Origin of the sequence: Rhodanobacter geophilus, assembly GCF_040812275.1 — a bacterium.
Lineage (GTDB): Bacteria > Pseudomonadota > Gammaproteobacteria > Xanthomonadales > Rhodanobacteraceae > Rhodanobacter_A > Rhodanobacter_A geophilus.
This window is the reverse complement of record NZ_JBFOHL010000003.1, coordinates 54,391-166,315: the sequence shown is the minus strand read 5'-3', so window position 1 is coordinate 166,315 and position 111,925 is coordinate 54,391. Positions and strand designations below refer to the sequence as shown.

The 111,925-nt window shown below is 68.9% G+C and carries 105 protein-coding genes and 3 tRNA genes (2 of these 108 running past the window's edge); 47 read left to right on the top strand and 61 right to left on the bottom strand.

Features of this window, described 5'->3' with window-relative positions; genetic code table 11:
* From ABQJ56_RS04895 to ABQJ56_RS04880, 4 genes are all read left to right on the top strand, one after another.
* Nucleotides 1–301 carry the 3' end of an MFS transporter gene (locus ABQJ56_RS04895; protein ID WP_367843867.1) on the top strand. Its footprint begins 923 nt before the window's first position, so only the last 301 of its 1,224 coding nucleotides appear in the window; its start codon lies off the left edge, out of view; its stop codon occupies nt 299–301.
* A 420-nt stretch (nt 302–721) separates the two neighbouring features.
* Complete coding sequence (locus ABQJ56_RS04890) at nt 722–1,504, top strand: class I SAM-dependent DNA methyltransferase (RefSeq protein ID WP_367843866.1); 783 nt, start codon at nt 722–724, stop codon at nt 1,502–1,504.
* Nucleotides 1,505–1,511: 7 nt separating this feature from the next.
* The gene (locus tag ABQJ56_RS04885; protein ID WP_367843865.1) at nt 1,512–2,261 is read left to right on the top strand and encodes an ATP-binding cassette domain-containing protein; all 750 of its coding nucleotides are present in this window, start codon (nt 1,512–1,514) and stop codon (nt 2,259–2,261) included.
* Complete coding sequence (locus ABQJ56_RS04880) at nt 2,258–3,751, top strand: ABC transporter permease/substrate-binding protein (RefSeq protein ID WP_367843864.1); 1,494 nt, start codon at nt 2,258–2,260, stop codon at nt 3,749–3,751. Before ABQJ56_RS04885 ends, ABQJ56_RS04880 begins: the two co-directional genes overlap by 4 nt.
* A gap of 191 nt (nt 3,752–3,942) precedes the next feature.
* Here ABQJ56_RS04880 and ABQJ56_RS04875 read toward each other — a convergent pair whose 3' ends face one another.
* Nucleotides 3,943–4,905 (bottom strand): hypothetical protein, encoded by a 963-nt coding sequence (locus ABQJ56_RS04875; RefSeq protein ID WP_367843863.1) that lies wholly within the window; start codon nt 4,903–4,905, stop codon nt 3,943–3,945.
* Between the two features lie 72 nt (nt 4,906–4,977).
* Here ABQJ56_RS04875 and ABQJ56_RS04870 point away from each other — a divergent pair, with 72 nt between their 5' ends.
* Complete coding sequence (locus tag ABQJ56_RS04870; RefSeq protein ID WP_367843862.1) at nt 4,978–5,103, top strand: hypothetical protein; 126 nt, start codon at nt 4,978–4,980, stop codon at nt 5,101–5,103.
* A 45-nt stretch (nt 5,104–5,148) separates the two neighbouring features.
* Here ABQJ56_RS04870 and ABQJ56_RS04865 read toward each other — a convergent pair whose 3' ends face one another.
* A complete protein-coding gene (locus ABQJ56_RS04865) occupies nt 5,149–6,063 on the bottom strand; it encodes a hypothetical protein (protein WP_367843861.1) in 915 nt (304 codons plus the stop codon).
* Between the two features lie 376 nt (nt 6,064–6,439).
* On the opposite strand from ABQJ56_RS04865, the gene ABQJ56_RS04860 reads away from it, so the two are divergent.
* On the top strand, nt 6,440–7,108 hold the full coding sequence (locus ABQJ56_RS04860) for a glutathione S-transferase family protein (protein ID WP_367843860.1): 669 nt from the start codon (nt 6,440–6,442) through the stop codon (nt 7,106–7,108).
* Nucleotides 7,109–7,174: 66 nt separating this feature from the next.
* On the opposite strand, the gene ABQJ56_RS04855 is transcribed toward ABQJ56_RS04860, so the two are convergent.
* Complete coding sequence (locus ABQJ56_RS04855; RefSeq protein ID WP_367843859.1) at nt 7,175–9,259, bottom strand: beta-L-arabinofuranosidase domain-containing protein; 2,085 nt, start codon at nt 9,257–9,259, stop codon at nt 7,175–7,177.
* 276 nt (nt 9,260–9,535) lie between these two features.
* Here ABQJ56_RS04855 and ABQJ56_RS04850 point away from each other — a divergent pair, with 276 nt between their 5' ends.
* The 3 genes from ABQJ56_RS04850 (at nt 9,536) to ABQJ56_RS04840 (ending at nt 12,105) form a co-directional block, all read left to right on the top strand.
* Complete coding sequence (locus ABQJ56_RS04850) at nt 9,536–10,633, top strand: GGDEF domain-containing protein (RefSeq protein ID WP_367843858.1); 1,098 nt, start codon at nt 9,536–9,538, stop codon at nt 10,631–10,633.
* 147 nt (nt 10,634–10,780) lie between these two features.
* The gene (locus ABQJ56_RS04845) at nt 10,781–11,500 is read left to right on the top strand and encodes a hypothetical protein (protein WP_367843857.1); all 720 of its coding nucleotides are present in this window, start codon (nt 10,781–10,783) and stop codon (nt 11,498–11,500) included.
* Between the two features lie 71 nt (nt 11,501–11,571).
* Nucleotides 11,572–12,105 carry a gluconokinase gene (locus ABQJ56_RS04840; RefSeq protein ID WP_367843856.1) on the top strand — a complete coding sequence of 178 codons (534 nt, stop codon included), beginning with the start codon at nt 11,572–11,574 and terminating at the stop codon, nt 12,103–12,105.
* A gap of 217 nt (nt 12,106–12,322) precedes the next feature.
* Here the strand turns inward: ABQJ56_RS04840 and ABQJ56_RS04835 are convergent, their stop codons facing one another.
* The 4 genes from ABQJ56_RS04835 to ABQJ56_RS04820 form a co-directional block, all read right to left on the bottom strand.
* Entirely contained in the window at nt 12,323–12,679 is a 357-nt protein-coding gene (locus tag ABQJ56_RS04835; RefSeq protein ID WP_437343392.1) for a VOC family protein, read from the bottom strand.
* A gap of 139 nt (nt 12,680–12,818) precedes the next feature.
* Complete coding sequence (locus tag ABQJ56_RS04830; protein WP_367843854.1) at nt 12,819–15,086, bottom strand: beta-glucosidase family protein; 2,268 nt, start codon at nt 15,084–15,086, stop codon at nt 12,819–12,821.
* Nucleotides 15,087–15,127: 41 nt separating this feature from the next.
* The gene (locus ABQJ56_RS04825; protein WP_367843853.1) at nt 15,128–16,531 is read right to left on the bottom strand and encodes a hypothetical protein; all 1,404 of its coding nucleotides are present in this window, start codon (nt 16,529–16,531) and stop codon (nt 15,128–15,130) included.
* 26 nt (nt 16,532–16,557) lie between these two features.
* Nucleotides 16,558–19,788, bottom strand: coding sequence for a TonB-dependent receptor (locus tag ABQJ56_RS04820; RefSeq protein ID WP_367843852.1), 3,231 nt, complete (start codon nt 19,786–19,788; stop codon nt 16,558–16,560).
* Nucleotides 19,789–20,027: 239 nt separating this feature from the next.
* Between ABQJ56_RS04820 and ABQJ56_RS04815 the strand changes: the two genes are divergently transcribed.
* Both ABQJ56_RS04815 and ABQJ56_RS04810 read left to right on the top strand, forming a co-directional pair.
* Entirely contained in the window at nt 20,028–21,041 is a 1,014-nt protein-coding gene (locus ABQJ56_RS04815; RefSeq protein WP_367843851.1) for a LacI family DNA-binding transcriptional regulator, read from the top strand.
* 69 nt (nt 21,042–21,110) lie between these two features.
* On the top strand, nt 21,111–22,409 hold the full coding sequence (locus tag ABQJ56_RS04810) for an MFS transporter (RefSeq protein ID WP_367843850.1): 1,299 nt from the start codon (nt 21,111–21,113) through the stop codon (nt 22,407–22,409).
* A gap of 146 nt (nt 22,410–22,555) precedes the next feature.
* Here ABQJ56_RS04810 and ABQJ56_RS04805 read toward each other — a convergent pair whose 3' ends face one another.
* The 4 genes from ABQJ56_RS04805 to ABQJ56_RS04790 all read right to left on the bottom strand — a co-directional run bounded on the left by ABQJ56_RS04805 (nt 22,556) and on the right by ABQJ56_RS04790 (nt 27,682).
* Complete coding sequence (locus ABQJ56_RS04805) at nt 22,556–23,239, bottom strand: DsbA family oxidoreductase (RefSeq protein ID WP_367843849.1); 684 nt, start codon at nt 23,237–23,239, stop codon at nt 22,556–22,558.
* A 94-nt stretch (nt 23,240–23,333) separates the two neighbouring features.
* Nucleotides 23,334–23,948, bottom strand: a complete 615-nt coding sequence (locus ABQJ56_RS04800; RefSeq protein WP_367843848.1) for a dihydrofolate reductase family protein — start codon at nt 23,946–23,948, stop codon at nt 23,334–23,336.
* A gap of 115 nt (nt 23,949–24,063) precedes the next feature.
* Nucleotides 24,064–25,539, bottom strand: a complete 1,476-nt coding sequence (locus ABQJ56_RS04795) for an amidohydrolase family protein (protein ID WP_367843847.1) — start codon at nt 25,537–25,539, stop codon at nt 24,064–24,066.
* A 199-nt stretch (nt 25,540–25,738) separates the two neighbouring features.
* A complete protein-coding gene (locus ABQJ56_RS04790) occupies nt 25,739–27,682 on the bottom strand; it encodes a CocE/NonD family hydrolase (RefSeq protein ID WP_367843846.1) in 1,944 nt (647 codons plus the stop codon).
* A 157-nt stretch (nt 27,683–27,839) separates the two neighbouring features.
* On the opposite strand from ABQJ56_RS04790, the gene ABQJ56_RS04785 reads away from it, so the two are divergent.
* A complete protein-coding gene (locus ABQJ56_RS04785; RefSeq protein WP_367843845.1) occupies nt 27,840–29,144 on the top strand; it encodes a M24 family metallopeptidase in 1,305 nt (434 codons plus the stop codon).
* Nucleotides 29,145–29,238: 94 nt separating this feature from the next.
* Here ABQJ56_RS04785 and ABQJ56_RS04780 read toward each other — a convergent pair whose 3' ends face one another.
* A complete protein-coding gene (locus ABQJ56_RS04780) occupies nt 29,239–30,018 on the bottom strand; it encodes a hypothetical protein (protein ID WP_367843844.1) in 780 nt (259 codons plus the stop codon).
* Nucleotides 30,019–30,388: 370 nt separating this feature from the next.
* Here ABQJ56_RS04780 and ABQJ56_RS04775 point away from each other — a divergent pair, with 370 nt between their 5' ends.
* Nucleotides 30,389–32,170, top strand: a complete 1,782-nt coding sequence (locus ABQJ56_RS04775) for a peptide-N4-asparagine amidase (protein WP_367843843.1) — start codon at nt 30,389–30,391, stop codon at nt 32,168–32,170.
* Between the two features lie 640 nt (nt 32,171–32,810).
* On the opposite strand, the gene ABQJ56_RS04770 is transcribed toward ABQJ56_RS04775, so the two are convergent.
* Nucleotides 32,811–34,010 carry an amino acid deaminase gene (locus ABQJ56_RS04770; RefSeq protein ID WP_367843842.1) on the bottom strand — a complete coding sequence of 400 codons (1,200 nt, stop codon included), beginning with the start codon at nt 34,008–34,010 and terminating at the stop codon, nt 32,811–32,813.
* A 648-nt stretch (nt 34,011–34,658) separates the two neighbouring features.
* Here ABQJ56_RS04770 and ABQJ56_RS04765 point away from each other — a divergent pair.
* Entirely contained in the window at nt 34,659–36,170 is a 1,512-nt protein-coding gene (locus ABQJ56_RS04765) for a carbohydrate-binding protein (RefSeq protein ID WP_367843841.1), read from the top strand.
* A gap of 76 nt (nt 36,171–36,246) precedes the next feature.
* Here ABQJ56_RS04765 and pyrC read toward each other — a convergent pair whose 3' ends face one another.
* Nucleotides 36,247–37,284 (bottom strand): dihydroorotase, encoded by a 1,038-nt coding sequence (gene pyrC / locus ABQJ56_RS04760; RefSeq protein WP_367843840.1) that lies wholly within the window; start codon nt 37,282–37,284, stop codon nt 36,247–36,249.
* 372 nt (nt 37,285–37,656) lie between these two features.
* On the opposite strand from pyrC, the gene ABQJ56_RS04755 reads away from it, so the two are divergent.
* From ABQJ56_RS04755 to ABQJ56_RS04730, 6 genes are all read left to right on the top strand, one after another.
* Nucleotides 37,657–38,106 (top strand): helix-turn-helix transcriptional regulator, encoded by a 450-nt coding sequence (locus ABQJ56_RS04755; RefSeq protein WP_367843839.1) that lies wholly within the window; start codon nt 37,657–37,659, stop codon nt 38,104–38,106.
* A complete protein-coding gene (locus ABQJ56_RS04750) occupies nt 38,103–38,546 on the top strand; it encodes a VOC family protein (protein WP_367843837.1) in 444 nt (147 codons plus the stop codon). The genes ABQJ56_RS04755 and ABQJ56_RS04750 overlap by 4 nt, the downstream gene beginning before the upstream one ends.
* 34 nt (nt 38,547–38,580) lie before the next feature.
* Nucleotides 38,581–39,069 carry an iron chaperone gene (locus ABQJ56_RS04745; RefSeq protein WP_367843836.1) on the top strand — a complete coding sequence of 163 codons (489 nt, stop codon included), beginning with the start codon at nt 38,581–38,583 and terminating at the stop codon, nt 39,067–39,069.
* A 70-nt stretch (nt 39,070–39,139) separates the two neighbouring features.
* On the top strand, nt 39,140–40,732 hold the full coding sequence (locus tag ABQJ56_RS04740; protein ID WP_367843835.1) for a carboxylesterase/lipase family protein: 1,593 nt from the start codon (nt 39,140–39,142) through the stop codon (nt 40,730–40,732).
* 192 nt (nt 40,733–40,924) lie between these two features.
* On the top strand, nt 40,925–41,272 hold the full coding sequence (locus ABQJ56_RS04735; RefSeq protein WP_367843834.1) for a YciI family protein: 348 nt from the start codon (nt 40,925–40,927) through the stop codon (nt 41,270–41,272).
* 3 nt (nt 41,273–41,275) lie between these two features.
* On the top strand, nt 41,276–42,526 hold the full coding sequence (locus ABQJ56_RS04730; RefSeq protein ID WP_367843833.1) for an RNA polymerase sigma factor: 1,251 nt from the start codon (nt 41,276–41,278) through the stop codon (nt 42,524–42,526).
* Nucleotides 42,527–42,579: 53 nt separating this feature from the next.
* Here the strand turns inward: ABQJ56_RS04730 and ABQJ56_RS04725 are convergent, their stop codons facing one another.
* From ABQJ56_RS04725 to ABQJ56_RS04715, 3 genes are all read right to left on the bottom strand, one after another.
* Nucleotides 42,580–42,939 carry a hypothetical protein gene (locus ABQJ56_RS04725; RefSeq protein WP_367843832.1) on the bottom strand — a complete coding sequence of 120 codons (360 nt, stop codon included), beginning with the start codon at nt 42,937–42,939 and terminating at the stop codon, nt 42,580–42,582.
* Nucleotides 42,936–43,448 carry a bactofilin family protein gene (locus ABQJ56_RS04720; RefSeq protein ID WP_437343391.1) on the bottom strand — a complete coding sequence of 171 codons (513 nt, stop codon included), beginning with the start codon at nt 43,446–43,448 and terminating at the stop codon, nt 42,936–42,938. Before ABQJ56_RS04720 ends, ABQJ56_RS04725 begins: the two co-directional genes overlap by 4 nt.
* Nucleotides 43,449–43,622: 174 nt before the next feature.
* Entirely contained in the window at nt 43,623–44,465 is an 843-nt protein-coding gene (locus ABQJ56_RS04715) for a class I SAM-dependent methyltransferase (RefSeq protein ID WP_367843831.1), read from the bottom strand.
* Nucleotides 44,466–44,644: 179 nt separating this feature from the next.
* Here ABQJ56_RS04715 and ABQJ56_RS04710 point away from each other — a divergent pair, with 179 nt between their 5' ends.
* The 3 genes from ABQJ56_RS04710 (at nt 44,645) to ABQJ56_RS04700 (ending at nt 46,358) form a co-directional block, all read left to right on the top strand.
* Nucleotides 44,645–45,052 (top strand): hypothetical protein, encoded by a 408-nt coding sequence (locus ABQJ56_RS04710; RefSeq protein ID WP_367843830.1) that lies wholly within the window; start codon nt 44,645–44,647, stop codon nt 45,050–45,052.
* Between the two features lie 99 nt (nt 45,053–45,151).
* A complete protein-coding gene (locus tag ABQJ56_RS04705; RefSeq protein WP_367843829.1) occupies nt 45,152–45,706 on the top strand; it encodes an Ivy family c-type lysozyme inhibitor in 555 nt (184 codons plus the stop codon).
* A 94-nt stretch (nt 45,707–45,800) separates the two neighbouring features.
* On the top strand, nt 45,801–46,358 hold the full coding sequence (locus ABQJ56_RS04700) for an NADPH-dependent FMN reductase (RefSeq protein ID WP_367843828.1): 558 nt from the start codon (nt 45,801–45,803) through the stop codon (nt 46,356–46,358).
* 64 nt (nt 46,359–46,422) lie between these two features.
* Here the strand turns inward: ABQJ56_RS04700 and ppk1 are convergent, their stop codons facing one another.
* Together ppk1 and ABQJ56_RS04690 are read right to left on the bottom strand one after the other, a co-directional pair.
* On the bottom strand, nt 46,423–48,567 hold the full coding sequence (gene ppk1 / locus ABQJ56_RS04695) for a polyphosphate kinase 1 (RefSeq protein ID WP_367843827.1): 2,145 nt from the start codon (nt 48,565–48,567) through the stop codon (nt 46,423–46,425).
* 134 nt (nt 48,568–48,701) lie between these two features.
* Entirely contained in the window at nt 48,702–49,496 is a 795-nt protein-coding gene (locus tag ABQJ56_RS04690) for an AraC family transcriptional regulator (RefSeq protein WP_367843826.1), read from the bottom strand.
* Between the two features lie 157 nt (nt 49,497–49,653).
* Between ABQJ56_RS04690 and ABQJ56_RS04685 the strand changes: the two genes are divergently transcribed.
* Nucleotides 49,654–50,889 carry an MFS transporter gene (locus ABQJ56_RS04685; RefSeq protein WP_367843825.1) on the top strand — a complete coding sequence of 412 codons (1,236 nt, stop codon included), beginning with the start codon at nt 49,654–49,656 and terminating at the stop codon, nt 50,887–50,889.
* 1 nt (nt 50,890) lies between these two features.
* Here the strand turns inward: ABQJ56_RS04685 and murB are convergent, their stop codons facing one another.
* The 6 genes from murB to amaB form a co-directional block, all read right to left on the bottom strand.
* Entirely contained in the window at nt 50,891–51,916 is a 1,026-nt protein-coding gene (gene murB, locus ABQJ56_RS04680; RefSeq protein WP_367844011.1) for a UDP-N-acetylmuramate dehydrogenase, read from the bottom strand.
* Between the two features lie 10 nt (nt 51,917–51,926).
* A complete protein-coding gene (locus ABQJ56_RS04675; RefSeq protein ID WP_367843824.1) occupies nt 51,927–52,964 on the bottom strand; it encodes a quinone-dependent dihydroorotate dehydrogenase in 1,038 nt (345 codons plus the stop codon).
* A 2-nt stretch (nt 52,965–52,966) separates the two neighbouring features.
* The gene (locus tag ABQJ56_RS04670) at nt 52,967–53,725 is read right to left on the bottom strand and encodes a class I SAM-dependent methyltransferase (protein WP_367843823.1); all 759 of its coding nucleotides are present in this window, start codon (nt 53,723–53,725) and stop codon (nt 52,967–52,969) included.
* A 4-nt stretch (nt 53,726–53,729) separates the two neighbouring features.
* Nucleotides 53,730–54,500: an SDR family NAD(P)-dependent oxidoreductase gene (locus ABQJ56_RS04665; RefSeq protein ID WP_367843822.1), complete on the bottom strand. Its 771-nt coding sequence runs from the start codon at nt 54,498–54,500 to the stop codon at nt 53,730–53,732.
* A 2-nt stretch (nt 54,501–54,502) separates the two neighbouring features.
* Entirely contained in the window at nt 54,503–54,796 is a 294-nt protein-coding gene (locus ABQJ56_RS04660; protein WP_367843821.1) for a DUF4190 domain-containing protein, read from the bottom strand.
* A 104-nt stretch (nt 54,797–54,900) separates the two neighbouring features.
* Entirely contained in the window at nt 54,901–56,436 is a 1,536-nt protein-coding gene (gene amaB, locus ABQJ56_RS04655) for an L-piperidine-6-carboxylate dehydrogenase (protein ID WP_367843820.1), read from the bottom strand.
* Between the two features lie 115 nt (nt 56,437–56,551).
* Between amaB and ABQJ56_RS04650 the strand changes: the two genes are divergently transcribed.
* Nucleotides 56,552–56,628, top strand: a tRNA-Arg gene (locus tag ABQJ56_RS04650).
* A 120-nt stretch (nt 56,629–56,748) separates the two neighbouring features.
* Here ABQJ56_RS04650 and ABQJ56_RS04645 read toward each other — a convergent pair.
* The 5 genes from ABQJ56_RS04645 to ABQJ56_RS04625 form a co-directional block, all read right to left on the bottom strand.
* Complete coding sequence (locus ABQJ56_RS04645; protein WP_367843819.1) at nt 56,749–57,216, bottom strand: hypothetical protein; 468 nt, start codon at nt 57,214–57,216, stop codon at nt 56,749–56,751.
* Between the two features lie 11 nt (nt 57,217–57,227).
* Nucleotides 57,228–58,529, bottom strand: coding sequence for an AAA family ATPase (locus tag ABQJ56_RS04640; RefSeq protein WP_367843818.1), 1,302 nt, complete (start codon nt 58,527–58,529; stop codon nt 57,228–57,230).
* Between the two features lie 264 nt (nt 58,530–58,793).
* A complete protein-coding gene (locus ABQJ56_RS04635) occupies nt 58,794–61,106 on the bottom strand; it encodes a transferrin receptor-like dimerization domain-containing protein (protein ID WP_367843817.1) in 2,313 nt (770 codons plus the stop codon).
* 89 nt (nt 61,107–61,195) lie between these two features.
* The gene (locus ABQJ56_RS04630; RefSeq protein WP_367843816.1) at nt 61,196–62,602 is read right to left on the bottom strand and encodes a hypothetical protein; all 1,407 of its coding nucleotides are present in this window, start codon (nt 62,600–62,602) and stop codon (nt 61,196–61,198) included.
* Between the two features lie 104 nt (nt 62,603–62,706).
* On the bottom strand, nt 62,707–63,807 hold the full coding sequence (locus tag ABQJ56_RS04625) for a glycoside hydrolase family 18 protein (RefSeq protein WP_367843815.1): 1,101 nt from the start codon (nt 63,805–63,807) through the stop codon (nt 62,707–62,709).
* Nucleotides 63,808–63,909: 102 nt separating this feature from the next.
* On the opposite strand from ABQJ56_RS04625, the gene ABQJ56_RS04620 reads away from it, so the two are divergent.
* Nucleotides 63,910–64,083, top strand: a complete 174-nt coding sequence (locus ABQJ56_RS04620) for an oxidoreductase-like domain-containing protein (protein WP_367843814.1) — start codon at nt 63,910–63,912, stop codon at nt 64,081–64,083.
* 64 nt (nt 64,084–64,147) lie between these two features.
* Complete coding sequence (locus ABQJ56_RS04615; RefSeq protein ID WP_367843813.1) at nt 64,148–65,128, top strand: LLM class flavin-dependent oxidoreductase; 981 nt, start codon at nt 64,148–64,150, stop codon at nt 65,126–65,128.
* 324 nt (nt 65,129–65,452) lie between these two features.
* Here ABQJ56_RS04615 and ABQJ56_RS04610 read toward each other — a convergent pair whose 3' ends face one another.
* The 4 genes from ABQJ56_RS04610 to ABQJ56_RS04595 form a co-directional block, all read right to left on the bottom strand.
* A complete protein-coding gene (locus tag ABQJ56_RS04610; RefSeq protein ID WP_367843812.1) occupies nt 65,453–65,908 on the bottom strand; it encodes an FKBP-type peptidyl-prolyl cis-trans isomerase in 456 nt (151 codons plus the stop codon).
* A gap of 49 nt (nt 65,909–65,957) precedes the next feature.
* A complete protein-coding gene (locus tag ABQJ56_RS04605) occupies nt 65,958–66,701 on the bottom strand; it encodes a glutathione S-transferase family protein (protein ID WP_367843811.1) in 744 nt (247 codons plus the stop codon).
* Between the two features lie 74 nt (nt 66,702–66,775).
* Nucleotides 66,776–67,546 carry a slipin family protein gene (locus tag ABQJ56_RS04600; RefSeq protein WP_367843810.1) on the bottom strand — a complete coding sequence of 257 codons (771 nt, stop codon included), beginning with the start codon at nt 67,544–67,546 and terminating at the stop codon, nt 66,776–66,778.
* Entirely contained in the window at nt 67,543–68,952 is a 1,410-nt protein-coding gene (locus tag ABQJ56_RS04595; RefSeq protein WP_367843809.1) for an NfeD family protein, read from the bottom strand. Before ABQJ56_RS04595 ends, ABQJ56_RS04600 begins: the two co-directional genes overlap by 4 nt.
* 275 nt (nt 68,953–69,227) lie before the next feature.
* Here ABQJ56_RS04595 and ABQJ56_RS04590 point away from each other — a divergent pair, with 275 nt between their 5' ends.
* From ABQJ56_RS04590 to ABQJ56_RS04570, 5 genes are all read left to right on the top strand, one after another.
* Complete coding sequence (locus ABQJ56_RS04590; protein WP_367843808.1) at nt 69,228–71,228, top strand: OPT family oligopeptide transporter; 2,001 nt, start codon at nt 69,228–69,230, stop codon at nt 71,226–71,228.
* Between the two features lie 195 nt (nt 71,229–71,423).
* Nucleotides 71,424–74,051 carry a bifunctional lysylphosphatidylglycerol flippase/synthetase MprF gene (mprF, locus tag ABQJ56_RS04585; protein WP_367843807.1) on the top strand — a complete coding sequence of 876 codons (2,628 nt, stop codon included), beginning with the start codon at nt 71,424–71,426 and terminating at the stop codon, nt 74,049–74,051.
* Between the two features lie 26 nt (nt 74,052–74,077).
* Nucleotides 74,078–74,866, top strand: coding sequence for an AcvB/VirJ family lysyl-phosphatidylglycerol hydrolase (locus ABQJ56_RS04580; RefSeq protein ID WP_367843806.1), 789 nt, complete (start codon nt 74,078–74,080; stop codon nt 74,864–74,866).
* Complete coding sequence (locus ABQJ56_RS04575) at nt 74,863–75,930, top strand: class I SAM-dependent methyltransferase (RefSeq protein ID WP_367843805.1); 1,068 nt, start codon at nt 74,863–74,865, stop codon at nt 75,928–75,930. Before ABQJ56_RS04580 ends, ABQJ56_RS04575 begins: the two co-directional genes overlap by 4 nt.
* A complete protein-coding gene (locus ABQJ56_RS04570; protein ID WP_367843804.1) occupies nt 75,927–76,634 on the top strand; it encodes a pseudouridine synthase in 708 nt (235 codons plus the stop codon). The genes ABQJ56_RS04575 and ABQJ56_RS04570 overlap by 4 nt, the downstream gene beginning before the upstream one ends.
* Before the next feature lie 158 nt (nt 76,635–76,792).
* Here ABQJ56_RS04570 and ABQJ56_RS04565 read toward each other — a convergent pair whose 3' ends face one another.
* The 4 genes from ABQJ56_RS04565 to ABQJ56_RS04550 all read right to left on the bottom strand — a co-directional run bounded on the left by ABQJ56_RS04565 (nt 76,793) and on the right by ABQJ56_RS04550 (nt 79,142).
* Nucleotides 76,793–77,134 carry a YkgJ family cysteine cluster protein gene (locus ABQJ56_RS04565; protein WP_367843803.1) on the bottom strand — a complete coding sequence of 114 codons (342 nt, stop codon included), beginning with the start codon at nt 77,132–77,134 and terminating at the stop codon, nt 76,793–76,795.
* A 45-nt stretch (nt 77,135–77,179) separates the two neighbouring features.
* Nucleotides 77,180–77,764, bottom strand: a complete 585-nt coding sequence (locus ABQJ56_RS04560; protein WP_367843802.1) for a DUF1415 domain-containing protein — start codon at nt 77,762–77,764, stop codon at nt 77,180–77,182.
* Between the two features lie 116 nt (nt 77,765–77,880).
* Nucleotides 77,881–77,956: transfer RNA gene (locus ABQJ56_RS04555), tRNA-Ala, on the bottom strand.
* A gap of 73 nt (nt 77,957–78,029) precedes the next feature.
* Nucleotides 78,030–79,142 (bottom strand): ribonuclease D, encoded by a 1,113-nt coding sequence (locus ABQJ56_RS04550; protein ID WP_367843801.1) that lies wholly within the window; start codon nt 79,140–79,142, stop codon nt 78,030–78,032.
* A gap of 104 nt (nt 79,143–79,246) precedes the next feature.
* Between ABQJ56_RS04550 and ABQJ56_RS04545 the strand changes: the two genes are divergently transcribed.
* Entirely contained in the window at nt 79,247–81,187 is a 1,941-nt protein-coding gene (locus ABQJ56_RS04545; RefSeq protein ID WP_367843800.1) for a formylglycine-generating enzyme family protein, read from the top strand.
* A 111-nt stretch (nt 81,188–81,298) separates the two neighbouring features.
* The gene (locus ABQJ56_RS04540) at nt 81,299–81,691 is read left to right on the top strand and encodes an HU family DNA-binding protein (RefSeq protein ID WP_367843799.1); all 393 of its coding nucleotides are present in this window, start codon (nt 81,299–81,301) and stop codon (nt 81,689–81,691) included.
* Nucleotides 81,692–81,774: 83 nt separating this feature from the next.
* Here ABQJ56_RS04540 and ABQJ56_RS04535 read toward each other — a convergent pair.
* A tRNA-Leu gene (locus ABQJ56_RS04535) sits at nt 81,775–81,860 on the bottom strand.
* A 25-nt stretch (nt 81,861–81,885) separates the two neighbouring features.
* The gene (locus tag ABQJ56_RS04530; protein WP_367843798.1) at nt 81,886–82,467 is read right to left on the bottom strand and encodes a cysteine dioxygenase family protein; all 582 of its coding nucleotides are present in this window, start codon (nt 82,465–82,467) and stop codon (nt 81,886–81,888) included.
* A 256-nt stretch (nt 82,468–82,723) separates the two neighbouring features.
* Between ABQJ56_RS04530 and ABQJ56_RS04525 the strand changes: the two genes are divergently transcribed.
* Nucleotides 82,724–84,214: an alkaline phosphatase family protein gene (locus ABQJ56_RS04525; RefSeq protein WP_367843797.1), complete on the top strand. Its 1,491-nt coding sequence runs from the start codon at nt 82,724–82,726 to the stop codon at nt 84,212–84,214.
* Between the two features lie 9 nt (nt 84,215–84,223).
* Here ABQJ56_RS04525 and metX read toward each other — a convergent pair whose 3' ends face one another.
* The 19 genes from metX to ABQJ56_RS04430 all read right to left on the bottom strand — a co-directional run bounded on the left by metX (nt 84,224) and on the right by ABQJ56_RS04430 (nt 101,469).
* Nucleotides 84,224–85,336: a homoserine O-acetyltransferase MetX gene (metX, locus tag ABQJ56_RS04520; protein ID WP_367843796.1), complete on the bottom strand. Its 1,113-nt coding sequence runs from the start codon at nt 85,334–85,336 to the stop codon at nt 84,224–84,226.
* Between the two features lie 2 nt (nt 85,337–85,338).
* Nucleotides 85,339–86,379: a tetratricopeptide repeat protein gene (locus ABQJ56_RS04515; RefSeq protein WP_367843795.1), complete on the bottom strand. Its 1,041-nt coding sequence runs from the start codon at nt 86,377–86,379 to the stop codon at nt 85,339–85,341.
* Nucleotides 86,376–86,807, bottom strand: coding sequence for a cytochrome c-type biogenesis protein (locus tag ABQJ56_RS04510; protein ID WP_367844010.1), 432 nt, complete (start codon nt 86,805–86,807; stop codon nt 86,376–86,378). The genes ABQJ56_RS04515 and ABQJ56_RS04510 overlap by 4 nt, the downstream gene beginning before the upstream one ends.
* A gap of 86 nt (nt 86,808–86,893) precedes the next feature.
* Nucleotides 86,894–87,436 carry a DsbE family thiol:disulfide interchange protein gene (locus ABQJ56_RS04505; protein WP_367843794.1) on the bottom strand — a complete coding sequence of 181 codons (543 nt, stop codon included), beginning with the start codon at nt 87,434–87,436 and terminating at the stop codon, nt 86,894–86,896.
* Nucleotides 87,433–89,412 (bottom strand): heme lyase CcmF/NrfE family subunit, encoded by a 1,980-nt coding sequence (locus tag ABQJ56_RS04500; RefSeq protein ID WP_367843793.1) that lies wholly within the window; start codon nt 89,410–89,412, stop codon nt 87,433–87,435. Before ABQJ56_RS04500 ends, ABQJ56_RS04505 begins: the two co-directional genes overlap by 4 nt.
* Nucleotides 89,409–89,876: a cytochrome c maturation protein CcmE gene (ccmE, locus tag ABQJ56_RS04495; RefSeq protein ID WP_367844009.1), complete on the bottom strand. Its 468-nt coding sequence runs from the start codon at nt 89,874–89,876 to the stop codon at nt 89,409–89,411. The genes ABQJ56_RS04500 and ccmE overlap by 4 nt, the downstream gene beginning before the upstream one ends.
* A gap of 23 nt (nt 89,877–89,899) precedes the next feature.
* A complete protein-coding gene (ccmD, locus tag ABQJ56_RS04490) occupies nt 89,900–90,133 on the bottom strand; it encodes a heme exporter protein CcmD (RefSeq protein ID WP_367843792.1) in 234 nt (77 codons plus the stop codon).
* Nucleotides 90,130–90,888 carry a heme ABC transporter permease gene (locus tag ABQJ56_RS04485; protein ID WP_367843791.1) on the bottom strand — a complete coding sequence of 253 codons (759 nt, stop codon included), beginning with the start codon at nt 90,886–90,888 and terminating at the stop codon, nt 90,130–90,132. Before ABQJ56_RS04485 ends, ccmD begins: the two co-directional genes overlap by 4 nt.
* Before the next feature lie 3 nt (nt 90,889–90,891).
* Complete coding sequence (gene ccmB / locus ABQJ56_RS04480; protein ID WP_367843790.1) at nt 90,892–91,578, bottom strand: heme exporter protein CcmB; 687 nt, start codon at nt 91,576–91,578, stop codon at nt 90,892–90,894.
* 27 nt (nt 91,579–91,605) lie between these two features.
* Nucleotides 91,606–92,238 (bottom strand): cytochrome c biogenesis heme-transporting ATPase CcmA, encoded by a 633-nt coding sequence (gene ccmA, locus ABQJ56_RS04475; RefSeq protein WP_367843789.1) that lies wholly within the window; start codon nt 92,236–92,238, stop codon nt 91,606–91,608.
* Nucleotides 92,239–92,309: 71 nt separating this feature from the next.
* Nucleotides 92,310–92,717 (bottom strand): DUF3293 domain-containing protein, encoded by a 408-nt coding sequence (locus ABQJ56_RS04470; protein WP_367843788.1) that lies wholly within the window; start codon nt 92,715–92,717, stop codon nt 92,310–92,312.
* A complete protein-coding gene (locus ABQJ56_RS04465) occupies nt 92,710–94,116 on the bottom strand; it encodes an FAD-dependent oxidoreductase (RefSeq protein ID WP_367843786.1) in 1,407 nt (468 codons plus the stop codon). Before ABQJ56_RS04465 ends, ABQJ56_RS04470 begins: the two co-directional genes overlap by 8 nt.
* A gap of 66 nt (nt 94,117–94,182) precedes the next feature.
* Nucleotides 94,183–94,953 carry an acetoacetyl-CoA reductase gene (gene phbB / locus ABQJ56_RS04460; RefSeq protein ID WP_367843785.1) on the bottom strand — a complete coding sequence of 257 codons (771 nt, stop codon included), beginning with the start codon at nt 94,951–94,953 and terminating at the stop codon, nt 94,183–94,185.
* Between the two features lie 133 nt (nt 94,954–95,086).
* Nucleotides 95,087–95,581: a polyhydroxyalkanoate synthesis repressor PhaR gene (gene phaR / locus ABQJ56_RS04455; RefSeq protein ID WP_367843784.1), complete on the bottom strand. Its 495-nt coding sequence runs from the start codon at nt 95,579–95,581 to the stop codon at nt 95,087–95,089.
* A 136-nt stretch (nt 95,582–95,717) separates the two neighbouring features.
* On the bottom strand, nt 95,718–97,271 hold the full coding sequence (locus ABQJ56_RS04450) for a DHA2 family efflux MFS transporter permease subunit (protein ID WP_367843783.1): 1,554 nt from the start codon (nt 97,269–97,271) through the stop codon (nt 95,718–95,720).
* Nucleotides 97,272–97,377: 106 nt separating this feature from the next.
* Complete coding sequence (locus tag ABQJ56_RS04445; protein ID WP_367843782.1) at nt 97,378–98,565, bottom strand: HlyD family secretion protein; 1,188 nt, start codon at nt 98,563–98,565, stop codon at nt 97,378–97,380.
* On the bottom strand, nt 98,562–100,079 hold the full coding sequence (locus tag ABQJ56_RS04440; protein ID WP_367843781.1) for an efflux transporter outer membrane subunit: 1,518 nt from the start codon (nt 100,077–100,079) through the stop codon (nt 98,562–98,564). Before ABQJ56_RS04440 ends, ABQJ56_RS04445 begins: the two co-directional genes overlap by 4 nt.
* An 11-nt stretch (nt 100,080–100,090) precedes the next feature.
* Nucleotides 100,091–100,615, bottom strand: a complete 525-nt coding sequence (locus ABQJ56_RS04435; RefSeq protein ID WP_367843780.1) for a MarR family winged helix-turn-helix transcriptional regulator — start codon at nt 100,613–100,615, stop codon at nt 100,091–100,093.
* Between the two features lie 74 nt (nt 100,616–100,689).
* Nucleotides 100,690–101,469, bottom strand: a complete 780-nt coding sequence (locus ABQJ56_RS04430; RefSeq protein WP_367843779.1) for a TatD family hydrolase — start codon at nt 101,467–101,469, stop codon at nt 100,690–100,692.
* A 190-nt stretch (nt 101,470–101,659) separates the two neighbouring features.
* Here ABQJ56_RS04430 and ABQJ56_RS04425 point away from each other — a divergent pair, with 190 nt between their 5' ends.
* Together ABQJ56_RS04425 and ABQJ56_RS04420 are read left to right on the top strand one after the other, a co-directional pair.
* A complete protein-coding gene (locus tag ABQJ56_RS04425) occupies nt 101,660–102,280 on the top strand; it encodes a glycine zipper 2TM domain-containing protein (protein ID WP_367843778.1) in 621 nt (206 codons plus the stop codon).
* 35 nt (nt 102,281–102,315) lie between these two features.
* Nucleotides 102,316–102,783, top strand: coding sequence for an outer membrane lipoprotein (locus ABQJ56_RS04420; protein WP_367843777.1), 468 nt, complete (start codon nt 102,316–102,318; stop codon nt 102,781–102,783).
* A 65-nt stretch (nt 102,784–102,848) separates the two neighbouring features.
* Here the strand turns inward: ABQJ56_RS04420 and ABQJ56_RS04415 are convergent, their stop codons facing one another.
* Complete coding sequence (locus ABQJ56_RS04415) at nt 102,849–103,283, bottom strand: cell wall hydrolase (protein WP_367843776.1); 435 nt, start codon at nt 103,281–103,283, stop codon at nt 102,849–102,851.
* A 466-nt stretch (nt 103,284–103,749) separates the two neighbouring features.
* Nucleotides 103,750–104,553 (bottom strand): CAF17-like 4Fe-4S cluster assembly/insertion protein YgfZ, encoded by an 804-nt coding sequence (ygfZ, locus tag ABQJ56_RS04410; protein WP_367843775.1) that lies wholly within the window; start codon nt 104,551–104,553, stop codon nt 103,750–103,752.
* A gap of 134 nt (nt 104,554–104,687) precedes the next feature.
* Here ygfZ and ABQJ56_RS04405 point away from each other — a divergent pair, with 134 nt between their 5' ends.
* The 10 genes from ABQJ56_RS04405 to ABQJ56_RS04360 form a co-directional block, all read left to right on the top strand.
* Nucleotides 104,688–104,852 carry a DUF1674 domain-containing protein gene (locus ABQJ56_RS04405; RefSeq protein ID WP_367843774.1) on the top strand — a complete coding sequence of 55 codons (165 nt, stop codon included), beginning with the start codon at nt 104,688–104,690 and terminating at the stop codon, nt 104,850–104,852.
* An 85-nt stretch (nt 104,853–104,937) separates the two neighbouring features.
* Entirely contained in the window at nt 104,938–105,333 is a 396-nt protein-coding gene (gene sdhC / locus ABQJ56_RS04400; RefSeq protein WP_367843773.1) for a succinate dehydrogenase, cytochrome b556 subunit, read from the top strand.
* Complete coding sequence (sdhD, locus tag ABQJ56_RS04395) at nt 105,330–105,725, top strand: succinate dehydrogenase, hydrophobic membrane anchor protein (protein ID WP_367843772.1); 396 nt, start codon at nt 105,330–105,332, stop codon at nt 105,723–105,725. Before sdhC ends, sdhD begins: the two co-directional genes overlap by 4 nt.
* 5 nt (nt 105,726–105,730) lie before the next feature.
* Entirely contained in the window at nt 105,731–107,518 is a 1,788-nt protein-coding gene (sdhA, locus tag ABQJ56_RS04390; protein ID WP_367843771.1) for a succinate dehydrogenase flavoprotein subunit, read from the top strand.
* 97 nt (nt 107,519–107,615) lie between these two features.
* Nucleotides 107,616–108,395: a succinate dehydrogenase iron-sulfur subunit gene (locus ABQJ56_RS04385; protein ID WP_367843770.1), complete on the top strand. Its 780-nt coding sequence runs from the start codon at nt 107,616–107,618 to the stop codon at nt 108,393–108,395.
* A gap of 167 nt (nt 108,396–108,562) precedes the next feature.
* A complete protein-coding gene (locus ABQJ56_RS04380) occupies nt 108,563–108,805 on the top strand; it encodes an FAD assembly factor SdhE (protein WP_367843769.1) in 243 nt (80 codons plus the stop codon).
* Nucleotides 108,777–109,214, top strand: a complete 438-nt coding sequence (locus tag ABQJ56_RS04375; RefSeq protein ID WP_367843768.1) for a hypothetical protein — start codon at nt 108,777–108,779, stop codon at nt 109,212–109,214. Before ABQJ56_RS04380 ends, ABQJ56_RS04375 begins: the two co-directional genes overlap by 29 nt.
* Before the next feature lie 106 nt (nt 109,215–109,320).
* Nucleotides 109,321–110,562: a lipoprotein-releasing ABC transporter permease subunit gene (locus ABQJ56_RS04370; protein WP_367843767.1), complete on the top strand. Its 1,242-nt coding sequence runs from the start codon at nt 109,321–109,323 to the stop codon at nt 110,560–110,562.
* Complete coding sequence (gene lolD / locus ABQJ56_RS04365; RefSeq protein ID WP_367843766.1) at nt 110,555–111,268, top strand: lipoprotein-releasing ABC transporter ATP-binding protein LolD; 714 nt, start codon at nt 110,555–110,557, stop codon at nt 111,266–111,268. The genes ABQJ56_RS04370 and lolD overlap by 8 nt, the downstream gene beginning before the upstream one ends.
* A gap of 83 nt (nt 111,269–111,351) precedes the next feature.
* Nucleotides 111,352–111,925, top strand: partial view of a DNA internalization-related competence protein ComEC/Rec2 gene (locus tag ABQJ56_RS04360; RefSeq protein ID WP_367843765.1) — the 5' portion only. Its footprint extends 1,745 nt past the window's final position; the window shows 574 of its 2,319 coding nt (coding positions 1–574); it begins with the start codon at nt 111,352–111,354; its stop codon lies off the right edge, out of view.

Below are 111,925 nucleotides of genomic sequence, written 5' to 3'. Positions count from 1 at the left end.
GGCGCATCTCGTGGATCACCTGCCGCCGGATGCTTTGCTATCGGCCAGCAGCAGCGTGTTGCTGATCTATGGCGTCGGCTCGGCAGTGGGCCCGACGGCGGCCGGCGCGCTGATGTCGGTACTCGGCCCCGATTCACTGTTCGGCTGGTTCGCCGCGACCCAACTGGGGCTCGCTGCCTATGCGGCCTACCGGCACTGGCACTTCCATCGCGAGCAGTCGGCCGATGCGAATTTCCGCGTGATGGTGCGCACCACGCAAACCGCATTCAAAATGCTCCCCAAAGCAGGCAGCGATACCTAAGAATGCCCTGATCAACTCCCGCGCAGGCCGGTGACGCCTGCACAGGAGAACGGAACGGAGATCGGTTCACTGGCGTCCGTGGCGGGCGGAGTGGCGAGCAGGTGGACGTGGTCGTCCATCGACATCCAGGTATTGCAGCCGGTTGCCAGCAGGGCATGGCCATGCAGACGGGTAGCGGCGCCGGTCGCCGTCGAGGAAGCAGGGCAGGCGGTGGTTGCCGCGTTGCGCGATGTGCGGCAGGGCCATGTGGCGAGGTCGCATCGCAGCTCTCCGCGCGCGGCCGGGGCTTCGGCTTTCGCGCGTAGGCAGAGGCCCGGATACGCTGTCGGAAAGTGACCCTGATTCCGTTTCGATGTATGGTCGAAGACCATGTCGTGAAAAGTGTCTCGATGCGACTTCCATGACTACCAGAGAGGGATCATGGCCGTTGAACCGAAGCTGCGCCGGTACCGGATCGGTTTTCCCGCCGCCGACCAGACTCTGCTCGAACAGGGGGAATCCTTTTTCACCATCGAAGAAGACGGACGCGACACCCGCATCCGCTTCCACGACTACGTCGGCATCTACGCCCGGCCCGGCCTCTACGAGCAGTTGTTCTACGAGCGCCTGCAGTGCTCCTCTCCCACCAGGCTGGTCGGCTTGCTGCGGCAGGTGGTGACCGATGCCGGCGAAGATCCGGCGCGCCTGCGCGTGCTCGACCTCGGCGCGGGCAACGGCATGGTCGGCGAACTGCTGCTGCAGCGCGGTGCCGCGCGCGTGGTCGGGGTCGACATCCTGCCCGAGGCGCGTGCCGCCGCCCTGCGCGACCGGCCCCAGGCCTATGACGCCTATTACATCGCCGACCTGACCCGCGACGACGAACCGGCGCTGGGCGAGCTGGGCGAATGGAACCTGGACGCGATGACCTGCGTCGCCGCGATCGGTTTCGGCGACATTCCGGTGGCCGCCTTCAGCGCTGCCTACAACCTGATCGCCGAGCAGGGCTGGATCGCTTTCAACATCAAGGAGACCTTCCTCGATCGCGGCGACACCAGCGGCTTCTCGCAGTTGATCCAGCGCATGATCCACGACGACTACCTGCGCCTGCACCGCCTGGAGCGCTACCGCCACCGGCTGTCGATCGAGGGGCGCCCGCTGCACTACTACGCGGCGGTGGGCCGCAAGTGCCGCAACCTGGACGAGGCCTGCCTTGCCGGGCTCTGAGCCAGGCTTGCGCATCGCCTTCGCCGTCGAGCGGGTCAGCAAGCGCTACGGCAAGGTCGCCGCGCTCAACGACGTCAGTCTGGACTTTGCCGCCGGCACCACCACCGCGCTGATCGGCAGCAGCGGCTCGGGCAAGTCCACCGCGCTGCGCCTGCTGCTGGGGCTGGACTGGCCCGATCGCGGCGAGGTGCGCGTCGACGGCGCCGCGCTGCGGCCCGATCAGGTGTTGCAACTGCGCCGGCGGGTGGGCTACGTGATCCAGGAAGGCGGCCTGTTCCCGCATCTCACCGCGCTGGGCAACCTGGCCTTGCTGCCGCGCTACCTCGGCTGGGATGCCACGCGTATCCGCCGCCGCGCCGAAGAGCTGGCCGCGCTGGCCCACCTGCCGCTGGCCGCGTTGCAGCGCTATCCGGCCGAGCTCTCCGGCGGCCAGCGCCAGCGCGTGGCGCTGATGCGCGGCCTGATGCCCGATCCCGACGCGCTGCTGCTGGACGAACCGCTGGGCGCGCTGGATCCCATCGTGCGCCACGAGCTGCAGGAAGAACTGAGGCACATCTTCAACGAACTGGGCAAGACGGTGATCCTGGTCACCCACGACCTTGCCGAAGCCGCCTGGTTCGCCGAGCGGCTCGTGCTGCTGCGCAAGGGCGAGGTGGTGCAGGACGGCCGCTACGAGGATCTGCGCGACCGCCCCGCGGACGATTTCGTCCAGCGCTTCGTGCACGCCCAGCGCACGCTGCCGGAGGTGTCGCGATGAGGCGCATCGCGCTCGCCCTGCTGCTGCTCGCCTGGGCCGGCCTGTGCCTGCCGGCGCAGGCGCGGCCGCTGCGCATCGGTTCCAAGCAGTTCACCGAGTCGGTGATCCTGGGCGAACTGGCCAGGACTGGCGCCGCCGCAGCCGGCCTCGACGTGGTGCACGAGCGCCAGCTCGGCGGCACCCGCATCCTGTGGCGCGCCTTGAGCGAAGGCGACATCGACGCCTACCCCGAATACACCGGCACCATCACCCACGACCTGCTCAAGGACGTGCCCCCCGGCGCCGGCATCGCCGCGCTGCGCGCGCGGCTCGCGCCGCTGGGCATCGGCATCACCGATCCGCTGGGCTTCAACAACACCTATGCGATCGGCATGCGTGCCAGCGAGGCCGGAAAACTGGGCATAAGCCGCATCTCCGACCTGCGCGCCCATCCCGGCCTGCGCTTCGGCTTCTCCAACGAATTCATGAACCGCGCCGATGGCTGGCCGGGCCTGCGCCAGCGCTACGGCCTGTCGCAGACGCAGGTGCGCGGCATGGACCACGCGCTGGCGTACCGCGCCCTGGCCAGCGGCGCGGTCGACGCCATCGACCTGTACCGCACCGACGCCGAGATCGCCCACTACCACCTGCGCACCCTGGCCGACGACCGCCACTACTTTCCGCGCTACGACGCGGTCTACCTGTACCGGCTGTCGCTGGAAAAGAGCGCGCCCCGCTTCGTCGCCGCCCTGCGCGCGCTGTCCGGCCGCATCGACGAGCAGGCGATGCTCCGCATGAACGCCGCCGTCCAGTTGCAGGGCAAGCCGGAAAGCGCCGTGGCCGCCGACTTCCTGGGCCTGACTCCGGCGGACGCCTCCGACGGCAGCGGGATCTGGCGCCGCCTGCTCCAGCGCAGCATCGAGCACGTGGAACTGGTGGTCGCCTCGCTGGGGCTGGCGGTACTGCTGGCCATTCCCCTGGGCGTGCTTGCCGCCCAGCGCCGCCGGCTCGGCCAGATCGTCATCGGGCTGACCGGCATCCTGCAGACCGTGCCTTCGCTGGCCATGTTCGTGTTCATGATCCCGCTGTTCGGCATCGGCGCCTGGCCGGCGATCGCCGCGCTGTTCCTCTACAGCCTGCTGCCCATCGTGCGCAACACGCACGCCGGGCTGGTCGGCATACCGCCGGACCTGCGCGAATCCGCCGCCGCGCTCGGCCTGCCCCGCGGCGTGCGCCTGCGCCGGGTGGAACTGCCGTTGGCCACGCGCTCGATCCTGGCCGGCATCAAGACCGCCGCGGTGATCAACGTCGGTACCGCCACCCTCGCCGCCCTGATCGGCGCTGGCGGCTACGGCCAGCCCATCCTCACCGGCATCCGCCTCGACGACATCGGCCTGATCCTGCAGGGTGCCGTCCCCGCCGCTGTGCTCGCCCTCGCCGTCCAGGGCGCCTTCGAAGCGGTGGAGCGGGGGCTGACGCCGCGGGGGATGCGGATGGAGGCGCGCCAGTGATGGGCGTTGCCTGTGCAGAAGATGGATGCCAATGGGGAAGTCGGCCAAGCCGGGATGATTGGCTCCGTTTCGTGTTGCTGAAAGCGGCTGCGCAACCGCGCTCGAACGTCCCGTTTCGCCGAGAGGGGCGTGGCCAGTTGGGCCACGCCCCTTTTCCGCAGTCACTTCTGCGCGACTGGGTGTGACACGGATCAGGCGGCCAGCGGCGGGGGCATGGCGTTCGCCACGTCGTCGCCGCACACGTCGCGCCACAGGTGATACATCACCCCGAACATCACGGTGAACATCAACAGCAGCAACCCGATGTATAGCGGGACGAGCACCGCGACCATCAGCCAGGGGCTGATGAGCCTGGCGATCAGGCCTAGCAGCAGCGCCACGATCAAAAAGACGATGATCGCGACGATCCAGGCAAGGAGGGAGCTCAGGGCGAACACGAGCAGCGGCAGCACGTTCTTCAACGCGCCGCCGATGCCGTCGCCGATGGCGCCGAACACGCTGCGCCGGTTCAGCGCGACCTGGCCCAGGCTGATCGCGTAGAAACCCATCATCCAGAGGCCGAACACCATCAGCAGCGCCATGGTGGTCCAGAAGCTGCCGGGCAGCGCCGGCGGCAACTGGTGGCTGGCCTGTGCCGCCAGCGCCTGCATGTACCAGCCGATGATGCCGCGTCCTGCAGCCAGGACGATGATGGCGATCCCGCCGATGTAGACCACGAAGTTCGCCAGCCCGAGTCCGATCAGTCGCCATGCTTCGCCTTGTCGATAGGGCATGAAGATGTCGGATACACGGGCCGGCTGTTGTCTTTCGGCAGCGCTGACCAACTGCAGGTAGCCCGCGTAGAGCGGAATGATCAGTAGCGCGTACAGCAAGGAGATCGCCATGGTCGTGAGCGAGGTTGCTGCGCTCGGCGGCGTGCCTGCCTTCGCCGCATAGATTTGCATCGGCACGGTAATCAGCGATGGCAACAGGCAGGCCACCACCAGCAAGGCGGCTCCACCGAACAACAGTTTTGGGCGCTCGAAGCCCACGCGGATGCCGTTCGTCAGCCAGCCGAAGCCGGCACCCGCTCCCCTCGATCGTGTCGCCATGCTGTCGCTTCCCCCGATGATCGGCATCCCCATGCCGCGCCGGCAGAGCATGCCATAACGCACGATCGCCCTGTTTCTGGGGCCACCATCGACCTGACCGACAGTCTGCCCAGGACGATCACTGCCAATGGAGACATGGTCACGATCTGCAGTGCGGAGGCCTTGCATCCCGGGAGCGTGTCGACGCTGGGGGAGGTCATCTTCAACGCGGCCCTTGCCGTGCGGGACATCCTCGATCAGGTCGACGAACAGCGGTTCTGAACAAGAACAGAGGGAAACCGCGAGGGAGGAAGTCGAACACAGGGCTCAGGGCGAACCCGTGCTCGAGGTGGCCGCTGGGGTGGCCGACTCGGCGGCTGCGCGCTCGGGCGTGTCGGCCGGGCACCAGGTCTTGAGGCGCTTGCCCGCACGGTACAGGTCGATGCATACACGCATCTCGGCCTGGAAGGCCAGCTCAGGCGTGTTGACCGGGCAGCCGTACGACAGTGGCTTGGTGTCGTTGTACTCGGCGATGCAGGTCGATAGCGGCGGTGGTGTGGGCGGATGCGGATCGGCGGCCAGCGGCGGCGGTGGCAGGTTGAGGCGCTCGTCGCCCTCCTTGGGCGACGGTGGTATGGGGGGCACGCCGCACAGCAGGTTGGAAGCGGTGCTCCTCTTTTTGGGGTCGCACATGCTTTTGGCGATCGCCTTGATCGCATCGCCTATGTGGCGGCCCACCGCACCGCCGGCCGTCTCGTTCGGCGGCGGGAAATATTTGTCGAAACGCGTGGGCTTGTAGTGCATGTGGTTGCTGTCGTGCTGCATGATCCGGCTATCGTCCGCTGGCTTGGCCGGTTTGGCCTGGGTGCCTGCCGTGACCGGGATGTCCGTCAGCGAGGGCGGCAGCCGTATCGAGCCATCCTTGGCGAACACACTGCTGGCGGCCGGCGTGGCCGCGGAGGCCGCCGGGGCAGGTGCGGCTTCATGATCCTGCACGACCATCGCGTCGCGACGCGGCTGCTCGTGCGGCACGGGGCGAACGCGTGGGGGCGCCAACCTGGGCAGGGCGGGTGGCGCCGGCGGTGGCGGGGTGCGTGGCGTGCCGGAGTCATCCAGCAGACGCACGACCAGCACCTGATCGTTGTCGACAGGCACTCCCGCCAGATGCTGCGGCTTGGACTGCATCGCATGCCACAGCATCAGCAGGAACACCGCGTGCAGTGCCAATACCAAGGCCAGCACGAGCACCTGCGCCCGGCGCGTCAGCGCTGGCTGCAGCCAGCGCCTGTGACCCAGGGTCGCGCGCGTTTCGCCATCGAGCCATGCCAGACCACGCGCGCGGTCTCCCTCCCGTTGATGTCGGCCCTGCCCGGAACGTTCGATGACACGGCCTCGTTCAAGCCCATTACCCGCGCAAACTTACGCATACCGTCAGCGCGTGTTGCGGCCAGCCCCGGTAGACAGGTTCTTTCATCAAGGGTTCCCTGCCGGCACGGTCTGGCGTGGTGAACCGGCGGCACGAGGCCGGATTCGGCGGCCGGTGTCTACCTCTGCCGCTGTCTCTATGCTTGCCAACCACCATGCTAGCCTCCGGCATCCCCTTCGCCGGCGACGTGCCATGCTGACCGTCCACCACCTCAACGATTCCCGCTCCCAGCGCGTGCTCTGGCTGCTGGAGGAATTGGACGTTCCCTACCAGATCCGCAAGTACCGGCGTGATCCGAAGACCATGCTGGCGCCGCCGCAGCTGCGGGCGATCCATCCGCTGGGCAAGTCGCCGGTGATCGAGGATGAGGGGCAGGTGATCGCGGAATCGGGAGCGATCGTCGAATACCTGATCGACCGCCACGACACCGGGCGGCTGGCGCCGCTGCGTGGCCTGCCGGAGAGGTTGCGCTTCAACTACTGGCTGCATTATGCCGAGGGCTCGGCCATGCCGCCGCTGTTGCTCAAGCTGGTGGCCGCACGCATCGCTGCGGCGCCGATGCCGTTCTTCGCCCGACCGATTGCGCGAAAGATCGCCGGCAAGTTGCAGTCGGGCTTCGTCGATCCGCAGCTGGCCTTGCACCTGGAGTACGTCGACAACGAGCTGGCGCAGACGGGGTGGTTCGTGGGCGGCGGCTTCAGTGCGGCCGACATCCAGATGAGCTTTCCGATGGAGGTGGCGATGGCGCGCAGCGGCCTGGGCGACCGGCTGCCGCATGTCGCCGCGTTCGTGGAGCGTATACGGCAGCGGCCCGCGTATCGTCGCGCGCTGGAGCGCGGCGGGCCCTACGCGCTGGGCTGATCGCAGCAACGGGATCGGGCTCGCCCATGCGCTTGCGTGCGAACCGGATGGAGGTCGTTGCGGTCCTCAACCCACGTGGTCGTCCCTGGGATGCGCGTCGCTGCCCGGCGCCAGCAGCGGGAAGGCCGTGATGCGCAGCTTGGGCGCCGCGTAGGGCAGCAGGGTGAGCATCTGCGGCGCGTCGCTGGCCTCGGCCTGCGGCCGCCGCGGCACCGGGTCGGCGGCGCCTTCTTCCGCCTTCCAGCTGGCCACGGCGCGGCCTTCCACGCTGAGCGTCACCGGCGGCTGGTGGCGCGAGAACGGCACCGGGCCGACCGGCTGCTCGGTGCGGCGGAAGACCGCGTTCTCCGGCAGGCCCATGTTCCAGCGCGAGGCCGGGTAGACCTGCCAGTCGGCGGTGAGGCCGCGCTGGCGCCACTTGATCCAGGATTCGGCGATCGGCAGCGCGAACACCAGCGCGCCGTCGCGCACGCTGACCGAGTCGTTGAAGCCGGGCACCATCGTCGGCGCGCTGGCGAAGCCCAGGGATATCGTGTCGCCCGGCCGCCACTCGCGCTGCAGGGTCACGAAACGCCCGGCCCGTTCCGAGGCCTGCGCGTGGCCGTTCACGCTCAGCGTCGATCCGCTGGCCCAGCCGGGGATGCGCAGCTTCAACGCGAAGGTGGCGGGCCGCGCCGGATGCAGCACGATCTCCACGTGCGAACGGAACGGGTAGTCGGTGCTTTGCTCGATCCGCAGCGGCACGCCCTGTACCACGGTCTGCACGGTGCAGGGCGCGTAGACCATCGCCGCGATGCCGCCGTCCGCGGTCGCCATCCACAGGCTCTGCACGAGCTTGGGCCAGCCCTGGTGGAAGTTGGCGGTGCAGCAGCCGAAGTGGGGCTCCAGCCCGAACAGGTTGGCCTCCGGACCGTTGCTGGTCCACGGGCGCCGGTGCAGGCTGGATTCCACCTGGTTGGGTTCCTGGTCGTACTGGTGCGCCCACATGTCGTCGGTGAAGGTGCCCGGCAGCGCGTTGTAGGCGATCGTCTCCAGCCGGTCGGCCAGGGCCGGGTCGCCGGTGATGGCCAGCGCCACCTCCAGCGAGAACATCGTCTCCACCACCGTGCACAGTTCGGTGCCCTGCGAGGGATTGCGGCCGGCCAGATGCTCGTCGGCCGAGAACATGCCGTTCGGCAGGCCGTGCCAGGTGTCGAGCATCCGCAGCTGGTGATGCACGGCATCGCGGTCCCGCGCGCTGCCCGACACCAGCGACCACACGGGCGAGGACTTGATCGACATGGCGATGTTGACGCCGTGCACGCGCTGGCCGAGGTCTTTCATGAAGACGTCGTCGCCGCCTCCCTTCGCCTTGAGTGCGGCCACGTCGACCTTCTGCCTGAACGGGAAGTCGGCGAACATGGCCTGCCAGTCGAAACCCTGCCGGTGCAGCAGGGCGGCGAGCTGCAGCAGGCGCGGGTCGCCGGTGCGCTCGTACAGCCACAGCACCGAGAGCAGCTCGTCCTGCCAGCGCGACCGGCCCCAGTCGCGCAGCGGCCGCGCCGGCAGCGCGCCCAACTGGTAGGCGAAGTAGTTCGTCATCAGCGGGATCACCCGCGCGTCGCCGCTCAGCTCGTGGTACTGCGTGAGCACCTTGAGCATGACCATGCGCGGCCACCAGTCGTCGTTGCTGCGCGGACCGAACATGCCGTTCGGCCAGGGATGCTCCAGCGTCCAGTCGATGAAGCGCTGCGCCTTCGCCTTCAGCGGCGCCGAGTCCAGCTGCCAGGCCAGCGGCAGCAGCCCGTCCAGGAAGTACGGGCCGCGTTCCCAGGATTCGCCGCTGCCGCCGAGCCAGCCGCTGTCCGGGCCGACGTCGGCCCAGGTTTCGTCCAGGTGGCCGCCGAGTCCTGACGCCTGGATCTCCAACTGGCGGCGCAGCCAGCCCGCCGGCCGGATGGCGCCCGCGGGCAAGCGCCGGAAAGGCTGCGGGGCCAGGGGCGCACGTGACGGCACGGGCGTGCCCGAAGCGGCGCCGGCATCGCCCGGCGATGCAAGCCCGGCATCGGAGCGGGCGGCATGCACCGCGCCGGGCATCATCGCCGCCAGCCCCAGCGCGCCGGATGCGCGCAGGAAATCGCGCCTGCCTTGGAACGGGTCATGCTGGGTCATGCATCGTCTCCGTGCCGGGTTCGACGCCCCTGCCGGGGCAGGAGCGGAGCACATGCCATGGCCATCGGGCGCCTGGCGACGGAGCGATAATAGTACGACAAATGCCTCTATCGACTCCCTTGACCCTCTTTGGATTCAAGAACAAGGACGGGGGGCAGGCCCAGGCGTTTTCGATCCTGGCGTGGCGCCGCCGCGCGACGCGGCGGCTTGTGGGGCGGCCCCGTCAGATGGGGCGTTACACTGGCCATCCAGCCTCGCGGGTGCCTGGCGATACCCATGCAAGAGTCCGAAGACAGTTACGTCCGCGTGGCCGTTCTGGTCATGTTGTGGGTGGGGCTGCTGGCGGGCATCTGCGCCACGCTGATCCACTGGCTCGGCCCGGTCCATCGCACGATGGACCTGATCGTGCCTCCCGCCGCCAGCGCGATCTTCGGCGGCCTGATCGTCGCCCTGATGCGGCGCCCATGGTGGTTGCAGGCCATCGTGCGGGTGGCGCTGGTCGTCGCGGCCCTGGCGTTGATCGCCCCGGCCTGGTTCTACACCCTGCATGCGGCGTCCACGCCAGGCGTACGGCTGATCGACGTGCTGCCGCCGGTGCCGTCGCTGTTCGTGATGCTGCTGGTGATGGTGATGATCTTCATCCCCGGCCGCCGGGCCTTCGTGCTGGCGCTGCTTTGCTGGCTGCTGGTCGCGCTGCCGGTGCTGGTCTACCTGGCGCTTCATCCGCGCGAGATGTGGATGCCGCGCGGCATCGACCTGGTGATGGCGTACGGGCCGGTCAGCATCATGGTGGTGGTGCTGTTGCCGGTGCAGCGCGGGCTGGCCGGCACGATCCGGCGAATGGCGTCCGAGCGCGCACGGATAGAGGTCATGCTGCATCGCGACCCGCTCACCGGCATCCACAACCGCCGCCTGGGCGAGCGCGTGCTCGGGGACTTGTTCGACGACGCGCATGCCGCCGGCCTGATCATGCTGGACATGGACCATTTCAAGGCGATCAACGACACCTACGGCCACCCGGTCGGCGACCGGGTACTGCAGGCGGTCGCCGGACGCTGCAAGGCGCTGCTGCGCGCGGACGAATGCATCTCGCGCTGGGGCGGCGAGGAATTCCTGGTGATCGTGCCGGGCATCGACGCCGCCGGCCTGCACATGGTGGCGGAGCGCCTGCAGATGGCGATCGCGCGGCTGGCGGTGGCACCGGTGCTGCAGGTCACCGCCTCGTTCGGCGCCACGATGATCGACGGCGCGGACGACTTCGACAGCGTGTTGCAGCGGGTCGACCGCGCGCTGTACGCGGCCAAGGAGCAGGGTGGCAATCGCGTGGTGCTGGTGGCCGGCCCGACCACTGCGGCTGTGCATGCGCCAGGCTGACCCGGCGTGTCGATTTCCCGCCTCCCCATTCGTCGTTGGCGAGGATCGCCCGCTGGCGCCTGCGATCCATGCGCCAGCGTGGTGCGATCCGGGGCGGGCCAGGTCCCGCCCCCACATAACCTGCGCGATCCGACGGGGAGAACTGCGATGAAGCAAGGTACCGGCCGCTGGAAGAGAGTCGTGACACTGGGCGTGCTGCTGGCCGTGGCGATGGCCGCCGCCGAAGGTTCGCCGGCCCGAAAACCGCCACGCGCCTATCCGGGCATGGCGCCCCTGGCGCAATACCTGATGGCGGACCGCCATGCGGAAATCGCCCTGGCGCGCAGCGCGGCGCCCAAGGCGATTTCCGGGGAAGCCACCATCCTGGTGCTCGGGCCGCATGGCTACGTCACGGCGGTCAAGGGCAGCAACGGCTTCGTGTGCCTGGTCGACCGCTCCTGGACGGCGCAGTTCGATTTCCCGGAATTCTGGAATCCCGGGTTGCGCGGGCCGATGTGCCTCAATCCGCCGGCGGTGCGATCGATCCTGCCCATCAGCCTCAAGCGGACCGAACTGGCGCTCGCCGGGAAATCCAGGACCCAGATCCTGCAAGGCATGAAGGCTGCCGTCGCCGCGAAGCAGTTGCCGCCGCTGGAGCCCGGCGCGATGTGCTACATGATGTCGAAGCAGGGCTACCTGAACGACGACGCGGGGCACTGGATGCCCCACCTGATGTTCTATACCCCGCGCGATGCGGAGTGGGGTGCCGACCAGCCAGGCTCCCCGGTGATGCTCAACCCGCAGTTCCACGATGCTGCCGAACCGATCAAGGTGTTCATGGTCCCGACGGCCAGGTGGTCCGACGGGACGCCCGCGCCGGCGATGTAGTAGCGGGGCGCGCGGGCGGAAAGCTGCGTGTGCCGTATGCTGCGTCGCATCTGCTTTTCCGGAGCGCAACCTTGCCAACACATCTGATCCAGGCATCGCCCACGATCGTCGTGATGGGCGTTTCCGGCAGCGGCAAGAGCCATGTCGGTGCCGCGCTGGCGCGTGCCTGTGGCGTGGCCTTCGTGGAAGGCGACGAACTGCATCCGCCCGCGAACATCGCCAAGATGAGCGCAGGCGTCCCGCTGGACGACACGGATCGCCAGCCATGGCTTGAAGCGATTGCCGCGGCGATCGCGACGCATCGCGGGCAGGGCGTGGTGGTTGCCTGCTCCGCGCTGCGCCGCGTCTACCGCGATGTCCTGCGCGGGGCGGACCCGGCGCTGCGCCTGCTCTATCTGCGCGTGCCGCGCGACGAGCTGGCGCGCCGCATGCGCGAGCGCCGGCATTTCATGCCGCCGGCATTGCTCGACAGCCAGCTGGCGGTACTGGAAGAACCCGCGCTGGACGAGCAGGCCATCGAGCTGGAGGCTGGTGCCGATCTGGCGGCCACGGTCGCATCGGCCAGACAGGCGCTGTCGTCACCGCCGCGGTCGGCCCGCGGCTGAAAACTTTCCCGGCCCCTTGCCGGGTCCGTGCGGTCGGCCCGGGCGCGTCCGCGAGCCTGCTTCATGGTGCGAGGTGGTCGACGGACGACGCCGGTGCATCAGCTCCGGATTGGGTTGGCAGCGGGTCTTGCCGATTCCGCGAAACCCCGCGCCCCGGTCTTGCGGGTGTCGGCCCCCAGCCACGGGTCGGGCGGCATGTCCGCCCGATGGGCAACCCCTAGTCCCAGCGACGGGCGTTTTTGGGAAATCCCGGTCGCTGCACGCGTACCACGCAGAATCGTTGGCCGGTGGGAGCCTGCATGACCACCCAACGTTCAAGGCGACTGACGACGGCAGCCCCCAGCTTTTCCAGGCGAAGCACCTCGGCCGGGATGTCATCGGTCTCGATGTCGATATGGACCCTGCTCTCATGGGTGACGCGTTGAATTTGCACGATGGGTTCGTCGGGCGGCGTTTCCAGCATGCGATAGTTGCCGCGCGTGCCCGGATGGTCCGGGTCCACGGCACGCCCCAGGGCCGCGGCCCAGAAACCGGCGGCCTTGTCGACGTCGGGATCGTTGCAGTCGATGAGCACGGCGCAGAGTCTGGAGTGATGCATATGCCTGGATGCCTCTCGTCGGGACCCGCAACGCCATGTCGATCATGTCCGCGTCGGGTAGGGTGCAAACCTGCCGGCGCGGCTGCGACTCGCCGCAGCCGTGCCGGGACATGCCTCATCGCGTGACGCTGGCCGTGCAGGGTTGCGGCACACCCGCCGGCGACGCGTCCGCCGCCCAGCTGGCCGCCGCCAGTGTCACCTTGCCGTCGCCCTGGAACGATGTCGCCGAATGGCCCAGCTGCAGCCGGTAGTCGCCGGCGGCCTGTTGCCAGTGCCGGTTCTTGCTGTCGAAGTCCACCAGCAGGCGCGGGTCGGCGGTGACCGTGAGGTGCGCGGACTGGCCGGGCTTGAGGTCGACGCGGCACCAGCCGGCGAGCCGGCGCACTTCGTCCGGGCCGGGCAGGGTGACATAGAGTTGCGGCACGTCCACGCCCGCCCGCGCGCCGCGGTTGGTCACGGTGAACGAGGCGGTGACCTTGCCGTTGGCCATGCGGGGCGCGAAGCCGCTGTAGTCGAAGTGCGTGTAGGTCAGGCCGTAGCCGAACGGGAACAGCGGGTCGAGGTGCTTGCGCTGGTACCAGCGGTAGCCCACGTCGGCGCCTTCGATGTTGTAGTCCACGTCCTGCGCCGGCTGGCCTTGCGGCGGCTGGCCCATGGAGGTGAGGGCGGCACCGGGGATTTGCGGGCGCGGCAGTTGCGATTCGTCGCGCGGCCAGGTCAGCGGCAGGCGGCCGGACGGATCGACTTCGCCGTACAGCAGACGCGCGATGGCCTCGCCGCCGGCCGCGCCGGGATACCACGCTTCCAGCACGGCGCCGACCCGGGCGAGCCACGGCATCGCCACCGGGCCGTTGTTCTCCAGCACCACGACGGTGTGCGGGTTGGCCCTGGCGACGGCTTCGACCAGTGCGTCCTGGTTGCCGGGCAAGGTCAGGTGCGGCGCGTCGACGCTTTCCGCCGCCCACTGTTCGACGAACACCACGGCGACCTTGGCCTGCGCCGCCAGCTTCGCGGCGGCGGCGATGTCCTCGCCGCTGGCATAGCTCACCGCGCCGTGCGCGCGTTGCCTGATGGCGGCCAGCGGTGCGGACGGCTGGTAGATGCGCGGGCCCGGCCAGGCCGTGGGCGGCAGGTCAGGCACCGCATTGCCCTGCGGCGACTGCACCGCCGAGGAGCCGCCGCCGGTCAGCACGCCCTTGTCGGCGTGGCCGCCGATCACCGCCACGGACTGCGCGGCGGACAGCGGCAGCAGCGCATCCCGGTTGCGCAGCAGCACCGCGCCGGCCTCTTCGGCGCGTTGCGCCACCCTGCGGTCGGCGGCGAAGTCGATCGCCGACTGCGTGGCCGGATGGTCGAGCACGCCGGCGGCGAACAGGCTGCGCAGGATGCGCCGCGCCATGTCGTCGATGCGCGACTGCGGCACTTCGCCGGACGCCACCGCCGCGCGCAGCGGCTGGTCGAAGTACACCTCCTTGTCGAAGGTCTCGCCGGCCGACTCCTGGTCCAGCCCGGCCAGCGCGGCTTTCGCGCCGCTGTGCACGGCGCCCCAGTCCGACATCACGAAGCCGGGGTAGTGCCAGTCATGCTTCAGCACCTGGTTGAGCAGCCAGTCGTTCTCGCAGGCGTAGACCGCATTGACGCGGTTGTAGGAACACATCACCGAGCCCGGATGGCCGGTCGCGATGGCGATCTCGAAGGCAAGCAGGTCGGATTCGCGCGCCGCGGGCTCGCCGATGTCCGCGCTCAGCGTGGTGCGGGCGGTTTCCAGGTCGTTGAACGCGTAGTGCTTGATGGTGGAGACGACGTGCCGGCTCTGGATGCCGGCGATGGCGTTGCCGACGATCACGCCGGCCAGCAGCGGATCCTCGCCCGCGTATTCGAAGTTGCGGCCGTTGCGCGGGTCGCGCACCAGGTCCGCGCCGCCGGCGAGCATCACGTTGAAGCCGCGGCTGTGCGCTTCGCCGCCTATCATCGCGCCGCCGGCACGGGCCACCGCCGGATCGAAGCTGGCCGCCGTCGCCAGGCCCGAGGGCAGGGCGGTGGCGCCGAGCTTGTGCGGCTTGGCCACGCCGAGGCCGGCGTCGCTTTCCTGGATCGCGGGCAGGCCCAGCCGTGCGATCGCCGGACCGTAGCCGGCGGAGCCCAGCGCGCCCGGCGCCATGACGTGGCCGTTCTCGGTGTCGCCGAAATCGACGCGGATCAGGCGGAACTTCTCGTCCTGCGTCATCGCCTTCAGCACCAGATCGGCGCGCTGGTCGGGTGTCAGACGGGGATTCATCCATGGCTGGGCGTGGCTGCCCGTGTCCGCGGCGCTGCAGGTGCCGCCGAAGGCCAGCAGCGCCATGCCGATGAAGGAAGCTATGCGGGTCTTGTGAGGTGCCATGACGTTCCCTTCGTTTTTTGCAGAACAGGTTGGAAGCATGCTCACCGCGGATGCGGGATGGCAAGCATGCCGTGCGGTTTCCGGGCCGCGTGCCCCTTGATGGCAGGGCTCATGATCCTGGCAGGTACGCCTGGCAGGTACGGGTTGCGATCCGATGCCGCGATCACGGCCCATGCCGTCGCGGCGAGGCAGGGCTGGTGGAGATACCAGGAATACAGCGCCGCGATGCGCGGCTGGGGCGTGGCGTAGAGGAAGCCGCCCGGCGACGCCTGCCGCGCGATCGACGCCAGCAGCGTGTACGCCCTGGCCTCGTCGCCGGTCCGTCGATAGGCGAGCGCGGCTTGCGCGGTGCCTTCCGTCCACATCCCGTCGCGGACGTCGGTGAAAGCGAAGCCGCCCTTGACCGCATGCGTGCGTTCGACCCAGGCCAGTGCGCGCCGCCATGCCTTCGGCGCGTCCGGCAGGAGCTGCGCCCACAGTTGCACGTCTAGGGCGGACGGCGAGCGGAGCGGCGTCACGCCATCGCCCTCGGTGCCCGTCCAGAAATGCCCGCTCGCGGCATCCCACTGCTGCGCCACGAAATCGCGGGCACGCCTTGCCTGTGCGTTCCAGTCGCCACCCGGCGCGGAGATCCGGGCCAGCCACTCGAACATCGCGGCGAGGTCGATGTTGTGCTCGGTCGATTTCCACGATGCATTGCGCGGCACCAGCAGGTAGGACTCGACGCCGCCATGGAATCCGGCCGAGCCCCGCGTGTCCGATGCATGGGTGACGACCCAGTCGGCGAGATGCACGGCGGCGTCGCGCCAGCGCCTCTCGCCGGTGGCGTCATGCAGCGCCAGCAGTGCCAGCGCGGTCCACGCGATGTTTCCGCACGAGGTGCCGTCCTGGTATGCGCCGGCATATTGGTGCGCGGCATCGACCCAGCGCTTCCGTTGCGCGTCCCACCACCCGTTCGGCAAAGGTTGGTCGCCCTCGACGGCGCCGGCATGGTAGGCGTCGCGCAGGCGCGTGTCGTTGACGGCGGCGAGCCGCAGCGCCTCGCCGATGCGTTCCGCCTGTGACCGCCGGCCGCAGGCGAGCAGGGCGATGACGGCGAGCGCATTGTCGTAGGTGAACGCCGCCGAGTGCAGCGGTGGAAGGGTGGGTGCACCTTGCCCGCGCCGGCTGTCGTAGCTGCGCAGCAGGACCGGCGTGTTCCCCGGCAGCGCATCGACGCGCAAGGCGATGGCGTTGCAGCCTGCACGCGCGATGGCTGCGATGCCAGGCGCCGCATGATCCGTGTCCGCTGTTGTTGCCGCATGGACTGGCGCTGCCACGGATGCGACAAGCAGCAGGGCGGCGAACAAGGCCGCCCTTCCCGCTTTCACGGGAAGGACGGCAATCGGGGAGATCGTCGCGCTGCCGTTCCATGCCGCGATGGCACCTGGTCGGGCCTGCGCCATGGCCGGAACCTGTCGCACGCGCCTGGTCAGAAGTCCGCGCGCAGGCTGAGGCTGTAGCGGGTGTCGTCGCGGAAGAAGCCCTTGGGCACGGACAGGCCGTCGGTGTTGACGATCTCGCGGGTCTTGAACGTCGAGTTCAGCAGGTTGGCCACCTGCAGCGCCACCTTGACGTGGTCGTTGAGCGCATAGATCAGCGAGCCGTCCAGCCGGCCCTGGGAGTCGGCCATGACGGGCAGGAACGGATAGTCCGCCTCCTGGCCCGAGATCAGGAACTGCGAGCGCCAGTTCCAGGCCAGTCGCGCCGACAGCGGGCCCTTTTCGTAGTAGACGGTGAAGTTGAAGGTGTCGCGGGACAGCTCGTTCGGCGGCAGCTTGAGCTGGTTGATGCACTGCGTGGGCGCCACGTAGCCGCTGGGGCAGTAGTTGACCGAGCCGAACCCCAGCCCGTGCGGCTTGATGTAGGTGTAGTTCACCTGCGTGCCGAAACCGGACAGCCAGCCGGGCAGGAAGTCGTACTTCTGCTGGTAGGCCAGCTCCGCGCCGCCCACGCTGCCCTTCTGGTCGAGGTTGGCCAGGCCCGCGGTGTACTGCTCCGGATAGGTCACGCCATTGTTGGTGACCGTGGTGTCCACGACGCTGGTGATGTACTGGATGGTGTGGTTCAGCTGCTTCCAGAACAGCATGCCGGTCAGCGAGCCGGCGTTGCCGAAGTACCACTCCTGGCTCAGGTCGAAATTGTGCGCCGTGATCGGCTTGAGGTAGGGGTTGGCGCCGGTGTAGCCATTCCCCACCGTCGGCTCGGAGCTGCCGTTGGTGCCGTAGGGCAGCAGTCCGCCGACCGTCTGCCCCGCCTGCAGCTGGACCAGCGATGGCCGGTAGATCGACTCGGAGAACGCGAAGCGGGTGATCAGGTCGTCGGTCCAGCCGATCGCGAGGTTGAAGCTGGGCAGCCAGTTGCCGTAGGAGTTGCTGGCGGTGATCGGGGTGAACGCGCCGTTGGCGAAGGCCACGTACTGCTGTTGCTGTGCCGGCGTCAGCGCGCAGAACGTGCCGGGCTGCGGCGCCGGGCCGCTCGCACCCGAGTTGCAGTACTGCGCGATGGTCTGCCCGTTGAGGGTCTGCGCCATGTTCGGCAGGATCAGGTAGCCCGAGGCATCGTCCTGGGTGTGCACGTAGCGCAGGCCCACGTTGCCGCTGATCTGCAGGCCGCTGAGGAAATCCATGTTGCTGTTGCCGAAATTCAGGCGCACATACGTGGCGTTGGTCTTCTCGTCGTTGGAGGCGACTTCCTGCGGCAGGTAGTACGTACCCGGCACGAACACGTCGCCCGCGACGTGCTGGGCGCGGTCGTAGTTGGTGTAATAGGAACCGACAGCTCCCGGCGTCGTGGCCAGCCACTGCTGGTTGATCTGCTTGATCGCGGCGACGGACTGCCAGAACTGGGTGAGCGGATTCAGGTTGAAGTAGGGCGCGACGATGCCGAAATCGCCGCCGCCGAAGGCCGGCAGGTTGACGTGGTATGGGGCGACGTCGCCGGGCGTGTCGGCGGCGGTGATCGGCGCCACCCCCGGACTCGGCGTGCTGATGGGCACGTAATTGAACGCCGAGCTTTGCACCGTTTCGCCCTGGTCGCTGTGCCGGAAGCCGAACTGGATGTCGTCCAGCGGACCCTTGTCCACGTCGAAGCTGCCGTCGAGGCGGAAGGCGCGCTGGTTGCCCCAGGAGTAGCGCTGGCTGTCCTGCGCCGCCGCCCAGTAGGTATTGGCGGGGTTGGCGAAATACTGGGCCGCCGTTTCGTTGGGATCCGGCGACAGCAGCTTGACCGTGGGCACGTTGTCGCCGTGCGTGGCGAGGTACCAGTTGGCGTTGGTCAACTGGCGGATGTAGTAGTAGGCGTACTTGTACTGGGAGTGCGTGTCCTGCGCGTCGAGGCTCAGGTGCAGCCTGTCGCTGGCGTTCCACTTCAGGTTGAAGCTGTAGTCGTTGGTGACGTAGCGGCTCCGGTAGCCGGTGCTGTCGAGCTGCGTCGGCAAGCCGCCGTACTGGGACGGATAGCTGTAGTCGCTCGGCAGCGCGGTGACGATGCCCGACTGGAACACGCCGCGGGAATCGAACACGGGCGTGGTGCCCGCCAGCGGGATGTCGCACTGGTTGGGGTCCGACCAGGCGCAGCCGTCGGTCGAGGCCTGCAGGGTGTGCTCGTAGGTGGTTTCCGTGTCCGAGGCGCGATCCCATTCCAGCGTGGCCTGCCAGGCCTTGTCCGGGCTTTCCCATTGCGCCGCCAGCACATGGCCGAAGCGCGTGCTGGTTTCCTGCTGGGTGCGCAGGTCGGCGCCGATCGGCAGGTAGGCGTAGGGGCCGTTCGTGCCTGCCGGCAGGCCGGGGTAGTTGTCGAGCCGGTTGCCCGGCAGCGTGCAGCCGTTGCAGCGCCGCTGGAAATCGACCAGGGAGACCGCGTTGTCGGCCTGGTCGATGCGGTCGTAGGCCACGTTGGCCAGGATGCCGAAGCGGCCGATGTCGGTATTCCAGTTGTGGCTGAACAGGCCGGCGATCTGCGGCGTGCCGCGCTTGTCCAGGCTGCCCCAGTAGTCGCCGAGGGTGATGGACGCCTGGGTGTCCTTGTTGCTGTCGAAGGGCTTGCGGGTGTTCAGGCCGATCGAGCCGGCGATGCCGCCCTCGATCATGTCCGCCGTCTGGTTCTTGCTCACCACGACCGAGCCGATCAGCTCGGGCGACACCGTCGAGAAATTGAGCCCCTGGCCGCCGCCGGCGGAGAACACCTCGCGGCCATTGAACAGCGTGCTGGTATAGGGCAGGCCCTGCAGGCTGATGTCCGAGCCCTGGATCGAGAAGTGGTCCGGGTCGGCGGCGACGCCGAAGGCGCTGACCGCCACGCCCGGCACGCGCTGCAGGGCTTCGGTCACCGACAGGTCGGGCAGCGAACCGGCGTCCTGCGCCGAGATCGCATCGACCACGGTGTCGGCGTAACGCTTGATGTCCTGCGCACGGTTCAGGCTGGACGAGTAGCCGTTGACGGTCATGCCGGTGAGCTGCTTCGCCTCCTTCTCGTCCGCCGCGGCGGAAGCGTTCTTCTTCCTTGCCGCGGCCTGCGCGTCCTTCCTGGCGGTCGGCGTGGCCTGCGCGGCCTGGTCGGTTTGCTGCGGCGCGGCCTGCGCCGACCCGGCCGCGAACAGCGTCATCGCGATCGCAAAGGGCAGCAGGCGCAGCTGGCCGGCGTTGCGTGCACGCGAATGCATGGGTTGCTTCTTCACTTCGGTACCTCCCCAGTGTCCAGTGAACGCCCGGTCGACGCGGCCCCTCTCCCCTGCGTCGCGGACTCTTGCGCCGTCGCACGCTAGTCAAATGTACAAGCGCTGTCAATAGAAAATACCAGCGCTGGTACTTTTGACGGAAACGGGCGGAATCCGGATGGCTGCGCGCGTTCCGCTTGGGGTAGGATGTGGCGCTGCAAGCCATACAGGGGCGGGATCTGCACATGCCTGCGAGAATCGAAGACGTCGCTGCGCATGCCGGCGTATCCACCAAGACGGTGTCACGCGTGCTCAACGGCTATCCGAGCGTGCGTGCCAGGCTGCGCGCGCGGATCGAGGCGTCGATCCGCGCGCTCAATTACGTGCCGAACGCCTCGGCGCGCAGCCTGGCCGGGAATCGCTCGTACCTGGTCGCGCTGCTGTACGACAACCCGATGGCCGGTTCCAGCTACACCATGGAACTGATCGTGGGCGTGCTGCAGGCGTGCAAGGGGACGCCGTACAACGCGGTGCTGCATCCCTTCGACGCGGCGGACGACCTGGCGGCGCGGATCGACGGCTTCGTGGCGACGCACCGGCCGGACGCGCTGGTGCTGGTGCCGCCGCATGCGAACAATGCCGAGTTGCTGCAGCGCCTCGACGAGCTGGACATTCCCTACTCGACGATCTCCTCCAGGTTGCGCCAGTCGCGCATCGACGTCGGCTTCGACGAGCGCAGGGCGGCGGCCGAGATCGTCGGGCACCTGGTTTCGCTCGGGCATCGGCGCATAGGCCACATCGCCGGGCTGAAGGGGCACGGCGCGCGCACCTGGCGGCTCAGCGGCTACCGCGACGCGTTGCGCAAGGCCGGCATCGCGTATGACGAGTCGCTCGTGGTGGACGGGGATTTCGCTTTCGCGTCCGGCGTGGCCGGTGCCAGGGCGTTGCTCGACCGGCGGCGCCCCCCCACGGCGATCTTCGCGGCGAACGACGACATGGCCTGCGGCGTGATGCGCGAAGCCTACGAACGCGGCCTGGCCATTCCCGGCGACCTTTCGGTATGCGGTTTCGACGGCACGCCGGTGTCGCAGTTGATCTCGCCCGGCCTGACGACGGTACACCAGCCATGCCGCGAGCTCGGTTGCCTGGCTGTGCAGAGCGTATTGCAGTCGATCCGCGATTCCGCCGCGCCCCAGCAGGCGCGCGTGCCTTATCGGATGCACCTGCGCGCATCCACGGCCGCGCCCGGAAAACCGTAGTATTCGCCCTGTGCCGGCGCCGGGTTCGTCGAGAGCCCCGGGCGCGCGGACCCACGGGGCGGAGGGGCGGTGATCGACGACGAGGCCGAAGTGGCAATGCGCGGGCCTCCCTTGCCGGCCGGCGCGCACGCCGATGCAGCGTCGCACGCGCGCCGCGCCGGCTGGCCGTTCATCGTGATCTACGGCATGGCCTACATGGGCCTGTGGATGGCATTGCTTCCGCCCATCCTGGTGGGTCTGGCGATGCGCGTGCGCGAGATCGCCCCGGCGCACGCGACCGGCAGCCTGTCGCTGGTGGTGGGCGTGGGTGCGCTGATCGCGCTGTTCGGCAACCCGTTCTTCGGGCGCCTCTCGGATCGCACGACCTCGCGTTTCGGCATGCGCCGGCCCTGGCTGGTCGTCGGCGCGTCGGGAGGGATGATGGGGCTGGCGGTGATCGCGACGGCCGTGTCGGTTCCGCAACTCCTGCTGGGCTGGTGCTTCACGCAGCTTGCCTGCAACGCGCAACTGGCCGCGCTGGCGGCGATCCTCGCCGACCAGATCCCGGCGTCGCAGCGCGGCACGGTGTCCGGCATCGTGAACATCAGCCTGCCGCTGGGCATGGTGGGCGGCACCTTCCTGGTGGAGGCGCTCGCGGACTCCACGCTCGCCATGTTCCTGGTGCCGGCCGCGATCGCCTTGGCCGGAGCACTCCTGCTGGCCTGGGTATTGCCCGATCATCGATTGGCCGTGGCGCGGCGGCCGCGCTACGGGTGGCGCGAATTCCTGGGCAGCTTCTGGATCCATCCGTTGCGCTTCCCCGATTTCTCCTGGGCCTGGAGCAGCCGTTTCCTGCTCTACGCCGGTGTCTCGCTGCTGATGACCTATCAGGAGTTCTACCTGATCGGCCAGCTGGGCTGCGCGCCCGCCGAGGTGCCGCACCGGATCTTCCTGTCCACCCTGGTGCAGTCCTGCATGGTGGCGGTTTTCAGCGTCCTGGCCGGCGGCTTGTCCGATGCCCTTGGGCGGCGCAAGGTTTTCGTCTCCGGCGCGGCGCTGGTCTATGCGCTGGCCCTGCTGATGATCGCCTTCGCCGCTTCGTATCCCTGGTTCCTCGCGGGCATGGCGGTGGCCGGCATCGCGCAGGGCGTGTACCTGGCGGCCGACCTCGCGCTGGTGACCGACGTGCTGCCGGAGCGCGAAACCCACGCGGCCAGGAACCTGGGCATCTTCAACATCGCCAGCGTACTGCCGCAGTCGCTGATGCCGGCGATCGCGCCGGGCATCCTGTCCGTGAGCGGCGGAAGCTATGCGGTCCTGTTCGCCGTGGCGGCGATCCTGGTCGCGTTGGGCGCCTGGGCCATCCTGCCGGTGCGTGGAGTGCGCTGATGGTCCGGTCCCCCTTCGCGTGAGGCCATCATCAATTCACCGTTCCATGCGCAGGGCACGACCGGCATCGACCATCGTCACGCGGATGTGATGCCGGTCGACCAGGTGTTGCGGATCATGCAGCGACAGGGTTGCCGGGTTTCGCGCTAGCCGCGAACGCTGTCGTCGTTGGCGGCCTTGTGCGCGATCTCCCGCAGCGCGCGTTCGAACACCTCGGACGGCTGTCCGCCCGGGATCAGATGCATGCCGTTGACGATGGTGGCGGGCACGGAATGGATGCCGGCCTGCTGGAAGCGCCGTTCCTGCGCGCGCACCTCGTCGGCGTACTCGCCGCTGTCCAGCACGCGGCGTGCTTCGCCGGCATCGAGGCCGGTGTCCGCGGCGATGCGGACGAGCACGTCGCGGTCGGAAACGTTCTCGCCGTCGCTGAAGTAGGCGCGCAGCAGCGCCTGCTTCAGCGCCAGCGCGCGGGCGTTGTCCTGCAGTGCGGCCCAGTGCAGCAGCCGGTGCGCATCGAAGGTGTTCCAGACGCGGCTGCCGGGCCCCACGTTGTAGGCGAAGCCGAGCGCCGCGGCGCGCTCGCGTATCGCCGCGCGGTTGGTCGTCATCCGCGCCTCGTCGATGCCGTACTTGCGCATGATGTGTTCGCCGGCGTCCTCGCCCGCAGCCGCCATCTGCGGATTCAGCTCGAACGGCTGCAGGTGGATTTCCGCGCGCACTTCGCCATCGAGCCTGGCCAGCGCCTGCTGCAGGCTGGCGAGCCCGACCGCGCACCACGGGCAGGCGACGTCGGAAACGAAATCGATGCGGAGCGGGGTGGTGGTGGCCATGGGCGGTCCAGTGCGGGTTCGGAATGCCCATAGATGTGGAGGCGGAAGCGCGCATCTCAATCGCGCGGCTCGTGCACACCGTTCAACGCAGCCGTTACTCGAATGATCCGGTCCGCACCTCGCCCGCGCGGACGTAGCGGTTGACCAGCACGCCGGTGGACGTGGCCTTCGATGCCTCAAGCCGGAAGGCCGCTGCCTGCGTGCGGTCGTCGAACAGGCGCTTGCCGCGGCCGAGCAGGACCGGGTGGACCAACAGGCGCAGCTCGTCGACCAGTTCCGTGGCCAGCAACTGGTGCACCAGTTCGCTGCTGCCCTGGGTGACCAGGTCGGGGCCGTCGCCGCGCTTGAGTTCGCGCACCGCGACGGCGATATCCGGTCCCAGCGCGTGGCTGTTCCGCCAGGCCAGCGTGTCGGGATGATGGGTGGCGACGTGCTTGGCGGTGCCGTTGAACAGGTCGGCGATGCCGCGGTGTGGCGCACCCGCCGGCACGTGCGGCCAGTACGCGGCGAAGATGTCCCAGGTGCGGCGTCCGAGCAGCAGTTCGAACGGGTTCGAGAACACACCATCCATCACTTCGCCGGACTCGTCGGCATACGGCCAGATCCAGCCGCCGTGGGCGAAGCCGCCGCTGGTGTCCTCCTCCGGGCCGCCGGGCGCCTGCACGACGCCGTCGAGGCTGATGAACGCTGGGACGATGAGCTTGCGCATGTCGGATTCCGATGCGGATCGAGCTGTCCGCCTGTCTTCCCGACGAACGGGGGAGCGGGAAATCGACAGCGAAAACCTGGGCGGCGCCCCGGTCGATTCGCCAGGAAAGGCAGCCTCAATATTCGCCGTAGCGTCCCTGCACCGATTTCAGCAGCGCCTGCGAGTCGTAGCCGACGCCGTCCTTGAACACGGTCTCGACGTGCTCGATGTCGTCGATGTGTTGCGAGGGATCGCCCTTCACCACGACCAGGTCGGCGTCCTTGCCCGCGGCGATCGAGCCGATGCGGTCCTGCAGGCCGAGGTACAGCGCGCCGTTCCAGCTGGCGACGTGGATCGCCTGCGCGGGCGTGAAGCCTTCCTCCACCAGCAGCTCCACTTCGCGCAGGTCGCCGAAGCCGGGCACCACGCCGCCGTTGCCGGTGGGGTCGGGACCGGCCAGCAGCAGGCCGCCCGCGGCGGCGAACTCGCGTTCCATCGCCATGCCGTGGCGGAACGTGATGCTGCGCTGCTGCGCCTGTTCCGGCGGCAGCGCGTCCGTGTGCGCGCGCAGCAGCATGTAGTCGCGATTTGCCTGCGGGCTGAGCGCGGCCATCGCCTGCGGCCATAACGGCGCGTGGTGCGGCACCATCTGTTCGAACACCGGCAGGGTCGAGGTGACGGCCACGTGGTGCGCCACGAGGTCGTGGATCAGGCTTTTCGCGTCGCTGCCCCCGGGGTCCATCGCGTGCAGCGTGGCGAGGCCGTCGGAATCGGTGCACTTGTCCGGCGCCTTGCCGGGATCGTGCTCGGTGTTGACGAAGAAGCCGTGCTCGAGGTCGTCGATGCCGGCTTCGGCGGCTTCGCGGTAGGTGACTGCGCACAGGTGGCCGGTCACCTTCAGTCCCAGGCGGTGTGCCTCGTCCACCGCGGCCTTCAGTTCGGCGCGGGTGATGTCCATGTAGGCCTTGAACGAGGTGACGCCCTGCTTCGCCCAGAACGCCACGGTCTCCTTCGCTTCCCCGGGATCGCGGATGGGGTGCATCTGGATGAAGGGCGAGTTCGCGCCCTCCAGGTACGGCCCGGTGACATCCATGTGCGGGCCGGGCAGGGTGCCCGCGTCGATCGCATGCTTGAGGTTGAGATCGGTGTACGGCTCGACGCTGCCGGTGGTGCGCAGGGTGGTGACGCCCATGGCGAGGTAGAGCCGGGGAGCGCTGAACGCCATCTCCGGCACGATCAGCGGCGGGTCGAAGTGCAGCTTGCCGTCCTGCTCGCCGAGGTTCGGGCGCGCGATGTAGAAGAGGTGGTCGTGCATGCCGACCAGGCCCGGAAACACGGTGCGGCCGCTCAGGTCGATGCGCCTGGCATCGGCGGGTATCGGCATGCCGTCGGCACCCACCGCGGCGATCCTGCCGTGCTCGATCAGGATGGTCTGGTTCGCGCGCGCGGGCGCGCCGGTGCCGTCGATCACGCGCGCGTGCATCAGCGCGACCACCGGCGCATCCACCTGCACGAAGGGCAGTGCGGCCTTGCCGGGCGCAGCGGCTGGTGGCAACACGATGGGGGTGAGGTCGGTTGTCGCGGCACAGGCCGCACCCGCGCAGATTGACAAGGCTGCTGCAACTGCCGTCACACGTCGCATGGCGATTCCCAGGTCAGGCATGGCCGGCGCGCGGATGCCCGGCCCGTGGTTCGCCGGTTACTGTAGCGCTGCTGGGGGAGCGGCGTCACAAAACGGAAGCCCGGGCCGCGGGAGCGCGGGCCGGGCTTCTCTTTCCCAGCGAACCTTCGTGTGCGGGCCGAGCTCTGGCTCAGTGGCCGGCCGTTGTCCCCGCCGCCACCGGCAGCAGCACCGCGCTGCGTCCATCAGGGCCATGCTCGATCGTCACCGTGGCCTTGCGGTAGTCGGCCGGCTTGGCGAACAGGATGTTGGGCACGTACGTCTGCGGGTTGCGGTCGTACAGCGGGAACAGGCTGGACTGGATCTGCACCATGATGCGGTGGCCGGGCCTGAACTCGTAGTTCACCGTGGGCAGGCGGAACTTGTATTCCTGCACCACGTTCGCCGGGATCGCCGACGGATCGGCGAAGCTCTTGCGGTAGCGTCCGCGGAAGATGTCCAGCGTCACCGGCAGCTCGTAGCCGCCCATCGTAGGATCGGTGGGATCGGTGCCGGGGTAGACGTCGATCAGCTTGACCACGAAGTCGCCGTCCGTGCCGGTGGTGCTGGCGTAGAGATCGGCGATCGGTGCGCCCTGTACCGTCACGGTCTTCGTCAGCACCGGCGTGGTGTAGGACAGCACGTCGGGGCGGTCCGCCACGAAGCGCTGGTCCGTGACCAGCCAGGTGCGCCAGCGGTCGTTCTTCTGCGGGATCGGGCGCGGCAGGTAGGGCACGGGCTTGGCCGGGTCGGAGACGTAGCTGTCGCTGCCGCTGGCCGGCTGCCCGAAGCCGAGGCCCATGTCCGCCTGCAGGTAGAGCGGGGTGAGGGTCTGCTCGCTGGCCGGCTTCCAGTGCGCGAAGCGGTCCCAGTGCTGCTCGACCGGGTTGTAGATCATCGCCTCGGGCAGCGGCGTGTCCAGCGGCGTGCCGCGCAGGTAGTGGTCGAACCAGGGGATCATCACCTGCTGGCGGAACTCGGCGGTGGTGTTGCCCGGCCACTTGAGCGGGCCCATGTTCCAGCCGTCGCGGTTGATCTGGCTGTGCCACCAGGGGCCGATCACCAGGTGGTTGTTGGCGCCGTGGCCGGCCTTGTCCAGCGCCTCCCAGGCATGCACGGCGCCGTAGATGTCCTCCTGGTCCCACAGGCCCTGCAGCCACATCGTGGGCACGTCGGAGGGATGCGCGGGCAGCAGCTTGTCCAGCGCCTGCAACTGCCAGAACGCGTCGTAGGCCGGATGAGCGGCGAAGCGGTTCCACCACGGCAACTGCCTGAAGCCGTTGGCCTCGGCGTAGGCGCCGGCCGAACCCGCTTCGAGGAAGTTGCTGTAGTCGTCGTAGTTCTCGCGCGGCACGCTTTCGCCGGTGCCCTTCTTCGTCGTCTGCTCGGTGAAGTAGTCGAGGTTCACCTGGCGCAGGGCGCCGTAGTGGTACCAGTCGTCGCCCATCCAGCCGTCGATCATCGGGCTCTCCGGCGCCGCGACCTTCAGCGCGGGATGCGGATGGAGCAGGGCCATGGCGACGGTCCAGCCGTCGTAGGACGAGCCGATCATGCCGACCTTGCCGTTCGATTGCGGCACGTTCTTCACCAGCCAGGCGATGGTGTCCCAGGCGTCGGTGGTGTCGTCGGTGGTGGTCGGGTTGAGCGGACCCATCGGCGGGCGCGTCATGATGTACTTGCCTTCCGAGCCGTATTTGCCGCGCACGTCCTGCCACACCAGGATGTAGCCGTCGTTGGCCCAGTCCTTGTCGCCCGACCACACCGCGTCGGCCATGTGCGGGCTGTTGCCGCGCACGAAGCCGCTGGCGTTGTACGGCGTGCGTTCCAGCAGCATCGGCCGGTCGTGCGCGTCCTGCGGGATCAGGATCACGGTGTGCAGCTTCACGCCGTCGCGCATCGGGATCATCACGTCGCGCTTGATGTAGTCGAAGCTGCCTTGCGGCGTCTGCCAGCGGCCCGGGATGTCCGACGCGGTCTGGATCATGTCGGGGGTGACCTTCGCCGCATCCTGGCCCGTCGGCGATGCTGCGAACGCGGCGGCTGACAGGAGGCAGGCAAGCGAAACGAGCGCCGGGCCCAAGGCGGCAGTCTTCATGTCCGGGGATCCTCGTGTGGGGGCAATCCGCGCCATGGTGGCACAGCGTGATCGGGGCGGCGCCGCTCCGCAGCGCGGTGCGCCCATGACTGATGACATGCTTGAGCGCCCCGGCCCCGCGCAGGATGATGGGCGATCACTGCAGCGGGAGAGTCCCATGAACGATCGTGGCGATGTGATGCGGCCGGGTCGTCGCCGTTTCCTGCAAGCCTCGGCGCTCGGCGCCGCGACGCTGCCGGTGGCCTTGCTCGGCGGCACCGCGACGGCGGCGGAAACCGGCGCGGGTGCGATCAAGCTGCCGGCCTCGATCCTCGCGCTGCAGCCGGTGAAGTCGCAGATCGTGCCGATCGCCGACGACGAACGCCACGCGCGCCTGGCGAAGGCACAGGAGCTGATGGGGCGGCACGGGATGGACGCCATCTACCTGGATGGCGGCACCACGCTCGACTACTACACCGGCATGCACTGGTGGACCAGCGAACGCCTGATGGGCATGCTGCTGCCGCGCTCGGGCGACCCGGTGTACATCACGCCCGCGTTCGAGCGCAGCCGTGCGCTGGAGCAGATCCGCTTCGGCCACGACGTGCGCACCTGGCAGGAGAACGAGAGTCCCTACGCGCTGGTCGCGCAGGTGATGCGCGAGAAGCATGCCGGCACCGGCACGCTGGGCATCGAGGAGAAGGTGCCGTTCTTCCGCTCCAACGGTCTCGCCGCGGCGATGCCGCAGGCGAAGCTGGTGCCGGCGACGCCGGTCACCGCCGGTTGCCGTGCGATCAAGAGCCCGGCGGAACTCGCCCTGATGCAGGTGGCGAACAACGCCACGCTGGCCCTGTACAAGGCGATCTGGCAGGGCCTGGAACCTGGCATGACCCAGCAGCACATCGCCGCGTGGGTGGATGCCGGCTATGCGCGCATGGGCCTGCGCGGCGAGGCCAGCATCAACGTGGGCACCTACACCGCGTTGCCGCACGGCTCGCGCGAACCGCAGGTGATCCGCGAGGGCACGCCGGTGATGCTGGACGACGGCTGCTACGTGGAGGGCTACCAGAGCGACATCACCCGCACCTTCACGCTGGGCAAGGCCAGCGACAAGATGAAGCGGGTATTCGACATCGTGCGCAAAGCGCAGCAGGCCGCGCTCGCCGCCGCGCATCCGGGCGCGGCGATGGAGTCGGTGGACGCCGCCGCGCGCAAGGTGATCGCGGACGCCGGCTACGGCCCCGGCTACAGGTATTTCTCGCACCGCCTCGGCCACGGCATCGGCATGGACATGCACGAGTGGTACTACCTGGTCGAGGGCAACACGCGGAAGATCGAGGCCGGCATGACCTTCAGCGACGAACCCGGCATCTACATCCCTGGCGAGTTCGGCGTGCGGCTGGAGGACGACATGCATGTCGGCGCGGACGGCGCGGGTTGGTTCACGCCGCAGAGTCCGTCGATCGAGCGGCCGTTCGGGTAGGCGCCAGGGCCGCGTGCTCCTCCGCCGGGCGACCGGCGTCTTGTCCGCGAGGCCGGTCGCCCCGGCCCGGGGCGCGATTGCCGGTTTCGTCGGCTCAGGTCTTCCAGACGGGCCGCCCGCTGGCGAACCACGGCACGTTCCGGTAGGTGTCAGCCACCAGCCACACGCCGGCGGTGATCAGGAAGGAAATGATGAGGGCGGTGGTCGCCGTGCGGCCGGTGTAAAGATCGGGCGCCCAGTAGGCGACGGTGATGACGCCCAGCATGGCGGCTTCCGCCGTTGCGGCAAACCGCGGCCAGACGCCGAGCAGCAAGGCCAGGCAGGTCGCGATGCTGCCGATGCCGGTGAGGCAGGCCCACCCCATGGGCGAGGGCCACCATTGCAACCATGGCTGCATGACGCGGTCGCCGGCGTTCACCGCGTCCACGATGACTTCCGCACCGATCATGGGAAGCGCGACGACCAGCAGCCAGCGGGCGGCGCGGATGCCGCCGGAGCCATCGAGGAATCCATGGCGCCGCGATTCGCCGGTGCCGGAATGCCCGGCAAACAGGCAACACGCCCCGGCGGTGATGATGGCGATTTCGCCAAGACTGCCCCAGTTGCCGATGTCCTGCGGGGCAAGCGCCACGCCGGGAACTTCCAGCCATACCAGCCAGAGCACCATGTACGGAAACAGCACGCGGCATGTCGACGGCCGCGTGCGCTTGAACAAGAGGCCGATCCCCAGCGCCAGTTCGATGATGGCGCAGGCATAGGCGATGGCGGTGCGCGCCGGCAGGCGATGGATGGGCACCTGCTGCCAGGCGAGCGCAAGGTCGCCGTTGACCAGGCCCGTCGCGCCGAGGGCGATCATGGCGGCGGCAAACAGCAAACGGCCGAGCGGCAGCGTCGTACTCATTCGTCACCCTCCAGTCGGTGGTTCGCAGGTGGGCGATCCATTGCCGCGACGCGATACTGTATGGAGCTGCCCGGCGGTTTCCGCACGGGGCGGGCCTCAAGAGCATACGCTTCGGCGAGCGAGGGCACGCGGGGCAACGCGGGCCAACCCGGCAGGCGCGGCGTTGCCGTGGCACGCCGCTCCGGCGGCGGACAGGCCGGTTCCAGCCGCGGTCCGGCAGGCGCGGTGAGCCGTGCAGAAGCAGACAACCCGGGATCAGAGGACATCGATGGTGGCGAACATGAAGAAGGGTGGGGTAAGGCGATGGCTGCCGGGGAGCGTCGCCCTGCTGGCGACATGCGCGGTGTCGGCAACCGTCCTGCATGCGGCCACGGCGACGCGGTTCGAGCCCGGTTCGCGGGTGGTGGCCACGGCCGAGCCGCCGGTGCCGCGGCCGGCCGCCAAGCCGTGCGAGGTGACGCTGTTATCCCACGAGGCATTCGATGATCAGGGCGATGGCTCGTCGATGGCCGCACGTCCGCACCGCTTCGGTTTCGCTCCACCCAAGGGTTGCGCGGGCGGCTGGAGCAAGGTGGTGCTGGAGGCGGATTTCTCGGTGCCGGCCGGGCGCCAGTTCGACCGCACCGTGGCGCTGTGGCTTGGCGGCGTGAACCTCTACTTCGGCACCACCATCGAGCCCGAGCCGGACGTGGCCCAGCACTGGCACGTGGAGCGCGACCTCAGCGATTACGCCGCGCTGTTCCGCCAGGCGCAGGCGGGGCAGATGATCCTCAACAACTGGGTGAGCCCCACCACCAGCCAGCCGATCTACGTGGATGCGCGACTGGCGTTCTATCCGGCGGACGCCGGGCAGCCGGCCGCGACCGCCGCCGACCATGTCTATCCGCTGAGCGGCGATCCGCGCGGCGAACAGACCGCGCTCGACACGCCGCAGCAGGGCCTGTCGCGCACGATCGATTTCCCGCGCAACGTGGAGCGGGCCTACCTCGACGTGATCGCGCAGAGCCAGGCGCACGACGAGCGCTGGTACACCTGCGTCGACCGGGCCTACCTGGAAAAGACCCGCGACTATTCGCTGGAATCGTTCGAGGCCTGCGACGGCGGCAGCTTCCGCGGCGTGGAGGTGCTGGTGGACGGCAAGCCGGCCGGGCTGGCGCCGGTCTACCCGTGGATCTTCACCGGCGGCGTGGCGCCGCACCTGTGGCTGCCGACGCCGGCCATCCAGACGACGAACTTCATTCCGTCGCGGGTGGACCTGACGCCGTTCGCCGGCCTGCTCGACGACGGCAAGCCGCACACGGTAACCGTGCGTGTGCCGGGTGCCGACCACTTCTTCAACGTCGCGGCGAACCTGCTGGTCTACCAGGATCCGCGCGCCAGCCAATTGAGCGGCGAGCTCGCGCAGGACACGCTGGCCGCACAGCAGCCGGCAGGACTCGTGGTGCACGACACGCTGCATGCCGATGCCGCCGGCCGCATCGTGGGCACGATAGCTGCCGACCAGACGCAGACCTACGTGATCGCCGGTCGCCTGCATACCCCGCGCGGAACCATCGACACCACCGTGCACTACGACGGCAGCTTCCACAACCACCAGACCTTCGCGCGGCCGGGGGAAAAGCGCTACGACGAGACCATCGACCAGCTGGGCGCGATGTCGCTGACGGTGGAGCGCACGCTGGACGGCCGCCCCCTGGACGGCTACACGGTGGCGCAGCGCGATCCGCTCCAGCTCTCCTCGCGCAAGACCATGGTGAGCAAGGGGCAGGACTTCACTGCCGAGGTGGCGATGAAGCAGGGCCACCGCATCGAGACCCGGCGGACGGATGCGCAGGGCGCGACCTACCACGCCGTGCTGGACGAGAACCTCGCCACCCGCGACCACGCCGATGGCAAGACCATTCCCGACCCGCTGGACCGCACGAGCTTCGCGCACGACGAGGCCGGTCGGGAGCAGGTGGTGTTCACCGACTCGCTGGGCAGCTGCTACCGGACCACGATCCGGTCGCGCGATGAGCGCCTGGCGGCCGTCGGCGAAGGCGAGGACTGTCCCGGCCACGCCAACCGTCTGGATCGCCATTCGCGTCCCGGCCATCCGTGGCTTGTTCCGCTGAGTCCGAAATAGGCTGGAAGCAGCCGGCACAACGGAAATCCCGACGAGCCGGCTGCCTGGCCGCCGGAACGCGAGGGATGCGACACCCATGCGGACGTTCGATCCGGTGCTTACCCGTTTTCTAACAACAATAGGCGCATTGTCGGCCGACGGAGCGTCCATGGATGTACCGGATGCCCGTCGCCAACCATTCCGCATGCGTGCGGCCTTCCGCCATTCGCCACCGGCCAGGACTGGCCAGGAGCTGCAGCATGCCGCACAAGCTACGACCGGTTTCCGTCGCTGACATCCACGCCGTGTATGGCGGGAAGCGTGCCGCCGAGAAGCCCACGGGCCTCGCCACGTATCGGAAAGCCTCTTTCCTGGTGCGCGAACCCGGTCATCCGGGAGAGCCGCCGCCGCGGTTGCCCGCCAGTACCAAAGGAAAGCCGCGCGCCCGTTGAGAAACAGGGCCGGGCGGAGCGCGCTTCCTTCCGTGTGCGAACCGCGTTGAAATCGATGCGGTGACGGCAGGCGTGCCTTCACCGCCGGTCGGGTTCGCCTTGCAACAGCCTTCCGCAGTGCCGGGTGCACCGGCGGCGCCCCTTGAACCGGCGCGGCGGGCCGTGCCCTGCATCCGATCCTGGCATCGGACGCTCCTGCTGCAGGAGCGCTAGAAGAACGTCGGCATCGCTTCCAGTACCCGCAGTTCGTCGTCGACGCGCAGCACCTGCCGCCACTTGTCGAACGTCAGGCAGGGGTGGGAGGCGCCGAACGAAACGACGTCGCCGATGCGCAGGTCGGCATCGGCGGCAATCGCGAGCATGGTGTGCTGGTCCATCACCTTGCGGGTCGTGCAGTGCCGCAGCGGATGCGCCGGTTCGCCGGGGCGGTGCCGTTGCAGCGGGATCGGCAGGTCGGGGTCGCAGGAGATGTCGCGCTTGCCCATCGCGACCACCGCCAGCCCAGGCTCGGGCAGCGATTGCACGTGGGCGAACACGGCCAGTGCGGGTTGCAGGTTGCCTTCGAGTTCGGGGTGGCGCGCCTTCACCTCGGCCAGTGCGTCGAGGTAGGAACGGTGGTCGTGCACGACGTAGCAGCCGGGACGCAGGACGGGCGTGCAGCACTCGCGCAGATCCGCCTGGTCGAACGCCTCGGCGATCAGGTCGAACCACTGCGAACCCGCCGCGGTGACGACAGGCTTGCGGCCGCCGAACGCACCCGCATCCATCAGCCCGCGCACGGCGGCGACGAGCTGCCTGGCGTAGCCGCGGATGCGCTCGACGGCTTGCTCGCCGCCGATCAGGCCCTCGTAGCCTTCGATGCCGCAGAGCGCGACTGCCGGCGCGGCCGCGACGGCGTCGGCCAGCGCAGCGAGCGCGGATTCGTCGCGCACGCCGCAGCGTCCGCCGGGCACGCCGAGCTCGATCAGCACCTGCACGGCCACGCCGCGCGCCCCGAAAAACCGGTTCAGCGCTTCCACGTTGGCCACGCTGTCGACCACGCAACAGTAGTCCGCACCGCGCTCGATCAGGCCGGCGACGATCGCCATGTTGGGCGTGCCGACGAGCTGGTTCGCCATCAGCAGGCGCGTGGCACCGTGCTCGAACGCCACCGCGCACTGCACGGCGGTGGCCAGCGTGATGCCCCAGGCGCCGGCATCGAGCTGGCGGCGGAACAGTGCCGGCGTCATCGTGGTCTTGCCGTGCGGCGCGAGTTGCGCGCCGTGGTCGTCGGCGAAGCGCTGCATCCACGCGATGTTGTTGGCCAGCGCCGGCTCGAAGATCACCGCGGCCGGCAGGCTCACGTCATCGAGCAGCGACTGGCCGGTGACGAGGGTGCCTTTTTCAGGGTGTCGCGCGTGGCTAGCCATGGAGTCGTTCCGGTCGTGGTTCGGGGGATGGGCGCGTCAGTCTTGCCCCGCGTGGAACGCCGCGCAATGGGTCGTCGCGCAGGCAGCTTGCAATAACGCTCGTGGGAGTGGCTCGCGCCGAGCCGCCGTTGAAGGCGGCGGCGGCGGGGAGTCTCGCCCGCCGCCGATTCGCTTTGGCGCTTGCAGACAACGATGTCAGAAAAGTCCACCGAAAATCCTTTTGGACGTCCGGGCGTCTGAATCGATCTAGTTGCGCCGCATCATCCATGCCGCGTGGAAATTCCCATGGCAGCGGTCACGTTGCCGCTGCAATGCACTAAAAATCCCGCAATTCGCCTGTGATGAAGCGCTGCGTCGTCCGCGTGCATTTTTACGACGCCGGTCACAATATGCGAGACCCGATTTAGACAACGTTGTCATGACAAGACACCCATACGTCGCCGTTTCGGCCCAGGCAGGCCGCGGAGGGCGGGGTGTCCGCACAGGGGAGTACCGCCAGGGATCGCAAGCCGTTCGTCACGGAGAAGACCGTTCGCCTCGAGTAACGCAACTCAACCAGGAGACGCTTCCATGCACATGAAGAAGTCGGTTGTTTGGCTACGCACGGCACTCAACGCAGTCGGCACCACGGCAGGTGGCGCGATGGCGATGAGCTTGATGACGGCGGCACCCGTGCAGGCGGTACACGCGCAAACCGCGACGGCCTGCGCGGCGGCGTGGAGTTCGGCCACCGCCTACAACGGTGGCGCCGTCGTCAGCGAGAACGGCGTCAACTACCTCGCCAACTGGTGGACGCAGGGCAACGACCCCGCAACCAACAATGGCGCAAGCGGCACGGGGGAGCCGTGGACTTCGCAGGGCGCGTGCAGCGGCTCCGGCTCCGGCTCCGGTTCCGGCGGTGGCTCCGGCTCCGGATCGGGCGGCAGCGGTTCCGGCGGCACCTGTGCGGCGGCGTGGAGTTCGAGCACGGCCTACAACGGCGGCGCGGTGGCCAGCGAGAACGACATCAACTACGTCGCCAACTGGTGGACACAGGGCAACGACCCGGCCACCAGCAGTGGCGCAAGCGGCTCGGGCGAACCCTGGACTTCGCAAGGCGCTTGCACCGGCGGCGGTTCCACCGGCGGTGGCGGCACGGGCGGCGGCAGCGGCGGCGGCTCTGGTTCCGGCGGCAGCGGCGGTGGCGGCACGGCGAATCCGCCGGGCACCGGCGCCAACCTGCTGTTCAGCCCGTACAAGGACGTGACGATCAACATGAACTGGAACACCGACACCATGCAGACCGCCGCGGCGACGGGCTCGTCGATCCCGGTGGTCGGCTCGGGCAGCCTCAAGTCCAACTACGTGACCAACCTCAGCGCGATCACGCTGGCCTTCGCCACCGGCGAATGCGGCAGCGAGAACTGGGGCGGCGTGCCGGGCGCGAGTTTCGCCAGCGCCAACATCCCGGCGCTGTCCAGCGCGGGCCTGCCCTATGTGGTTTCCACGGGCGGCCAGGCTGGCGTCTTCACCTGCGGCAGCACGGCGAACTTCGCCACCTTCCTGTCGCGCTACATGTCGCCGCAGATGGTGGGCGTGGACTTCGACATCGAGGGCGGCCAGACGCAGGCCGGCATCAACAACCTCGTGGCCGCCGCGGTGTACGGCCAGTCGCTGTATCCCAACCTGCGCTTCTCGTTCACCATCGCCACGCTGGGCGCGTCGGACGGCAGCTACGGCGGGGTGAACAGCCTGGGCGACATGGTGGTGAAGGCGGTGAAGGCTTCCACGCTCACCAACTACACCATCAACCTGATGACGATGGACTACGGCGCGGCCGGTTCCAGCGTCTGCGTGGTGTCGAACGGCTCGTGCGACATGGCGCAGACCGCGATCCAGGCCGCGGTGAACCTGGAACATACCTACGGCATCTCGCCCAACAAGATCGAGCTGACCCCGATGATCGGCGTCAACGACGTGTCGAGCGAGAACTTCACCGTCGCCAATGCAGACACCCTGACCAGCTATGCCGTTTCCAACGGCCTGGCGGGCATCCACTTCTGGTCGCTGGATCGCGACACGCCGTGCAGCCAGGGCACCGCTTCGCCCATCTGCAACTCCGTGCCCACCAGCACGCCGTTGCAGTACACCAAGCGATTCCTCGGCGATCTGGGGCGGTAAGCGGCTTCTGTTCCCGGCCGGTGCCGGGGGCGAGCGTTTCATGGCGGGCGCCGCAGCGATGCGGCGCCCGTTTTCTTCAGGCCAGCGACCACGCCACCTGCTGCCCCGCGCGGAACGGCACGCATTGGCTGTCACCGAAGGGCAGGGCATCCGGCACCGTCCACGGCTTGCGTTCCAGCACGATGGTGTCGGCGTTGCGCGGCAGGCCGTAGAAATCCGCGCCGTGGAAGCTGGCGAAGGCTTCCAGCCGGTCCAGCTTGCCGGCCTGCTCGAATGCCTCGGCGTACAGCTCGATGGCGGCATGCGCGGTGTAGATGCCGGCGCAGCCGCAGGCGGCTTCCTTGGTTTCGCGTGCATGCGGCGCGCTGTCGGTGCCGAGGAAGAAGTGCGGGTCGCCGCTGGTGGCGGCGTCCAGCAGGGCCTGGCGGTGCGTTTCGCGCTTGAGCACCGGCAGGCAGTAATGGTGCGGACGGATGCCACCTTCGAAGATCGCGTTGCGGTTGAGCAGCAGGTGGTGCGCGGTGATCGTGGCGCCCACGCTGGCCGGCGCCGCGCGGATGAACTCCACCGCGGCCCGCGTGGTGATGTGCTCCAGCACCATGCGCAGCTGCGGGAAGCGCGCGCGCAGCGGGATCAGCTGGCGTTCGATGAAGGCGTGCTCGCGGTCGAAGATGTCCACGGCCGGGTCGGTGGCCTCGCCGTGCATCAGCAGCGGCAGGCCGTGCCGCTCCATCGCTTCCAGCACCGGATACACGTGCGCCAGATCGCGCACGCCGGCCTGCGAGTTGGTGGTGGCGCCGGCGGGGTAGTACTTCACGGCATGGACAAAGCCGCTGGCCCTGGCGCGCGCGATCTCGTCCGGCGTGGTGGCCTCGGTGAGGTACAGCGTCATCAGCGGCTGGAAGCGCGTGTCCGCCGGCAGGCCGGCGAGGATGCGCGCGCGGTAAGCCTCGGCCTGGGCGACCGTGGTCACCGGCGGCTTGAGGTTGGGCATCACGATGGCGCGCGCGAACTGCCGCGCGGTGTCGGTCACCACCGAGCCCAGCGCGGCGCCGTCGCGCAGGTGCAGGTGCCAGTCGTCCGGGCGGGTGATTTCGAGGCGCGTGGACGGCATGAGGGCAAGGCTCCGGAAGCTCGGGGGGAGAGGGCGGGGCGCGCGGCAGGCGCAGGGCCTGGCCGTGGGCGCGCACCGCCGCGGCGGGTGCGCAAATGGTATCGGAACGCGGGCATGGAGTCGCCGCCGGCCCTGCCGCATGAACGCCGCGGCACGCGCCAGGGCGGCGCACGGACGACCTCCTTTCCGCGTCCTTGCCGCCGCATGCCATCGGCTTCGACGCGCTCGCATCCGGCGCCCGCGTTCTTCGCGATCGCCCTGCCGCGGCAGAGCTGTCTGTCGCGCATGGCCATCCCTTCTCCTGCATGGGTGCTGGGGAAGGGATGGCCTTGGCGCTTGAGGGGCGTCACCCGGCGTGGGACGATCCCGCCGATGAGCAGCGCACCCGCCCCGGCAACGCACCTGCGCGACCTCGCCCGCCTGCGGCGCGTGCGCGACCGCATCGACCGCGAATACGCGCAGCCGCTGGACGTCGAGGCGCTGGCGCGCGGCATCGGCATGTCGGCCGGCCATCTCAGCCGCCAGTTCAAGCTCGCCTTCGGCGAGTCGCCCTACAGTTACCTGATGACGCGTCGCATCGAGCGCGCGATGGCGCTGCTGCGCCGCGGCGACCTCGGCGTCACCGAGGTCTGCTACGCCGTGGGCTGCGCCTCGCTGGGCACCTTCAGCACCCGCTTCGCCGAGCTGGTCGGCAGGTCGCCCAGCGCGTACCGGCGCGAGGCGGCGCATGCCACGGCGGGCATGCCGTCCTGCGTGGCACGGCAGGTGACGCGACCGATCAGGAATCGAGAAGCGCCGGCGGTGGAACCTGACCTAGCATGACGGCTCCCGCCACTTCGAGCCGCACCGCCATGGACATCAGCATCCACGCCAGTTTCCTCCCGCACAACGACCCGGACGCCTCGCTGGCGTTCTACCGCGATACCCTCGGCTTTGAAGTGCGCAACGACGTCGGTTATGGCGGCATGCGCTGGATCACGGTCGGGCCGCCCGGGCAGCCCGGCACCGCCATCGTGCTGTTCCCGCCGAACGCCAGCCCCGGCGTCACCGACGACGAGAAGCGCACCATCGCCGAGATGATGGCCAAAGGCACCTACGCGATCATGCTGCTGGCGACCCGGGACCTCGACGCCGCCTTCGAGAAGATCCAGGCCAGCGGCGCCGAGATCGTCGAGGAACCGACCATGCAGCCCTACGGGGTGCGCGACTGCGCCGTGCGCGATCCTGCGGGCAACCTGCTGCGCGTGCAGGAACGGCGCTGAGCCTTTCGATATCGACCAGCGCGAGGATTTTCCGATGAGCCCGATTGCAAAGAAGAACGTTGCAAAGAAGAACCCCGGCAAGACCGCCGCGGCATCCGGCAAGAAAGCCACCTTCAGCGTCGAGGAAAAGGCTGCGATGAAGGCCTATGCCCAGGAACTGAAGGCGCAGGCGCGCGCCGACAGGACCAGGGAAGACGGCGAGCGCGAGGTGCTGGCGGCGATCGCCGCGATGCCGGAGGCCGACCGCGCCCTGGCCGGACGGGTCCACGCCCTCGTCAAGGCCCATGCCCCGGCGCTGGTGCCGAAGACCTGGTATGGCATGCCGGCATATGCCCTGGACGACAAGGTCGTCTGCTTCTTCAAGGACGCGCAGAAGTTCAAGGACCGGTACGCCACCTTCGGCTTCAATGACAAAGCCGCGCTCGACGACGGCGCCATGTGGCCGACCGCGTTCGCGCTCAAGGCCATGAACGCCGACGTGGAGAAGCGTATTGCCGCGCTGCTGAAGAAGGCGCTTGGCTGAGCGGTCCGTTCCCGCTCGTCCGGCGATCTTCTAAGATGCGTGCTCCGCTCCCTGATCGAGGCAGCTCGCCATGCGTACGGCTTTTTCGTGTTCATGCCGCGTCTTCCTGGGGTTGGCGCTGGCGTCGTCCGCCTCGTGGGCCGCGGCTGCCGATTCGGCTCCCGTGGTGCATGTGGATAGCGGTGCGTTGTCGGGCATCCACGACGCCGGGACCGGCCTGGACGAGTTCAAGGGCATTCCGTATGCCGCGCCGCCGGTCGGCGCGTTGCGCTGGAAGCCGCCGCAGCCGGTGGCCGCCTGGAGCGGGCTGCGCGCCGCCGGGCATTTCGGCCCACGCTGCATGCAGCGCCCGCTGTTCAGCGACATGGTGTTCCGTTCCGCGGGCATGAGCGAGGACTGCCTCTACCTCAACGTGTGGACGCCCGCCCACGCCCACGGCGGCATGCTGCCGGTGCTGGTGTATTTCTACGGCGGCGGTTTCGCGGGCGGCGATGGCTCGGAGTTGCGCTACGACGGCGCCAGCCTCGCGCAGCGGGGCATCGTCACGGTGACGGTGAACTACCGGCTGGACGTGTTCGGCTTCCTCGCGCTGCCCGCGCTGGCGGCCGAGTCGCCGCAGCATGCCGCCGGCAACTACGGCCTGCTCGACCAGGTCGCCGCGCTGCGCTGGGTGCACGACAACATCGCCGCGTTCGGCGGCGACCCGCGGCAGGTCACCATCGGTGGCGAGTCGGCCGGTTCGATGTCGGTGTCGGCGCTGATGGCCTCGCCGCTGTCGAAGGGGCTCATGCAGCGCGCGATCGGCGAGAGCGGTGCAGTGCTGGGCAATCTCAAGCCGCCGCCGCTGGACTTGTCCGAACGCCAGGGCGAGGCCTTCATGCAGCACGTCGGCGCGCATTCGTTGGCGAAGCTGCGCGCGATGCCGGCGGCAGCCTTGCTCAAGGCCAGCGGCGACCAGGGCGTGGCCGAGTTCGGGCCCACCACGGACGGCTATTTCCTGCCGCGTTCGCCCGAGGCCATCTACGCCGCCGGCGCGCAGGCCCATATCCCGCTGCTGGTCGGGTCGAACTCGCAGGAGGGCTATTACGCGAACCTGCTCGCCAGGCAGGCGCCCACGCCGGCGAACTACCGCGCCGCGGTGCAGCGGCAGTTCGGCAAGCAGGCGGACGAGGCGCTCAAGCTCTATCCGGGCCGCGACGAGGCCGGGGTGAAGGCCTCCGGCACCGCGCTGGCGGGCGACCAGTTCATCGCGTTCGCCACCTGGCGCTGGATGGACTGGCAACGCCGCACCGGCGATGCGCCGGTGTACTACTACCATTTCGAGCAGCCGCGCCCGGCGAAGCGCGACGGCAGCGCCGGCCCGGACCCCGGCGCCGTGCACAGCGGCGAGATCGAGTACGCGCTGGGCAACCTCGCCGGCAACCGGGTCTATGCGTGGACCGCCACCGACCAGCGCGTCTCGGCCGTGACGGAAGGCTACTGGGCCAACTTCATCAAGACCGGCGATCCCAACGGCCTGGGCTTGCCGCACTGGCCGGCCGTCGCCGCGAAGGACGGCGGGCTGCTGCGCCAGGCCATCGGCGCGGACACGCACAGCTTCGTCGACCGCAACGCGGCGCGCTACGAGTTCCTGCAGCGCTTCGAGCCCGACGCGCATCTCTGAGCGGCGACCGCGCGGGAGGAGGCCCGCACGGCATTGTGGCGGCGCGTCGGCGGCGCGCTGGGAGCCAACCGGTCGGCTGGTTGGCCCGGATCGATCCGGCGGCCAGGGCGGTCCTGTCCAAATGGCCGGACCTCGCGCGTCATGGGAATGGCGGCGCGCACTGCCGCCGATCACCCACTGCGGAGAATCCCGATGCAATACCTCTTGATGCTGTATGCGGACGAGAGCCGCTGGTCGCAGATGACGCCGGCCGAACAGGAACAGGGCGTCGCGGCCTACGGGGCGTATACGCAGGCGCTGAAGACGGCGGGCGTGCTGCTCGGCTCGAATCGCCTGCAGGGCAGCGCGACCGCGACCACCGTGCATGTGGCGGACGGCAAATCGCAGGTGCTGGATGGCCCCTACGTGGACTCCAAGGAGCAGTTGGCCGGCTACTACCTGATCGACGTGCCCGACCTGGATGCAGCGCTTGCATGGACGGCCCGCTGCCCCGGCGCGAGCCACGGCACGATCGAAGTGCGGCCGGTCTGGAGCATGTAGGTCTTGGACCGCGCGGCGCGGGCGCGCAGTACCGCGGACGCCGTCGCGCGGCGCAGCTACGGCAAGCTGGTCGCCTTTCTGGCCGCCGCCATGCGCGATGTGGCGGCGGCCGAGGACGCATTGTCGGAAGCCTTTGCCGCGGCGTTGGCGGACTGGCCGCTCAACGGCTGTCCCGCGAACCCGGAGGCGTGGTTGCTGACCGTGGCGCGGCGCAAGGGGATCGACGGCGTCCGGCGTCACCGCAGCGGCGAAACGGCGGCCGTGCAGCTGCAGATCCTGGCGGAGCTGGACGAGGCTGCTTCGACCGTGATGGACGATGCCGCCATTCCGGATCGGCGCCTGGCGCTGCTGTTCGCCTGCGCGCATCCGGCCGTCGATGCCGGCATTCGCGCGCCGCTGATGCTGCAGGCCGTGCTCGGGCTGGATGCGAAGACCATCGCTTCGGCCTTCCTTGCGTCGCCGGATGCGATGGGCAAGCGCCTGGTGCGGGCGAAACAGAAGATACGCCAGGCCGGCATCCGGTTCGCCATCCCCGCGCGCGACGAGCTGGCCGGACGGCTGGACGGCGTGCTGGATGCGATCTACGCCGCCTTCGCGGAAGGCTGGAGCGACCCCGGCGGCACCGATGTGATCCGGCGCGACCTCACCGCGGAAGCCCTGTTCCTCGCCGGCCTGGTGGCCGGGTTGCTGCCGCGGGAACCGGAGGCGCTGGGCCTGCTGGCCTGCATGCTGCACGCGGAGGCGCGGCGCCGCGCGCGCCGCAACGCGGACGGTGACTACGTGCCGCTGGCCGAACAGGATGTCGCGTTGTGGGATGCGGCGATGATCGACGAGGCCGAGGCGCTGCTGCTGCGCGCGAGCGCGCTGGGCCGCATCGGCCGTTACCAGCTTGAAGCGGCGCTGCAGTCCGCGCATGTCGAGCGCCGCCGCAGCGGGCGTACCGACTGGACGCCCGAGGTGCAGATCTACGATGCGTTGCTCGCGCTCTCGGGTTCGCCGGTGGTCGCCCTCAACCGCGCACTGGCCATCGCGGAACTGCAAGGTCCGCGCGCCGCGCTGGAGATCGTGGACGCGCTCGCTGCCGACGGCCGGCTGGTCGATTACCAGCCCTACTGGGCGGCACGCGCGGCCTTGCTGGCCAGGATCCATGCCTTTCCCGAGGCGCGGGATGCCTACGCCGTCGCGATCGGCCTGGCCGGCGATCCCGCCGTCCGGCGCTTCCTGCAGGGGCGCCAGGCCGCCTTGCCGCGCTGAGCCCGCCGCGTTGCGGCCGCTCGCGGTGACCGCCGCCCCGCGGATTGGTGCAATCAGTAACGCCGCGTGCGCTTGCTGTCCGCGCTGGCGGCCTGCATCTCCACGCTCAGGGTGAAGGTGCGTTGTTCGTCGGGCTGCATGGCGCCGACGCCCACCAGCTTGCGCGCGACCTCCTCGCCGCGCTCGTTGCGGATGGTCAGCACCATCGAGTATTCCCACGCGCCGCTGTCGGGATTGCGGAAGCTGCCCTCCACGCGCAGCGGTACGGACGTCGCCGCGGTGGCGTCGGCCGATTCGCTGAAGCGCAGCTTGTGGCGGCAGGCGGGGCACACGCCCGCACTTTCGAGGATGGTCTCCCGGCAGTGCGGGCAGCTGCGCGTCGCCCCGGCCGTGCCCGGGCGTGCAGTGGTCACGAAGTCGTGCCGCCGTGTCCGCCGTTGGTGCCCTTGTCGTCCCAGCCGAACTCGGCCTGGCCGCGCATGCGCGAGCCGGCCGCCACGCTGAGCGAGCCGGCTTTCAGGTCGCCGGCCAGCGCGCCGCTCTGCAGCAGTTCCACATGCACCGCGGATTCGATGTTGCCCACCAGTTCGCCCGCGATGGTGACCTTCTCGGCGCGCACGCTGCCGGTCACCTTGGCGCCGGGCTCGATGGTGAGGTCCCCGCGCACGCTCACGTCGCCCTTGAAGCTGCCGGCGATGCGCACATGGCCCGCACCCTCGATCTTGCCCTCGATGGTGATGTCGGGCGCGATCAGCGATTCGGCCTTGGGCTTGCCCGGCACGGCCACGGGCGCGGGACGCACCGCCGGCTGCACCGGTGCCGCCGGTTCGGGTTTGCTCTCCGGGATGTCGAATCGCGCCTGGTCCGTGACTTCGGGCGTCGCGGTGGTGGCGGATTTGACGGGTTCTTTCCACAAGGCCATGACGGGGCTCCGGTTCATGCGGGGGGAAGGCCGAGCGTACCCCCCGGACGGCTGCGATGGAATCCGCTGCAGACAGCTGGCGTTCACTGCACGAAGCCGGATGACTCGTCCATGGCCACGATGGCACGGCGTGGCTCGACGGCCGCCCGGTGCCGCGCCATGCATGCAACCCGCTCAGCGCCGCGTCGCCAGGACCCCGTCCAGTGCCAGCTGCGCCTTGAAGCCGGCTTGCTCCAGCCGCCTTGCCACTTCGCGCGGCACGTCGCGGCCGCTGGTGAGCCTGTTCGGGCTGCCGGTGTAGTGGAACAGCCGGCCGCCGCGGCGCAGCACGCGCGCCAGCTGCTCGTAGAACGCCAGCGCGTACAGCTCGCCGGCGATGCCGAAGCGGGGCGGATCGTGCAACAGCGCATCCACCGAGGCGTCGCCGAGCTGCGCGATGGCTTGCGACACGTCCGCGTGGACGAGCTGCAGGCGCCCGCCGTGTTCCGGCGCGTCCGGATCGGGCGACCACGGGTTGAGCGTGCGCAGCCACAGCACGTCGGGGTTCTTCTCGAACGACTGGATGCGCGCCGCGCCCGCTTCCAGGCAGCAGGCGGCGAAATAGCCCAGACCGCCGCAGGTATCCAGCACCACCTTGCCGCGCGGCTCGACCAGCGTCACCTTGCGGCGCGCGTCGTCCAGCGGCGACGCCTGCGCGGTGGGCAGCATCTTGATGCCGTCGATCTCGAAGGTGGGCACGTTCCACTCGGTGGGCACCAGCTTGATCAGCGAACCGGAAAAGCGCGCCGCGGGGGCGAACTCGTCGCCGTCCCAGTAGTGGATGCTGCGGTCCTTCGGCGCGGGCGGCCAGGGATAGCGTTCGCCACGCCACAGCCACGCGTCCTCCTGCAGCCCGGCCGTGCCGGTGGAGCGGCCCAGGTCCAGTGAACCGCTCCACGCGGTCGCGCCGGCTTCGCGCGCGGCAAGCAGCGATTCGGCGGTCGGGCGGGTGAGCAGGGGGCCGGTGTAGTGCGGCACGTGGGGAGTCTCCTGGGGGTGATCCGCACGGGGTGCCGGCGAGCCGTGCCAGGCCATCCGGGCGGATGGCGAATCATGACGGATGTGGCGCCAGCCGCGACATCATTCCGTTTTCCTCACGGGGGCGGGGGCATAGTCGGGGAATCGCGGCCTGCGCCGCGCCACTCGGGAGTCGTGTCATGACAAAGCGTTTCACGCGTGGACTGCCGGCCTTGTTGCTGGCGCTCGCCCTGCCGGTCGCCGCACAGGCGGCGGATGCGAACGGCGCGGCATCGAAGCAGATCGCGACCGCCGGCGCGCATGCCGGCATGGCGCTGGGGGCAACGGATCTGGCGACGGCGCACATGCACCTGCACCATGTGGTGAATTGCCTGGTCGGGCCCGCGGGCAAGGGCTTCGATGCCAAGGCGGAGGATCCCTGCAAGGGCATGGGCCAGGGCGCCATCGTCGACGCGAAGGGCGATGCCGCCGTCGAGGCCCGCCTGCACGTGGCGCTGGGCCACGCCGAGCAGGGCCTGAAGGCCGGCACGCTGGATGCCACGCATGCCGATGCGAAGAAGGCGATGGAGAGCCTGCAGGCGAAATGAGGCAGTGCGCCGTTCGTGGGCGCCGGCAAGCGTTGCATCGCGGCTTGCTGGCGTGATGCCTCGTGCCCCATGACGAATACGCCTGCGATGAAGTTTTCCATGCTCGCATGCACCTTGGCGGCGGCACTGGGCTGCGCGGCCTGTTCGCCAGGGGCGCAGGAACCGGCGACGCCGGCATCTTCCGCATCCTCGCCCGGCTTGCCGGCCACGCAGGCGCTGCCGGCCGGTGCAATGACGACGGCCGGCCCTGCCGCTGCGACCACGGTCGCGAAGCCGGTCGCGTCGCCGATCTACCTGTTCGACCTGCTGCAGCGCGCGGACTTCAGGCAGGCGCTGGATGCGTTGCCAGGCGCGCAGGCCTTGCCGGCCTGGGTGCGCCAGGGCGGCACGGCGACGCCGGTACGGATCGTGCGGCTGGACGGCAAGCCCATGCTGCTGGCCACCGCCTGCAAGCCGCACGATTGCCCCACCGAGCGCGTGGCCCTGCTGTACGACGCGCAGGACCATGCGATGTGGGGCCTGTTCGCGCAGCGCCCGGAAAACCTGACGCCGGCGGTCGATCCCGACGACAGCTCGCAGGACAAGCTCAACTGGCTGGGCGGGCCGGACCAGGCGCGCCAGCGGTTGCTGCACGACGCGCTGTACGTGCGTTGACGCCGCGCATCACGGCGGCTTGATCGCCGCGAGTGTCCAATGAACGGGATGCGCCGCGGGCGAGCGGCGCGCATTTCAGCGGAGAGCACCCTGCATGAGCACGATCAAGGTGGCGGTACTGGTGGGCAGCCTGCGCAAGGCGTCGATCAACAAGCGGCTGGCGCGGGCGGTGGAGCGGCTGGCACCGAAGGACATCGCCTTCGAATACATCCGCATCGACAGCCTGCCGCTGTACAACCAGGACTTCGATGCCGACTACCCGGCCGAAGGCAAGCGCCTGAAGCACGAGATCGAGGCCGCCGATGCCGTGCTGTTCGTCACGCCGGAATACAACCGCGGAATCCCCGGTGTGCTGAAGAACGCGATCGATCTCGCCTCGCGCCCCTGGGGCACGAATTCCTTCGCCGGCAAGCCGGGCGCGGTGATCGGCGCCTCGATCGGCGCCACCGGCAGCGCGCTGGCGCAGCAGCATCTGCGCAACGTGCTGGCCTATCTCGACGTGGCGACGCTGGCGCAGCCCGAGGTGTACGTGCAGTTCAAGGACGACGGCCTGATCGACGCCGAGGGCCACGTCGCCAGTGAAGGCACGCAGAAATTCCTGCAGGGCTTCGTCGACCGCTACGTGGCCTGGGTGAAGGCCCACGCGAAATAGCCCGGATGGCGGTCGCCGCAGGAGCGGCTTCAGCCGCGACCGGTTGTACGAATCGCGGCGGCTCCTACGCCTCCGCGCCGCAGAGCTTCTCCAGCAACTGCTGCTGCACGTCGCGCACCGCTTCGCCGGCGGCACGCGCCACCGGGTGATAGCTGCCGTCGGCCTGCAGTTCGGCGGTGCCGCTGTTGTCGTCGAGGTAAAGCTCCAGTGCGGCGAGGATGCGCTGCTGCAGCTTCTTGCCCTCGATCGGGAAGGCGCATTCCACGCGACGGTCCAGGTTGCGTTCCATCAGGTCGGCGCTGGAAAGGTACAGCCGCGGATCGCCGTCGTTGGCGAACCAGTAGGCGCGGCTGTGTTCCAGGAAACGGCCGATCACCGAGCGCACGCGGATGTGCTCCGACACGCCGGGGACGCCCGGGCGCAGGCAGCACATGCCACGCACGATCAGGTCGATGCGCACGCCGGCGATGCTGGCCTGGTACAGCGCGCGGATCATCTTGGGATCGGTGAGCGCGTTGACCTTGACCAGGATGCGCGCCTGCTTGCCGGCCGCGGCGTGTGCGGCTTCCTGCGCGATCAGGCCGAGCAGGCCCTGCTTCAGCGTGAACGGCGCCTGCAGCAGCTTCTTCATGCGCAGCGCCTTGCCCATGCCGGTGAGCTGGCTGAACAGCTTGTGCACGTCCTCGCACAGCACCCCGTCGGAGGTGAGCAGGCTGTAGTCGGTGTACAGCCGTGCGTTGCCGGTGTGGTAGTTGCCGGTGCCCATGTGTGCGTAGCGCACCAGCTCGCTGCCTTCGCGGCGCTGGATCAGCATCAGCTTGGCGTGCGTCTTGATGCCCACCACGCCGTAGATCACCATCGCGCCGGCCTGCTGCAGGCGCGAGGCGAGGGTGAGGTTGGACTCCTCGTCGAAGCGCGCGCGCAGCTCCACCACCGCGGTCACTTCCTTGCCCGCCCGCGCCGCGTCCACCAGGGCGTCGACGATTTCCGAGTCGGCGCCGGTGCGGTACAGCGTCTGCTTGATCGCCAGCACCTGCGGGTCTTTCGCGGCCTGGCGCAGCAGGTCCACCACCGGTGCGAAGGATTCGTAGGGGTGCAGCAGCAGCACGTCCTGCTTCGCGATCGCGGCGAACAGGTCCTCGGTACGCTTCAGCGCCTTCGGCAGCGCGGGCACGAACGGCTTGTACTGCAGCGCGGGGTAGCTCACCTGGCTGGCGATGCGGAACAGTCGCGCCAGGTTCACCGGTCCGTTCACCTCGTACAGCTCCGACTCGGCGAGGCCGAACTGCTTCAGCAGGTGCGCGCTGAGCGCCTTCGGGCAGTTGTCGGCCACCTCCAGCCGCACCGCGTTGCCGAAGCGGCGCGAGTACAGCTCGCCGCGCAGGGCCAGCGCCAGGTCCTCCACGTCCTCGGGATCGAGCGCGAGGTCGGCGTTGCGGGTCAGCCGGAACTGGTAGCAGCCGAGCACGTCCATGCCGGGGAACAGTTCCTCGGCATGCGCATGGATCATCGAGGACAGCAGCACGTAGCAGTCGCCGCCCTCGGCAAGGTCGTCGGGCACGCGGATCAGCCGCGGCAGCACGCGCGGCGCGGGCACCACGGCGAGGCCGGAGTCGCGGCCGAACGCGTCCACGCCGTCCAGCTGCACGATGAAGTTGAGGCTCTTGTTGACCAGCAGCGGGAACGGATGGGTGGGGTCCAGGCCGATCGGCGTCACCAGCGGCGCCACCTCCTCGCGGAAGTAGCGGCGCACCCACTGTTTCTGCCGGTGCGTCCACTGGTCGCGCCGCGCGATGCGGATGCCGTGCGTGGCGAGTTCCGGCAGGATGCGTTCGTTGAGGATCGCGTACTGCCGCTCGATCTGCCGGTGCGCGACCGCGCTGATCTCGGCCAGCGTCTGGCGCGGTGCCATGCCGTCGGCGCCGAGCAGCTCATGGTCCAGCGCGATCTGGCCCTTCAGTCCCGCCACGCGGATCTCGAAGAACTCGTCCATGTTGCGCGAGAAGATCAGGAGGAACTTCAGGCGTTCCAGCAGCGGCGTGCGCTCGTCCAGCGCCTGGTCCAGCACGCGGATGTTGAACGCCAACTGCGACAGCTCGCGGTTGAGGTACAGCCGGCGCTCGCCAAGGTCGGGCGCGGAGGCCGCGTCATTGGCCGCCGCTGCGCCCGCGGCGGCGGGCGAGGGCTTGCGGGGAGCGTGTGAACTCATCGATGCATATCCGTGGCGCGCGTATCGCGTCGATCCATGCCGGCATGGTAACCCCGGTGGTTCACGCGCTCCCCGCATGGGTGTGGAGACACCGTGCCGCGGTTTCATGACGGTTCGATGACGCCGGCCGCGATTCAGGCTGCGGCGTTGCGGGCCTGCATCGCCAGGTAGCGGCTGGGCGGGGCGCCCAGCGTACGGCGGAACGCGGCGCTGAACGCGCTGGCGCTGGCGTAGCCCAGTTCCATCGCCACGGCGGTGACCGCTTCGCCATGGGCCAGCCGGGTCAGCGCGGCAAGCAGGCAGGCCTGCTGGCGCCAGGCGGCGAAGCTCATGCCGGTCTGCCGGCGGAACAGCCGGGTGAAATGGCGGCGGCTCATGCCGGCCTTGTGCGCCATCGCATCGACGTCGATCTCCAGCGCAGGCGCGGCGAGCAGGGCGCGGCACAGCTTGCGCAGGCGCGGCTCGTCGGGCAGCGGCGTGTTCAGCGGCAACGCGGGCATCGCGCGGATCTCGTCCAGCAGCAGGGCCATCACGCGGCCGTCGCGGCCGTCCAGCGCGTATTCCAGCGGCAGGTCCACCGCTTCCAGCAGCAGGGCATGCAGCAGGGGCGATACCGCGATCACCTGGCAATGCGCGGGCAGGCCGGCGGCGTCGGCGGCTTCGCGCCGCACGTACACGCTGCGCGTGGAAACCTCGCCGCTCATGTGCACCTCGTGCGGCACGCCCGGCGGTATCCACAACGCGCGTTGCGGCGGCACCACCCAGCTGCCGCGATCGGTCGCCGCGCTGACCACGCCGGTGGCCGCGTACAGCAGCTGGGCGCGCCGGTGCGCGTGCGCGGGCAGCACGTAGCCCGCGGCGTAGTCGTTGCCGGTGGCCACGACGTCGCGCGGCGCGTTCTCGTAGGCATCGACGCGGGCGTGTCTCATGCAGGAACCTGCTCGATGTCTTCGGTATGGCCCGGATTCGACATATTCTGACCCGACGATGCATGCGGGCCGCCTCCCGACGGATTATCGTGCGCGCAGCGACGGATGCAATGCGAGCCGTCGCGATCTTTCCCCGAGATCCCCGACGAGTTCCCCCATGCAGACCCGCGTCGACGCCGTTCCGCTGAACCCTGCCGCCACGCCACCCGCGGCCGCCGAGGAGCGCACCCAGTTCACCGTGCTGGGCGCGATCAGCTTCTCGCACCTGCTCAACGACATGATCCAGTCGCTGATCCTGGCGATCTATCCGCTGCTGAAGAGCGGCTTCCACCTCAGCTTCGCCCAGGTCGGACTGATCACGCTGACCTACCAGGTCACCGCCTCGCTGCTGCAGCCCCTGGTGGGCATGGTGGCCGACCGCCGCCCGATGCCGTATTCGCTGGCCGCCGGCATGGGCTTCACCCTGGCCGGCTTGCTGCTCCTGGCGACCGCGCCGAACTTCCCGGTGCTGCTGCTGGCGGCGGCGCTGGTGGGCACCGGCTCGTCGATCTTCCACCCCGAATCCTCGCGGGTGGCGCGCATGGCCTCGGGCGGCCGCCCGGGACTGGCGCAGTCGGTGTTCGTGGTCGGCGGCAACTTCGGCGCGTCGCTGGGGCCGCTGCTGGCGGCGTGGATCATCGTGCCGCACGGGCGCGGGAGCGTGGCGTGGTTTGCGCTGGCGCCGCTGCTGGCGATCGCGGTGCTGGTGCAGGTGGGCCACTGGTATGCACGCCACCACGCCAGCCGCGGCAAGTCGCGTGCGCGCCGCGCGCCGGTGCGCGAACTGTCGCCGGGCATGGTGCAGGCCTCGCTGCTGATCCTCGGCGTGCTGATCTTCTCCAAGTACTTCTACATCGCCAGCATCAGCAGCTACTACACGTTCTACCTGATGCACAGCTTCAACGTGTCGGTGCAGAACGCGCAGGTGCACCTGTTCGTGTTCCTCGCCTCGGTGGCCGCGGGCGTGCTGATCGGCGGCCCGCTGGGCGACAAGGTGGGGCGCAAATGGGTGATCCTGGGCTCGATCCTCGGCGTGGCGCCGTTCACCCTGTTGCTGCCGCACGCCAATCTGTTCTGGACCGGCGTGCTCAGCGTGGTGATCGGCCTGGTGCTGGCCTCGGCCTTCACCACCATCATCGTCTACGCGCAGGAACTGGTGCCGGGCCGCATCGGCATGATCTCCGGCGTGTTCTACGGCCTGGCCTTCGGCATGGGCGGCATCGGCGCCGCGGTACTGGGCAAGCTGGCCGACCTCGACGGCATCGCCCATGTCTACCAGCTCTGCGCGTACCTGCCATTGATCGGCGCGTGCGCGCTGCTGCTGCCGGATATCGAGAAGCCGCGCCGGGCCTGAATCAGCCCCCGACCACCACCGGCTCCGGTTCCAGCCGCACGTTGAATTTCGCCTGCACGGCGGCGATCACCTGTTGCGCGAAGGCCCACAGTTCGCCGCCGCTGGCGTGGCCGTGGTTCACCAGCACCAGGGCGTGGCGGTTGGAGATGCCGGCGTCGCCCTCGCGCCGGCCCTTGAGGCCGGCGGCTTCGATCAGCCACGCGGCGGAGAGCTTGCAGCGGCCGTCGGCCTGCGGCCACGCGGGCAGTTCCGGATACGCGCCCTTGAGCGCTTCGGCCTGCGCGGCAGCGACCACGGGGTTCTTGAAGAAGCTGCCGGCGTTGCCGATCACCGCGGGGTCGGGCAGCTTGCGCGTGCGCAGGTGCACCACGGCCTCGGCGACATGGAACGGCGCGGGGCGCTCCACGCCCATGCGCGCGAGTTCCTCGCGGATGCCGGCGTAGTCGAGCTTGAGCTCGCGCGAGCGTGGCAGGGCGAAGCGCACGGCGGTGACGATGTAGCGGCCGGGTTCGTGCTTGAACAGCGAGTCGCGGTAGCCGAACGCGCAGGTGGCGCGGTCGAGCCGGGCCACGCGGTGTTCGCGGGTGTCCCAGGCTTCCACGCTCTCGACGAATTCGGCCACTTCGGTGCCGTAGGCGCCGATGTTCTGGATCGGCGCGGCACCCACCGTGCCGGGGATCAGGATCAGGTTCTCCAGCCCGGCGTAGCCCTGGCCCAGCGACCAGCGCACGAAGTCGTCCCAGCGTTCGCCCGCGGCCACCGCGATGCGGGCGATGTCGCCATCCTGCGCTACCTGCACGCCGCGGGTTTCCATCGCCAGCACGGTGCCGTCGAAATCGCCGGCGAGCAGCAGGTTGCTGCCTTCGCCCAGCACCAGCAGCGGGGCGTGGCGCAGGGCGGGGAAGTCCAGCAGTTCGGGCAGCTTGCTGGCGTCGCGCAGTTCGGCCAGCAGCTTCGCGCGCGCGTCCACGCGCAGCGTGTTGCGCGTGGCGAGCGAGGCGTTCTCGGTGAGCGTGTAGCCGCCCATGTCGGTCTTCTCAGGCGGCATGCGCGGTTTCCTGCTGGCGGCGGATCTCGTCCACGCATTCGGCGATCAGGCGCGGGCCGCGGTAGATCAGGCCGGAGTAGAGCTGCACCAGGCTGGCGCCGGCGGCCAGTTTTTCCGCCGCGTCGCTGCCGTCGAGGATGCCGCCCACGCCCACCACGGGCACGCGTTCGCCGAGGCGCCGGCGCATGCCGCGCAGCACGTCGGTGGAAAGCGCGAACAGCGGCTTGCCGGACAGCCCGCCGGTTTCGCTGCCGCGCGGATCGTCCGCCACGAGCGCGCGGTCGATCGTGGTGTTGGTGCAGATCACGCCGTCGATGCCGCTGGCGAGCAGCGCCTCGGCGATGCCGTCCTGCTCGTGCTCGGAAAGGTCGGGGGCGATCTTCAGCAGCATCGGCTTGCGCGCGCCGCCCTGCGAGCCGAGTTGCTCCTGCCGCTCGCGCAGCGCGTCGATGAAGCGGCGCAGGGTGGCTTCCTCCTGCAGGTCGCGCAAGCCTTGCGTGTTCGGCGAGGAGATGTTCACCGTGATGTAGCTGGCGCGGCCGTACACGCGTTCGAGGCACAGCAGGTAATCGTCCACCGCGCGCTCGTTCGGCGTGTCCTTGTTCTTGCCGATGTTGATGCCGAGCACGCCGCGGTAGCCGGACTGGTCCACGTTGCGCAGCAGCGCGTCGACGCCCGCGTTGTTGAAGCCCATGCGGTTGATGATGGCCTCGTGCTGCGGCAACCGGAACAGCCGCGGCTTCGGGTTGCCCGGCTGCGGCCGCGGCGTCACCGTACCCACTTCGACGAAGCCGAAGCCCAGCGCGCCCAGCGCGTCGAGGTGGTCGGCGTTCTTGTCCAGGCCCGCGGCGAGGCCGACGGGGTTGGGGAAGCGGATGCCGAAGGCTTCCACCGGCAGCTCGGCGGCGGGCCTGGCGACGAAGCGCATCAGCTCGCTGCGGTGGGCCACGTCCAGGCCGTACAGGGTGAGGCCGTGCGCGGTCTCGGCGTCCAGCGCGAACAGCAGCGGGCGGAGCAGGTCGTACATGTTCAGTCCAGGGTGCCGACGATGATGCGCGTGTCGTAGTCGAAGCTGACGCGGCCGTCCCGCTGGCAGCGCTCGAACAGTTCGCGCAGCGCGGCGATCATCGGCGCGTGCTGCGGATGGCCTTCCTTCGGCGCGTAGGAGGACGACATCAGGCGGCCGCGCAGCGCGTCGAAATCCAGCAGCTGCTTGTGCTCGAAGCGCGCGGTGCCGCGCCAGCCGCTGCCGAACCACGCGCGCATGCGGTCGTCGTCGGCGTAGCGCTCGGCCACGCTGGTGTAGTCGGTGCCGTGGCGTTGCAGCAGCGCCTCGTAGCCTTCGAGGAAGGGCGTGCCGGTGAGCCGGCGCGAGTTCCAGAAGATCGCGGCGAGGCCGCCGGGGCGCAGGATGCGTGCGAATTCGCGCCGCGTGCTGGCCGGGTCGAACCAGTGGAAGGCCTGCGCCACCGTCACCAGGTCGACGCAGGCGTCGGGCAGGGTGGTGGCGTCGGACGTGCCGGCGATGGCATTGAAACCGGAGCGGTCGCCCAGCCACGCGAGCGCCGCCTCGCGCATCGCGGCGTTCGGCTCCACCGCGGTCACGGCGTGGCCGGCGTCGAGGAACAGCTTGCAGGAGATGCCGGTGCCCGCGCCCACGTCGGCCACCTTCCAGGCGGGCGTGACGCCTTGCTCGCGGCGCAGCCAGTCCAGCATCGCGGTCGGGTAGCCGGGGCGGTAGCGCACGTAGTCGGCGACGCGGTCGCTGAAGCGTTCGGTGGATTTCATGGCATCAACCGGAGAGGCCCTGGCCGCCGTCCACGCACAGCGTCTGGCCGGTGATCCAGCCGGCATGCGGCGAAGCGAGGAACAGCGCGGCGTGGGCGATTTCCTCCGGCCTGCCGTAGCGGCCGAACGGGATCTTCGCGAGCGTGGCGGCGTAGCGCGCGGGGTCGTCGTGCCTGCAGCGATCCCACAGCCCGCCGGCAAACTCGATTGACCCGGGGGCGATGGCATTGACGCGGATGCGTTGCTCCGCGAGCTGCAGCGCCTGGGAGGTGGTGTAGTGGCTGAGCGCAGCCTTCATTGCGGCGTAGGCCGGCCCGTTGCGGCGCGGGTGGAACGCCGCGATGGAACTGGTGTGCAGGATGCAGGCGTGCGCCGAGGCCGCGAGGTGCGGCAGCGCGCGGCGCGAGGCGCGGATCGCCGCCATCAGGTCGATGTTGAAGTCGGCGAACCAGGCGTCGTCGCCCTCGCCGAAGCCGTAGCCGCTGGCGTTGTTCACCAGCACGTCGATGCCGCCCAGCGCGGTGGCGGCGGCGTCGATGTACGCGGCGACCGCGTCCGCATCGCCGAGATCGCAGCTGGCGGCATGCACGGGATGGCCATGGCCGGCCAGCTCGTCGCGGGTGGCCGCGAGCGCTTGCTCGCCGCGGGCGCAGATCGACACCGCGGCTCCGGCCCGGGCGAAGCCCAGCGCGATCGCGCGGCCGATGCCCTTGCTGCCGCCGGCCACGACGACGCGCCAGCCGCTGAAATCGAAGATGGATGGCGCGTCAGGCATCGTCAGTGCCAGAAGTGCAGGCCGAAGCCGAGGACGACGAAACCGATCCCCACGACGATGAGCAGTGCGCTGAAAGCCAGCTGCACGTAGCCCAGTGCCAGGCCGGCCACCGCCATGCCGTCGCCTTCCACGCTGCCCGGCGGCGCACGGCGGATTTCACCGCGGGCGAGATGGCCGCAGACCACGGCGACGATCGCCCCGACGAACGGCAGCATGCACCAGGCCGCGATGCCGGAGACCAGGCTGACCACGGCCAGCGCGTTGGTGCCGCGTGTTGCGGGAGGCTGATAGCTCATGGCGTCGATCCTTGTGCGTTGTCCAGCGGGCCGGTAGCAGCGGAGGCCTTCCCCTCACCCCGGCCCTCTCCCCGGCACGGCGGGAGAGGGGAGGAAAGCGTGGCTTACAGGTCGAACTTGATGCCCTGCGCCAGCGGCAGCGCGTCGGAGTAGTTGATGGTGTTGGTCTGGCGGCGCATGTAGACCTTCCACGCGTCCGAACCGGATTCGCGGCCGCCGCCGGTTTCCTTCTCGCCGCCGAACGCGCCGCCGATCTCGGCGCCCGAGGTGCCGATGTTGACGTTCGCGATGCCGCAGTCCGAGCCGGCCGCCGACAGGAACTGTTCGGCCGCGCGCAGGTTGTTGGTGAAGATCGACGAGGACAGGCCCTGCGGCACGTCGTTCTGCATGTCGATCGCCTCGTCCAGCGTCTTGAACGGCATCACGTAGAGGATCGGCGCGAACGTCTCGGTCTGCACGACCTCATGCGCGTTGGCGATGCCGGTGACGATGGTCGGCAGCACGAAGTTGCCCTTGCGGTCGGCCAGCGCCTTGCCGCCGGTGCGCACGGTGCCGCCGGCCGCCTTGGCCTTCTCGATGGCCGCGAGATAGGCCTGCACCGCCTCCGGGCTGTTGAGCGGCCCCATCAGCGTGGTGGCCAGCGTCGGGTCGCCGATCTTGCCCTCGACCTGCTGGTAGGCCTTGACCAGGGTGTCGAGCACGTTGTCGAAGATCGATTCGTGCACGAACAGGCGGCGCGTGGTGGTGCAGCGCTGGCCGGCGGTGCCGACCGCGCCGAACACGATGCCGGGGATCGCCAGCTTCAGGTCGGCCGTTTCGTCCAGGATGATCGCGTTGTTGCCGCCCAGCTCCAGCAGCGAACGGCCCATACGCTTCGCCACGCGCTCGCCGACCATGCGGCCGACCCTGGTCGAGCCGGTGAAGCTGATCAGCGGGATGCGCTTGTCGTCGACGAAGGCCTGCGAGAGCTCCGTGCCGGCATCGTTGAACAGGAAGAACAGGTCCGGGAAGCCGCCGGCCTGCAGCGCCTCGTTGCAGATCTTCATCGTGGCGATGGCCGACAGCGGCGTCTTCGGCGACGGCTTCCAGATGCAGATGTCGCCGGCGATGGTGGCGAGCATCGCGTTCCAGGCCCACACCGCGACCGGGAAGTTGAACGCGCTGATGATGCCGACCAGGCCCAGCGGATGGTACTGGTCGTACATGCGGTGGCCGGGCCGCTCCGAATGCATGGTGGCGCCGTACATCATGCGGCTCTGGCCCACCGCGAAGTCGGCGATGTCGATCATCTCCTGCACCTCGCCGTCGCCCTCGGGCTTGATCTTGCCCATCTCCAGCGCGACCAGCGAGCCCAGTGCGTCCTTGTGCCTGCGCAGCGCCTCGCCGCACAGGCGCACCGCCTCGCCGCGGCGCGGCGCCGGCGTGGTGCGCCAGACCTTGAACGCGGCCTGCGCGCGCTCGACGATCAGCGCATAGTCGGCGGCGCTGGAGGCGTGCACGCTGGCGATCACCTCGCCGCTGGCCGGGTTCACCGGCTGCAACGTGCCGGCGTCGCTGGTCTTCGACCACTCGCCGTGGCCGAGATAGGTGCCGGAATTGACGTCGGCCAGGCCGAGCGCGGAGAGGATGCTGTGGGACATGCGGACTCCTGGTGCCGGGCGCGCGCGGCGCCCCGTTTCAAAACGCCGATTCTAGCAGGGGCGGCCCCGGTGCCGGTTCGCGCACCGCGGCAATCCATGCCAGAATCCGCGCCCTGGCCCCGTAGCTCAGCTGGATAGAGCATCCCCCTCCTAAGGGGAAGGTCGCGCGTTCGAATCGCGCCGGGGTCACCAGATGCGCGAAGGCCGGCGAGAGCCGGCCTTTGGCGTTGTTGGAGGGCTTTGAGGGTCGTTGCGAATTCCAGAGCGAAGCCGAGCTACGAAGTGTTATTGGTTTTAATGAATCCTTGCGACCTATTTGCAGCAGGTGGCAATGTTTTTTTTGCAGAGGACGGAATTGTTTTTGTTACCCCCGTAGATTTTTGGCTTACTGCATGGTTTCTTGTAAAGGGCGGGATCTGTTAAATGCTTGTGCGAGCGCTTGTCACGAGTAGCGACGATTCGGCATAAGGATGTTCGAACAAGTGCGGCTAAGTGAGGGTCGTCAAAATCTTTCGACTTATTTATTTTCTTCACGGCTCGCATCTCTTTATCTACATGTGAATCATCAAATGAAACGGTTTTGCCGCTTCTTTCAAGATTGCTAATTAAATTCAAAACAGACTCGATCTTGGATAGTTCTTTCTTGTATAAACTTCCGCCTAATACAAGCTTTCCGGGGCCGTCTTTGATCCATGATCTGAGTCCAGAATAGTTGTAGTGATCGGGGTCGCTGCTCTTGAAGATTGATATAAAGAGGGGAGGGTCAACGACAATGCACATATGTCCTCTCCCTACAGTAATGATAGGCTTTCACGAATGAAAAATTCGCGATACTCTGAGGGTTGACTTTTGCCGATACTTCCGTCGCGTTCGATCTTAATTGGGTAAACTGTGTTGGTTCCACTGGAGTGTTGAAAGTAAAGTATTTGGCTACTAAAATTGCTGGATTCTTTTTGGTGTTTTTTGATGTTGATGCGAAAGCGGTCTATCAAAAAATCACTGTGTGTCTCAATAAAGAATTTCTTTGCGTCCGATCTTGCTAGCTGTGCGATCAGATCGCCAAGCATGGCTTGAGCGCGTGGGTGAAGATGGACTTCAGGTTGTTGGATGGAAAAAGTAGATTTCTTGGGGCGAATGAATGCCTCGACGATTACGGGCAGTGATTGAGACACTCCGTAACCAACGGTATCCAACGAGAGTGGCGATTTATCCAGGCTTATGTTCACTTCAAATGGTGCGCGTGGCTCGTCTGAGTACTCTTTGATTTCGATCGAGGAGAACAGTCCGCTTCCCTTGCCAGCGTAGTCCATGAATGATTTGAAGCTTTTTGCAGTGGCTGAGCTCTTTAGACGCCTCCTAATCACATAGGGAGTGTGAGCTCCTTCTGATGAGTAGGAAGTTTGTGGCGAGTCGTAAGTCCGCTTTGGCCTTGAGCGTATTGGCGCAATCTCAACAAACCCTTCCACGAAATCAGGTGCTTTGATTTCAAAATTGCCTGGATCAAATTTTGGGTTTTCGTAGAGTCTGTCTTTGAAACGGATTAGGGTGGGTTCTCCGAAATGATCATTAATGATGTCGTTACCAGATTTTGAGGAAATGTGAAATTTTGCGAAAGAGTTGGCGATATGCTCTGGAGATTTTGACAGGGTGGCGGCATTAAATTTTTTCGACGCGCACTTAAATGTATCGCCTTTCTTACGTGTGTAGAACGATCCTGCCACTGACCGAATGGTCCCGCCTTCGGCAATAGACACCTTGCTTGGCACTGGGCGTCCGTCCAAAGACGAATATGTCACGAACATACCGTGAATTTTTTGGTTGGAGTGTGACGGAATTAAGATGGCCCCGACGGTGAAATTTTTTTTGTCGCTTGAGCTGACACTTACAAGGTCAAGGAAATGATGCTCATTGTGCTCAGGGGCTCCGAATCGCGGCTCAAAGCCCCAAAAATTTAACTGTGCCATTGTTTCAAGAAGTAGCAAGAACGAAGACTTGCCACTACTGTTCTCTCCGACGAGAAAATTAACTCGCTCTATTGGAATTAGGGTGTTGCGAAAGCCTCGATAATTGTCAGCGTAGATGTAAGTGGTCATTGTGTTTTCTCTTGATGGGCGACGATTTGAATCCGTTTTTAACTGAAAAACAAACCCCGAAGTCTAGCCCGTCAAATCGAGTCATGATCATCGAGAGCCTCCCGTGCGAATCAATGAATTCCCCTGATCGCGCCGCCCAGTTCTGCAACCTTTCTCGGAGACGGCGACCATGCAGTGATCCTCTCACCCGGAACCGGCGTCGGCAAGCCGGGAATGGGCGAGGCGATGGTGCGGCGCCATCCGTGGCACCTTTCGCAATGGCGTTCAACGCGGTTGCTTCAACATCCCAGTAAGCCGATCAAGCTGCGCCCGATACCCATCCAGCACCTTGGCCGTGACCACGGCATACCGATCCGCCTCATCCCAATGCCGCGCCTCCAGTGCCTCGCGCACGCCAGGCACGGTCTTCACGCCATAGCCGGTGAGCATCCCTGGCGCATAGATCATGTGCCGGAACCAGCGGCGGCCGGGCAGGCCATCGGGGTCGGTGAGCGACTGTTCCATGCGGCCCATCAGCGCGTTCAGTTCGTTGCGCTGGGTGTCACCGAGGTCGAGCCCGGTGGCAGCGCGGGCGTGGTAGGCGGCCTCGTAGGCCTGCGCGCTCTGCTTCAACTGCTTCGCGGCCTGGTCCAGCGGTGCAAGGTCGATGGCCGGCACGTCGGAATCGCGTTCCGGCGGCGCGACCGGACGGCTGGGATCGCTGGTCAGCGCGAACGCGTGCTGGTCGAGCAGGCGGTGCTGCTCGGCGGTGGCCTTGCGGGTGTCGTCGACCAGCTTGTGCAACTGGCCGACGTAGCGGTCCAGCGTGTCGCTGAAGTCGCCGAAGCGCAGCGGCAGCACGCGGGCGTCGGCGGTGCGCAGCACGATGTGGCCGGCCACCTTGGACAGCGCCACGCCGTATGCGAACGTGGGGTCGCCGAAGCGCGCGTAGTGGTCGAAGGAGTCGTAGCGCGAGTGGTACACGCCGCCGTCGTCGTCCTCGCCGCCGAAGCCGAGATCCAGCGAGGCGATGCCCAGGTGTTCGAGGAAGGCACTGTAGTCGGAGCCGGAACCCAGCGCGGCTATCGGCAGGTCGCCGCCAGCAGCCGCCAGCTTGGCGTCTTCCTTCGCCTGCGGGTTGGCGCCCTTGGCCGCGCCTTCCACCAGCATGCGGGCGCGCAGGCGCTGCTGCACGCTGACGTGCGTTTCCGGATCGGCGACACCGGCGGCGACCTGGTTCACCAGGTGCTGCAGCGAATGGCTGCCGCCGGCGTCGAGGAAGCCGCGGCCGTTGGTGTCGGAGTTGACGTAGAGCACGGCCTTGGCCTGCAACTCCTTGGCATGCGTCTCGGCCCATTCGGTGGAGCCGAGCAGGCCCGGTTCCTCGCCGTCCCAGCTGGCGTAGACCAGGGTGCGCTGCGGCCGCCAGCCCTGCTTGACCAGCGTGCCGATCGCCTTGGCCTCGGCCAGCAGCGCCACGTTGCCGGCCAGCGGGTCCCAGGCGCCGAACATCCAGCCGTCGTGGTGGTTGCCGCGGACGATCCACTGGTCCGGCTCGCTGGCGCCCTTGAGCGTGGCGATCACGTCGTAGACGGGCTTGCGGTCCCAGTTCGATTCGACGACGAGATGCGCCTTCGCCGTGCCGGGGCCGATGTGGTAGGTGAGGGGCAGGGCGCCGCGCCAATCGGCCGGCGCCACCGGGCCGCCCAGCGATGCGAGCAGCGGCGTGGCGTCGGCGTAGGAGATCGGCAGCACCGGGATCTTCATCAGCGTCTTGGCGTCTTTCAGCGCCAGGTGCTTCGCGCCGGGCACGGAGCCGTAGCCGGGCGTGGTGGGGTCGCCGGGATAGACCTGCATGTCGGCCACGGAACCGCGCTGCACACCGTCGGCGGGGCGCCAGCCGCCGTTCGGCCAGGTGTCGCCGCGCCAGTAGCCGTCGTCGCGCGGGTCGGAGTAGATCAGGCAGCCCACCGCGCCGTGTTCCTGGGCGAGCTTGGGCTTCAGGCCGCGCCAGCCGCCGCCGTAGCGCACGATCACGATCTTGCCCTTCACGGTGATGCCGCGCCGGGCCAGCGCCTTGTAGTCGTCCGGCATGCCGTAGTTGACGTAGACCAGCGGCGCGGTGACGTCGCCGTCGGCGCCGTAGACGTTGTACGGCGGCAGCGTGCCCTCGCGGATGGCCGAGGTGGCGTCGCCGGGTACCGCCGGCTCGCTGAGCTTCGCGGTGTAGGGCCTGGGCCCCAGCAGTTCCAGCGCCACCTTCTTCGGCGTGGGGTAGAGCACGTCGAAGGTCTCGATGTGCGCGTCCCAGCCCCATGCGCGGAACTTCGCCAGCATGAATTCGGCGTTCGCCTTGTCGTGCGGCGTGCCCACCTGGTTGGGCTGCGAGGACATCTGCTGCAGCCAGGCGCGCTGGTCGGCGGGATCGAGCAGGGCGTCGAAGCGCTGTTCCAGGTTTTTCTGCTGCGCCGCGCCGTCGGCGGTGAAGCCGAGCATGCCGCCGGCGGGCGCCGGGTCGGCAGGCGGGGCGGCCGCGGCGGTGAAGGTGAGCAGCAGGCAGCCCAGGGCCAGTGCCGGGCGAATGGTGGGGTGGATCATGCGGAGACTCTCCTTCGCGACGTGGGGCGTGGTGTGGCGACCGGTCAGCCGCCGCAGCGGGGGCGGCGTGCCGGGTCGGCGGGCTTGCGTCAACTTTTGTGCTCCGGGGGCGAGGCGGCCCGATTGCCGCCCTTCGCCGGCACGGTGATGTTGCGGTGGTAGAGCGGGTCGCCGTCCTCGGCGCTGAAGCGCAGGCGGTACTTGCCGGGGCGCAGGTAGAGATCGGAACCTGGCACGCCCTGCGCGTTGATCGTCATCCGCATGTCCAGCGTGCCGAACAGCGGAACCCGATCCAGCACCATGCGGTCGGCCGGGATCGCGTCGTCGCTCTCGTCGGCGTAGCGCGCCTCGACCAGGCAGGGAAAGTGTTGCTGGCAGCGCGCGCCGTCGACGAACGCGGGTTGGCGCAGGCCGCCCAGGGCCAGCCAGTCGGGCCGGCCGCGCACCCGGTGGATGGGCGGGAAGAACACGCTGACGTCGTAGCCCGGGCGCAGCGACCAGGGCTTGCCTGCGGTGCTGGTGAACACGATGGGCACGTCCGGATGCAGCTGCTGCATCACGGCAGCGTAGATCGGGTGGTCGTCGCTGGCGAGTGCATGCGGATACAGCACGGTCTGCTCGACCGACAGCATCGGCAGTCCGGTGAGCTTGTACAGATGCTCGGCCATGGAGGAGCCGCCGAGGTAGCGGCCCGACTTCACGATGTGCCCGTAACCGGCATCGACCACCAGCCGTGCCCTGGGATCGCGCTTGAATACGGCCTCGTAGAGGTTGCGCGCCTGCGCGGCCTCGCGCGCGTCGCCGCTGGCGTCGGGCCCGGCCTCGTAGGCGACCACCTTGAAACCCAGCTTCAGGGCGGTGCGCACCATCTCGGCGCAGACCGGCTCCTCGGTGTAGAAGCCGCTCTTGTCGACGGGGTAGCCGCGCGCCTGCAGGCCGGTGTCGGCCTGGTACAGCGTCTCGGCGGCGAAGTAGTCGAAACCTTCCTCGCGCAGCCGGCCCAGCAGCTGCACGGTGAGGCTGCGGGTGAGCGCCACGTTGTGCGCCTCGTTGAGCAGCACGACGGGATACGCCTTCGCCAGCTGCGGGATCGCCGCCAGCGCGGGATGGGCGTGGTAGCCGGGCAGGCCCAGCGGCGAAGGGGCATCGTCCCGTGCGGGCACCTGCTTGATCGAGAAGCTGGCCGCCGCGTCGGGATAGTCGCCGATGAAACTCTGGTACCAGCTGATGTACTGGCCGAAGATCAGCCGGAACGCCGGCGACTTGTCCTTGTCGTAGGCGTCGCGCATCGCCTGGTACTGGGCGAGCAGCCCCTTGTGCCGGTTCGCCGCGGCCATGATCCGGTCGGACTTGCCGGCCGCGGCGAGCTGCAACGCCTGCCACTGCTCCGGCGTCGGGGCTGCTGCCTGGGCCGCCGCCTGGGCGGAGGCGGCACGCGGGCCGCACGCCGGCAACGCGCAGGCGAACAGGACGGCCAGGCGACGGTGAGGGAACATCGGCTACCTCGGGGAGGAACGGCCCCGTCGCCTGCCGTTTTACCAGCCTCGCCGGATGCTGTCCCGTACGGCGTCCGGATCCGGGCCACAAGTCATGGGCCAGCTCACTGCAAACCCTGCCATACCGCCTTGAGCAATTCGTCGCTGGGATCGCTGCCCTGTTCCCAGTACATCAGGCCGCCGAGGTGTTGCGCCTTCACGTACGCGGCCTTGGCGGCGATGGATTGCGGATCGTCGTAGGTGATGAAGCGGCGGGTCTTTTCGTTCCACAGGTAGGGCGCATCGGCCTTCGCGTCCCAGTAGCGCACGTAGCCGTTGCGGTTGATGTAGTCGGCCTTGAGCTGCGGCCAGTCGTGGCCGCCCTGGTAGTGGCCGTATTTCTGGAACATGCCGTGGTGGGCCGGGTCGACGTCGGCGAATTCGCGGGCGTAGAACGCCACGCCCGGCACCAGCTTGGCGGGCGGCACGCCGGCGGCGAGGAACTGCCGCACCGCGCGCGACAGCGTGCGCGCATCGGCGGGCGCCAGTGCGGACGCGTGCAGGCCGGTGTGGTTGCAGGTGGTCGGCGTCATCACGTTGCAGAAGTCGTAGGTCATCATGTTGAACCAGTCCAGCGACGGCGCCACCGCGGCGAGGTCGATGCCGTCCACGAACGGGCCGTCGGCGGCGGCGATGGTCAACAGGTAATGCTTGCCGTGGCCGGCGCGGTCCAGCGCGGCGCGCAGCGCCTTCAGCAGCGCGGTGAAGTGTTCGCGGTCCTGCGGGCTGGAGGCGATGCCGGATTCGTGGTGGCCGGGATATTCCCAATCCACGTCGAGGCCGTCGGCATGCGTGTCCACGAGCAGGGCGGCGGCGCTGTCGGCAAAGCGCTGGCGGCTTTCCGCCGTCATCGCCGCATCGGAGAAGCCGCCCACGCTCCAGCCACCCACCGAGATCATCACCTTCAGCCCGGGATGCGCAGCCTTCAGCGCGATGCGTTGCTGCAGCAGCGCACGGGCGGCGGTGGACAGCGTCACGCGGCCATCGGCCGGATGCGCGAACGCGAAGATCAGGGTGTCGATGCGATCCACGTCGGCGGCGGGAATCGGATGGTGCACGGTGTCGTAGGCCACCACGCGATAGTGTCCGGAAGCGGCGTGTGCGAGCGGCGCGCAGGCGAGCATCGCCAGCAGCGGGAACAGGGTGAAGCGAAAGCGCGATGGCATCGTGGGAGTTCCGCAACGGGGGGAGTCTCGATCATCGCAGCGCCGCGGCGGCGCGGCCAGTGCGAATTACACTGTGGTCCTGCAGTTGTCCGGGCATTGCGTGTGAACCCAGCCGACCAAGCCGACGATCCTCGTCCCCAGCCGCCGCCCGAGCCCGATCCCGGGGAGTGCTGCGGCAACGGCTGCGATCCCTGCATCTACGACCTGTACAACGATCAACTGGCGTATTACCGCGCCGCGCTGGCGGCGTGGCAGGCGCGGCATCCCGATACCTGAAGCGGCGCTGGCAATCGCGGCGACCGCCCCCAGATCAGGGCGAACCGTGCTTCCGGATGCCGCCATGATCCCGTTCTCCGTACTCGACCTCGCGCCGATCACCGCAGGCAGCGATGCCGCGCAGGCGTTCCGCAACACGCTGGACCTGGCGCAGCATGCCGAGCGGCTGGGCTACACGCGCTACTGGCTGGCCGAGCACCACAACATGCCGGGCATCGCCAGCGCGGCGACGGCGGTGCTGATCGGCCACGTGGCGGCCGGCACCTCGACCATCCGCGTGGGTGCGGGCGGCATCATGCTGCCGAACCATGCGCCGCTGCAGGTGGCGGAGGCGTTCGGCACGCTGGCCGCGCTGCATCCGGGGCGGATCGACCTCGGCCTGGGTCGCGCGCCCGGCACCGACCACGCCACCGCGCGGGCGCTGCGCCGCTATTACGACAGCGCCGACGAATTTCCGCAGGACGTGGTGGAACTGCTCGGCTATTTCGAGCCGGCCACACCGGGGCAAACGGTGCGCGCCGTACCCGGCGCCGGCAGCGAGGTGCCGGTGTGGATCCTCGGCTCCAGCCTGTTCGGCGCGCGGCTGGCCGCGCAGCTGGGTTTGCCGTATGCGTTCGCCTCGCACTTCGCGCCCGATGCGATGGACGAGGCGCTGGCGTTGTACCGCCGCGACTTCAAGCCCTCCGCGCGGTTGGCGCGACCCTACGCGATGCTTGGCCTCAACGTGGTGGCGGCCGGCGGCGATGCCGAGGCGCGCCGCCTGTTCACCACCCAGCAGCAGAGCTTCATCAACCTGCGTCGCGGCCAGCCGGGGCTTATCCCGCCGCCGATAGCCGACATCGAGGCGTACTGGACGCCGGCGGAAAAACTGATGGTGGAGCGGGCGCTGGCGTGCGCGGTGGTGGGCGATGCCGCCACGGTGAAGCAGGGCATCGCGGAGTTCGTTGCGCGGCACAGGCCGGACGAGCTGATGATCACCAGCAACGTGTTCGACCATGGGCTGCGGCGGCGGTCGTATGAACTGGTGGCCGCCGCGCGCGGGTAGCTCTCCAGGTACCCGCATGGCTCTCCCCTCTCCCGCAAGCGGGAGAGGGGTTCTTGCTCTCATGCTTTCGCAAGTTTCAAAGCGGTTTCGTGCGCCGCTTTTCGGCCGGGCTTCCTGCCCGGTCGACAAGGCATCGCCCTCCCTGGCGATGCCCGCTGCGCGTCCTGATCGTCCCCGCCTCACCGCCTCCGAGGGACCCCGGGTAGAGCAGCGCGCTCCTGCGCGCAGAAGCAACGGCCAGGGCCGTGTACTGCAAGGACTTGAGCTGATGCGCTTGTCTTCCTCTCCCGCCAGCAGGAAAGTTCGGGGTGGGCTGCTTCGTTCTTACTGCCCCACGCCCACCAGCTTCACGTCGAACACCAGCGAGGCATCCGGCGGGATCACCCCGCCGGCGCCGTGCGCGCCGTAGCCGAGTTCGGCGGGGATCAGCAGGGTGCGTTCGCCGCCCACGCGCATGCCGGCCACGCCCTGGTCCCAGCCCTTGATGACCTGGCCCTGGCCCAGCGGGAAGGAGAACGGTTTACCGCCGTGGTCGTCGGTGCTGTCGAACTTCGTGCCGTGCTTGTCCGTGGCGTGTTCGTCGTACAGCCAGCCGGTGTAGAGCACCTGCACGGTCATGCCCGGTTTCGCCTCGGCGCCGCTGCCGACCTTGGTGTCGACGATGCCGAGCTTGTCCACCTGGCCGCTGCTGACCGGCGCGGGCGGCGGCGCGCCGGTGCAGGCGGCCAAGGCGCACAGCGCGAGGGCGGAGGAGGCGAGCAGGGCGAGGGAGCGACGCATGGGAGATGTCCGCGATGATGAACGCGCATCATCGCAGATCATCGAGGCCTCATGCCGCCGCGGCCCGCGGTTGCGGCCACGCATGCGCGGGATAGTAGAGCCGCATCATGCGGGCCACGTAGTCGACCAGGTTGGGGTGGCGTTCGGCGGCCGCACGCAGCGGCGTGTGGAAGAACGGCGTGAGGATCGCCGCGAGCACGCCGAATGCGATCGCGTCCACCGCGTGCGGCCGTTCGCCGAACAGGTGTTCGCGATCGCCCAGCAGGGCGGCCAGCGCGTCGATCGAACGCGTGCCCAGCTCGGCGATCTGCTCGCGGCTGTGGCGGCCGAGGCCGTGCGCGTGCAGCTCGTTCTGCTTGGCGGCCTGCATGTCCTCGCGCAGGCGCTCGCGCACCGCCTCGGGCGCGCGGTCGGCGAAATGCGCCGGGCCCTTGGCGAAGTTCGCCGCATCGATCCAGCGGAACCAGACCATCGCCCAGTACAGGTGGTCCTCGACGAGTCGCTCGATCGCCCAGGCTTCGGCACGCTGGCGCGCATCGAGGCCGGCGTCCAGATCCTGCCCGTACTTGCGCTCGAGGTGGGCGCGGATGAAGGAGGAGTCGCACACCACTTCGCCCGCGTCGTCGATGTACGGCAGCTTGCCCTTGGGCGCTTCCGGCGGTATCGCGAATACCTTGCGGTAGGGCAGGCCGGCCATCTGCAGTTGCACCTCGGTCTTGGTGACGAAGGGGCTGGGGTCGGGCAGGCCGAAGGCGGGTGCGCAGCCGTACAAGGTGATCTGCGGCGTGGTCATGGCGAGGCTCCTTGCTGGGACGGGGCGTAGTCTCGCCAGGCGCTGCTGACAGCCTGCTGTCAGCAGTCGCGTGTTCATGTGGCTGGCGGTACCGCCGGCTTGAGCGCTTCCAGCAGTGGCCGGACCAGTTCGAGCGGCAGCGGGAACACGATGGTGGAGGCCTTGCCGTTGTTGGACATGTCGGCCATCGTCTGCAGGTAGCGCAGCTGCAGCGCCTGCGGTTGCTGCGAGAGCAACGCGGCGGCGTCGCGCAGTTTTTCCGCGGCCTGCAGTTCGCCCTCGGCATGGATCACCTTGGCGCGCCGCTCGCGTTCGGCCTCGGCCTGGCGGGCGATCGCACGCACCATCGTCTCGTTGAGGTCGACGTCCTTGATCTCGACGTTGGTGACCTTGATGCCCCACGGGTCGGTGGCCTCGTCCAGGATCCGCTGCAGGCTGTGGTTGATCGAGTCGCGCTGCGACAGGATCTCGTCCAGCTCGTGCTGGCCGAGCACCGAGCGCAGCCGCGTCTGCGACAGCTGGCTGGTGGCCTGCAGGAAGTTTTCCACCTGCAGCACCGACTTCTCCGGTTCCATCACGCGGAAATACACCACCGCATTGACCCGCACCGACACGTTGTCGCGCGAGATCACGTCCTGCGGCGGCACATCCATCACGGTCACGCGCAGGTCCACCCGCGTCATGCGCTGCACGATGGGCACCAGGATCACCAGGCCCGGCCCCTTGATGCCGGTGTAGCGGCCCAGCGTGAGCACCACGCCGCGCTGGTACTCCGGCAGCACCTTGATCGACAGGAACAGCAACAGGACCACCACGATGACGACGACACCACCGAACCCGATCATGGGAGACCTCCTTTGTTCGCCTGCGAGGGCGTGACGTGAAGCAGCAAGCCGTGCCGTGCGGTGACGCGCACGCGCGTCCCGGCCGGCAGGGCGACTTCGCAATGTACACGCCATCGTTCGCCGCCGATGAGCGCCCAGCTTTCGCCGCCGGCCGGCACCGCCTGCAGCAGTTCGCCACCGGCCTGCAGCATCGGTTCGTCGCCGAGGAAGTGCCTGGCCCGGCGCGCGCGCGACACCAGTCGCAGCAGCATGGCCAGCAAGGCGACCGCACAGAAGGCGAGGCCGGCGATCACGCCCACGTTCACCTCGTAGCCCGGCACGCCGCGATGGAACAGCATGATCGAGCCGATCACAAACGCGATCACGCCGCCGATGCCCACCACGCCCGCGGTGGGCACGAAGGCCTCCGCCAGCAGCAGGCCGATGCCCAGCGCCATCAAGGCCAGGCCCGCGTAGTTCACCGGCAGCAGCTGCAGCGCGTACAGACCCACCAGCAGGCAGATGCCGCCGGTGACGCCGGGCAGCCAGGTGCCGGGGTGGAACGCTTCCAGGATCAGTCCGTAGATGCCTGCCAGCAGCAACAGGTAGGCGATGGTCGGGTTGGTGATGATGCCCAGGAAGCGCGCCCGCCAGTCCGGCGGGTAGTCGTGCACCGCCAGGCCGCGCAGCTTCAGTACCACGCTTTGATCACCGAGCTTCACCGTGCGGCCATCGGCCTGCGCCAGCAGCGCGGCGGCATCGTTGGCGACGAAGTCGACCACGTGCTGGCTGGCCGCTTCGCCGGCGGTGAGCGTGGAGGCGCCGCGCACCGCCTGCCCGGCCCACGCCGCGTTGCGTCCATGCAGCTGCGCCAGCGAGCGGATGTAGGCGATCGCGTCGTTGAGCACCTTGCGGGTTTCGGCGTCGGTGGCGGGGCCGTCGGCTTCGGGTGCGTCGCTGCTCTTGGGTGTAGCGGGTCGTGTGCCGCCCAGCGGCAGCGGCGTGCCGCCGCCGAGGCTGACCGGGGTCGCCGCCCCCAGGTGGGTGGCCGGTGCCATCGCCGCGATCGGGCAGGCGTAAAGAATGTAGGTGCCGGCCGAGGCGGCGCGCGCGCCGGCAGGCGCCACGTAGCCGAGCACCGGCAGCCGCGACGCCAGGATCGCGCTGACGATCTGCCGCATCGAATCGGCGAGGCCACCCGGCGTGTCCATCTGCAGCACGATGGCGGTGGCGCCGTCGGCGGCCGCCTGTCGCATTGCAGCATCCACGTATTCCGCCGCGGCGGGGCCGATCGGACCGTCCAGGTCGATCCGCGCCACGAAACCGGCGTTGCCGCGCGCAGGCGGTGGCGATCCGGCCGCGGGCGCGGCCAGCGCCAGTGCAAGGGCAGTGGCGACGCCCAAGCTGAGCCATGGCCTGCGCCACATGCAGCTCTCCTTCCGAATCGCGGTGTCTCACAGTGCGCCGGCAGGTGTTGCGGCGATGTCTAGGCTGCTTCCAGGCGGCACCGTGGATGGTCCGGCATTCGGGAAACCCTGGTTTTGCCCGTCATCCCGGCCTTCGCCGGGATGACGGGTACCGGGCGGCGAAGCATTTGCGGTGCCTGGCCGCCACATCAGGCAGCTCTTTGCAGGGGTGGAATTTCGCGGTACGCCCGATCCACGCTATCTTGCGCGGCAGCGTCCATCCGGGGAGTACCAGCGTGAACCCATCCGCATCCAGCGCGTCGCCGCGCGCCGAACTGACCCTGCGCGGCCTGGTCATCGGCATCGTCATCACGGTGGTGTTCACCGCGGCGAACGTGTTCTTCGGCCTCAAGGCAGGCCTCACCTTCGCCACCTCGATCCCGGCCGCGGTGATCTCGATGGCGATACTGCGGGCGATGAAGAACTCGACGATGCAGGAGAACAACATCGTGCAGACGGTGGCCTCGGCCGCCGGCACGCTGTCCTCGATCATCTTCGTGCTGCCCGGCCTGATCATCATCGGCTGGTGGAACGGCTTTCCGTTCTGGATGAGCTTCGGCATCTGCGCCACCGGCGGCATCCTGGGCGTGATGTACACCATCCCGCTGCGCCGCGCGCTGGTGACCGATTCCGACCTGCCGTACCCGGAGGGCGTGGCCTGCGCCGAGGTGCTGAAGGTGGGTTCGGGCGGCGGCGAGGCGGCGGCCGAATCGGTGGAATCCGGCGGCGCGGGGCTCAAGGCGGTGGTGGTGGGCTCCATCGTCTCCGCGGTGTTCTACGTGATCGTGCAGACCAAGCTGTTCGCCGACACGGTGTCCAGCTATTTCCGTTTCGGCGACAAGGGCGCGGCCACCGGCTTCGATTTCAGCCTGTCGTTCGCGCTGTTCGCGGTGGGCCACCTGGTGGGCCTGTGGGTGGGCGTGGCGATGCTGGTGGGCGCGATCATCGGCTGGGGTTGGGCGGTGCCGCACTTTCTCGTCCTGCACCCCATCGCGGGCGCGGCCGCGGATGCGGCCCAGGCCACCTGGAGCCATTCCGTGCGCTTCGTGGGCGCCGGCACCATCGGCGTGGCGGCGATCTGGACGCTGGCCAAGCTGGTGAAGCCGGTGATCGGCGGCCTGGCCGGCGCGATGCGCGCGTCGAAGGCGCGCAAGAGCGGCCAGCTGCACACGCTGCCGCGCACCGAGCACGACATGCCGATCGGCATGGTCGGCCTGATCACCCTGCTGTGCCTGATCCCGGTCGCCTGGCTGCTGGGCCATTTCGGCAACATCAGCGGGCTGGGTGCGGTGACGCCGGCGCTGGTGATCGGCGGCGTGCTGTTCGTGATCATCCTGAGCTTCCTGGTCTCCGCGGTGTGCGGCTACATGGCCGGCCTGATCGGGTCGAGCAACAGCCCGCTGTCGGGCGTGGGCATCCTGGTGGTGATCATCGCCGCGCTGCTGCTGGTGCTGGGCGTGAAGTCGATGGTGCCGGCCGAGCAGGGCAAGGCGCTGGTGGCGTTCGCGCTGTTCATCACCGCGATCGTGTTCGCGGTGGCGTCGATCGCCAACAACAACCTGCAGGACCTCAAGACCGGCCAACTGGTCGACGCCACGCCCTCGCTGCAGCAGTGGGCGCTGGTGATCGGCGTGATCGCCGGCGCGCTGGTGATCCCGCCGGTGCTGGACCTGCTCAACCAGGCCTACGGTTTCCTCGGCGCGCCGGGCGCCGATCCCGCGCGCGCGCTGCCGGCGCCGCAGGCCGGCCTGATCTCGGCGCTGGCGCAGGGCGTGATCACCGGCAACATCGACTGGAGCCTGATCATCATCGGCGGCGCGATCGGCGTGGCGTTGATCGTGCTGGACGAGATCCTGGTGCATGCGACGAAGTCGATGCGCCTGCCGCCGCTGGCGGTGGGGCTGGGCATCTACCTGCCCACCTCGACCACGCTGATGGTGGTGGTGGGCGCGCTGGTCGGCGCCTGGTTCGACAAGCGCGCGGACCATGGCCCCAAGCCCGAACCCACCAAGCAGCTCGGCGTGCTGCTGGCCTCGGGCCTGATCGTGGGCGAGAGCCTGCTGGGGGTGATCGTGGCCGCGCTGGTGGCGTTGTCCGGCAAGCAGTCGCCGCTGGCGCTGGTGGGCGAGGGTTTCCACGGCGCGGCGATCTGGATCGGCGGCATCGTGTTCGTGGCCAGCGTGGTGGTGATGTACCGCTGGATCGCGGGCATGGGGCAGGGCACCCCCGCGAAGTGACCACGGGCGCCGTTCATCGCCTGCAACAAGGCCTGCTCTAAACTAGTGGGGTACCGGGTCCGGCGTGTTGTCCGGGCCCGGCTTCGCCGGTCGGTCGCTCGGGTGATCGATCGGCAGGCGGTCCATCCGTGAATCGAGTCATCGGGCTGTTTCTCGACAGCCTGCCAGGTACCTCCCAGGGAAAACGAGCGTCGCGTGGAGCAGCAAAAAGTCGAGCCGGTGCCACGCACGGAGGATGCCCTGAACCCGCCCAGCCAGCGGGTGGTGGTGCTGCGCCGGGTCGCCGGGCCGTTGCTGTCGGTGGGCATGCTGGTGCTGGCGCTGTGGGGCCTGCGCCAGCTGGCGCGCCACGTCACCTATCACGAGATCCGCGAGTACGTGGCCGGCGTGTCGCGTGCGCGGCTGCTGCTGGCGATCGTGCTGACCATGCTGGGTTTCGGCGCGATGTCGCTGTACGACCGCTTCGGCCTCAAGTCCATCGGCAGGTCGCTGCCGTGGCAGCGGGTCACCCTGATCTCCTTCATCAGCTACGCCTTCAGCAACGCGGTGGGCATGTCGTTCCTGGTGTCGGGTTCGATCCGCTACCGCTTCTACCTGCAGAACGGCCTCTCCACCGCCGAGATCGCCAAGCTGGTGCTGTACTGCACGCTGAGCTTCTGGCTGGGCCTGCTGGCGCTGACCGGGGCGACCCTGCTGGTGGAGCCGTTGCCCGCCGGCCTGCAGGCCAGCGACTGGCTGATCCAGGCGAGCGACTGGCGAATCCCGCTGGCCATCGTGCTGGCGGCGGTTCCGCTGGCCTGGATCCTCGGTGGCTTCATCCGCAAGCCGATCCGGCTGTGGCGCTGGCGCGTGCTGCTGCCGCGGCCGGCCTCCGCGTTGCGCCAGGTGCTGGTCGGCGCGCTGGACTGGTGGCTGGCGGCGGCGGTGATGTACGTGCTGATGCCGGACAGCCTGCATGCCAGCTTCGGGCACTTCCTGGCGATCTTCGTGATCGCGCAGATCGTGGGCCTGATCAGCCACGTGCCGGGCGGCCTGGGCGTGTTCGAGACGGTGATGCTGGCCGGCTTCCACGCCACCAACGACCAGCACCTGGCCGCCCCCATCCTGGGCGCGCTGGCGATGTTCCGCGTCGTCTACTACCTGATGCCGCTGTGCGCGGCGACCATGCTGGTGCTGCAGCGCGAGGCGCGCGGCTTCCGCAAGCAGTCGCTGTGGTCGCCGTGGTTCACCGGCCTGCTGCCGTCGTTCTTCGCGGGGCTGACCCTGGTGTCCGGCGCCGTGCTGCTGTTCTCCGGCGCCACGCGGGCGCTGCCGGACCGCATGGCGATCCTGCGCGACGCGCTGCCGCTGTCGGTGCTGGAGGTTTCGCACTTCATGGCCAGCGTGATCGGCATGCTGCTGCTGATCCTCGCCCGCGGCCTGCAACGGCGGCTGGACGTGGCCTACTGGGTGACCCTGGTGCTGCTGGTGGCGGGCGCGGTGTTCTCGCTGCTCAAGGGCATCGACTACGAGGAAGCCTCGTTGCTCGCCCTGCTGGCGATGGCGCTGGCGCCGGCGCACCGGCTGTTCTACCGGCGCGCCTCGTTGCTGAGCACGAATTTCTCGGTGGGCTGGATCGTGGCGATCCTCGCGGTGTTCGGCTGCGCCACCTGGCTGGTGATGTTCAGCTACAAGCACGTGGATTACAGCAGCAGCCTGTGGTGGGAATTCAGCTTCCACGAGGGTGGCGCGCCGCGCGCGCTGCGTGCGCTGGTGGGCGCGGCCGCGGCGGGCCTGCTGTTCGCGTTCGCCAGCCTGATCAAGCCGCAACGGCTGCGCCGTGCGCCGCCCAGCGAGACGGAGCTGGAGCGCGCGCTGCCGCTGATCCGCAACTTCCACTCCGCGCAGGCGCACCTGGCCCTGATGGGCGACAAGCGCCTGCTGTTCGATGCCGACGGCAAGGCCTTCCTGATGTACGACACCGAGGGCCGCAGCTGGGTCACCATGGGCGATCCGGTGGGCGAGGACGAGGATGCGCGACGCGAGCTGGTGTGGAGCTTCCTCGAACAGTGCGAGCGCGCGGGCGGCTGGCCGGTGTTCTACCAGGTCAGCCCCGACGACCTGGACATGTACCTCGAAGTGGGCATGAACCTGCTGAAGATCGGCGAGGAGGCGCGCGTGCGGCTGGAGGCGTTCAACCTCGACGGCAAGTCGAAGAAGACCCTGCGCGGCACGATCAACAAGCTGGGCCGCGACGGCCTGCGGCTGGAGATCGTGCCGGCGGACGAGGTGGCGCCGCTGCTGCCCAGGCTGAAGGAAATCTCCGACGCCTGGCTGCGCGACAAGAACGCGCGCGAGAAGCGCTTCTCGCTGGGCGCGTTCGATCCGCGCTACCTGGTGCGCACGCCGATGGCGCTGGTGTGGCAGGGCGAGCGGATCGTGGCCTTCGCCAACCTGTTCCTCACCGCGACGAAGGAAGAGGCTTCGCTGGACCTGATGCGTTTCGTGCCCGAGGGGCCGGCCGGCATCATGGACTTCCTGTTCGTCGAGCTGATGCAGTGGGCGAAGCAGCAGGGCTATCGCTGGTTCAACCTCGGCATGGCGCCGCTGGCCGGCCTCACCAGCCGGCGCCAGGCGCCGCTGTGGAACCGCTTCGGCGCGCTGGTGTTCGGCCGCGGCGAACGCTTCTACAATTTCCAGGGCCTGCAGCGCTACAAGGACAAGTTCGACCCCGAGTGGGAACCGCGCTACATGGCCGTGCCGGGCGGCATCGCGCTGCCGATGATCCTCGCCAACGTGGCCAGCCTGATTTCCGGCGGCCTCACCGGGGTAGTGCGCCGATGAGCATGTCGAGACGAGGTAAGCGGATCATGTGGGCTGGTATCGGTGCGTGCGTGCTCGGGTTGGCCCTGGTCTGGACGCCGTTCTCCAAGCCCAGCCTGGAGCAATCCACCATCGTGCTCACGCCCGCGGCCGGCGTGCCGGCGCCGGCGGGCAAGGACGACGTGCTCACCATCCTGTATTCCGGCGACGGCGGCTGGGCCGACCTCGACAAGCAGCTCGGCAACGCCTTCGTGGCGGATGGCCTTCCGGTGCTGGGCGTCAACGTGTTCAAGTATTTCTGGCGCAGCCGCTCGCCCGACGTGGCTGCGCAGCAGCTGGATGCGCTGATGACGAAGTACCTGGGCCAGTGGCACAAGCGGCGCGTGTGGCTGGTGGGCTTCTCCTTCGGCGCCGACGTGCTGCCCACCATCATCGACAAGCTGAGCCCCGCCAATCGCGCGCGCATCACCCAGCTGGTGCTGCTCTCGCCCAGCCGCGACGCCAGCTTCGAGATCCAGTTCGAGGGCTACATGATCACCCAGGGCCGCTTCAAGGCCTTCGTGAAGACCGTGCTGGAGAAGTTCAACAAGGTGCCGCACTACGACGCGCTGCCGCCGGTGGTGGCGCTGAAGCGGCAGTTTCCGGTGGTCTGCTACTACGGCAAGGACGACGCCGACGACGCCCTGTGCACCGATCCCGGCCTGCCTGCATGGGTGACCGTGCATGCCAAGAACGGCGACCACCATTTCGAGGGCGGCTACCAGCCGCTGGCGGCGCAGATGGTCGGGGAGCTGCCTGCGGCAGGCGCCACCGCGGCGGCGCCTGCGCAGCCGTGAGCGGCGGGTTCGTCGCGGACGCGCCCGAGGCCGCGCTGTCCACCCTGTTCGTGCCTTTCGACAGCGGCGTGCTGAAGTTGCCGGCCGACGCCCGCGTGCTGTTCCTGCGCGCCCGCGCCGGCGTGCGCCTGCGTGAAATCGCGCAATCCGGCTGGCTGTGCGAGCAGGGCTTCCTGCCGTTCGCCGGCGAGCTGGCGCGTTGCGGGTTGCGCGTGGGCGAGCCGTCGCCCGGCGAAACCTACCCGCTCGTGCTGCTGCTGCCGCCGCGCCAGCGCGACGAGGCACGGGCCCTGTTCGCCCGCGCGCTGGACCGTCTCGCCCCGGGTGGCACGCTGGTGGCGAGCATGGCCAAGGCCGAAGGCGCGAAGTCCGGCGAGGCGGACCTGAGGCAGCTCGCCGGCGTGGCGGGCAGCCTGTCCAAGCATCACTGCCGGGTGTTCTGGGCCACGCCGGAAGCGGAGGCGATCGACCGTGCCCTGCAGGACGCATGGCGTGCACTGGACGCGCCGCGCGAAACCCCGGAGGGCTGGTGGAGCCGCCCCGGCCTGTTCGCGTGGGACCGCGTGGACCGCGCCTCGGCCCTGCTTGCCGCGCATTTTCCCGCCGACCTCGGCGGTCGCGTGGCCGACCTCGGCGCAGGCTACGGCTACCTCGCCGCGCAGCTGATCGCGCGCTGCCCGGGCATCGCCGCGCTGGACCTGTACGAGGCGGAGGCGCGTGCGCTGGAACCGGCGCGCCGCAACACCGCGAACGCGCTGCGCGCCGCGGGGCGCGACCTTCCCGTCGGCGTGCACTGGCACGATGTCACCCGCGGCCTGCCGCAGCGCTACGACGCGATCGTCAGCAACCCGCCGTTCCACCTGGGGCGCGCCGACCTGCCGGAGCTGGGCCGAGCCTTCATCGCCAGCGCCGCCGATGCGCTGGCGGCAGCCGGCCGCCTGCTGATCGTGGCGAACCGCCACCTGCCGTACGAAGCCCTGCTCGGTGCGCGCTTCGCCAAGGTGCGCCAACTCGCCCTGCAGGACGGCTTCAAGGTGATCGAGGCACGCGGGGTCCGCGCATGAAACTGGTCAAGCTGATCGCCAACCTCGGCTACGGCAGCCGCAAGGACGTGGCGTGGATGTTCCGCGAGGGCCGCATCACCGACGCCGACGGCGAAGTGCTGTACGCCGACGACAAGGTCGATCACGCGCGCATCCGCATCGACGGCGAGCCGCTCGATCCGCCGCCCGGCCTGGTGCTGATGCTGCACAAGCCGCTGGGCGTCACCTGCTCGCGCAAGGACCCTGGCCGCGTGGTCTACGACCTGCTGCCGCCGCGCTACCGCGTGCGCGAGCCCGCGCTCTCCACCGTGGGCCGGCTCGATCGCGACACCTCGGGCCTGCTGCTGCTCACCGACGACGGCGCGCTGCTGCACCGGATCATCTCGCCCAAGGCGGACGTGGCCAAGGTCTACGAGGCCACGCTGGCCGAGGACCTGCGCGGCGACGAGGGCGCCCTGTTCGCCAGCGGCACGCTGATGCTGGAATCGGAGACCACGCCCTTGCTGCCCGCGCGGCTGGAGGCGCTGGGGCCGCGCCAGGCGCGATTGACGCTGCACGAAGGCCGCTATCACCAGGTGCGGCGCATGTTCGCCGCCACCGGCAACCAGGTGCAAACGTTGCATCGCGTCGCCGTCGGCGCGCTCGCGCTGGATGCGCTGGCGCCGGGCGAATGGTGCGCGCTGGGGGCGGACGGGGTGGCGCGGATCTTCGCCGGCACGACGTGAGCCGCCGGCAGGGCCCGTGAAAAATTCCGCGGCCTGCGGAATTTTCCAGCGGCGCGTCCGCCACCTGTCCGTACGCGCCTCCGCGGATCAGCCACTTGCGTGGCCGATTCGCGAGCGGCCATCCGTGGCGGCGCCGAGAGACTGTTAGTCGCAGCCTCTCAGCGCAGCACCACCGGCGTCGGGAAAGGGTGCGCGTCGCGCCACTTGCCGCGCTCGTGACGGCAGCTGGGGCCGCCCATCGCGTATTTGCGACAGATGCCGGGGCGCTCCTCGTAGATGCTGCAGCGCATGTGCACCAGGTCGAGCGCGGCGCACCAGCCTTCCTCGCCTTTGGCCAGTGTCTCCAGGCCACTGGCATCGCGGTGTATCAGCCAGGCAGGCACGTGGTCGTCGGGCATCAGCACCACGGTAAGGCGGCAGCAGACCGCCTCGCAGCGATCGCAATGCACGCGCGGGTCGACGCTCTCGGCGTAGGGGTCGGTATCGGTGTCGGTGTTCACGCGTCAGCATGGCAGCTATCGCTGCGCGGCATGTGAACCGCGTGTTCAGTCGCCGCCGTCGCGCAACGCCTGCCAGCCGGCGAGGCCGAGCCGGTGCAGCGTCTCGATGTTGCGCCGGTAGATCGCGTCGGTATCGCCCATCGCCTCCATCGCGCGTTCCACGCTGGCCTCGCGCAGCAAGTGCAGGACGGGATGGGGCGAGCGGTTGCTGAGGTTGCCGATGTCATCCGGCGCGCTTCCGGCGAACTGGTAGTGCGGATGGAAACTGGCCACCTGCAGCACGCCATCCAGCCGCAGCGTCTCCACCGCGGCGTCGGCCACATCGAGGAAGTCGTTGAAGTCGAGGAAGTCGCCGAGTACCTGCGGATGGATCAGCAAGGTGGTCTCGCAGTCGGCCGGGTCGGCGGCGGCCAGGCCCTGCAATTCGCTGCACAGGTCGTCGAGCAGGGCGTCGGCGTCGCGCGCATGGCTCACCGCATAACGGATCGTCTCCTGCGCGAACGGCGCCCGCGCGAACGGACACAGATTGAGTCCGACCACCGCGCGGGCGACCCAGCGCCGGGTCGCTTCGATATAGGGCGTGTCCGCGGGCGTGAGGCCGGCGGTGATCGCGTCGCTGGGCTGGTGCATGGGGGCGCCTCGGGAATGGGCTGCTGCCCGCGCCACCATGCTACGGCGCGCGGCCAAAGAAAAACCGCGCCGTAGCGCGGTTTCATGGACTTGCAGGATATTCCGGGATGTTTGGTTGGTGGAGCGGAGGAGGATCGAACTCCCGACCTTCGCATTGCGAACGCGACGCTCTCCCAGCTGAGCTACCGCCCCACGCGAGTCGCGCATCTTAGCAGTGGCTGGCGGTCGCGCCAAGACCCCGCAGCGGTTCCGGCGGATGCCTGTCTCAACCGGGCAGCAGGGCGGGCAGGCGCTCGTGCAGCACCTCGCGGCGCCAGCCGTCGAGGAAGTCCGGCCACTCGCGGGTGACCGCGTATTCCTCCAGCACCTTGCGCGGACAGAGCAGGCCGGGCGGCAGGTCCAGCTCGGTGGCGCGCGCGTCGACCAGGGCCTTCATCGCATTCAATGCCTGCTTGGCCGCACCCTGCGGATGGGCGGGGATGGCGACGGTGGCGGCGATCTCCCCCACCTCGACCGGATCGCACAGCAGGGCGAACAGCTCGCCGCGCTGGGCGCTGCGCAGGGCGCGCTGGCCGCGGCCGCGCTGTTCCAGTTCGGCGAGGCGGGCGGGCGGCTGCTGGGCCAGGCTCATCGCCAGCGCGTCGTCCAGCAGCCAGGGGCGCGGGCGATCCAGCGCGCGGGCGCTGCGGTCGCGCCACAGCAGGAGGCGGCGCAGCAGGGCTTGCTGTTCCTTCGGCCATTCGGCGGCGCCGCGCAGCGCGCGTTGCGGTTGCGGGTCGCCGTCGCGATGGCTGGCGCGGCGCTTCAGGCGCTCGCAGTCTTCGGCGAACCAGCCGCCGCGGTCGCGCTGGCGCAGCCGTTCGGCCAGCTGGGCGTGGATGGATTCCAGGTACACCACGTCGAGCGTGGCGTAGCTGCGTTGCGAGGCGGTGAGCGGGCGCTGCATCCAGTCCGAGCGTGTCTCGCCCTTGTCCAGCTCGTCGCCGCACAGTTCGGCCACCAGCGCGCGGTAGCTGATGCCCAGCCCCATGCCGGCGAAGGCGGCGGCGATCTGGGTGTCGAACAGCACGCGCGGGCCGTCGGGCAGCAGCGGCGCCAGCGTTTCCAGGTCCTCGCCGGCGCTGTGCATCACGGTGATGGCGTCGCCGCGGCCCAGCGCGGGCTGCAGCGCATCGTCGATCGCGAACGCCAGCGGGTCGACCAGCGCATGGCGGCCGCGGCAACCCAGCTGCAGCAGGGCAAGCTGCGGATGGAAGGTGTCGCGGCGCATGAACTCGGTGTCCAGCCCCACCACGGCACCCGCCGGCACGCCGTCCAGCCAGGCTTGCAGCGTGGCGCGGTCGGCGATCCAGTCGGCGGTGGCGTCGGGCAGGGGCATGCGCGGGTATCCTCAGAAAAGCGCGGAGCGTGGATTGCCCCGTCATCGGTCGTGACATATGGTGAGCGACGCACGATAACAGGCCGATCCGGGAACGCCCAAGCATGCCGAGCAACATCACGCTGCATCGTCAACGCACGCTCGGCGGCGTGATCGGCATCGTCGTGCTGGCCTGCGGACTCGGCTACCACTTCTTTCCGCGCCTGTTCCATGCCGAGCCGGACGAGGTCGTGCGCCGCAACGTGCCGGCGTTGCCGGCGGCGGCGCCCGGCGGCATGGCGACGGCCAACGAGCCGGCCGCCGAGGAACTGAACGCCGGGCCGCCGTTGACCCTGGCGCCCACGGCGGTGATCGCCGCACGGCTCAGCCGCGAGCATGCGAAGCTGCCGAAGCAGCTGACGCCCGATCCGCCGAAGGTGCGCGCCCTGCTGGATCGCGCCGACAAGGCGCTCGCCGCCGGCCAGTTGGCCGGCGACAAGGACAGTGCCGCCGCGCTCTACCTGCAGGCCGCGAAGGACAAGCCCGACAGCCGCCGCGCCGCGCAGGGCGTGATCAACGTGCGCGCGCGGCTGGTGGCGCAGATCGAGCGTGACATCGCGCTGGGCAATGCCGACGATGCGAGCGACCAGCTGGCGGCGCTGCAGCAGCTGCCCGACAGCAAGGACGACGTGACGCGCCTCGCGGCCGCGCTGAAGACGCTCACCGACGTGCGCCCGCTGCTGGCGCAGGCGGCGGGCCTGCTGCAGCAGGGCAAGGCGGACCAGCCCGCGGGCCGCAGCGCGCTGGACATCTACCGCCAGGTGCAGCAGCTCGACCCGCAGAACGCGGTGGCCGAGCAGGGCGTGCTCGACGTGCAGCGCGTGGTGCTGGACCGAGCGCTGGCCGCGGTGGCGCAGAACGATTTCGCCGGCGCGGACAAGGTGCTGGCCGAGGCGCAGGCGATCCGCCCCGGCTCGCAGCAGTTGCACGACGTGCGCCAGCGGGTGGACGACATGCGCGCGGCGAACGCCAGCGGCGTGCTGAGCCAGGCGCATTCCGCGCTGGATGCCGGCAACCTGGCGATGGCGAGGCAGCTCGCCGCGCAGGCGCAGGCGATCAGCCCGCAGCTGGCCGGCCTCGCCGCGTTCGAGCAGCAGCTGGTCAACGCGCAGCTCTACGCCAGCCACAAGCCCGGCCAGGTGTTCAGCGACCGCTACGTCGACCTGCCGGGGCAGGCGCCGGCGATGGTGGTGATTCCCACCGGCAGCTTCCTGATGGGCGCGGCCGACGGCGACAGCGACAGCAGCGCGGCCGAGCAGCCGCAGCACAAGGTCAGCATCGACCAGGGTTTCGCGATGTCGCGCAGCGCGATCACGGTGGGCCAGTTCCGCCAGTTCGTGCGCGAGAGCGGCTACGTGCCCGATGCGGTGAAACTCGGCGGCGCCAGCGTCTACGACGAACGCAGCGGCGCCATGCACGACGACGACAACGCCACCTGGCAGGACGACTACGCCGGCCACCGGGCCGCCGACAACCTGCCGGTGGTCAACATCTCCTGGAGCGATGCCAAGGCTTACGCCGACTGGCTCAGCCAGCACACCGGCAGGAAATACCGCCTGCCCAGCGAGGCCGAGTTCGCCTACGCGCTGCGCGGCGGCACCAGCACGCGCTACTGGTGGGGCGACGGCATGCCCACCGGCAAGGTGGAGAACCTCACCGGCTCGAGGGATCGCTCGCCCAGCGGCCGGCGCTGGAACCACGCGTTCCGCGGCTACGACGACGGCTACTGGGGGCCGGCGCCGGTGATGAGCTTCGCGCCCAATCCGTTCGGCCTCTACGACATGGGCGGCAACGTTTCCGAATGGACGGCCGACTGCTGGCACGACAACTACATCCGCGCGCCCGTCGACGGCAGCGCCTGGCTCAACCCCGGCTGCGGCGTGCGCGTGCTGCGCGGCGGTTCGTGGGGCAGCTCGCCTGAACAGGCCCGTTCGGCCTGGCGGCAGGGTGCCGATGCCAGCGTGCGCAGCGGCCGGGTCGGCTTCCGCGTGGTGCGCGAGCTTTGATTTTCTGCCGCATCGCACTACACCAAAGCCCCTAAATTCGCGTAGATTGTGCAGGCCGCATGGCCATCGCCTCGCTGGAGGCGGTGCCTTACTCAACCACGATGGATGCCCATGGCCACCAAGACCACTGCCAAGAAAGCCCCTGCCAAGGCCGCCAAGCCGGCGCCGAAGGCCGCTCCCGCCGCGATCAAGCCGATCAAGGACACGCTCAGCAAGTCCGGCCTGATCTCCCACATCGCCCAGCAGACCAGCGTCGAGACCAAGCACGTCAAGGCCGTCCTCGCCGCGCTGGAGCACGCCGTGCTCGGCGCCGTGCACAAGAAGGGTGCCGGCCAGTTCACCCTGCCGGGCCTGTTCAAGATCAACGCGATCCAGGTGCCGGCCAAGCCGAAGCGCACCGGCATCAACCCGTTCACCAAGCAGGAGCAGGTGTTCGCCGCCAAGCCGGCCACGGTGAAGGTGAAGGTGCGTCCGCTGAAGAAGCTGAAGGACGCCGCGCTCTGAGCGCGCTGGTGCCTGCCCGGGAATACCAGGCAGGCATCTCCGGATACGACAAAGGCCGCGCAAGCGGCCTTTGTTCTGTTCCGTGGTACCGGTGATAGGACTCGAACCTACACTCTGTCGCCAGAAGCGGATTTTGAGTCCGCCGCGTCTACCATTCCGCCACACCGGCATGTGGATCGCGCATTATGCCGGGATCAGTGCACCGGGTCGAGGCCCAGCTGGCGGTCGCAGCATTCGTAGCCATTGTCGCCGGCCAGCGGCTGGAACACGGCGCAGTGGGTCATGTTGCCGGAGTAGATGTGCAGGCTGACCGCGATGTCGCGGTCGCTGGGGTTGCGGATGGTGTGGTACTCGTGCGGTGGGATCAGGCTGCCGGCGGAGCCGGGACCGGCCTGCACGGAACCCACGGGCTGGAAGTGGCAGTGGCCGTCGGTGTCGTTGAGGCGCTCGTACTGCACCACGTCCAGCGCGCCGCGCCACACGCCTTCCACGCACCACATGCCGGCATGGTCGTGGATCGGCGTACCCTGGCCGGGTCCCCAGGTCATCGCCACCACGCAGTAGCCGTGGTCCTCGCTGCGGTACAGCTCGCGCCGTGCGTAGCGGCCCTCGGCGGTTTCCAGCACGCAGTCGGGCAGCTGGATTTCGTTGCCGCGGATCAGCCGGCACAGGCTGTTGCGCAGGCTGTCGGTGATCGCCGGCGTGCTGCTCTGGGCGACCGCGGTGTCGATCGCGGCTATCAGCTGGCGGCAGCCTGGAAATTCGGTGGTGAGCATGGGGACTCCGTGCGCAAGCGTGAAACAATCCGGTCATCATGATAGTTGGTAATGACGATATAAGCATGGGCTCCGGGCGCACCATGCCGTCACGAATCCGGCGTGAGGGCGCTGCAAGGCGCCCGTCCCGACGCGCCCGGTGATCGCTCTCGTCGCAGCCGTGGCGCACGCCGATCCGCGATGCCTTCCGGACATCATGCCGCGTTGATCGGGACATCCCTAAGCTCGGCAAGGATGCTGATTCGAGGCGACAGACATGGCTACACATTCGAAACGCGGGAGCGGCGACAAGAAAGCCGCGCGGCACCATCGGGTGGGCAGGCACGGAGCGGCCGCGAGCGGGCTCGGCGCGATCAACCACATCGTGGTACTGATGCTGGAGAACCGTTCGTTTGACCACATGCTCGGGTTTCTCTATGCCGACACGGACAACGTCTCGCCCGCCGGCCAGCCGTTCGAGGGCCTGACCGGCAAGGAATCAAACCCCGACAGCGCGAACGGCACGAGCATCGCGGTATCGCGGATCCCGCCGGCGCTGGCGAACACCTATTTCCTGCCCGGCGCCGACCCCGGCGAGGGTTACACGGCGACGAACGCGCAGTTGTTCGGCAGCAACACGCCGCCCGTGCCGCCCGCGGCGGGCAATGCCGGCTTCGTCGACAACTTCGCCGCCACCCTGGTCTGGGAAGCCGCGGAAAAATGGTCGATCTACCCCGGCACCACCGCGGCCGACATCATGGCGATGCACACGCCGACGAGCCTGCCGGTGCTGTCGGCGCTCGCCCGCGGCTTCGCCGTGTGCGATCACTGGTTCGGTTCGGCGCCCACCGAGACCTTGCCCAACCGCGCATTTGTCCACGCGGCGACTTCGCAGGGCCACATGGACGACAAGACCAAGTCGTTCACCGCGCCGACGATCTACGGTCTGCTCTCGCAGCACGATCTCGACTGGACGATCTACGGCTACGACGCCGACCCGCTGACGCGGCTGACGTTCAGCGACACGGCGAGCGCGGCGGATACGCACTTCGGCCAATTCGCCGATTTCCAGGCCGCCGCCGAACAGGGCCAGCTGGCCCCGTATACCTTCCTCGAGCCCAGTTGGGGATCGAGCGGGAACAGCCAGCACCCCAACTACGACGTCGCCCTGGGCGAACAGCTGATCCACGACGTCTACTACGCGTTGCGCAACGGGCCGGCCTGGAACGAGACGCTGCTGATCGTCACCTGGGACGAGCACGGCGGCTGCTACGACCATGTGCCGCCGCCGGCCAATGCCGTGCCGCCGGATGCCACGGCGGGCGAATTCGGTTTCGACTTCAAGCGCTTCGGGCCGCGCGTGCCCACGCTGCTCATATCGCCGTGGATCGCGCCGGGCACGGTGTTCCGCGTGCCGGCGGGCGCGATGCCGTTCGACCACACCGCCATCCTCAAGACGATCGAGCAACGCTGGAGCCTGCCGGCGCTGACCGCCCGCGACGCGGCTGCAGTCGATGTCGGTGGCGTGCTCACGCTGGCCGCGGCGCGCACCGACGATCCGCTCGCCGGTGTCGTCGTGCCCGTGTCCAGCGGAGCGAATCCTGCCGCCGGGCGGCCCTCGCATCTGCAGGAGGTGTATGCCGACCTGGCGGCAGCCTTGCCGGTCGCCGCCCCCACGCCGGATCGCACATCACTGCGCACCGCGGACGATTATGAAACCTACATCCGCCAGCGCGTGGCTGCATGGAAGGCAGTCAACAGGCATTGAGTGACGGGATTACAGCTTTGCCAGGAAGCCGCCGATCGCACGGCTGTAGTTCTCGATGTCGACCAGGAAGGCGTCATGGCCCTGCGGCGAGTCCAGCGCCACGAAATCCACGTTGGCGCCGGCGGCTTCGAGGCCCGCGGCGATCTGCTCCTGCTGCTCCAGCGGGAACAGGATGTCGGTGCTGACGCCGATCACCAGCGCGCGCTCGATGCGGATGCGCTTGAGGCCTTCCATCACGCTGCCGCCGCCGTATTCGGCGATGTCGAACCAGTCGCTGGCGCGCGAGAGGTAGAGGTAGCTGTTGGGATCGAAGCTGCGCACGAAACGGCGGGCGTGGCCTTCCAGGTAGGACTCCACCTGGAACTCGAAGCCGAACGGCTGCTCCTCCCGCTGCTCGGCGTCGAGGCGGATGCGTGCGAAGCGCCCGTTCCACTCCATCGCGGAGCGGTAGGTGATCACACCCAGCTTGCGCGCGATGCTCATGCCCATGTCGGGATAGCGCTCGCCGTCGCCGTGGATGTCGTACCCGCCGTTGGCCCACTGCGGGTCGAGCCGGATCGCCTCGCGCTGCAGCGAGCGGATCGCGATCGCGAAGGGCTGCGCCTGCGGCGCGGTGTCCACGCTGACGTGGGCGCGCACCGTGTCCGGGTGCAGCAGCATGTAGGCCAGCGCGGCCATGCCGCCCATCGAGCAGCCGACCAGGCAGGCGAGGCGCGCGATGCCCAGCTCCCGCACCACCACGTGTGCGGCGTTGGCCACGTCCTCCAGCGACAGCTCCGGGAAATCCAGCCGGTACGCTTCGCCGGTGGCGGGGTTGGTCGAGGCGGGGCAGGTGGAGCCCTTGTCGCTGCCCAGCGAGTTCACGCAGATCACGAACCATCGGTCCGTATCGATGGCCTTGCCGGGGCCGGCCATGCCTTCCCACCAGCCGGGCGAGGGGTCTTCCGCGCCGGACATCATGTGCGCGCTGGGCGAAAGGCCGGTGAGCACGAGGATGGCGTTGTCGCGTGCGGCGTTCAGCGTGCCCCAGGTCTCGTAGGCCACGCGTGCGCCGTGCAGCGCACCGCCACGCTTCATCGGGAACGGCGAGGGCAGGGTGCAGTAGCGACGGGCGTCGGCCATCCTCAGTGCACCTTGTCGATGGCGATGGTGATCGGGGTCTTGCGGTCGGTGTCGACGATGCCGGCGCTGCCCTCCAGGTCGCCCGGCTGGGCGATCGGCTCGCCGCTGTGGCTGATCCGTGCCGCCACCAGCACGCGCGCCACCGAGGAGAGCTTCAGTTCCGGCGTCATCGCCATCGCATCGGTGAGCGTGACCGTGGCCGGCAGCGTGGTGGCCGCCAGCTTCGCCACCGCCAGCGGCATCGGCGGGCCGCTCACCGCGCGGGCGTAGACGTAGAGCTGGTCGCCCGGCTGCAACTTGTCCTTGAGCGTGGGCGCCAGGCTCACCTCCACCTTCAGCGCGGCGTCCTGGCGCGTGGCCGGCGCGGGTTCGGCCGCGGGCTTGATGCCGGCGCGGGCGTCGGCGTTCGCGATCTGCTCGGCGACCGCCCCGGCCACGCTGGAAGCGGGTTCCAGCAGCGGCTGCAGCTTGCGCCAGGTGGCGGCGGCATCGGCGTAGCGGGCGTGCTGGAACTGGCTGATGCCGAGCAGCCACAGGGCACGCTGGCTGTCCGGCTGCAGTTCCAGCGCGTGTTGCAGCAGGTCGAGCGCGCGGCCTTCGATCAGGTGGTCGCCGCGCGCCATCGAATCGGTTTCGGCCCAACCCACCATCGCCGCCACGTTGTTCGGGTCGATCTTCAGCGCATGGTCCCAGGCGTCGCGCGCCTCGTCCGGCTGTTTCAGCGCGGTGGTGGCCTCGGCGAGCAGGGTCCAGCCTTGCGCATCACCCGGTTGCTGTCGAAGGTGCGCACGCAGCTCGGTCAGCGCCTGCCCGAAATCCATGGGCTTGGCGGCGGCAGGCACGCCGTCCAGCGCGACCGGGGCGCCGATGTGCAGGTACAGCGCGCCCGCGCCGAGCGGCAGCAGCAGGGCGATGCCCAGCGCCAGCGCGAACACGCCGCGCGAGCGGCCATGGCGACGGCCTTCGCGCAGCAGCGGCACCAGCAGCAGGGCCAGCGCCACCGCGACCATCGCGGCGGCGGCCAGATAGAACGCGAGCTTCACCAGTCGTCCCCCGTGTCGGCCGTTTCGTTGCCGGCATCGGTCGTGGCATCGTTGCGGTTGCGCCGGCGTATCGCCACCGCCACCACCGCGCCGCCGGCCAGCAGGATCGCCAGCGGCCCGAACCACAGCAGCCAGGTGCCCGGCTTCAGTGGCGGGTCGTACAGCACGAAATCGGAATAGCGATCCACCAGGTATTGCTTGATCTCGTCGTCGCTCTTGCCCTGCTGCATCAGCTGGAACACTTCCAGCCGCAGGTCGCGGGCGAGGTCGGCGTTGGAGTCGGCCAGGTTCTCGTTCTGGCAGACCATGCAGCGCAGCTGCCTCGTGAGGTTCTGGAAGCGCACTTCCTGGGCGTGGTCCCTGAACGGCAGCGGCTCGATCGCGCCGCTGGCGGCGAAAGCGTGGCCGGCGAACGCCAGCAGCGCCAGCAACGCTGTCCGTAGGAGCGGCTTCAGCCGCGACCGGCATTGCCAAGAATCGCGGCTGAAGCCGCTCCTACGGGGTGTCCGCGCGGTCATGGCGTCTCCCGCTTCACGGCGGCTATCGCCGGCTGCAGTTCCTGCGCGATCACCTCGGGCGTGAGCGGGCCGATGTGCTTGTAGCGGATCACGCCCTTCGCATCGATCAGGAAGCTCTCCGGCGCGCCGTACACGCCGAAGTCGATCGCGGTGCGGCCGGGCTGGTCGGCGATCACCAGGTCATACGGGTTGCCGCGGTCGCGCAGCCAGGCCCTGGCGTTGTCGGGCGCGTCCTTGTAGTCGTAGCCCACCAGCGCGATGCCGAGCCGCCGGCCGTCGGTCATCAGCACCGGGTGCTCCTCGGCGCAGGCCACGCACCAGCTGCCGAACACGTTGAGCAGGTAGGGCTTGCCGAGCAGGCTGGCCCGGGTCACGGTCTGCTCGGGCGCATCCAGTTTCGGCAGGGCGAAGTCGGGCGCGGGCTTGTCGATCAGCGGCGAGGGCACGTAGCGCGCGTCGTGCCAGGTGTTCCACCAGATGCCGAAGCCGAACAGTCCCACCAGCAGCACGAAGACCAGGAACGGGATCAGCCGCTTCATGCCGGCGACTCCTGCGGCGTGCCCGCAGCGGTCGTTGTCGCCGCCTCGGCGGCAATGCGCTTGATGCGGAAGCGGCGGTCGCCGGCGCAGACGAAACCGCCCAGCATCATCAGCACGCCGCCGCCCCAGATCCAGCGGATGAAGGGCTTGTAGTAGAGGCGCAGCGCCCAGGCGCCCTCGATGTCGTTCGCGTCCATCGGCTCGCCCAGAGCCACGTACAGGTCGCGGAACACGCCGGCGTCCACCGCCGACTCGGTCTGCACCTGCTCGCGGGCGTAGGTGCGCTTCTGCGGGTGCATCACCGCCACGGTGCGGCCGTCGCGCAGCACGGTGACCACGCCCTGGTCGGCGTGCCAGTTCGGGCCCACCGTGCGGTGCACGCCGTCGAAGCGGTACACGTAGCCGGCGATGGCCTCGCTCTGGCCCGGCGCGAGGCGCACGTCGTGGGTGATGCTCAGCGATTCGGACAGCAGCACGCCGATCACGAACACCGCCACGCCCAGGTGCGCCAGCAGCATGCCGGCCATCTCGGCCGGATAGCGGCGGCCGCGCGGCATGTCGCGCCAGCGCTTGAGCGCGTACAGCAGCACGCCCACCGCGATCCATGCCGCCGCGGCCACGCCGGCCACGGCCTTCAGCCGGCCCTGCACGAAGAAAGCCGCCACGATCGCGCAGGCCGCCGCCGCGATGCCCGCGCGCAGCGCCACCTGCTTCAGCACGCCGCCCTCGGCCCTGCCCCAGTGCAGGAACGGCCCGAACGGCAGCAGCAGCACGATGGGCGTCATCAGCAGCGGGAACAGCAGCCCGAAGTAGGGCGGGCCCACCGAGATGCGGCCCAGGTGCAGCGCGTCGCCGATCAGCGGGAACAGCGTGCCCAGCAGCACCATCGCCGCGGCGGTGGCCAGCATCAGGTTGCCGATCAGCAGCGCCGTCTCGCGCGAGACGATGTTGAACGGCTTGCCACCGGTCACCTTCGGCGCGCGCAGCGCGTACAGCAGCAGCGAACCGCCCACCACGATGGCGAGGAAGATCAGGATGAACACGCCGCGGCGCGGGTCCGAGGCGAATGCGTGCACCGAGGTGAGCACGCCCGAGCGCACGAGGAAGGTGCCCAGCAGCGACAGCGAGAACGCGAAGATCGACAGCAGCAGGGTCCACGCGCGCAGGCCACCGCGCTTCTCGGTGATCGCCTGCGCGTGGATCAGCGCCGCGCCCACCAGCCACGGCATGAAGCTGGCGTTCTCCACCGGATCCCAGAACCACCAGCCGCCCCAGCCCAGTTCGGCATACGCCCACCAGCTGCCGGCCACGATGCCCAGGGTGAGGAAACCCCAGGCCGCGTTCGTCCACGGCCGTGCCCAGCGCACCCACGCCTGCTCGACTTCGCCGCCGAGCAGTGCCGCGATGGAAAACGCGAACGCCACCGAGAAGCCCACGTAGCCCATGTAGAGCACGGGCGGGTGGAAGGTCATGCCCGGGTCCTGCAACACCGGGTTGAGGTCGGCACCGTCGGCCGGCATCGGCAGCAGGCGGCCGAACGGGTCGGAGGTAAACAGGATGAAGGCGAGGAAGCCGATCGCCACCAGGCCCATCACGCCCAGCACGCGCGCGGCGAACACCTCGGGCAGCTTGTGGCTGAGCGCGGCCAGCGCCACCGTCCACACGTTGAGGATCAGGATCCACAGCAGCAGCGAGCCCTCGTGCGCGCCCCATACCGCGGCGATGCGGTAGTACCAGGGCAGCGTGAGGTTGGAGTTGTCGGCCACGTACTGCACCGAGAAATCGAAATGCAGGAAGGCCCACACCAGGATCAGGAAGGCCATTGCCACGAACACCGCCTGGCCGGCGGCGGCGGGACGCGCCACCGCCATCAGCGCGCGGTTGCCGCGCCATGCACCGATCAGCGGCAGCGTGCCCTGCGCGATGGCGAGCAGGAAGGCGAGCACCAGCGCGAGCTGGCCGAGTTCGGGGGTCATGGGCTCTTGCCCTGCGCGGCGGCTTCCTTCACTTTCGCGTCCGCATGCGCCTTCGCCATCGCGTCCTTCAGTTCCTTCGGCATGTAGGTCTCGTCGTGCTTGGCGAGCACCTCGGTGGCCACGAAGCGGCCGTCGGCCATGTGGCCGGTGGCGATCACCGACTGGTTGTCGCGGAACAGGTCGGGCAGGATGCCGGTGTACTCCACCGGCATCGCACCGCCGGCGTCGACCACGGTGAAGGTGACCTCCAGCGATTCCTTGCTGCGCTGGATCGAACCGGCCTTGACCATGCCGCCGAGGCGGAAGGTCTTGTACTGCGCCGCCTGGCCCGACTGCACCTGGCTCGGGGTGAACAGGTAGTTCATGTTCTGCTGCAGCGCGTACACGCCCAGGCTGATCGCCAGCGCGGCGGCGATCGCGACCACGATCACGATGGTGAGCCGGCGCTTGCGGGTGGGGTTCATCGGCATGCGGTGTTCCTGCCCGGTCAGGGCGATGGCGTGGCGGAAGTGGTGCGGCGCTCGCGCGCGGCCTGGCGTGCCAGGCGTCCGCGCAGCTCGCGCAGGATGCGGCGGCGACGCAACCGCGGCGCCACGCTGTCGGCGATCAGCACCACGAAGAACACCGCATAGGCGGGCCACACATAAGCCGCGTAACCACCCATCCCGAGGAAGGCGACGGCATCGCCGCCCATGGCCAGTAAGTGCTGCGCGGCGCTCATGGGGTTGCCTCGTCTTCGGCGATCCGCCGCACCCAGTCCTTGCCGCCTTCCAGCGCCAGGATGTCGGTACGCGCGCGGCGGCACAGGCTGGCCACGTAATAGGCCTTGGTCGCCAGCGTCATCAGCAGCAGCGGCCACAGCATGTCCCACGCCATCTTGGAGTGGCCGAAGATGTTCACCGTGCTGCCCTGGTGCAGCGTGTTCCACCACGTCACCGAGTAATGCACGATCGGCACGTTGATCACGCCGATGATGGCGAGGAAGCTCGCGGCGCGCGCGCCCTGGCGGCGATCCTCGAACGCGTGGTACAGCCCGATCACGCCCAGGTACAGGAACAGCAGCACCAGTTCGGAGGTGAGCCGCGCGTCCCAGGTCCACCAGGTGCCCCACATCGGCTTGCCCCACAGCGAGCCGGTGACCAGGGTGATGAAGGTGAAGGCCGCGCCGATCGGCGCCGATTCCATCGCCACCACCTCGGCCAGCTTCATGCGCCACACCAGCGCGATGAAGCCGGACACGCCCATCACCGCGTAGACGAACATGCTCATCCACGCGCTGGGCACGTGGATGAAGATGATGCGGTAGGCATCGCCCTGCTGGTAGTCCGGCGGCGCCAGCACCAGGCCGCCGTACAGGCCGATCGCGCCAAGCAGCAGCGCCAGCCCCATCGCCCATGGCCGCAGCGCGCCCGCGAAGCGGTAGAACGTCGGCGGCGAACCGAGCTTGTGCAACCAGAGCGGGATCCAGGAGGCCATGACTTACGAATCCAGTGCGATACGCAGGGCTGCCGCGCAAGCCAGCGGCGCCAGCACCACGGCGAGGATCAACGCGGCGGCCAGCCAGGCGACCGGTGCCAGCCATGGCAGGCCCTGCTGGGCGGCTGCCACGGCGCCGGCCGCGAAGATCACCACCGGCACGCACAACGGCAGCAACATCAAGGCCAGCAGCATACCAGAGCGCCGCGTGCCGACCGTCAGCGCCACCAGCACCGCGCCGAGCAGGCTGAGCAGCGGCGTGGCCAGCAGCAGGGCCAGCAGCAGGGCCGGCATCGCGGCCGCCGGCAGGTGCAGCATGCCGGCCAGCAGCGGCGAGACCACGATCAGCGGCAGCGCGGTGGCGAGCCAGTGCGCGAGTATCTTCATGCCCAGCATCGGCGCCAGCGGCTGCGGCGAAAGCACCAGCTGTTCCAGCGAACCGTCCTCGATGTCGCTGGCGAACATCGCATCCAGCGCCAGCAGCATCGCCAGCAGCACGGTCACCAGCACCACGCCCGCGGCGATCCGTTGCAGCAACGCCAGATCCGGCCCCAGCGCGAACGGGAACAGCACCGCCACGATCACCGCGTACAGCACCGGCATCGCCAGATCCCCGCGCCGGCGCCACGCCAGCGTGAGATCCCGCCGCAGCATCGCGGCACAGGCTTGCGGCAACGAAGCGCCGCTCATGCCCGAACGCTCCTCTGCGAAGAAAACTCACGCATGCATGCGTATCCGCTGCGGTTCGCCGCCATGAAACCCCACCGCACCATGGCTGCTCACCAGCACTGCGCCGCCACCGGCCACATGTCGCTCCAGCAGGCGATTGACCAGTGCGATGCCGTGCCGGTCGAGGTTCGCGTAAGGTTCGTCGAGCAGCCACAGCGCAGCCGGCTGCAGCAGCAGGCGGGCCAGCGCGGCGCGCTTCTTCTGGCCGGCGGAGAGGCGCCGCACCGGCTCGTCCCCGTAGCCGGCGAGGCCTGCCTCGTCGAGCACGCCGTCCAGCGTGATGCCATCGCGGCGCCCGTGCAGGCCAGCGGCGAAAGCCAGGTTCTCGCGCGGGCTCAGCTCCAGTTTCTGGCCCAGCTGGTGGCCGAGGAACAGGATTTCGCCCGCGCAGGCCTCGCGTTGCCACGGCGCGCCGCGCCACAGCAGCCGCCCTTCGCTGACATGCAGCAGGCCGGCCAGCAGGCGCAGCAAAGTGGTCTTGCCGCTGCCGTTGTCGCCCTCGACCAGGGCCAGTTCGCCCGCGTGCAGGCGAAAATCCAGTGGCGCGAACACCGGCTCGTCCTGGCGGTGGAAGCTCAGGCGATGCGCTTCGAGCAAAGGGGGAGCTGCTGCTGCGGTCATTGCTCCCATTCTCCGCAATGGCCCGCGGGCTTGTCCATGCGGCGCGCTGCCGCTGTGCGTCGCCGCGTGCCTCAGCCAAGCACGCGCAGCGTGGCGTGGCCGCCCGCTTCGCCGTGCACGTAGGCCAGCTGGCCGTGTGACCGGGTCAGTCGATCCAGCGCTTCGACGTCCACCCCGGTCACGAACAGGCTGGGCTCGCTCCAGCCGGAGGTGCCCACGCCGATCGCCGGGCAGACGTGCACGCCGACCTGCTGACTGAGAGCAGCCAGCAGTTCGCGTTGGGCGGCCTCGTTCTCGGCGGGCGGCCGCCGGCGCGCCTGCGGGTTCCAGGCCGTGATGAAGGCCCAGGCCTGCGCGCCCACCACGGCGGCAAGCGGGGCGGGCAGGGGCAGGTCCACGCGGATGATCGCCCAGCGCACGGTGTCCAGGCAGACGTGGTAGGTGGTGGAGCGGAATGCTTCGAGCAGGGCTTCATCCATGGCGCAACTCCGGCAGCGGCTCCAGGGTCGACTGGAAAAGCCGGGCGGCGGCATCGAGGTCGATGGCCTCCACGTCCGGCGCGCCGCGCAGCAATGCTTCCAGCAGCGCGTCCTGCCTGTGGCCGCGTTCCAGCGCGTAGGCGTACGACAGGTGGGTGAAGGTGACCAGCCGGTAGCGCGCCATGTAGTGGCCGGGGATGCGCTCGGCCAGCTTCGCGCCCAGCGCGCGCTTGGCGAGGTAGTGCGGATCGGCCACCGAGTCGCGCATCTCCACGTAATTCTCCAGCGCCATCGCGGCGATCGCGTTCGCGTTCGGCTGGCGGATGCGCTGGAACTCGGCGAACACGCCGGCGCTGTCGTCCGGCGAGGCGGAGAGCAGCCCGGCCAGCGTCACCGTGTCCTCGAAGCCGCAGTTCATGCCCTGGCCGTGGAACGGCACGATGGCGTGCGCGGCGTCGCCGACCAGCAGCGCGCGGCCGTCCAGGTGCCAGCGTTCCAGGTACAGCGTGGACAGCGTGCCCACCGGATGTTCCGCGTAGTCCGCGTCGAAGCGCGGGATCAGCGGCAGCAGGTCGGGGAAGTCCGCGGCGAAGAACGCGCGCGCCGCGGCGGCGTCGGGCAGGGTGGCGAAGCTGGGATGCGCGCCGGTGGCGGGCAGGAACAGGGTGACGGTGAAGCTGCCCTCGGCGTTCGGCAGCGCGATGCACATGTAGCCGCCGCGCGGCCAGATGTGCAGCGCATGCGGCTCCAGCGCGAAGTGGCCCGCGCCGCCGGCCTGCTGCACCAGCGCGGGCGGCAACGTGCCGGCGTCGGGTATCTCCAGCTCCTTGTAGCCGTGGCCCAGCGGTTCGATGCGTTCGCCCAGCGGCGCGTAGGCATCCATCGCCGCACGCAGCACCGAACCCGCGCCGTCGGCGCCGATCAGCAGGCCCGCATCATGCTCACGCGTGACACCCGCCTCGTCGGCGAGCCGGATGCGGTGCCGGTCGAAATCCGCCGCCACCAGCGACTGGCCGAAATGGAAGCGCACGCCGGACGCCTCGGCGGCATCCAGCAGCAGCATGTTCAGCGCGCCGCGCGACACCGACCAGATCACCTCGCTGTCGTCCACGCCGTAGCGCTGCAGCCCACTGGCGCCACCCTGTGCGTGCACCATGCGTCCGCGCATCATCACCGCGCGCAGCAGTACCTCGTCGGCCAGGCCCGCCGTGCGCAGCGCCTGCAGGCCGCGCTCGGCCAGCGCGAGATTGATCGAGCGCCCGCCGAGGAAGCCCGCACGGCGCGGATCGGGCCGCTTCTCGAACACCTCCACCGCGAAGCCGTGTTGCGCCAGCTGCCGTGCCAGCAGGGCGCCCACCAGGCCGCCGCCGATCAGGGTGATGCGAGGAGCTTGCGTCATGTCGCGTGCCGGAAAAATGGTTCGCCCACTGTTCCGCAAGCGGCGCGCGACTGCAATACGCCCGGCTCAGAAGCTCATGAAATAGCCGCCGTTCACCGGCAGGTTGACGCCGGTGAGGTAGCCGGCGTCGTCGGCGCTGAGGAAGCACACGGCGCGGGCGATGTCGGCGGGCTGGCCCAGCCGGCCCACCGGGATGCCGGCGACGATCCGGGCGCGGATCTCGGCGGGCACCGCGGCCACCATCGGCGTGTCGCAGTAGCCGGGCGAGACGGTGTTGACGGTGACACCCTGGCGCGCGGTCTCGCGCGCCAGCGCCATGCCGAAGCCGTGCACGCCGGCCTTGGCGGCCGAGTAGTTGGTCTGGCCGAACTGGCCGGTCTGGCCGTTCACCGAGCTGATGTTGACGATGCGGCCGAAGCCGCGCGTGCTCATCCCTTCCACCACGGCGTGACAGGTGTTGAACAGGCCGTCGAGGTTCACCCGCATCAAGTCGTGCCATTGCGCGGGCGTCATCTTGCGCAGGCTGGCGTCGCGGGTGATGCCGGCGGCGTTGACCAGGATGTCCACGCCACCGTGTTCGCGTTCGAGGCGGCCGATCAACGCGGCGCAGGCCTCGTGGTCGCCGACGTCCAGCGGCTCGTAGCCGATGGCATGGCCAAACTCGCTGGCGGCTTCGCGGAAGATGGCGAGGCGCGCTTCGCTGGCGGGCAGGTCGGCAGCGATCACGCGGCGGCCGGCTTGCGCCAGCTGACGGCAGATTTCGGTGCCGAGGCCGCCGAGCCCGCCGGTGACCAGGGCCAGGCGAGCAGGGGCGCCGTCCGCTTGGGATGAGGTCATGCTGCTCTCCGTTTTTGCGATCGTCCGTGATCGCGAGAGTCACACGGGCGGCCATCCATGGCCGCACTTTCAAGTAAAACTGAAACGCGCCGCTCGGGGCGGCGCGTGGATGCTGGACAGGAAGCGGCCGGCCTCAGCCGGTCTTCTTGTGGCCGCCGCGGCTGCCGCCCTGCGGGGTGATCTGCGCGGCGGCGTCGAGCAGGCCGCGCTGCATGGTCTTCCACGCATCCATGTTGCGCTCGGTCAGCTCGTTCACCATCGCCCACGGGGTCTGCCCCATCAGGCTGTTGAGCTGGGTGCGGAACTGCTGCTGCTGGTCGAGGAAGACCTGCAGGCTGCGCTCCAGGTACGGGCCCATGAAGCCCTGCAGCGAGTCGCCGTAGAAGCGGATGATCTGGCTGAGCAGCTGCGGCGACAGCATCGGCTGCCCCTTTTCCTCGTGCTCGGAGATGATCTGCAGCAGCACGGAGCGGGTGAGATCCTCGCCGGTCTTGGCATCGCGGACTTCGAAGTCCTCGTTGTCCAGCACCAGCTGGCGCACCTCCTCCAGCGTGATGTAGCTGGAGATCTCGGTGTCGTAGAGCCGACGGTTCGGATACTTCTTGATGGTGCGCTTGTTTTGTGCCATGCGGCGAAACTAGCAGAGAATATTGCGCCGCACCAGTAGACCACTGGCATGCATCCCGTGAAATTGGTCTGCTCCGCGACGGGCCGCGGCGTGGCGATGTGCACCGCGGTGGTCTGCAGCAAAGCCAGGCGGCGACTCAATGCCCCATCGCGGCGCCATCGCTGCCGAAGGGCGGCCTGGCGAACCACAGGATGGGGATCAGCAGCAGGAACAGCACCGCGCAGCCCCAGAACACGTCATTGACCGCCAGGGTGAGCGCCTCGCGGTTCACCAGCTGGTCGATCAGGCCCAGGCTTTGCGTGTGCGGTATGCCGCGATGGGCTAGGTCCTGCAGGAACTGCGTGGCTGCAGGATTGGCGTTGCTGACGTTCTCGGTGAGGTTGGCATGGTGCAGCTCGCTGCGGTGCTGCCACAGCGTCACCGTGATCGCGGTGGACATGCTCGAACCCATGGTGCGGCAGAAGTTGGACAGGCCCGAGGCGCTGGCGATCTCCGAGGCAGGCAGGCCGGCGAGATAGATCTGGTTCAGCGGGATGAAGAAGCAGGGGATCGCCAGGCCCATCACGAAGCGCGGCAATACCAGTGTGCTGAACGAGGCATTGCTGTCGAAGCTGGCGAACCAGTACGAGGTGAGCGCGAAGATCACGAAGGCGAAGGTCACCACCGCGCGCAGCTCCAGCCGATGCATGTTCTTGCCCAGCACCGGCGACAGCAGGAAGGCCAGCACGCCCACCGGCGCGGTGGCCAGGCCCGCCCAGGTGGCGGTGTAGCCCAGGTCGATCTGCAGCCACAGCGGGAACACCACGTTGATGCCGAAGAACGCGAACATGCCCAGCGTCAGCGCCACCACGCCCACGGTGAAGTTGCGCTGCTTGAACAGCGAGAGGTCGATCACCGGATGCTTGGCGTGGATCTCCCACACCACCAGGAAGGTGAGGCAGACCAGGGCGGTGATGCCCAGCGTGAGGATCAGCGGCGAGGCGAACCAGTCGTGGTCGTTGCCGTTGTCCAGCATGAACTGCAGGCAACCCACGCCCACCACCAGCAGCACCAGGCCCACCATGTCGATCGGTGCCTTGAAGGTCTTCGTCTCGCGCTTGTGCAGGATCGCCCAGGTGATCACCGCCGCGGCGATGCCCACCGGCAGGTTGATGTAGAAGATCCACGGCCAGGAGAAGTTGTCGGTGAGCCAGCCGCCCAGGATCGGGCCGAAGATCGGCGCCACCACCACGGTCATCGCCCACAGGGCCAGCGCGATGCCCTGCTTTTCCTTGGGGTAGCTGGTCAGCAGCAGGGTCAGCGACAGCGCCACCATCGGGCCGGAGCCGGCGCCCTGCAACAGGCGGCAGACCACCAGCATCGGCATGCTGGTGGCCAGGCCGCACAGCATCGAGAACACCACGAACAGCAGCACCGACACCACGAAGGTGCGCACTTCGCCGAAGCGCCGCGCCACCCAGCCGGTGAGCGGCTGCATGATCGCGCTGGCCAGCGCGTAGGAGCTGATCGTCCAGGTGCCCTCGTTCGGGCTCACGCCGAGGCTGCCGGAGATGTGCGGCACCGCCACGTTGACGATGGTCATGTCCAGCACCTCCATGAAGGTGCTGAACGCGACGGCGATGGTGAGCAGCGCCAGCGGGCCGCCATGCAGCGGCTTCGGCGGGGCGGCATTCTCGGGCGTGGTGGCCATGCGGTGCTCGCGCGGGTATCGGGGGCGAAGGGGCCGGGGATGCGGATCGCGGCTGAAGCCGCTCCTGCAACGCGCCGGCCCGGGGGAGCGGCTTCAGCCGCGATGCTTACTTGCCGAGGTTGGCCTCGACCACCTTCTCGGCCTCGGCGTCGGCCTGGCTGGCGATCTGGTCGTACACCGTGGTCTGGGCGGTCGGGACGGCGGGGCCGGCGGCCAGCACCTTGCCCTGGTCGTGGCTGATGTCCACGGTGACGTCGGCGGACAGGCCCACGCGCAGCGGATGCTGGTCCAGCTCCTTGTCGTCCAGCGCGATGCGCACCGGCACGCGCTGCACCACCTTGATCCAGTTGCCGGTGGCGTTCTGCGCGGGCAGCAGCGAGAACACGCTGCCGGTGCCGGCGCCGAGGCCGATCACCTTGCCGTGGTATTCCACCTTGTCGCCGTAGAGGTCGGTGGTGATCTTCGCCGGCTGGCCGATGCGGATGTGGCGCAGCTGGTTCTCCTTGAAGTTCGCGTCCACCCACAGGTCGTGCAGCGGTACCACGCTCATCAGCGGCTGGCCGGGCGCCACGCTGTTGCCCAGTTGCACGCTGCGCTCGGCCACGTAGCCGGACACCGGCGCCACGATGGTGTTGCGCTGGGCGGCCACCCAGGCGGCGCGGAAGTTCGCGCGCGCCTGCTGCACGGCGGGATTGCCGGCGATGTCGGTGCCGGCGATCGCGGCATGCGCCGCCTTGGCCTGGGCCTGGGCCGCATCCAGCGCGGCCTGCGCGCCGGCCACGGCGTCGCGCAGGTGCTGCACGACCTCGGGCGATTCGGCCTGCGCAGCCACCAGCGGCAGGTGGCGCTTGAGGTCGGCCTGGGCCTTCTGCAACTCCACCTCGCGCGCCGCCACCGCGGCGTCGGCGCCGCCGGCGCTGTCGGTCTGGCCGCGTACCTGGCGCACCGCGAGCGCCAGCGCGCTGCGCGCCTGGCGCAGGCGCACGTCGGCGTCGGTGGGATCGAGGCGCACCAGCACCTGGCCGGCGTCGACGTGCTCGGTGTCGTCGGCCAGCACCGCGACCACGGTGCCGGGCACCTGGGCGGAGATGCCCACCAGGTTGCCGCCCACATAGGCGTTGTCGGTGTTCTCGCGGGTGGAGAACACGAAGAACCAGAGCAGGAACCAGGCCAGTGCGGCGAGGATGAACACCGCGGCCACGATCAGCAGCGCGCGGCGACGCTTCGGCGGGTCCTTGGCGGCGAAGCCGCTGTCGTTGCGGTCCTGCGGCGGGGCGGACTCGGTGGCGCTCATGGGCGGGGACTCCGGCTGAGGTTCGGGGAAGGGGAAGTCGCGCTGGCGGTATCGGCGGGCATGCGGTAGCCGCCGCCCAGCGCCTTGATCAGGGCGAGGTCGGTGCTCAGCGCCTGCGCGTGCAAGGCGATGGCCTGATCCTGCTGCTGCAGCCACTGCGCCTGGGCGGCGAGGCCTTCGCGGGCGTCGCGCACGCCCCGGCGCAGGCGCGCCTGGGCGTTGGCGACGAGACGCTCATCGGCATCGACCTGCCGTTGCTGCTGCTGGCGATTCGTGGCCAGCTGTTCGGCGGCGAGTGCCTGGCTGGCGACCTCGCGCGCGGCATGGAACACGGTGGCGTCGTACTGCGCCACGGCGTCGTCCAGCTGGGCGCGGCTGATGCCGTAGGCGGCCTTCAGACGACCGCCCTCGAAGATCGGCAGGTGCAGCGCGGGCGTGATGCCGAACACGCGGCTGCCTGCGCTGAACAGGTGGCCCAGGTCGCCGGAGCTGCCGCCGCCGAACAGCGCGGGAGTGCCCTGGTTGGTGCTGGACAGCCCGGCCATGGCGGTGATGCTGAAGTCGGGCAGGAATTGCGCGCGCGCCACGTCGGTCTGCTTCAGCGCCGCCTCCACCTGCCAGCGGCTGGCGGCAATGTCGGGGCGACGGGCGATCAGGTCCAGCCGCGCGTCGTCGGGCAGGGCGCCGCTGGTGGCGGGCAGCGGTCGCGGCGAGAGCGCCGGCAATTGCGCGGGCGCCACGCCGAGCAGGGCGGCCAGCGCCACCTTGCGGATCCGCGCCGAGCCCTCGAGTGCGGTCTGCGCCTGTTCCACGCTGGCCACGCGCGAGCGCGCCTCCTGCACAGTGTCGGGCAGGTCCACGCCTTGGCGCACGCGCAGCTCGGCGATCTGCAGCAGGCGCTGCTGCACGGACAATGCCTGCCGGGTCAGCGCCAGGCGCGCCTCGTCGGCCAGCCAGCCGAAATAGGTGTCGGCCACTGCGTTCTGGATCGTCAGCGCCGCCGCACTGCGCTGCGCCTCGGCGGCGTGCGCCTGGTCCAGCGCGCTCTCGATCGCGGCGCGCTTCTTGCCCCACCAGTCGAAGTCGTACTCGAACTGCACGTCCAGGTCGGCCTGGTTGTACCAGGTGAAGCCGAGCAGTTGCGGCGGCATCAGGCCGTGCTCGCTCAGGCGCTGCCGGGTTACCTGTGCACTGCCGTTGATGCTGAGCCCGGCCTGGGCGGCGGCCAGCTTCACCGACTGCTCGGCGGTGCGCACGCGACTCTGCGCCTGGGCGAGGTCGGGCGACTGCTGCAGCGCCGTCGCCATCAGGCCATCGAGCTGCGGGTCGCCGTAGCCGCACCACCAGTCGGCGGCCGGCCAGCCGGCGCGGGTGGGGCTTTGCAGGCCCGCCAGCGGCACGTCGTCGCGCAGTGCGGGATGCTGCAGCTTCGGCGGCGCGAGCGCGCATCCGGCGAGCGAGAGCAGGACGGCAAGGGCCAGGGCCGCGCGCGGGCGAGGCGGGGCGAAGGTCATCGGAAACTCCTTCACGACGCGTCGTCCGCGTCGAGCTGGTCGAGGTTCTTGGCGAGCTTGCGCAGCAGGCGGCTGAGCTGGCGCCGGTCGGTGGCGCTGAAGCCGGCGAACATCGCCTCCACGCGGGGGAACATCGGCGGCAGCATCTTCAGTACGAAGCGACGGCCGGCGGCGGTGATGCGGATCAGCACGCGGCGGCGATCCTCGGCGCTGGCGCCGCGCGAGATCAGGCCACGCTTGACCAGCGCATTGCCGATGCGGGTCATGTTGGTGCTGCCTTGCGAGGTGAATTCGCACAACTCGCCGGGACTGGAGCTGCCGTCGGGACGGCTGTACAGGATCATCAGGGTGAGGAATTCGCTGTGGTTGAGCTGGTGCGGCTTGAGCGTTTCCTCCAGCCCTTCGTCCATGCGTGCACCCACCATCAGCATCAGCCGGCACAGCGTGGCCTGCTCGGCGGGCAGGTGCGGAATGACCTCGTGCATCCGCCCGATGCCTTCGTCCATCATCGCTATGCAGTCGCCCAGATCAGCCATTTCATCAATTCATATTTCACTGGTGAACTAAATTCTTGCGCGAATGGACGCGGGGTGCAAGTGCCAGGGGCGGCTCAGGTGTGTCCGGGAGCGGGCAGGCGGAACAGCCGGCGGGTATTCGCGGCGGTGGCGGCGGCCACGGCATGCTCAGGTTTGCCGCGCAGCGCCGCCACGCAACGCAGCACCTCGGCGACGCGCGCCGGCTCGTTGCGCTGGCCGCGGTGGCCGGCGTCCGGCTGGTCGGGAGCGTCGCTCTCCAGCAGCAGGAACTCGAGCGGCATGTGCGCCACGATGCGGCGCAGGCGTTGCGCACGCTCGTAGGTCACCGGCCCGCCGATGCCGATCAGGAAGCCGAGCTGCCACAACCGACGCGCCTGCTCCTCGCTGCCGGAGAAACTGTGCACCACGCCGCGCACGCCAGCGTGGCGGCGCAAGGTGAGGATCACTTCTTCCAGTGCCTGCCGCGCATGCACGATCACCGGCAGGTCGAGCGCGCGGGCCACGGCCAGCTGCCGCGCGAAATAGTCGCGCTGCAGCGCGGGGTCCAGTTCGCCGAGGTGGAAATCCAGCCCGATCTCGCCGATCGCGACGGCGGCGTTCGCGCCACACCATGACAACAAGGCGTCGACATCGCCGGGCGCATGCTGGTGCAGGTAAAGAGGGTGCAGGCCATAGGCGGGGAACAGCGAGCGCGGGTGCGTCGAGCACAGTTCGCGGATGCGCGCCCAGCTGGCCGCGTCCACGGCCGGTATCACCAGTTGCTCGATGCCGGCGTCGCGTGCCCGCTGCAGCACTTCGGTGCGGTCGGCATCGAAGGCATGGTCGTCAAGATGGGCGTGGCTGTCGGCAAGCACGGGCGTGATGCGTCTCTCGTTTCCGGATCCCAAGCGTTGGCGCCTGCTGAAGTGGTCTCAACGTGAAGCTAGTGTAGGGCGGCGGTCTAGCGAGTATTCAGATTCGTGAAGGTTCAATGACACGACGGGTCGCGCGCAGGAGCAAGCTGCACCTGCATGACGGCCCCGACACTGACAGAGGAGGATGGTTATGAACAGGTTGATGGTCAATGCACTCAATGTGGGGATTGCTGCAGCGCTGGCTGTCGGCTTGTCGGCCTGCAATCGCAGTGCCGATGCCGGGACGCAGGGTGCGCAGGCGGCGGTGCCTGCATCGGCACCTGCATCTGCACCGGTGCAGGCACCGGCATCCGCGCAGCCGGCGGGTCCGCAGTACGCCCAGGTGGTCAGTGTGACGCCGGTGCGCTCGTCCGGAACCGCCGCGCATCAGGTCTGCCACGACGAGGTGGTCAGCCATGCGGCGCCGCCGAAGGATCAGCACAACATCGCCGGTACCGCGATCGGCGCCGTGGCGGGCGGCGTGCTTGGCCACATGGTCGGCAGCGGCAAGGGCAATACCCTGGCCACGGTGGCCGGAGCGGCGGCGGGCGGCTACGCCGGCAACCGCATCGAGAATGCGCATCACAAGCCGCAGGTGACCCAGTCGGTCGAGCGTCGTTGCAGCACGGTTGCCGGCACCGACGGCAAGATCATCGGCTACGACGTGCAGTACGTTTACAACGGCGTCACCCGCACCACGCGCATGGATCACGATCCGGGCAATCGCGTGCAGGTGCAGGAAGGCGTGACGGCCGTTTCCGACGCCCGCTGATCGCCGGCGTCTGCAGCCTTCGGAGGAGCGATGCGATGAATGCGTTCACGCGTGGCATTGTCCCGGCGGTCGTGCTTGCGGCCGGGTTGGTGCTGTCGGGCTGCGCCACCGGTCCGGGCTACGACAATGCCGGTTATCGCCAGGGCTACGCCCGCTGCCAGCAGGGGTGCGGCGTGGTACAGGACGTGCGACCGGTGTACATCGACAGCGGCAATCCGAATGGCGGCACGCTGGGCGCGGTGATCGGCGCGGTGGCCGGTGGCGTGCTCGGCAGCACCATCGGCAAGGGGGATGGCCGCACGGCCGCCACGGTGGTTGGCGCGGTGGCCGGTGGCGTCGTCGGCAACCAGGTCGGCCGGAACTCCGGTGGCGGCGGCAACGCGTGGCGTATTGTGGTGCGCCTGGATAATGGCCAGTACGCCACGGTGACGCAGCGCGATGATCCGCGAGTGCGCAACGGCGATTACGTGCAGATCGCCGATGGCCGCGTCCAGCCGATGTGATGCTTGGATTTATAGACGTCTGGACGTCCAAAAGAAAAGGCCCTCGCAAGAGGGCCTTTTCTTCATCAGTTCACGGCATAGAACGTGTGGTCGCCGATGGTGATGCCAGTCTTGTTGCGCGACCATGCGGGTGTCACGGCCGCAGTGGCGAAGTGATCGGCACGTGGCACCAGCATGCGGCGCTGGTTTATCGGCAGTTGCCAGTCGTGGATCGTGCGCCCGGCGATTTCCCACGCCTTGTGGAAGGCCTGGACATTCGCGATCTCGAACGAGCCGGGCGTGGTGGTGGTGGCGAACTGGTGTGGCGCCATCACCACCTGGCATACCGTGTTGCCCCACTGGCCGCGCTCGCGGCGGCGCATCGCCACTTCGGCGACGGCCATCTGGCCGACGGTGGGCTGGCTGCGTGCTTCCAGGTACACCGTGGTCGCCAGGCAGGCCTGGTTCGCGACGGGTTGCGGCATCAGCGTGGTCAGCCACAACAACATGGAAAGTTTCATTGTCTGCCTCCAACGTGCTGTACGCGCAGACGAATGACTTGCCTGACGCGCCGTTGCGGTGGACGGGCGGGCAGGCCGTTCCACCTGGATTGAATCGCACGGCCGAAACTTTGTGGCTGTGCGAATGCCACGGGATTGTGGCGTTCGAGCGGCGGCATCGGTGCCGATCGAGGGATGTTGCCGAGGCGCTGCGCGGCGTTCGTGCCGTGTAGCCTGCAACTTGTTCCGCACTCAGGCGGCCATTCCGTCCGGTGGTCTTCACCGGGTCGCGCCGATACGGAATCTTCCGGTTCGTCGCGTGCTTCGGCAGCCGTGGATGACGGGTGCCGCAATGAAAGGGTTGGCGGAGCCTAACGGCGGATTTTTCTCACGGCAAGTGCCGTGTCGATCCGATTCAACGCACACTCATCTCAAAACATCCACAAAGGTGAACAACTGTTCACGAAACTGCGACGATGTGTGCGCTTCAGTCTTCCCAGCGATGTTGCACGTACAACGTCAGGCCATCGTCGAGTGGCAATGCGGCGTGTTCCGCGCTGTTCGATGCGACGTCGTCGTTCAACACGGCAAGTGCATGGATGTCGTTGCCGTTGACGATGACGTCGAGCAACAGGCCGATGTCGTTGCCGTCGCGATGCAGGATTTCGCCCGGTGTCGCGCTGCGCGTCAGGCGCGCGCTGCACAGGCGTCGCTTGTGGCCGCCACGCCAGTGCAGCCGCGCGACGATTTCCTGGCCGGGATAGCAACCCTTGTCGATCGCCACCGCCTGCAGGCGATGCAGCGACAGCGCGGGCGGCAGCAACGTGTCCAGTGCGGATGCGGGCAGCCAGGGCCAGCCGAGGCGCAACTGCTGCAGTTGCCATGCCGCGTCGCTTTCACCATCGGCAGCGAGGCGCAGGCCGTGCGAACCGCAACCCAGCACGATGCCGCCGGTTTCGATGCGCACGGCATGCAGCGGCAACGAGTCGCCGGTGGCAAGCATTTGCGACGGCGATGTCTGCAGCGTGAGTCGGGAGCGGAACACGTAACGGCGCAGGGCTTCGCCGAGTGCTGCTGCCTCGCCGCCGCGCAGCAGCAGCAGCAGGCGCTGCTCGTCCAGTCGCGCCAGATGGAACAGGGCGCGCACACGGCCCTGCGCATTCAACCATGCACTGAACTGCCATGCCCCGACGGCAAGCGACGGGACGTTGCTGCTGAATTGCGCCTGCGCGAAGGTGAGCGCATCGGGGCCTTCGATCAGCAGGGTTTCGGCGTGGCGGGGAGTGGGCATAGGCGGACCAAGATGTGGTCGACGGCGCCGGAGCGCAAGTCGCCGCGGTGCGAAGCACACGCAACGCTCGCGACGTTCGTCAAGGTTGTGCGGCATTGCGGCAAGTATTAACCTTCCGCCGCTTGTTAACGACCATGTCCGACACCTCACGCTCAACCGAACCCAGGCCAGCTTCCGCTACGGCGGAACCCGAGGCCGTGCCCGTGCAGCCGGCGGGGGAGAAGACGGCGGAGCGACCGGCGCTCGATCCCACCCGCTACGGTGATTGGGAGAAGAACGGGCGCTGCATCGATTTCTGATGCGTCGTGTGGCGGCATTCGTCGTCGTGCGTAGGCGGTTGGGTTTGGCAGACAGCTTCAGCGATTCCACTTCAGGATAGCCGCCATGGCAGATACGCGACGACCGCTCTCCCCGCATCTACAGATCTACAAGTGGCAAGTGCAGATGATGACTTCCATCCTGCATCGCGCCACCGGCATCGCGCTGGCCGTGGGCACGCTGCTCGTCGTCTGGGGGCTGCTTTCGCTGGCCGCAGGCGAGGCGGCCTTCGAGCAGTTCAAGACCTGCATGGGCAGCCCGCTCGGCATCATCCTGCTGGTCGGCTGGAGCTGGTCGCTGTTCTATCACCTGTGCAACGGCATCCGCCATCTGCTGCAGGACACCGGTGCCGGCTATGCCATTCCGCAGTTCGTACGCTCGAGCTGGCTGTCGGTGGTCGTCAGCCTGGTGCTGGTGGTGCTCGTGTGGGGTTACGTGCTGACCGCCGGAGGTGCCGCATGAGCGCGAACGCGAAGGACCTGCGCAATCCGTTGAAGCGCGCGCGGGGTTTCGGCTCCGCGCAGTCGGGCACGGCCCACTGGTGGACGCAGCGCGTTACCGCCGCCGCGCTGATCCTGCTCGGCCTGTGGTTCGTGGCCACGGTGCTCTGTCTCCTGCATGCCGACTACGCCACGGCCAGGGCCGCGGTGGCGAAGCCGTGGAACGCGCTGCTGCTGATCCTGTTCGTGATCACCATGTTCTGGCACGCCGTGCTCGGCCTGCAGGTGGTGGTCGAAGACTACGTGCATACCCGCTGGAAGGAGGTTGTCCTGCTGGTGGCGATCAAGTTCCTCGCGGTGCTGTGCGCGCTCGCGGGCGTGCTGTCCGTTCTGCGCATCGCGCTGGGAGCCTGAGTCCGATGGAAAGCTACAAGATCCAGCAACACAAGTTCGACGTGATCGTGGTCGGGGCCGGCGGCGCGGGCCTGCGCGCCACCTTCGGCCTGGCCGAGAAGGGCCTGAAGACCGCGTGCATCACCAAGGTGTTCCCGACCCGCTCGCACACCGTGGCGGCGCAGGGCGGCATCGCCGCGGCGCTCGGCAACATGGGCGAGGATGACTGGCGCTTCCACTTCTACGACACCATCAAGGGCTCGGACTGGCTGGGCGACCAGGACGCGATCGAGTACATGTGCCGCGAGGCCATTCCCTCGATCTATGAGCTGGAACACTACGGCGTGCCGTTCTCGCGCACCGAGGAAGGCCGCATCTACCAGCGCCCGTTCGGCGGCATGACCACGCACTACGGCAAGGGCACCGCGCAGCGCACCTGCGCCGCCGCCGACCGCACCGGCCACGCCATCCTGCACACGCTGTACCAGCAGGCGCTGGCGCACGACGCCACCTTCTTCATCGAATACTTCGCGATCGACCTGATCTTCGACGACGAAGGCGTCTGCCGCGGCGTGCTGGCGCTGGACATGAACGAGGGCACGCTGCACCTGTTCCGTGGCCAGGCCGTGGTGCTGGCCACCGGCGGCTACGGCCGTGCCTATTTCAGCGCCACCTCGGCGCATACCTGCACCGGCGACGGCGGCGGCATGGTGCTGCGCGCGGGTTTGGCGCTGCAGGACATGGAGTTCGTGCAGTTCCATCCCACCGGCATCTACGGCGCGGGCTGCCTGATCACCGAGGGCGTGCGCGGCGAAGGTGGCTACCTCACCAACTCCGAGGGCGAGCGCTTCATGGAGCGCTACGCACCGAGCGCGAAGGACCTGGCCTCGCGCGACGTGGTCAGCCGCGCCATCACCATCGAGATCCGCGAAGGTCGCGGCGTGGGCGAGCACAAGGACCACGCCTTCCTCAACCTGATGCACCTCGGCCCCGAGGTGATCCACGAGCGCCTGCCGGGCATCGCCGAGTCGGCGCGCATCTTCGCCGGCGTGGACGTCACCAAGGAGCCGATCCCGATCCTGCCCACCGTGCACTACAACATGGGCGGCATCCCGACCAACTACCACGGCGAAGTGGTGCAGAAGAAGGGCGACGACGTGGACGCGGTGGTGCCGGGCCTGTTCGCCATCGGCGAGGCGGCCTGCGTGTCCGTGCACGGAGCGAACCGCCTCGGTTCCAACTCGCTGCTCGATCTCGTGGTGTTCGGCCGCGCGGTGTCGCACCGCTGCGCCGAGCTCATCAAGCCGGGCGCGGCGCACAAGGACCTGCCGGCCAGCGCGCTGGACAAGGCGCTGGCCCGCTTCGACGGGCTGCGCCATGCCGACGGCGAGCTGCCCACCGCGAAGATCCGCCTCGACATGCAGCGCACCATGCAGACCGACGCCGCGGTGTTCCGCACCGGCGAGACGCTGAAGGAAGGCTGCGCAAAGATCGACGCCGTGCATGCCTCGTTCAAGCAGGTGCGCACCAGCGACCGTTCGCTGGTGTGGAACTCCGACCTGATCGAGACGCTGGAACTGGCCAACCTGCTCGACCAGGCCGTGGCCACCATGCATTCGGCCGAGCAGCGGCCGGAAAGCCGCGGCGCCCACGCGCGCGAGGACTTCCCCGACCGCAACGACGCCGAGTGGATGAAGCACACCCTGGTCAAGGTGGACGGGAACGGCAAGACCAGCTTCGACTTCCGTCCGGTGCACATGTACACCTTGACCGACGAGGTCGAGATGGTGCCGCCGAAGAAGCGCGTCTATTGATCGTCCGTAGGAGCGGCTTCAGCCGCGACCGGTATCCGCATCAGGCAGTGATCGGGGCTGAAGCCCCTCCTACATGCAAGATTGAAGGGTTCAGCATATGGCAGAGTTTTCGCTACCCAAGAATTCCAAGATCCAGCCGGGCAAGCACTGGCCGGCGAAGGACGCGAAGAAGCCGCGCACCTTCCGCGTCTATCGCTGGAACCCGGATGACGGCCAGAACCCGCGCATCGACACCTACGAGGTGGACATGGCCGCGTGCGGGCCGATGGTCCTGGACGCGCTGCTGAAGATCAAGAACGAGATCGATCCCACGCTGACCCTGCGCCGCTCCTGCCGCGAGGGCATCTGCGGCTCGTGCGCGATGAACATCGACGGCACCAACACGCTGGCCTGCATCTGCGCGATCGACAAGGTGGCCAAGGGCGACGTGAAGATCTACCCGCTGCCGCACATGCCGGTGGTGAAGGACCTGGTGCCCGACCTCACGCACTTCTACGCGCAGTTCGCCTCGATCAAGCCGTGGTTGCGCACGCAGAGCGCGGCGCCGGACCGCGAGCGCCTGCAGTCGCCGGAAGACCGCAAGAAGCTCGACGGCCTGTACGAGTGCATCCTGTGCGCCTGCTGCTCCACGAGTTGCCCCAGCTACTGGTGGAACGGCGACCGCTACCTCGGCCCGGCGATCCTGCTGCAGGCCTACCGCTGGATCGTGGACAGCCGCGACGAGGACACCGGTGCCCGCCTGGACGACCTGGAAGATCCGTTCAAGCTGTACCGCTGCCACACCATCATGAACTGCGCGCGCACCTGCCCGAAGGGCCTGAACCCGGCCAAGGCGATCGCGGAGGTCAAGAAGCTGATGGTGGAGCGCCGCGCCTGATGTTTTCCCTCTCCCCTCAGGGAGAGGGCAGGGTGGGGGGGCGGGTGCTCGCGGGAAAGTTGATCGAGGAAAGCTTTCGATGATGGAGCGACGCAAGATTGGCCCCTCTCCCCAACCCTCTCCCCGAAGGGGAGAGGGAGCAAACGCGGCGCTGCGCGCCAATGGTCATGGATAAGAGCGGCCGCCTGCGCTGGCGCACCCGCCGCGGCACGCGCGAGCTCGACGCCCTGTTCGGCGGCTGGCTGGACGAAGCCTTCCCGCATGCCGATGAAGCGCAGCAGCAAGCCTTCGACGAACTGCTCGACGTGCAGGACCCCGACCTGTGGGACTGGGTGATGGGCTACGCCAGGGCGCCACGCGCGGACTGGCAGGCGATCATCGATGACATCCGCGCCCGCCATCGGCTTTGAATACCGTCCCTCGCGCTGGTTGCCGCGCCTGCTGTGGGCGCTGACGGTATTGGCGATACTCGCCATCGCCCTGTGCGGATTGCCGGTGGGCCTGAAGTTGCCGCTGGCCGCGCTGGTCGTCCTGCTGGTGTTCCGCGTCGTACGGCGCTGGTCGGCCTCGCCGGTGCACGCGGCGGGCTGGAACGGCGAGGGCGGCTGGAGCCTGCGTCTTGCCGATCACAGCGACGTGCCCGCCATGCTGGCGTCGTTCCGCGTGCTGGGTGCGGTAATCCTGCTGCGGCTGCACGCGCCTTCGCTGGGCGAGCAGGTGCTGCTGCTGGCGCCGGACAACAGCGATGCGGACATCCGCCGCCGCCTGCGCATGCGGCTGGCCATGGTGCAGGCCGGCCCGGCCGTTCCCCGTATCTGAATCGGCGGCGGTCCCGGCACTTCGCGGCGCCTGCGTTGTCTGTGCGAATGCCGGATAATGCCGCTCTCTGCGGGCGAGCCGCCCACTCATCCACCTGCGACCGCCCATGTTCCGACCGCTAGAACTTTTCATCGGCCTGCGCTACACCCGCGCCAAGCGGCGCAACCAGTTCATCTCCTTCATCTCCGGCGTCTCCATCGTCTGCATCTCGATCAGCGTGATCGCGCTGATCACGGTGATGTCGGTGATGAACGGCTTCGACTACCAGATGAAGACGCGCATCCTCGGCGCGATCTCGCACGCGACCATTTCCGGCATCGGCGAGAGCATCGAGGACTGGCCGCGCGCGCTGAAGGTCGCCGAGGCGAATCCGCACGTGAAGGGCGCCGCGCCCTACGTGGAGATCCAGGCCCTGCTGCAGGGCCGGGCGCCCGCGGCGGCGATGGTGCGCGGCATCGATCCCGCGCTGGAACCCAAGGTGGTCGACATCGGCCAGCACATGGTGCACGGCAAGCTCGACGCGCTCACCCCGGGCAGCTGGAACATCGTGCTGGGCCAGGACCTGGCCACCCAGCTCGGCGTGAGCGTGGGCGACCAGGTGGTGCTGGCGGTGCCGGAGTTCCGCGCCACCCCGTTCGGCGGCGTGCCGCGCATGCGTGGCTTCCACGTGGTGGGCACGTTCGCCATGGGCATGGAGCAGTTCGACTCCGGTCTCGCCCTGGTCAACATCCGGGATGCCGAGAAGCTCAACAGCCTCAGCGGCCCCAGCGGCATCCGCCTGAAGCTGGACGACCTGTTCAACGCGCGCCCGGTGGCGCACGAGCTGGCCGACAAGCTGGGCCAGATCTACCAGGTGCAGACCTGGGAGCAGACCAACGCCAACCTGTTCTCCGCGATCTCGATGGAGAAGAAGGTGATGGGCGTCATCCTGTCGCTGATCATCCTGGTGGCGGTGATCAACCTGGTCTCCATGCTGATGATGCTGGTCACCGACAAGCAGGCCGACATCGCGATCCTGCGCACGCTGGGCGCCACGCCGCGCAGCGTGATGGGCATGTTCATGGTGCAGGGCCTGCTGGTCGGCCTGGTCGGCATCGGCTTCGGCGTGGGCCTGGGCTCGCTGCTGTCGTGGAAGCTGCCGGGCATCGTGAAGGTGATCGAGCACGTCTTCCACGTGCAGTTCCTGTCGCCGGACGTGTACTACATCAGCGAGGTGCCCAGCCGGCTGGAACTGCACGACGTGGGCTGGGTGGCCCTGGTCACCTTCGCGTTCTCGCTGCTGGCCACCCTGTATCCCGCGTGGCGCGCCTCGCGCACGCAGCCGGCGCAGGCGCTGCGCTATGAGTGAGAAGAACCCGATGCCGTCGAACGCACCCGTGCTGCGCGCCCACCGCGTGGCCAAGACCTATGCCGAAGGCGACCTGTGCACCGAAGTGCTCACCGACGTCAGCTTCGAGCTGAAGCGCGGCGAGACCATGGCCATCGTGGGTGCCTCCGGCACCGGCAAGAGCACCCTGCTGCACATCCTGGGCGGCCTGGACACGCTCTCCAGCGGCGAAGTGGAAGTGGACGGCCGCCAGCTTTCCAGGCTGTCCGACGCCGAGCGCGGTCGCGTGCGCAACCGTTCGCTGGGCTTCGTCTACCAGTTCCACCACCTGCTGCCCGAGTTCACCGCGCTGGAGAACGTGTGCATGCCGCTGCTGATCCGCGGCACCGCGATCGCCGAGGCGCAGAAGCAGGCCAGTGCGCTGCTGGAACGGGTGGGGCTGGGTGCGCGCGCCCACCACAAGCCGGCCGAGCTCTCCGGTGGCGAGCGCCAGCGCTGCGCGGTGGCGCGCGCGCTGGTCACCCGGCCGGCCTGCGTGCTGGGCGACGAGCCCACCGGCAACCTCGACGAGGGCAACGCGGCCCAGGTCTACGCGCTGATGCTGGAGCTCAATCGCGAGATCGGCACCAGCTTCGTCCTGGTCACCCATGACCACCGCCTTGCGGCGCGGATGGATCGCACCCTGGTGTTGCACGGCGGGGTGTTGCGCGAAAAGCCGCGCGACTGAGGCCGCCGCCTACACGTTTTTCGTCCGGCGCCGCGCCGGCCACGCGCTAGCCTCGACCCGGTCGATCCGGGAGCGGGCAGGGCATGGAGCAGCCACGAGGCAGGTCGTTTGGCGCAACGCAGGCGGCACCGGCGCTGCTGCTTGGCGTGCTGCTGGTGCAATGGTTGCCGGCCTTGCCGCCGCGCTGGTGTCCCGCGCTGCTCCTGCTGCCGGTTGCCGCGGCATTCCGGCGCTGGCCGCGTTGGCGCTTGCTGCTGTGCTGCTGCGCTGGCGTGTTGTGGGCGATGTGGTGCGGCAAGCACGCGATGGATGCGCGCCTGCCGCGCACCCTGGAAGGCCGCGACTTCGTGGTGACCGGACAGATCGACGAGCTGCCGCTGAAGCGCGAGGACGCCACGCGCTTCGCCTTCCTCGCCGAACGCGTCACGCTGGACGGCGGGTCCGTGCCCCTGCATGGCCGGATGATGGTGTCGTGGTACGACGAGGCGCCGTCGCTCCGGCCCTGCGGGCGCTGGCGATTGCTGCTGCGGCTGAAGCGGCCGCGCGGGCTGCTCAACCCCGGCACGGCGGATGGCGAGCGCATGGCCTTGCAGCATCGCATCGTGGCCACCGGCTACGTGCGCGCGGATCCCGGCAATGCATGGCTGGCAGGCAACT

Coding starts and splice junctions, on each gene's coding strand:
- ABQJ56_RS04890 (WP_367843866.1), top strand. CDS start 722: ATGGCCGTTGAACCGAAGCTGCGCCGGTACCGGATCGGTTTTCCCGCC.
- ABQJ56_RS04880 (WP_367843864.1), top strand. CDS start 2,258: ATGAGGCGCATCGCGCTCGCCCTGCTGCTGCTCGCCTGGGCCGGCCTG.
- ABQJ56_RS04870 (WP_367843862.1), top strand. CDS start 4,978: ATGGTCACGATCTGCAGTGCGGAGGCCTTGCATCCCGGGAGCGTGTCG.
- ABQJ56_RS04860 (WP_367843860.1), top strand. CDS start 6,440: ATGCTGACCGTCCACCACCTCAACGATTCCCGCTCCCAGCGCGTGCTC.
- ABQJ56_RS04855 (WP_367843859.1), bottom strand. CDS start 9,259: ATGACCCAGCATGACCCGTTCCAAGGCAGGCGCGATTTCCTGCGCGCA.
- ABQJ56_RS04850 (WP_367843858.1), top strand. CDS start 9,536: ATGCAAGAGTCCGAAGACAGTTACGTCCGCGTGGCCGTTCTGGTCATG.
- ABQJ56_RS04845 (WP_367843857.1), top strand. CDS start 10,781: ATGAAGCAAGGTACCGGCCGCTGGAAGAGAGTCGTGACACTGGGCGTG.
- ABQJ56_RS04830 (WP_367843854.1), bottom strand. CDS start 15,086: ATGGCACCTCACAAGACCCGCATAGCTTCCTTCATCGGCATGGCGCTG.
- ABQJ56_RS04825 (WP_367843853.1), bottom strand. CDS start 16,531: ATGGCGCAGGCCCGACCAGGTGCCATCGCGGCATGGAACGGCAGCGCG.
- ABQJ56_RS04820 (WP_367843852.1), bottom strand. CDS start 19,788: ATGCATTCGCGTGCACGCAACGCCGGCCAGCTGCGCCTGCTGCCCTTT.
- ABQJ56_RS04815 (WP_367843851.1), top strand. CDS start 20,028: ATGCCTGCGAGAATCGAAGACGTCGCTGCGCATGCCGGCGTATCCACC.
- ABQJ56_RS04805 (WP_367843849.1), bottom strand. CDS start 23,239: ATGGCCACCACCACCCCGCTCCGCATCGATTTCGTTTCCGACGTCGCC.
- ABQJ56_RS04800 (WP_367843848.1), bottom strand. CDS start 23,948: ATGCGCAAGCTCATCGTCCCAGCGTTCATCAGCCTCGACGGCGTCGTG.
- ABQJ56_RS04790 (WP_367843846.1), bottom strand. CDS start 27,682: ATGAAGACTGCCGCCTTGGGCCCGGCGCTCGTTTCGCTTGCCTGCCTC.
- ABQJ56_RS04785 (WP_367843845.1), top strand. CDS start 27,840: ATGAACGATCGTGGCGATGTGATGCGGCCGGGTCGTCGCCGTTTCCTG.
- ABQJ56_RS04770 (WP_367843842.1), bottom strand. CDS start 34,010: ATGGCTAGCCACGCGCGACACCCTGAAAAAGGCACCCTCGTCACCGGC.
- ABQJ56_RS04765 (WP_367843841.1), top strand. CDS start 34,659: ATGAGCTTGATGACGGCGGCACCCGTGCAGGCGGTACACGCGCAAACC.
- pyrC (WP_367843840.1), bottom strand. CDS start 37,284: ATGCCGTCCACGCGCCTCGAAATCACCCGCCCGGACGACTGGCACCTG.
- ABQJ56_RS04755 (WP_367843839.1), top strand. CDS start 37,657: ATGAGCAGCGCACCCGCCCCGGCAACGCACCTGCGCGACCTCGCCCGC.
- ABQJ56_RS04750 (WP_367843837.1), top strand. CDS start 38,103: ATGACGGCTCCCGCCACTTCGAGCCGCACCGCCATGGACATCAGCATC.
- ABQJ56_RS04745 (WP_367843836.1), top strand. CDS start 38,581: ATGAGCCCGATTGCAAAGAAGAACGTTGCAAAGAAGAACCCCGGCAAG.
- ABQJ56_RS04740 (WP_367843835.1), top strand. CDS start 39,140: ATGCGTACGGCTTTTTCGTGTTCATGCCGCGTCTTCCTGGGGTTGGCG.
- ABQJ56_RS04735 (WP_367843834.1), top strand. CDS start 40,925: ATGCAATACCTCTTGATGCTGTATGCGGACGAGAGCCGCTGGTCGCAG.
- ABQJ56_RS04720 (WP_437343391.1), bottom strand. CDS start 43,448: ATGGCCTTGTGGAAAGAACCCGTCAAATCCGCCACCACCGCGACGCCC.
- ABQJ56_RS04710 (WP_367843830.1), top strand. CDS start 44,645: ATGACAAAGCGTTTCACGCGTGGACTGCCGGCCTTGTTGCTGGCGCTC.
- ABQJ56_RS04705 (WP_367843829.1), top strand. CDS start 45,152: ATGCTCGCATGCACCTTGGCGGCGGCACTGGGCTGCGCGGCCTGTTCG.
- ABQJ56_RS04700 (WP_367843828.1), top strand. CDS start 45,801: ATGAGCACGATCAAGGTGGCGGTACTGGTGGGCAGCCTGCGCAAGGCG.
- ppk1 (WP_367843827.1), bottom strand. CDS start 48,567: ATGAGTTCACACGCTCCCCGCAAGCCCTCGCCCGCCGCCGCGGGCGCA.
- ABQJ56_RS04690 (WP_367843826.1), bottom strand. CDS start 49,496: ATGAGACACGCCCGCGTCGATGCCTACGAGAACGCGCCGCGCGACGTC.
- ABQJ56_RS04685 (WP_367843825.1), top strand. CDS start 49,654: ATGCAGACCCGCGTCGACGCCGTTCCGCTGAACCCTGCCGCCACGCCA.
- murB (WP_367844011.1), bottom strand. CDS start 51,916: ATGGGCGGCTACACGCTCACCGAGAACGCCTCGCTCGCCACGCGCAAC.
- ABQJ56_RS04675 (WP_367843824.1), bottom strand. CDS start 52,964: ATGTACGACCTGCTCCGCCCGCTGCTGTTCGCGCTGGACGCCGAGACC.
- ABQJ56_RS04670 (WP_367843823.1), bottom strand. CDS start 53,725: ATGAAATCCACCGAACGCTTCAGCGACCGCGTCGCCGACTACGTGCGC.
- ABQJ56_RS04665 (WP_367843822.1), bottom strand. CDS start 54,500: ATGCCTGACGCGCCATCCATCTTCGATTTCAGCGGCTGGCGCGTCGTC.
- ABQJ56_RS04660 (WP_367843821.1), bottom strand. CDS start 54,796: ATGAGCTATCAGCCTCCCGCAACACGCGGCACCAACGCGCTGGCCGTG.
- amaB (WP_367843820.1), bottom strand. CDS start 56,436: ATGTCCCACAGCATCCTCTCCGCGCTCGGCCTGGCCGACGTCAATTCC.
- ABQJ56_RS04645 (WP_367843819.1), bottom strand. CDS start 57,216: ATGTGCATTGTCGTTGACCCTCCCCTCTTTATATCAATCTTCAAGAGC.
- ABQJ56_RS04640 (WP_367843818.1), bottom strand. CDS start 58,529: ATGACCACTTACATCTACGCTGACAATTATCGAGGCTTTCGCAACACC.
- ABQJ56_RS04635 (WP_367843817.1), bottom strand. CDS start 61,106: ATGATCCACCCCACCATTCGCCCGGCACTGGCCCTGGGCTGCCTGCTG.
- ABQJ56_RS04630 (WP_367843816.1), bottom strand. CDS start 62,602: ATGTTCCCTCACCGTCGCCTGGCCGTCCTGTTCGCCTGCGCGTTGCCG.
- ABQJ56_RS04625 (WP_367843815.1), bottom strand. CDS start 63,807: ATGCCATCGCGCTTTCGCTTCACCCTGTTCCCGCTGCTGGCGATGCTC.
- ABQJ56_RS04615 (WP_367843813.1), top strand. CDS start 64,148: ATGATCCCGTTCTCCGTACTCGACCTCGCGCCGATCACCGCAGGCAGC.
- ABQJ56_RS04610 (WP_367843812.1), bottom strand. CDS start 65,908: ATGCGTCGCTCCCTCGCCCTGCTCGCCTCCTCCGCCCTCGCGCTGTGC.
- ABQJ56_RS04605 (WP_367843811.1), bottom strand. CDS start 66,701: ATGACCACGCCGCAGATCACCTTGTACGGCTGCGCACCCGCCTTCGGC.
- ABQJ56_RS04600 (WP_367843810.1), bottom strand. CDS start 67,546: ATGATCGGGTTCGGTGGTGTCGTCGTCATCGTGGTGGTCCTGTTGCTG.
- ABQJ56_RS04595 (WP_367843809.1), bottom strand. CDS start 68,952: ATGTGGCGCAGGCCATGGCTCAGCTTGGGCGTCGCCACTGCCCTTGCA.
- ABQJ56_RS04580 (WP_367843806.1), top strand. CDS start 74,078: ATGTGGGCTGGTATCGGTGCGTGCGTGCTCGGGTTGGCCCTGGTCTGG.
- ABQJ56_RS04570 (WP_367843804.1), top strand. CDS start 75,927: ATGAAACTGGTCAAGCTGATCGCCAACCTCGGCTACGGCAGCCGCAAG.
- ABQJ56_RS04560 (WP_367843802.1), bottom strand. CDS start 77,764: ATGCACCAGCCCAGCGACGCGATCACCGCCGGCCTCACGCCCGCGGAC.
- ABQJ56_RS04550 (WP_367843801.1), bottom strand. CDS start 79,142: ATGCCCCTGCCCGACGCCACCGCCGACTGGATCGCCGACCGCGCCACG.
- ABQJ56_RS04545 (WP_367843800.1), top strand. CDS start 79,247: ATGCCGAGCAACATCACGCTGCATCGTCAACGCACGCTCGGCGGCGTG.
- ABQJ56_RS04540 (WP_367843799.1), top strand. CDS start 81,299: ATGGCCACCAAGACCACTGCCAAGAAAGCCCCTGCCAAGGCCGCCAAG.
- ABQJ56_RS04530 (WP_367843798.1), bottom strand. CDS start 82,467: ATGCTCACCACCGAATTTCCAGGCTGCCGCCAGCTGATAGCCGCGATC.
- ABQJ56_RS04525 (WP_367843797.1), top strand. CDS start 82,724: ATGGCTACACATTCGAAACGCGGGAGCGGCGACAAGAAAGCCGCGCGG.
- metX (WP_367843796.1), bottom strand. CDS start 85,336: ATGGCCGACGCCCGTCGCTACTGCACCCTGCCCTCGCCGTTCCCGATG.
- ABQJ56_RS04505 (WP_367843794.1), bottom strand. CDS start 87,436: ATGAAGCGGCTGATCCCGTTCCTGGTCTTCGTGCTGCTGGTGGGACTG.
- ABQJ56_RS04500 (WP_367843793.1), bottom strand. CDS start 89,412: ATGACCCCCGAACTCGGCCAGCTCGCGCTGGTGCTCGCCTTCCTGCTC.
- ccmE (WP_367844009.1), bottom strand. CDS start 89,876: ATGAACCCCACCCGCAAGCGCCGGCTCACCATCGTGATCGTGGTCGCG.
- ccmD (WP_367843792.1), bottom strand. CDS start 90,133: ATGAGCGCCGCGCAGCACTTACTGGCCATGGGCGGCGATGCCGTCGCC.
- ABQJ56_RS04485 (WP_367843791.1), bottom strand. CDS start 90,888: ATGGCCTCCTGGATCCCGCTCTGGTTGCACAAGCTCGGTTCGCCGCCG.
- ccmB (WP_367843790.1), bottom strand. CDS start 91,578: ATGAGCGGCGCTTCGTTGCCGCAAGCCTGTGCCGCGATGCTGCGGCGG.
- ccmA (WP_367843789.1), bottom strand. CDS start 92,238: ATGACCGCAGCAGCAGCTCCCCCTTTGCTCGAAGCGCATCGCCTGAGC.
- ABQJ56_RS04470 (WP_367843788.1), bottom strand. CDS start 92,717: ATGGATGAAGCCCTGCTCGAAGCATTCCGCTCCACCACCTACCACGTC.
- ABQJ56_RS04465 (WP_367843786.1), bottom strand. CDS start 94,116: ATGACGCAAGCTCCTCGCATCACCCTGATCGGCGGCGGCCTGGTGGGC.
- phbB (WP_367843785.1), bottom strand. CDS start 94,953: ATGACCTCATCCCAAGCGGACGGCGCCCCTGCTCGCCTGGCCCTGGTC.
- phaR (WP_367843784.1), bottom strand. CDS start 95,581: ATGGCACAAAACAAGCGCACCATCAAGAAGTATCCGAACCGTCGGCTC.
- ABQJ56_RS04450 (WP_367843783.1), bottom strand. CDS start 97,271: ATGGCCACCACGCCCGAGAATGCCGCCCCGCCGAAGCCGCTGCATGGC.
- ABQJ56_RS04445 (WP_367843782.1), bottom strand. CDS start 98,565: ATGAGCGCCACCGAGTCCGCCCCGCCGCAGGACCGCAACGACAGCGGC.
- ABQJ56_RS04440 (WP_367843781.1), bottom strand. CDS start 100,079: ATGACCTTCGCCCCGCCTCGCCCGCGCGCGGCCCTGGCCCTTGCCGTC.
- ABQJ56_RS04435 (WP_367843780.1), bottom strand. CDS start 100,615: ATGGCTGATCTGGGCGACTGCATAGCGATGATGGACGAAGGCATCGGG.
- ABQJ56_RS04425 (WP_367843778.1), top strand. CDS start 101,660: ATGAACAGGTTGATGGTCAATGCACTCAATGTGGGGATTGCTGCAGCG.
- ABQJ56_RS04420 (WP_367843777.1), top strand. CDS start 102,316: ATGAATGCGTTCACGCGTGGCATTGTCCCGGCGGTCGTGCTTGCGGCC.
- ABQJ56_RS04415 (WP_367843776.1), bottom strand. CDS start 103,283: ATGAAACTTTCCATGTTGTTGTGGCTGACCACGCTGATGCCGCAACCC.
- ygfZ (WP_367843775.1), bottom strand. CDS start 104,553: ATGCCCACTCCCCGCCACGCCGAAACCCTGCTGATCGAAGGCCCCGAT.
- ABQJ56_RS04405 (WP_367843774.1), top strand. CDS start 104,688: ATGTCCGACACCTCACGCTCAACCGAACCCAGGCCAGCTTCCGCTACG.
- sdhC (WP_367843773.1), top strand. CDS start 104,938: ATGGCAGATACGCGACGACCGCTCTCCCCGCATCTACAGATCTACAAG.
- sdhD (WP_367843772.1), top strand. CDS start 105,330: ATGAGCGCGAACGCGAAGGACCTGCGCAATCCGTTGAAGCGCGCGCGG.
- sdhA (WP_367843771.1), top strand. CDS start 105,731: ATGGAAAGCTACAAGATCCAGCAACACAAGTTCGACGTGATCGTGGTC.
- ABQJ56_RS04385 (WP_367843770.1), top strand. CDS start 107,616: ATGGCAGAGTTTTCGCTACCCAAGAATTCCAAGATCCAGCCGGGCAAG.
- ABQJ56_RS04380 (WP_367843769.1), top strand. CDS start 108,563: ATGGATAAGAGCGGCCGCCTGCGCTGGCGCACCCGCCGCGGCACGCGC.
- ABQJ56_RS04375 (WP_367843768.1), top strand. CDS start 108,777: ATGACATCCGCGCCCGCCATCGGCTTTGAATACCGTCCCTCGCGCTGG.
- ABQJ56_RS04370 (WP_367843767.1), top strand. CDS start 109,321: ATGTTCCGACCGCTAGAACTTTTCATCGGCCTGCGCTACACCCGCGCC.
- lolD (WP_367843766.1), top strand. CDS start 110,555: ATGAGTGAGAAGAACCCGATGCCGTCGAACGCACCCGTGCTGCGCGCC.